This is a genomic window from Mycobacteroides abscessus ATCC 19977, assembly GCF_000069185.1.
In the GTDB taxonomy this organism is placed as follows: Bacteria; Actinomycetota; Actinomycetes; order Mycobacteriales; family Mycobacteriaceae; genus Mycobacterium; species Mycobacterium abscessus.
On sequence record NC_010397.1, the window covers coordinates 3,597,950 to 3,713,292 of the forward strand.

General features: G+C 64.5%; 106 protein-coding genes (1 of these 106 cut by a window edge). 36 read left to right on the top strand and 70 right to left on the bottom strand.

What is annotated here, in order from left to right:
- The 7 genes from MAB_RS18025 to MAB_RS18055 form a co-directional block, all read left to right on the top strand.
- On the top strand, positions 1 to 168 hold the 3' portion of the coding sequence (locus tag MAB_RS18025; RefSeq protein WP_005111879.1) for an Rv3235 family protein. The gene continues 303 nt to the left of window position 1, outside the view; only the last 168 of its 471 coding nucleotides appear in the window; the start codon falls outside the window, past its left edge; its stop codon occupies positions 166 to 168.
- A gap of 176 nt (positions 169 to 344) precedes the next feature.
- Positions 345 to 1,604, top strand: a complete 1,260-nt coding sequence (locus tag MAB_RS18030) for a beta/alpha barrel domain-containing protein (RefSeq protein ID WP_005080942.1) — start codon at positions 345 to 347, stop codon at positions 1,602 to 1,604.
- A 2-nt stretch (positions 1,605 to 1,606) separates the two neighbouring features.
- Complete coding sequence (locus tag MAB_RS18035; protein ID WP_005123014.1) at positions 1,607 to 2,551, top strand: ketopantoate reductase family protein; 945 nt, start codon at positions 1,607 to 1,609, stop codon at positions 2,549 to 2,551.
- Positions 2,548 to 3,951, top strand: a complete 1,404-nt coding sequence (locus MAB_RS18040) for an MFS transporter (protein ID WP_005111885.1) — start codon at positions 2,548 to 2,550, stop codon at positions 3,949 to 3,951. Before MAB_RS18035 ends, MAB_RS18040 begins: the two co-directional genes overlap by 4 nt.
- A gap of 9 nt (positions 3,952 to 3,960) precedes the next feature.
- Complete coding sequence (locus MAB_RS18045) at positions 3,961 to 4,866, top strand: alpha/beta fold hydrolase (RefSeq protein ID WP_005080937.1); 906 nt, start codon at positions 3,961 to 3,963, stop codon at positions 4,864 to 4,866.
- Entirely contained in the window at positions 4,863 to 5,387 is a 525-nt protein-coding gene (locus MAB_RS18050; RefSeq protein WP_005080935.1) for a hypothetical protein, read from the top strand. Before MAB_RS18045 ends, MAB_RS18050 begins: the two co-directional genes overlap by 4 nt.
- Positions 5,374 to 6,492, top strand: a complete 1,119-nt coding sequence (locus MAB_RS18055; protein WP_005111889.1) for a hypothetical protein — start codon at positions 5,374 to 5,376, stop codon at positions 6,490 to 6,492. The genes MAB_RS18050 and MAB_RS18055 overlap by 14 nt, the downstream gene beginning before the upstream one ends.
- Here the strand turns inward: MAB_RS18055 and MAB_RS18060 are convergent.
- From MAB_RS18060 to MAB_RS18080, 5 genes are all read right to left on the bottom strand, one after another.
- Complete coding sequence (locus tag MAB_RS18060) at positions 6,463 to 6,897, bottom strand: transcriptional regulator (protein ID WP_005080930.1); 435 nt, start codon at positions 6,895 to 6,897, stop codon at positions 6,463 to 6,465. The genes MAB_RS18055 and MAB_RS18060 overlap by 30 nt on opposite strands.
- A gap of 154 nt (positions 6,898 to 7,051) precedes the next feature.
- Positions 7,052 to 7,498, bottom strand: a complete 447-nt coding sequence (locus tag MAB_RS18065) for a hypothetical protein (RefSeq protein ID WP_005088483.1) — start codon at positions 7,496 to 7,498, stop codon at positions 7,052 to 7,054.
- Entirely contained in the window at positions 7,495 to 10,350 is a 2,856-nt protein-coding gene (locus MAB_RS18070) for an MMPL/RND family transporter (RefSeq protein ID WP_005116004.1), read from the bottom strand. Before MAB_RS18070 ends, MAB_RS18065 begins: the two co-directional genes overlap by 4 nt.
- The gene (locus tag MAB_RS18075; protein WP_005088478.1) at positions 10,347 to 10,787 is read right to left on the bottom strand and encodes an MmpS family transport accessory protein; all 441 of its coding nucleotides are present in this window, start codon (positions 10,785 to 10,787) and stop codon (positions 10,347 to 10,349) included. The genes MAB_RS18070 and MAB_RS18075 overlap by 4 nt, the downstream gene beginning before the upstream one ends.
- Before the next feature lie 78 nt (positions 10,788 to 10,865).
- Positions 10,866 to 12,059, bottom strand: coding sequence for an alpha/beta hydrolase family protein (locus MAB_RS18080; RefSeq protein ID WP_005088477.1), 1,194 nt, complete (start codon positions 12,057 to 12,059; stop codon positions 10,866 to 10,868).
- 87 nt (positions 12,060 to 12,146) lie between these two features.
- On the opposite strand from MAB_RS18080, the gene MAB_RS18085 reads away from it, so the two are divergent.
- Positions 12,147 to 12,755, top strand: a complete 609-nt coding sequence (locus MAB_RS18085; protein ID WP_005080919.1) for a TetR/AcrR family transcriptional regulator — start codon at positions 12,147 to 12,149, stop codon at positions 12,753 to 12,755.
- Between the two features lie 14 nt (positions 12,756 to 12,769).
- Here MAB_RS18085 and MAB_RS18090 read toward each other — a convergent pair whose 3' ends face one another.
- The 16 genes from MAB_RS18090 to MAB_RS18165 form a co-directional block, all read right to left on the bottom strand.
- The gene (locus tag MAB_RS18090; RefSeq protein WP_005080917.1) at positions 12,770 to 13,750 is read right to left on the bottom strand and encodes a cyclase family protein; all 981 of its coding nucleotides are present in this window, start codon (positions 13,748 to 13,750) and stop codon (positions 12,770 to 12,772) included.
- Complete coding sequence (locus tag MAB_RS18095; RefSeq protein ID WP_005088475.1) at positions 13,750 to 14,295, bottom strand: carboxymuconolactone decarboxylase family protein; 546 nt, start codon at positions 14,293 to 14,295, stop codon at positions 13,750 to 13,752. The genes MAB_RS18090 and MAB_RS18095 overlap by 1 nt, the downstream gene beginning before the upstream one ends.
- 138 nt (positions 14,296 to 14,433) lie before the next feature.
- The gene (locus tag MAB_RS18100) at positions 14,434 to 15,156 is read right to left on the bottom strand and encodes a thioesterase II family protein (RefSeq protein ID WP_005080912.1); all 723 of its coding nucleotides are present in this window, start codon (positions 15,154 to 15,156) and stop codon (positions 14,434 to 14,436) included.
- Positions 15,153 to 16,223, bottom strand: a complete 1,071-nt coding sequence (locus tag MAB_RS18105) for an alpha/beta fold hydrolase (RefSeq protein ID WP_005088470.1) — start codon at positions 16,221 to 16,223, stop codon at positions 15,153 to 15,155. The genes MAB_RS18100 and MAB_RS18105 overlap by 4 nt, the downstream gene beginning before the upstream one ends.
- On the bottom strand, positions 16,223 to 16,924 hold the full coding sequence (locus tag MAB_RS18110; RefSeq protein WP_005111898.1) for a 4'-phosphopantetheinyl transferase family protein: 702 nt from the start codon (positions 16,922 to 16,924) through the stop codon (positions 16,223 to 16,225). The genes MAB_RS18105 and MAB_RS18110 overlap by 1 nt, the downstream gene beginning before the upstream one ends.
- On the bottom strand, positions 16,921 to 17,691 hold the full coding sequence (locus MAB_RS18115; protein WP_005115388.1) for a 2-oxo acid dehydrogenase subunit E2: 771 nt from the start codon (positions 17,689 to 17,691) through the stop codon (positions 16,921 to 16,923). Before MAB_RS18115 ends, MAB_RS18110 begins: the two co-directional genes overlap by 4 nt.
- A complete protein-coding gene (locus MAB_RS18120; RefSeq protein ID WP_005080904.1) occupies positions 17,688 to 17,909 on the bottom strand; it encodes an acyl carrier protein in 222 nt (73 codons plus the stop codon). Before MAB_RS18120 ends, MAB_RS18115 begins: the two co-directional genes overlap by 4 nt.
- Positions 17,906 to 19,774, bottom strand: a complete 1,869-nt coding sequence (locus MAB_RS18125) for an HAD-IIIC family phosphatase (protein ID WP_005088464.1) — start codon at positions 19,772 to 19,774, stop codon at positions 17,906 to 17,908. The genes MAB_RS18120 and MAB_RS18125 overlap by 4 nt, the downstream gene beginning before the upstream one ends.
- Positions 19,771 to 20,796, bottom strand: a complete 1,026-nt coding sequence (locus tag MAB_RS18130; protein WP_005080899.1) for a 3-oxoacyl-ACP synthase III family protein — start codon at positions 20,794 to 20,796, stop codon at positions 19,771 to 19,773. The genes MAB_RS18125 and MAB_RS18130 overlap by 4 nt, the downstream gene beginning before the upstream one ends.
- Before the next feature lie 34 nt (positions 20,797 to 20,830).
- On the bottom strand, positions 20,831 to 23,809 hold the full coding sequence (locus MAB_RS18135) for a type I polyketide synthase (RefSeq protein WP_005111900.1): 2,979 nt from the start codon (positions 23,807 to 23,809) through the stop codon (positions 20,831 to 20,833).
- Between the two features lie 4 nt (positions 23,810 to 23,813).
- Positions 23,814 to 24,062 (bottom strand): acyl carrier protein, encoded by a 249-nt coding sequence (locus tag MAB_RS18140; protein WP_005080896.1) that lies wholly within the window; start codon positions 24,060 to 24,062, stop codon positions 23,814 to 23,816.
- 53 nt (positions 24,063 to 24,115) lie between these two features.
- The gene (locus MAB_RS18145) at positions 24,116 to 25,771 is read right to left on the bottom strand and encodes an acyl-CoA dehydrogenase family protein (RefSeq protein ID WP_005111902.1); all 1,656 of its coding nucleotides are present in this window, start codon (positions 25,769 to 25,771) and stop codon (positions 24,116 to 24,118) included.
- Positions 25,768 to 27,501, bottom strand: coding sequence for an acyl-CoA dehydrogenase family protein (locus MAB_RS18150; protein ID WP_005111903.1), 1,734 nt, complete (start codon positions 27,499 to 27,501; stop codon positions 25,768 to 25,770). Before MAB_RS18150 ends, MAB_RS18145 begins: the two co-directional genes overlap by 4 nt.
- The gene (locus MAB_RS18155; protein ID WP_005088458.1) at positions 27,498 to 29,243 is read right to left on the bottom strand and encodes a fatty acyl-AMP ligase; all 1,746 of its coding nucleotides are present in this window, start codon (positions 29,241 to 29,243) and stop codon (positions 27,498 to 27,500) included. Before MAB_RS18155 ends, MAB_RS18150 begins: the two co-directional genes overlap by 4 nt.
- A 669-nt stretch (positions 29,244 to 29,912) precedes the next feature.
- Positions 29,913 to 32,702 carry a preprotein translocase subunit SecA gene (gene secA, locus MAB_RS18160; protein ID WP_005080888.1) on the bottom strand — a complete coding sequence of 930 codons (2,790 nt, stop codon included), beginning with the start codon at positions 32,700 to 32,702 and terminating at the stop codon, positions 29,913 to 29,915.
- A gap of 142 nt (positions 32,703 to 32,844) precedes the next feature.
- Entirely contained in the window at positions 32,845 to 33,243 is a 399-nt protein-coding gene (locus tag MAB_RS18165; RefSeq protein ID WP_005111906.1) for a PaaI family thioesterase, read from the bottom strand.
- 90 nt (positions 33,244 to 33,333) lie between these two features.
- Here MAB_RS18165 and MAB_RS18170 point away from each other — a divergent pair, with 90 nt between their 5' ends.
- A complete protein-coding gene (locus MAB_RS18170) occupies positions 33,334 to 34,656 on the top strand; it encodes an aminotransferase-like domain-containing protein (protein WP_005080886.1) in 1,323 nt (440 codons plus the stop codon).
- 74 nt (positions 34,657 to 34,730) lie between these two features.
- Here the strand turns inward: MAB_RS18170 and hpf are convergent, their stop codons facing one another.
- The 4 genes from hpf to MAB_RS18190 form a co-directional block, all read right to left on the bottom strand.
- Positions 34,731 to 35,402 carry a ribosome hibernation-promoting factor, HPF/YfiA family gene (gene hpf / locus MAB_RS18175; RefSeq protein ID WP_005080884.1) on the bottom strand — a complete coding sequence of 224 codons (672 nt, stop codon included), beginning with the start codon at positions 35,400 to 35,402 and terminating at the stop codon, positions 34,731 to 34,733.
- Positions 35,403 to 35,744: 342 nt separating this feature from the next.
- A complete protein-coding gene (locus tag MAB_RS18180; RefSeq protein WP_005094308.1) occupies positions 35,745 to 36,368 on the bottom strand; it encodes a ComF family protein in 624 nt (207 codons plus the stop codon).
- A 117-nt stretch (positions 36,369 to 36,485) separates the two neighbouring features.
- Positions 36,486 to 37,178, bottom strand: a complete 693-nt coding sequence (locus MAB_RS18185; protein WP_005111908.1) for a TetR/AcrR family transcriptional regulator — start codon at positions 37,176 to 37,178, stop codon at positions 36,486 to 36,488.
- Positions 37,179 to 37,181: 3 nt separating this feature from the next.
- Positions 37,182 to 37,604 (bottom strand): hypothetical protein, encoded by a 423-nt coding sequence (locus MAB_RS18190; RefSeq protein ID WP_005080878.1) that lies wholly within the window; start codon positions 37,602 to 37,604, stop codon positions 37,182 to 37,184.
- Between the two features lie 122 nt (positions 37,605 to 37,726).
- Here MAB_RS18190 and MAB_RS18195 point away from each other — a divergent pair, with 122 nt between their 5' ends.
- The gene (locus MAB_RS18195) at positions 37,727 to 39,676 is read left to right on the top strand and encodes an acyl-CoA dehydrogenase family protein (protein WP_005088450.1); all 1,950 of its coding nucleotides are present in this window, start codon (positions 37,727 to 37,729) and stop codon (positions 39,674 to 39,676) included.
- Here MAB_RS18195 and lpqB read toward each other — a convergent pair.
- The 4 genes from lpqB to MAB_RS18215 are packed head-to-tail and all read right to left on the bottom strand — an operon-like array spanning position 39,673 to position 45,418.
- Positions 39,673 to 41,427, bottom strand: a complete 1,755-nt coding sequence (gene lpqB / locus MAB_RS18200; protein WP_005088448.1) for an MtrAB system accessory lipoprotein LpqB — start codon at positions 41,425 to 41,427, stop codon at positions 39,673 to 39,675. The two genes, MAB_RS18195 and lpqB, sit on opposite strands and share 4 nt — an antisense overlap.
- Positions 41,424 to 43,154: an MtrAB system histidine kinase MtrB gene (gene mtrB / locus MAB_RS18205; protein ID WP_005080870.1), complete on the bottom strand. Its 1,731-nt coding sequence runs from the start codon at positions 43,152 to 43,154 to the stop codon at positions 41,424 to 41,426. Before mtrB ends, lpqB begins: the two co-directional genes overlap by 4 nt.
- Positions 43,151 to 43,837, bottom strand: a complete 687-nt coding sequence (mtrA, locus tag MAB_RS18210; RefSeq protein WP_014850711.1) for a two-component system response regulator MtrA — start codon at positions 43,835 to 43,837, stop codon at positions 43,151 to 43,153. The genes mtrB and mtrA overlap by 4 nt, the downstream gene beginning before the upstream one ends.
- A gap of 51 nt (positions 43,838 to 43,888) precedes the next feature.
- Positions 43,889 to 45,418, bottom strand: a complete 1,530-nt coding sequence (locus MAB_RS18215) for an AMP-binding protein (RefSeq protein ID WP_005080866.1) — start codon at positions 45,416 to 45,418, stop codon at positions 43,889 to 43,891.
- A gap of 284 nt (positions 45,419 to 45,702) precedes the next feature.
- Between MAB_RS18215 and MAB_RS18220 the strand changes: the two genes are divergently transcribed.
- Positions 45,703 to 46,425: an MgtC/SapB family protein gene (locus MAB_RS18220; RefSeq protein ID WP_005070197.1), complete on the top strand. Its 723-nt coding sequence runs from the start codon at positions 45,703 to 45,705 to the stop codon at positions 46,423 to 46,425.
- A 66-nt stretch (positions 46,426 to 46,491) separates the two neighbouring features.
- Here MAB_RS18220 and MAB_RS18225 read toward each other — a convergent pair whose 3' ends face one another.
- From MAB_RS18225 to MAB_RS18280, 12 genes are all read right to left on the bottom strand, one after another.
- Complete coding sequence (locus MAB_RS18225) at positions 46,492 to 47,130, bottom strand: dTMP kinase (RefSeq protein ID WP_005111910.1); 639 nt, start codon at positions 47,128 to 47,130, stop codon at positions 46,492 to 46,494.
- A gap of 68 nt (positions 47,131 to 47,198) precedes the next feature.
- The gene (ahcY, locus tag MAB_RS18230) at positions 47,199 to 48,659 is read right to left on the bottom strand and encodes an adenosylhomocysteinase (protein WP_005080862.1); all 1,461 of its coding nucleotides are present in this window, start codon (positions 48,657 to 48,659) and stop codon (positions 47,199 to 47,201) included.
- Positions 48,660 to 48,781: 122 nt separating this feature from the next.
- The gene (locus MAB_RS18235) at positions 48,782 to 49,378 is read right to left on the bottom strand and encodes a TetR/AcrR family transcriptional regulator (RefSeq protein WP_005094318.1); all 597 of its coding nucleotides are present in this window, start codon (positions 49,376 to 49,378) and stop codon (positions 48,782 to 48,784) included.
- A gap of 107 nt (positions 49,379 to 49,485) precedes the next feature.
- A complete protein-coding gene (locus MAB_RS18240; protein ID WP_005056265.1) occupies positions 49,486 to 49,689 on the bottom strand; it encodes a rubredoxin in 204 nt (67 codons plus the stop codon).
- A complete protein-coding gene (locus tag MAB_RS18245; RefSeq protein WP_005080859.1) occupies positions 49,686 to 49,874 on the bottom strand; it encodes a rubredoxin in 189 nt (62 codons plus the stop codon). Before MAB_RS18245 ends, MAB_RS18240 begins: the two co-directional genes overlap by 4 nt.
- Before the next feature lies 1 nt (position 49,875).
- On the bottom strand, positions 49,876 to 51,105 hold the full coding sequence (locus MAB_RS18250) for an alkane 1-monooxygenase (RefSeq protein ID WP_005111911.1): 1,230 nt from the start codon (positions 51,103 to 51,105) through the stop codon (positions 49,876 to 49,878).
- Positions 51,106 to 51,258: 153 nt separating this feature from the next.
- Positions 51,259 to 52,734, bottom strand: a complete 1,476-nt coding sequence (locus tag MAB_RS18255; RefSeq protein WP_005080853.1) for an amino acid permease — start codon at positions 52,732 to 52,734, stop codon at positions 51,259 to 51,261.
- Positions 52,735 to 52,787: 53 nt separating this feature from the next.
- On the bottom strand, positions 52,788 to 53,711 hold the full coding sequence (locus MAB_RS18260; protein ID WP_005080850.1) for a cation diffusion facilitator family transporter: 924 nt from the start codon (positions 53,709 to 53,711) through the stop codon (positions 52,788 to 52,790).
- 32 nt (positions 53,712 to 53,743) lie between these two features.
- The gene (manA, locus tag MAB_RS18265; protein WP_005111913.1) at positions 53,744 to 54,961 is read right to left on the bottom strand and encodes a mannose-6-phosphate isomerase, class I; all 1,218 of its coding nucleotides are present in this window, start codon (positions 54,959 to 54,961) and stop codon (positions 53,744 to 53,746) included.
- Positions 54,958 to 56,025, bottom strand: a complete 1,068-nt coding sequence (locus MAB_RS18270) for a hypothetical protein (RefSeq protein ID WP_005111915.1) — start codon at positions 56,023 to 56,025, stop codon at positions 54,958 to 54,960. The genes manA and MAB_RS18270 overlap by 4 nt, the downstream gene beginning before the upstream one ends.
- Complete coding sequence (locus MAB_RS18275; protein ID WP_005080843.1) at positions 56,025 to 57,434, bottom strand: phosphomannomutase/phosphoglucomutase; 1,410 nt, start codon at positions 57,432 to 57,434, stop codon at positions 56,025 to 56,027. The genes MAB_RS18270 and MAB_RS18275 overlap by 1 nt, the downstream gene beginning before the upstream one ends.
- A 191-nt stretch (positions 57,435 to 57,625) precedes the next feature.
- Positions 57,626 to 58,039 carry a DUF3499 domain-containing protein gene (locus tag MAB_RS18280; protein WP_071997854.1) on the bottom strand — a complete coding sequence of 138 codons (414 nt, stop codon included), beginning with the start codon at positions 58,037 to 58,039 and terminating at the stop codon, positions 57,626 to 57,628.
- A gap of 130 nt (positions 58,040 to 58,169) precedes the next feature.
- Here MAB_RS18280 and MAB_RS18285 point away from each other — a divergent pair, with 130 nt between their 5' ends.
- Complete coding sequence (locus MAB_RS18285) at positions 58,170 to 58,670, top strand: metallopeptidase family protein (RefSeq protein WP_005080840.1); 501 nt, start codon at positions 58,170 to 58,172, stop codon at positions 58,668 to 58,670.
- 28 nt (positions 58,671 to 58,698) lie between these two features.
- Here MAB_RS18285 and MAB_RS18290 read toward each other — a convergent pair whose 3' ends face one another.
- Positions 58,699 to 58,953, bottom strand: coding sequence for a WhiB family transcriptional regulator (locus MAB_RS18290; RefSeq protein ID WP_005094330.1), 255 nt, complete (start codon positions 58,951 to 58,953; stop codon positions 58,699 to 58,701).
- Between the two features lie 400 nt (positions 58,954 to 59,353).
- On the opposite strand from MAB_RS18290, the gene cofD reads away from it, so the two are divergent.
- From cofD to MAB_RS18305, 3 genes are read left to right on the top strand one after another with little or no spacing between them, the layout of a single operon-like run.
- Entirely contained in the window at positions 59,354 to 60,322 is a 969-nt protein-coding gene (gene cofD, locus MAB_RS18295) for a 2-phospho-L-lactate transferase (RefSeq protein WP_005111920.1), read from the top strand.
- Complete coding sequence (locus MAB_RS18300) at positions 60,319 to 61,695, top strand: coenzyme F420-0:L-glutamate ligase (protein ID WP_005111922.1); 1,377 nt, start codon at positions 60,319 to 60,321, stop codon at positions 61,693 to 61,695. Before cofD ends, MAB_RS18300 begins: the two co-directional genes overlap by 4 nt.
- Before the next feature lie 29 nt (positions 61,696 to 61,724).
- A complete protein-coding gene (locus MAB_RS18305) occupies positions 61,725 to 62,270 on the top strand; it encodes an NUDIX hydrolase (protein ID WP_005111923.1) in 546 nt (181 codons plus the stop codon).
- Here the strand turns inward: MAB_RS18305 and MAB_RS18310 are convergent.
- From MAB_RS18310 to rfbD, 4 genes are read right to left on the bottom strand one after another with little or no spacing between them, the layout of a single operon-like run.
- Positions 62,267 to 62,689: a hypothetical protein gene (locus MAB_RS18310; RefSeq protein WP_005111924.1), complete on the bottom strand. Its 423-nt coding sequence runs from the start codon at positions 62,687 to 62,689 to the stop codon at positions 62,267 to 62,269. The two genes, MAB_RS18305 and MAB_RS18310, sit on opposite strands and share 4 nt — an antisense overlap.
- Before the next feature lie 36 nt (positions 62,690 to 62,725).
- Complete coding sequence (gene manB / locus MAB_RS18315) at positions 62,726 to 63,805, bottom strand: mannose-1-phosphate guanylyltransferase (RefSeq protein WP_005080830.1); 1,080 nt, start codon at positions 63,803 to 63,805, stop codon at positions 62,726 to 62,728.
- 1 nt (position 63,806) lies between these two features.
- Positions 63,807 to 64,721: a glycosyltransferase family 2 protein gene (locus MAB_RS18320; RefSeq protein WP_005080828.1), complete on the bottom strand. Its 915-nt coding sequence runs from the start codon at positions 64,719 to 64,721 to the stop codon at positions 63,807 to 63,809.
- 21 nt (positions 64,722 to 64,742) lie between these two features.
- Positions 64,743 to 65,591, bottom strand: a complete 849-nt coding sequence (rfbD, locus tag MAB_RS18325) for a dTDP-4-dehydrorhamnose reductase (protein WP_005111926.1) — start codon at positions 65,589 to 65,591, stop codon at positions 64,743 to 64,745.
- Between the two features lie 120 nt (positions 65,592 to 65,711).
- Between rfbD and MAB_RS18330 the strand changes: the two genes are divergently transcribed.
- From MAB_RS18330 to MAB_RS18340, 3 genes are all read left to right on the top strand, one after another.
- The gene (locus MAB_RS18330) at positions 65,712 to 67,217 is read left to right on the top strand and encodes an LCP family protein (RefSeq protein ID WP_005080824.1); all 1,506 of its coding nucleotides are present in this window, start codon (positions 65,712 to 65,714) and stop codon (positions 67,215 to 67,217) included.
- Positions 67,217 to 67,900 (top strand): TIGR03089 family protein, encoded by a 684-nt coding sequence (locus MAB_RS18335; RefSeq protein ID WP_005111929.1) that lies wholly within the window; start codon positions 67,217 to 67,219, stop codon positions 67,898 to 67,900. Before MAB_RS18330 ends, MAB_RS18335 begins: the two co-directional genes overlap by 1 nt.
- A 157-nt stretch (positions 67,901 to 68,057) precedes the next feature.
- Entirely contained in the window at positions 68,058 to 68,939 is an 882-nt protein-coding gene (locus MAB_RS18340; protein ID WP_005088417.1) for a DUF559 domain-containing protein, read from the top strand.
- Between the two features lie 57 nt (positions 68,940 to 68,996).
- Here the strand turns inward: MAB_RS18340 and MAB_RS18345 are convergent, their stop codons facing one another.
- The 5 genes from MAB_RS18345 to MAB_RS18365 all read right to left on the bottom strand — a co-directional run bounded on the left by MAB_RS18345 (position 68,997) and on the right by MAB_RS18365 (position 73,867).
- A complete protein-coding gene (locus MAB_RS18345) occupies positions 68,997 to 70,160 on the bottom strand; it encodes an acyl-CoA dehydrogenase (RefSeq protein WP_005080817.1) in 1,164 nt (387 codons plus the stop codon).
- Between the two features lie 57 nt (positions 70,161 to 70,217).
- A complete protein-coding gene (purE, locus tag MAB_RS18350; protein WP_005056214.1) occupies positions 70,218 to 70,718 on the bottom strand; it encodes a 5-(carboxyamino)imidazole ribonucleotide mutase in 501 nt (166 codons plus the stop codon).
- 3 nt (positions 70,719 to 70,721) lie between these two features.
- Positions 70,722 to 71,927 carry a 5-(carboxyamino)imidazole ribonucleotide synthase gene (locus tag MAB_RS18355; RefSeq protein WP_005056211.1) on the bottom strand — a complete coding sequence of 402 codons (1,206 nt, stop codon included), beginning with the start codon at positions 71,925 to 71,927 and terminating at the stop codon, positions 70,722 to 70,724.
- 64 nt (positions 71,928 to 71,991) lie between these two features.
- Positions 71,992 to 72,870 (bottom strand): TauD/TfdA dioxygenase family protein, encoded by an 879-nt coding sequence (locus MAB_RS18360; RefSeq protein WP_005088414.1) that lies wholly within the window; start codon positions 72,868 to 72,870, stop codon positions 71,992 to 71,994.
- 22 nt (positions 72,871 to 72,892) lie between these two features.
- A complete protein-coding gene (locus tag MAB_RS18365) occupies positions 72,893 to 73,867 on the bottom strand; it encodes a quinone oxidoreductase family protein (protein WP_005111932.1) in 975 nt (324 codons plus the stop codon).
- A gap of 100 nt (positions 73,868 to 73,967) precedes the next feature.
- Here MAB_RS18365 and MAB_RS18370 point away from each other — a divergent pair, with 100 nt between their 5' ends.
- Positions 73,968 to 74,987: an AraC family transcriptional regulator gene (locus tag MAB_RS18370; protein WP_005080807.1), complete on the top strand. Its 1,020-nt coding sequence runs from the start codon at positions 73,968 to 73,970 to the stop codon at positions 74,985 to 74,987.
- A 74-nt stretch (positions 74,988 to 75,061) separates the two neighbouring features.
- Positions 75,062 to 75,790, top strand: coding sequence for a GtrA family protein (locus MAB_RS18375; protein ID WP_005056204.1), 729 nt, complete (start codon positions 75,062 to 75,064; stop codon positions 75,788 to 75,790).
- Here MAB_RS18375 and MAB_RS18380 read toward each other — a convergent pair.
- The 6 genes from MAB_RS18380 to MAB_RS18405 all read right to left on the bottom strand — a co-directional run bounded on the left by MAB_RS18380 (position 75,706) and on the right by MAB_RS18405 (position 81,618).
- Complete coding sequence (locus tag MAB_RS18380; RefSeq protein WP_005056202.1) at positions 75,706 to 76,263, bottom strand: PH domain-containing protein; 558 nt, start codon at positions 76,261 to 76,263, stop codon at positions 75,706 to 75,708. The genes MAB_RS18375 and MAB_RS18380 overlap by 85 nt on opposite strands.
- 11 nt (positions 76,264 to 76,274) lie before the next feature.
- On the bottom strand, positions 76,275 to 77,069 hold the full coding sequence (locus tag MAB_RS18385) for a biotin--[acetyl-CoA-carboxylase] ligase (RefSeq protein ID WP_005080805.1): 795 nt from the start codon (positions 77,067 to 77,069) through the stop codon (positions 76,275 to 76,277).
- Between the two features lie 20 nt (positions 77,070 to 77,089).
- Complete coding sequence (locus MAB_RS18390) at positions 77,090 to 78,229, bottom strand: 3-ketosteroid-9-alpha-monooxygenase, oxygenase component (RefSeq protein WP_005111935.1); 1,140 nt, start codon at positions 78,227 to 78,229, stop codon at positions 77,090 to 77,092.
- Positions 78,230 to 78,267: 38 nt separating this feature from the next.
- On the bottom strand, positions 78,268 to 79,950 hold the full coding sequence (gene casI, locus MAB_RS18395) for a steroid-22-oyl-CoA synthetase (RefSeq protein ID WP_005088410.1): 1,683 nt from the start codon (positions 79,948 to 79,950) through the stop codon (positions 78,268 to 78,270).
- Positions 79,947 to 80,504, bottom strand: coding sequence for a nuclear transport factor 2 family protein (locus MAB_RS18400; RefSeq protein ID WP_005080798.1), 558 nt, complete (start codon positions 80,502 to 80,504; stop codon positions 79,947 to 79,949). Before MAB_RS18400 ends, casI begins: the two co-directional genes overlap by 4 nt.
- An 82-nt stretch (positions 80,505 to 80,586) precedes the next feature.
- On the bottom strand, positions 80,587 to 81,618 hold the full coding sequence (locus MAB_RS18405; RefSeq protein ID WP_005111939.1) for a PucR family transcriptional regulator: 1,032 nt from the start codon (positions 81,616 to 81,618) through the stop codon (positions 80,587 to 80,589).
- A gap of 107 nt (positions 81,619 to 81,725) precedes the next feature.
- On the opposite strand from MAB_RS18405, the gene MAB_RS18410 reads away from it, so the two are divergent.
- From MAB_RS18410 to MAB_RS18420, 3 genes are read left to right on the top strand one after another with little or no spacing between them, the layout of a single operon-like run.
- Positions 81,726 to 83,375 carry an acyl-CoA carboxylase subunit beta gene (locus MAB_RS18410; protein WP_005056191.1) on the top strand — a complete coding sequence of 550 codons (1,650 nt, stop codon included), beginning with the start codon at positions 81,726 to 81,728 and terminating at the stop codon, positions 83,373 to 83,375.
- A gap of 20 nt (positions 83,376 to 83,395) precedes the next feature.
- A complete protein-coding gene (locus MAB_RS18415; protein ID WP_005094354.1) occupies positions 83,396 to 83,674 on the top strand; it encodes an acyl-CoA carboxylase epsilon subunit in 279 nt (92 codons plus the stop codon).
- A 19-nt stretch (positions 83,675 to 83,693) separates the two neighbouring features.
- Complete coding sequence (locus MAB_RS18420; protein WP_012296680.1) at positions 83,694 to 85,424, top strand: Maf family protein; 1,731 nt, start codon at positions 83,694 to 83,696, stop codon at positions 85,422 to 85,424.
- Positions 85,425 to 85,477: 53 nt separating this feature from the next.
- On the opposite strand, the gene MAB_RS18425 is transcribed toward MAB_RS18420, so the two are convergent.
- Genes MAB_RS18425 through MAB_RS18445 form a run of 5 tightly spaced genes read right to left on the bottom strand, consistent with a single transcriptional unit; the run spans position 85,478 to position 89,892 of the window.
- Positions 85,478 to 86,866, bottom strand: a complete 1,389-nt coding sequence (locus MAB_RS18425; RefSeq protein WP_012296681.1) for a GntP family permease — start codon at positions 86,864 to 86,866, stop codon at positions 85,478 to 85,480.
- Positions 86,863 to 87,375 (bottom strand): gluconokinase, encoded by a 513-nt coding sequence (locus MAB_RS18430; RefSeq protein ID WP_005125205.1) that lies wholly within the window; start codon positions 87,373 to 87,375, stop codon positions 86,863 to 86,865. Before MAB_RS18430 ends, MAB_RS18425 begins: the two co-directional genes overlap by 4 nt.
- Positions 87,375 to 88,637: an acyl-CoA dehydrogenase family protein gene (locus MAB_RS18435; protein ID WP_005080787.1), complete on the bottom strand. Its 1,263-nt coding sequence runs from the start codon at positions 88,635 to 88,637 to the stop codon at positions 87,375 to 87,377. The genes MAB_RS18430 and MAB_RS18435 overlap by 1 nt, the downstream gene beginning before the upstream one ends.
- A complete protein-coding gene (locus tag MAB_RS18440) occupies positions 88,634 to 89,644 on the bottom strand; it encodes a phosphotransferase family protein (RefSeq protein ID WP_005111946.1) in 1,011 nt (336 codons plus the stop codon). The genes MAB_RS18435 and MAB_RS18440 overlap by 4 nt, the downstream gene beginning before the upstream one ends.
- A complete protein-coding gene (locus MAB_RS18445) occupies positions 89,641 to 89,892 on the bottom strand; it encodes a hypothetical protein (RefSeq protein WP_005094367.1) in 252 nt (83 codons plus the stop codon). Before MAB_RS18445 ends, MAB_RS18440 begins: the two co-directional genes overlap by 4 nt.
- A gap of 71 nt (positions 89,893 to 89,963) precedes the next feature.
- On the opposite strand from MAB_RS18445, the gene MAB_RS18450 reads away from it, so the two are divergent.
- A complete protein-coding gene (locus MAB_RS18450) occupies positions 89,964 to 90,962 on the top strand; it encodes an LLM class flavin-dependent oxidoreductase (protein WP_005094369.1) in 999 nt (332 codons plus the stop codon).
- Between the two features lie 56 nt (positions 90,963 to 91,018).
- On the opposite strand, the gene MAB_RS18455 is transcribed toward MAB_RS18450, so the two are convergent.
- The gene (locus tag MAB_RS18455; RefSeq protein ID WP_005111949.1) at positions 91,019 to 92,536 is read right to left on the bottom strand and encodes a hypothetical protein; all 1,518 of its coding nucleotides are present in this window, start codon (positions 92,534 to 92,536) and stop codon (positions 91,019 to 91,021) included.
- 99 nt (positions 92,537 to 92,635) lie between these two features.
- Between MAB_RS18455 and MAB_RS18460 the strand changes: the two genes are divergently transcribed.
- The 5 genes from MAB_RS18460 (at position 92,636) to MAB_RS18480 (ending at position 96,932) form a co-directional block, all read left to right on the top strand.
- Positions 92,636 to 93,532: a sulfurtransferase gene (locus MAB_RS18460; protein WP_005077428.1), complete on the top strand. Its 897-nt coding sequence runs from the start codon at positions 92,636 to 92,638 to the stop codon at positions 93,530 to 93,532.
- 5 nt (positions 93,533 to 93,537) lie between these two features.
- A complete protein-coding gene (locus MAB_RS18465; RefSeq protein WP_005080777.1) occupies positions 93,538 to 93,948 on the top strand; it encodes a SufE family protein in 411 nt (136 codons plus the stop codon).
- Positions 93,949 to 94,083: 135 nt separating this feature from the next.
- Complete coding sequence (locus tag MAB_RS18470; protein WP_005080774.1) at positions 94,084 to 95,880, top strand: acetyl/propionyl/methylcrotonyl-CoA carboxylase subunit alpha; 1,797 nt, start codon at positions 94,084 to 94,086, stop codon at positions 95,878 to 95,880.
- A gap of 83 nt (positions 95,881 to 95,963) precedes the next feature.
- Complete coding sequence (locus MAB_RS18475; protein ID WP_005080773.1) at positions 95,964 to 96,290, top strand: hypothetical protein; 327 nt, start codon at positions 95,964 to 95,966, stop codon at positions 96,288 to 96,290.
- 51 nt (positions 96,291 to 96,341) lie between these two features.
- Positions 96,342 to 96,932 carry an NADPH-dependent FMN reductase gene (locus tag MAB_RS18480; protein ID WP_005080770.1) on the top strand — a complete coding sequence of 197 codons (591 nt, stop codon included), beginning with the start codon at positions 96,342 to 96,344 and terminating at the stop codon, positions 96,930 to 96,932.
- Between the two features lie 28 nt (positions 96,933 to 96,960).
- Here MAB_RS18480 and lat read toward each other — a convergent pair whose 3' ends face one another.
- Together lat and MAB_RS18490 are read right to left on the bottom strand one after the other, a co-directional pair.
- Positions 96,961 to 98,256: an L-lysine 6-transaminase gene (gene lat, locus MAB_RS18485; RefSeq protein WP_005094374.1), complete on the bottom strand. Its 1,296-nt coding sequence runs from the start codon at positions 98,254 to 98,256 to the stop codon at positions 96,961 to 96,963.
- 124 nt (positions 98,257 to 98,380) lie between these two features.
- Positions 98,381 to 98,857, bottom strand: a complete 477-nt coding sequence (locus tag MAB_RS18490; protein ID WP_005080764.1) for an Lrp/AsnC family transcriptional regulator — start codon at positions 98,855 to 98,857, stop codon at positions 98,381 to 98,383.
- A 78-nt stretch (positions 98,858 to 98,935) separates the two neighbouring features.
- On the opposite strand from MAB_RS18490, the gene hglS reads away from it, so the two are divergent.
- From hglS to MAB_RS18520, 6 genes are all read left to right on the top strand, one after another.
- Entirely contained in the window at positions 98,936 to 100,243 is a 1,308-nt protein-coding gene (gene hglS, locus MAB_RS18495) for a 2-oxoadipate dioxygenase/decarboxylase (protein WP_005094377.1), read from the top strand.
- A complete protein-coding gene (gene amaB, locus MAB_RS18500) occupies positions 100,240 to 101,802 on the top strand; it encodes an L-piperidine-6-carboxylate dehydrogenase (protein WP_005111953.1) in 1,563 nt (520 codons plus the stop codon). The genes hglS and amaB overlap by 4 nt, the downstream gene beginning before the upstream one ends.
- Positions 101,803 to 101,871: 69 nt before the next feature.
- The gene (locus tag MAB_RS18505; RefSeq protein ID WP_005111954.1) at positions 101,872 to 102,552 is read left to right on the top strand and encodes a TetR/AcrR family transcriptional regulator; all 681 of its coding nucleotides are present in this window, start codon (positions 101,872 to 101,874) and stop codon (positions 102,550 to 102,552) included.
- A 29-nt stretch (positions 102,553 to 102,581) separates the two neighbouring features.
- Positions 102,582 to 107,135: an ATP-dependent helicase gene (locus MAB_RS18510; RefSeq protein ID WP_005111955.1), complete on the top strand. Its 4,554-nt coding sequence runs from the start codon at positions 102,582 to 102,584 to the stop codon at positions 107,133 to 107,135.
- Positions 107,132 to 107,554 carry a VOC family protein gene (locus tag MAB_RS18515; RefSeq protein WP_005080756.1) on the top strand — a complete coding sequence of 141 codons (423 nt, stop codon included), beginning with the start codon at positions 107,132 to 107,134 and terminating at the stop codon, positions 107,552 to 107,554. Before MAB_RS18510 ends, MAB_RS18515 begins: the two co-directional genes overlap by 4 nt.
- A complete protein-coding gene (locus MAB_RS18520; protein WP_005080755.1) occupies positions 107,551 to 108,186 on the top strand; it encodes a pyridoxamine 5'-phosphate oxidase family protein in 636 nt (211 codons plus the stop codon). Before MAB_RS18515 ends, MAB_RS18520 begins: the two co-directional genes overlap by 4 nt.
- Here the strand turns inward: MAB_RS18520 and MAB_RS18525 are convergent.
- The 3 genes from MAB_RS18525 to MAB_RS18535 form a co-directional block, all read right to left on the bottom strand.
- Positions 108,152 to 109,006 (bottom strand): pseudouridine synthase, encoded by an 855-nt coding sequence (locus MAB_RS18525; RefSeq protein ID WP_005130360.1) that lies wholly within the window; start codon positions 109,004 to 109,006, stop codon positions 108,152 to 108,154. The two genes, MAB_RS18520 and MAB_RS18525, sit on opposite strands and share 35 nt — an antisense overlap.
- A 44-nt stretch (positions 109,007 to 109,050) precedes the next feature.
- Complete coding sequence (locus tag MAB_RS18530; protein WP_005080751.1) at positions 109,051 to 110,832, bottom strand: glycerol-3-phosphate dehydrogenase/oxidase; 1,782 nt, start codon at positions 110,830 to 110,832, stop codon at positions 109,051 to 109,053.
- 118 nt (positions 110,833 to 110,950) lie between these two features.
- On the bottom strand, positions 110,951 to 112,366 hold the full coding sequence (locus tag MAB_RS18535; protein ID WP_005080749.1) for an NAD(P)H-quinone dehydrogenase: 1,416 nt from the start codon (positions 112,364 to 112,366) through the stop codon (positions 110,951 to 110,953).
- A gap of 106 nt (positions 112,367 to 112,472) precedes the next feature.
- Here MAB_RS18535 and MAB_RS18540 point away from each other — a divergent pair, with 106 nt between their 5' ends.
- A complete protein-coding gene (locus tag MAB_RS18540) occupies positions 112,473 to 112,949 on the top strand; it encodes a gamma-glutamylcyclotransferase family protein (RefSeq protein ID WP_005056145.1) in 477 nt (158 codons plus the stop codon).
- Here MAB_RS18540 and MAB_RS18545 read toward each other — a convergent pair.
- Complete coding sequence (locus MAB_RS18545; RefSeq protein ID WP_005080747.1) at positions 112,946 to 114,130, bottom strand: M20 family metallopeptidase; 1,185 nt, start codon at positions 114,128 to 114,130, stop codon at positions 112,946 to 112,948. The two genes, MAB_RS18540 and MAB_RS18545, sit on opposite strands and share 4 nt — an antisense overlap.
- Entirely contained in the window at positions 114,127 to 115,332 is a 1,206-nt protein-coding gene (locus MAB_RS18550) for a M20 family metallopeptidase (RefSeq protein WP_005088379.1), read from the bottom strand. Before MAB_RS18550 ends, MAB_RS18545 begins: the two co-directional genes overlap by 4 nt.
- Between the last annotated feature and the right edge of the window lie 11 nt (positions 115,333 to 115,343).

Genomic DNA, 115,343 nt, shown 5'->3' on the forward strand with positions numbered 1-115,343 from the left:
CCGGCCACCACCGCGGCTCGGCTCAGCAAGATCCGGGTGCGCCGGTGCGCGGACGACTCCGCGGAAATCTTCGGAACCTTCGAGCGCGGCGGCCGCGTCAGGGCATTCGCCGGAAGAATCCGGGCCGTTCGGGGCAACTGGCTGGTGGTTGCGTTACAGCTCGGCTGACGCCCGCACTCCACCAAGGCGCCTACGCCGCTCCCCGTCAGGAGTTGACGGATGCCACGTCGCTGCGCTTGACATCTATAACCACCCCACTTAGCGTTCGCCGTAGCGAACGGTCGTATTCATTGCCGTCAAAGTTGACGGGCAGTATCCCCAACACGTCAGTGCCGAGGAATGCCATGCTCACTTTTCCCCAAGGACATACCCCCCGTTATCGCGACTTCACCATCGACGCAATCTCTGACGAGACGATGCGCGAGGGTGGTGAACGCGCCCCCTTCGGCGCTACGGACGATCAGAAGATCCAGCTGATTCGGGCCATTACCGACGCGGGTATCACCGACATCGACGTGGGCTCAGGGATCACCGAGGCATCATTTGTCCGCGCCTTGTTGGACGCCCAGCAGCTCGAAAGCACCATCGCCCCCGACGCGACGTTCTCCTTCAATCTCACCCTCAAGACCTGGGAACCCCTGTGCGAACAGCTCGAACGAGAGCTGCCCAGCAGTTACCTGTCCGATATCTATGTGAGCATCGGAATGATCGAAATCGATTCAGAAAACCGGCTTTTTGAGCGCGTGGCCGAGAGACTGCGGTCAATTGGGGTCGGAAAGCTGCGGTCGAGTCTCCTCAATGCGTTCAGCATCACGGTCGACGAGCAGAAGTACGAGCACCTCAACACACAAATCGAGCGATGCCGCCAACAGGGCATCTCGCTTATCCGCATCAACGACTCGGTCGGCACCCTGGTGCCCGATTCCACAGCAGTGCTGGCCGCCAATCTTGTCCGGGATAACCCGGATATCACCTTCTATCTGCACGGACACAACGACCGGGGACTAGGCACCGCGAATTCTTTGACGTCGGTGTTCCACGGTTTCCAGATGATTGAGGGCGGCGTCGCCGGGGTCGGCAATCGTTCCGGACTGGCCGAAATCGAGTGTATTGCAGCAATATTCGCAGAAAACAACATTCGCGTCGCGGCAGGCACGCCGGATCTTGACGGGCTGTGCCGCGCGGCACGGTTGTCCGAGGATGTTTTCCTCACCGCCCCCGATCCCTTCAGAGCGGTGAGCGGCTTTCTAACGGAGAACGAGAATGCCGGGATCGTGAATGTTCCTGATTACCTTGGCGTTTCCCGTTCGGTCAAATACTTCCTGAACAGGATCGGCCTCTTTCCGACGTATGTCCGCCAGATACTGTCAGAAAGCGAATTTGATTCCAGCACCGTCGATGACGACTCGTTCATCGACCAGGTATATGAACGACTGGCCGCACATATGGATGCGTTGCACCTGCGTAAACGAACCGAATTCGCCCACCTGTCACGGGCCATCCAAGATTTCTACACCGAGATGGTCCGTCTCGATGACGTCCGAGACTGCGCATTGGAGGTGTTGCGAGATCGTGGGAGCGCGCACGCGAAGGTCGCGTCGTGAGAGTGCTGGTATTCGGCGCGGGGGGCGTCGGTCTGTATTTCTCGGCCGTTCTCGCGCAAGCCGGTCACCACGTGACCATTGTTGGCCGGCCGGCCACCGTGACTGCCGCCGGCCAGTCCGACTTACAGCTGACCACCAGTAGCGGGGTCTTGGCGGTGAGCGGCATTCACGTAGTCGCGGATATCGCTGAGGCTCGCATAGATCCGACCGCCGACTTGATAATCGTCGCGGTCAAGGCGTGGCAGGTCAGTGCGGCAGCGACCGCCATCGCACCATTGGTGGGAGCACACACAATCGTATTGCCGCTACAGAACGGCATCGAGGCAGCCGACGATCTCGCCAATGTTATAGGGCCGCAACATGTATTGGGCTGTTCCTGTGTGGTCATCGCGAAACGGACCAAACCGTGGGCGGTGACTTGCCTCGGTGCGCACGCGCACCTGGAAATCGGCCCGATATCGGACTCCTTTGCGGGAGAACTCACTTCCCTCGTTGCTGCACTGCACCAGGCGCACATATCTGTCACACTGTCCAGTGACATCCGCGCCACTCTCTGGCGCAAGTTCATGCTTATCTCGTCCTACGGCGGCGTCGGCGTGCTGTGCCGGCAGCCTGTCGGAGTAACCTCCACAACCCCTGAGACTGCGGCCTTGATTCGTGACGCCATGTTCGAAGTCCTCGCGGTCGGGCAGGCGCACGGCGTGGCCCTGTCACATCAAGATGTCGATTCAATGATGGCTGTTTTCCATGCATTTGATCCACTCACCACGTCGTCAATGCACCGAGACCTGTTGGAGGGCCGTCCGTCGGAACTGGAGCATCAAAGTGGTGCTGTCCTGAGATATGGTCGTGCCGTCGGAGTGACGACGCCCATCCATTGGTGTATCTACGCCTCCCAGTTGCCGGCAGAAATCGCTGCGCGCAAACCCACGGAACACGCACCGTGACAGAACAGCTTCGCGCGCAACCCTTGTCGATGATGGGCGTGGTGGGAGCCAGCATCGGAAATTTCCTCGTCGCCTTCGACGCATCTGCGATCAATGTCGCGCTGCCGACCGCGACCGAGGAACTTCACGCGACAGTCGACGTTGGCCAATGGTTTCTCGACGGCTACACCATTCCGCTCTGCGTGTTTCTGCTCGTTTCCGGCGCGATCGGGGATCGCTATGGCGCCGTCAAGGTGTATCGCTGGTCAATGCTCGCATTCCTGGCCGCTTCGGTGGCTTGCGCGGCCGCCGACACCGCAGGGACCCTGATCGTCGCGCGCATCGCGCAGGGGGTAGGCGCAAGCTTCGTGGTACCGATGACGCTTGCGATCCTGACCAAGGGGATACCCGATCCCCGCCGGCGCTCGACAATGATCGGAGCGTGGGGCGTCGTCGGGGGTATCGGAATCGCCTCCGCACCCTTGCTGAGCGGACTGATTACCGAATACGCCGGCTGGCGTTGGCTCTTCCTGATCAACGTTCCCATTTGTGCGTTCGCGCTGCGGGCGACGCGGACCATCGCCAACATTCCCGCAGACCAACCCCGCCGATTCAATCCGATTTCCCAACTCTTGTTGTGCGTATTTCTTACCTGTATTGCGAGTGTGCTCATCGAGGGCAGACGCCTTGGCTGGTCGAGTGTGTCAACTCTCGCCATGGCCGGCATCGCGGTGCTGTCCATGGCTGCCCTCTGGCAGGTCGAACGGCGGTCCGCCGAGCCGACGATCCCGCCGGCGCTGGCCCGCAATCGCTCATATCTGCTGATCGTCTGCGCAGGCAGCTTCTACCAGTTCGCCTCCTATGGCTCACTGCTGGTGCTCGCGCTCTTTCTGCAGGTACGCCATGGTCTCCGCGCCGATCACGCCGGATATATCATGTCCATCTGCTGCGTCGCTTGGCTCCTCGGCAATGTGCTTGCCGTGAAGGTGACGCCGGACAACCGTCGACAGGCGATCTTGGCGATGGCCGCGGTGGGTTGCGTCGGCGCCGTCGGCACGGCAGCACTGTCCCTCACCGAGAAGATCGTTCCCGCCATGGTGCCGACATCGTTGATCGGCGTGGCATCCGGCGTGCTCGCCTCATCGCTGAGCGCTGCCGCGATGCATGTCAGTCCGCATACCGTCTCCGGGGTGGGGTCCGCGGTACTCAACACCAGCCGGCAGAGCGGGATGGTTATCGCGATCGCGCTGCTGGGCGGTTTGTCGTTCGATCATCAACTGCTGGTGCCCATGCTCCTCGTTGCATCGGCGTTCGCCATGGTGCTCGTGACGACCGCCCTCGCCTTTCGCCCAAACCTGTTCAAACAGAGTTCGGCCCAACGCCTTCAATCTTCAGCCTGCCAATTCCCGTCGCGTGGATAGCATTTGGATATGGGTAACACTCTGACCGTTCAGACGGCGCTCCTGGACGTAGAAGTACGGCGACACGGCAACCCGGAGAACACGGACAAGCTGCCGGTTGTGCTTCTGCATGGCTGGCCGGACTCCGTCGCGACGTGGACGCACGTGATCCCGGCGCTGGCGTCAGCCGGACACCAGGTGTATGCGCCATCTGTGCGGGGCACCGGCCAAACGAAGTTCCGTTACGCCGACACACCCCGAACCGGCAGGCTCGGCGATCTGCTGCGCGACCTGTTCGCGGTGTGCGACCAGTTGAAGTTGGAACGGTTCCATCTGGTCGGCCACGACTGGGGCGCACGTACGGCCTTCGCTTGTGGAATCGTCGCACCTCACCGAATCGCGAGCCTGTCTGCGATCTCGGCGGGCTGGCACCCCGCCGGCCATGGCCCCGCCCTCTCCTCCCTCCAGGCACAGAGGTTCTGGTATCAGTGGCTGCTCAACACCCCGGCCGGAGCGGATCTGTTGCGGCGGGAGCGGCGGGAACTCGTTGAGCTGATCTGGCGCGACTGGTCGCCGAATTGGAAATTCTCCGACCAAGAGTTCGATGACACGTTCACCTCGCTACAAAGTAGCGACTGGCTTGAAGTGACACTAAGCTACTACCGGGCACGCTGGGGGTGGGGTCCGGTCATCGACGACCCGTTCGAAAAGCAGATCGCACAGGCGACAGCGATTTCGGTCCCATCCCTCGTCCTGCACGGCGATTCAGATAACTGTGTATTACCGATTGCTAGCGAAGGGATGAACCAGCACTTCCCACACGGGTTCAGCAGACTAACCACCCCGGGTGTCGGCCATTTCCCACAGCGTGAAGATCCACTATGGGTAAGCGGGGCCTTACTTCAGTGGTTTAAAGAATGGGGAAACGCTAGGTGAAATCAATTCAACATCGGGATGTCACAGAGATATGCGACGATCTCTGCCTCGCCACTATTTCCTCGGGTTCCTCGGGCGAATCCATTACGTTGGCCGACATCTTTACCACCGTGGGAGCCCGTCGTGGTCGTCCCATCGAATCGCGTGCGACCGACTTCGCGGGGACAGAGGTCTTCGGCCTGTGGCTGGCTCTGCCCCACGCCGATCTCGTGCTCTACGAACAGTCGACCTCGGTAGCGCACCAAGCCCACATCGTCCTGCATGAACTCGGACATATCGTGCTCGAGCACCGGCTGTCGCCGCCTACCTCTGGCGCGCGCTCCTTCGAGGGCGAACAGTGCCGGCTCATGCTCAGACAAGAACTACTCGAACCGCTTGAGATCCAGGCCGAGACGTTCGCACATGTTCTGGCACAACGCATGAGGATGCAATCGCCTCGCCCATCGGCAGGGCGGTCGCACCCCGCCGCCCGAAGAATCTCCGACACCCTAACCGGGGGGCGCCTCTTTGACCGCCTCTGACGATTGGCATTTCATCGGATATCAGACGGCGGCGTTGATGTTCCTGGCCGGCGGAATCTGGGTGCTCGCCCTCGTCTTGCGCCAGCGACGCAAACCCGGAACCTCTATCATCCTGAGTAGTTCGCTGATACTCGGATTTCTCTTCTATCAGGCCACTGCCCTTATCTTCATCTCGCGGGCTGCCGAGTTGGTGGCGATCGACCATGTATTCGCACTCATAACGCACCTACTTGGCGTCTTGTGGAGCTTTTCCACGATTCTTCTCGCACTCAGTTGGCTGAATCCCGAGTATGTCAGAAAAAATCTGTGGTGGCTGCTCGCAAGCTCGATGACAGCCTGCGCCATCTTGATCTCGACTTTTGTTCTGTTGTACCCGGGCCCACCGGGATACAACTATATCGTGAATATCGCGGACCAGCCTTTGGGAAAAATCTATTCGTCGACCTACGCTATATCCATCCTGGCGGCCAAAATTTTGGTCATAGTGATCACCGTTCCACAGATTCGGCGAGTCCAAAATCCGATGGTGCGTATCGGATTGGTATTAGTCGCAGGCGGCTCGTTCCTCATCGCATTATTCGCATCGATGCGCCTCACATTCGGCGTATTGCAGTCCTATCTCTCGCCGGCCAATCTCGAATTGTTACCGCTGACGGCACATGTAACGGGCGCGATCATGTACGTGATGGGTATCGCGTTGGTGCAACTGATGGTCACTGCCTGGATGCTGCTCACCGGCATAGGTAACTATTGGCGGCTTCGCCCGCTCTGCCGCGCCGGTGTCGCCGAATTCCCCGCCCTAGGCATGGTCCCGACCCTGCAGCTTCGCGACTATTGGTCAGTCGAACGGACGAACACGCAGCTCCTCGCCGTGGTTGTGCTACTCCTCGACGTCAGCGTGTTGCTGGCCCGTGCCAGCAATCAACCATCGCCCCACCCACAGGCTGAGGCCACCCTGCCCACAGGCGACCTACGTGCCGCCTATCGGGACGATCTGAAGCGAATGCTGGGAGTGGCCAGTCGCTATCGGACCTTGCGCCGCGCCCAATGTCCTTCGGACGCACTCCGCAGATCACTAGTCGATGGGCGGCAAGCCTTCCAATGACCGAACGCTGTTGATTATCTGGGCAATATGGCGCATTGACGACGCGCTGAGACCGGCCGCACGAAACCCCAACTCCGTAGCACCTGCGGCCTGTAGCGCATCGATCAGTTCCCCCCGCGCGGCAATCTCCTCGGCGCGAGCCGGTGAGTCCACAGTGAAATAGCTCGGATCCACATTGAAATACCGGGAGAACGCGCGCACCAGGTCCAGCCGGGGATCAGGCGCAACCCCATTGCGCAGTTCAGAAAGATACCCCTTGCTCAGGGTAACGCCGGTCTGGTCACGAAAGTCCGAAATGAACTGCGAAAGCGATAATTCCACCCCGGTCTTGCTGGTTCGTTCGGCGAAGAGCCGATTGAGTCGATCTGCGAACGAATCCTGATCGGCGTCATCGCCGTGTGGCATGGCCCACTCCTCAACCCATCGAAGCCCGGGGAATTAGGTACTGCGTTCATAGTAGTGCACATGCGTCTGGGATTGTGAACGACCGATCTGACCGCATTCCTAGTGCTCCCGCACCGGCGACGACAGTGCGCGGACGGTTACGGCCGCACGTGCCTCACGTCCGGGATTGGGCCGGGATCGCGGACTCGGATTGTTTGAGACGCCTCTTCAACTGCATGTTCTTGAGCAGCCGCAGGGTCAGGCTGGTGGACGTGATCATGGGAATTACCCCGAGAAACGTTCGTTCGGAAGGTGTGGCGCCGTGTAATTGTTCGAGGCTGCCCGCGACGTAGAAGCACCCGAGGGTGAAGATCGCCGCGGGGATCGAGTACACCAACAGCGAACCCCGGTCCGCGATCACCTGGCGTGCATGATCGAACTCCTCTTGCGACATCGGCCGCCGCTTGCGAAGCTTCGTCAGCACAGCCGCGCTGCTGCCGATGCGCTCACTGATCGGTGTGGTGTGCCGCCGCTGCAAACGCCTCACGTATACGAACACGCACACAACCAGCACTACCTCGACTACGGCTGCCAGCACCGTCAGGGTTGCGTATGAGATCACCGGTGCGCTCCTACATTCTGTCGCCGTAAGGGGCGAGCGAAAACCCTTGTCGGCCACCAGAACCAAGTTCCGAAAAGCCGCACCAACGACGGGACGATAAACGATCGCACGATCAAGGTGTCGAGCAGCAAGCCAATGCATATCGTCGAACCGACCTGGCCGATCGTGCGCAAGTCACTGGCGAGCATGGCCAACATGGTGAACGCGAAGACCAGACCGGCCGATGTCACCACTGCCCCGGTGCTGCCGAGCGCCCGGATCAGGCCGGTGTTGAGTCCGGCCCCGGTCTCTTCTTTCAATCGCGCGACCAAAAGCAGGTTGTAGTCCGACCCCACCGCGACCAGGATGATGAATGTCAGCGGTAACACCAGCCAATGCAGCGGCAAGCCGATGAGGTGCTGCCAGATAAGCACCGACAGACCGAACGCGCCACTGTAGGAAAAGGCGACCGTGCCGATGATCACAAAGGGCGCCATCAAGCTTCGGGTCAGGAACATCATGATCAAGAAGATCAAGACGAATGCGGCGATCGCCACAATAAGCAGATCGGATGCGCCGTACTCTTTGATGTCCTTGTCGTTCGAGCCTGCGCCACCGACATAGACCCTCGCACCCGCCAGTGAGGTCTCCTTCAACGCCAGGCCCACCGCCTCCGGGAACTGCTCGACGTGTTCGACACCCTCGGGACCCATCGCGTTGCCCTCATGCGTGATCATGAACCGCGCGGCCATACCGTCGGGCGACATCAGCAGCTGCATCCCGGTCTTGACGTCTTCGTTCTCGAAGCCCTGTCGGGGGATGTAGAAGAAGTCGTCACTGCGGGATTTGTCGAAGTCGAGACCCACATTGATCATGTCGTCGAATGTCTGCGTGGTCAGCGTTGACTGCAGGTCGGAAGTTCCGTACGTGTTGATGATGAGCGCCCTGATGCCCTCCATATCGTTGGCCATCACCTTCAGCTGCGAAACCATTTGCGGCAGCAGCTTGTCCACAATTTCAAGCTGGGCGACAGCGTCCTTGATGTCGGCCGCTAGTTTGTCGACGCTGTCAAGCATGTCGAACAGCGACCGGAAGGCCCAGCACGCGGGGATGTCAAAGCAGTGCGGTTCCCAATAGAAGTAGTTACGCAGCGGCCGCATGAAGTCGTCGAGATTCGAAACGTACTGATCCATCGCCTCGGTGACCTGCTGCATGTCCTCCATCGTGACGACCGTCGCGTGCATCGCATCGGTGAGTTTCTGGGTGAGGTCAATCATGTCCCGCAGCACCACAATGGTGTTCCCCATGATCTCGGCTTGCTGCGCGGTATTGCCGTTCTGCCGCTTGGTGAACGGGAGCTGCTGACCATTGCCACTGCCCTGCGTGGTGAAAAGATAAGGGAGCGTGGCATGTTCCAGTGGCCTGCCCAGCGGACGGGTGATGCTCTGTACCATCGACACGCCGGGAAGGCGCACGAGGCTCTTAGCCACCCGATCCAAGGAGATGAAGTCGGCAGAATTTCGCATATCGTGGTCGGACTCGACCATCAGCATCTCGGTGAAGAGCTTGCTCTTGGAAAAATGCCGGTCCGCCGCCGCGAAGCCCTGATTGGCCGGCGCGCCGGCTGGTTGATAGGCACGGTCGTCGTAACTGACCTGGTACGTGGGCACGAAGACCGCACCCACCATGACGATAATGCTGCTTGCCACAAAGATCGGCACCGGCCAGCGCACCACACTGGCTCCGATGCGACGATACAACTGCGCCTTCGCTTTTGCCTTCGGGTCGAATAGCCCGAACAAACTCCCGACGGTGAGCACGGCCGGCACCAGGGTAAGGGCCGCCGCGATGGTGAGCACCATGGCGATGGCCACCGCGGGCCCCATGGTGTGGAAATAATTCAGCCGGGCAAAGCTCAGGCAATAGCAGGCTCCCGCGATGGTCAAACCGGATCCGATAACGACCGGCGCCACACCGCGGTACGCCGTGTAATAGGCCTCCTCACGACTCTGGCCCGTGGACCGTGCCTCGTGGTATCGCCCCAAAAGGAAAATGCCGTAGTCGGTGCCCGCGCCCAGCGTCAGCGAGACCACTATGTTGACCGCGAACGACGATAGTTCGATGTACCCCAGGTGCCCGAGCGTCGCGATGACGCCCTTGGTGACAAGCATTTCGATCAGCACACCGGCCAGCGGCAACAACAGCGTCGAGAAGGAGCGATACACCAGCAACAGCATCACGATGATGAGGATGATGGTGATGATGGTGATGTTGTTCAGGCTCGAATTCGCGATGTCCAGGGTGTCACCGGCCAATGGCGCAGGTCCGCTCACGTACACCCGGAGACCCGCTGGTGGCGTCTGCTTGTCGACGATGGCGCGCACCGCCCGGACGGACTCGTTGGCCTGCATCTGGCCTATGTCACCGGCCAGGCGCAACAGCACATAGGTGGACTTGCCGTCGATGCTTTGCGCGCCAGCCGATGTGATCGATTTCCCCCACAGGTCCATCACATACTGAACGTGCTCGCTATCGTCCTTGAACCTCTGCATCAGCTCGTCGTAGTAGCGATGATCCTCGTCTCCGAGCACACGATCCTGCGATTCCAGCACAACCATCGTCAGGCTCGTCGACGTTGATTCCTGGAACTTTTCGCCGATATGCAACATGGCACGCTGCGACGGCGCGTAGTGGGGAATCATCGGCCCAGCGAGTTCCTCGGCAACCTTTTCAACCTGCGGCACAAAGGTATTGGTCGTCACAGCCAGGAACGCCCAGAAGACGATGATCGGCACCGCAAGGACGCGGACCATGCGCGGAACCAACGGACGCCTGACCGGTATCGGGCCCGTGGGCATCTCGTGGTTACTCATACCGACTTGACCCTGCACGTGACGTCAGCGTCGTGATGATCGTCGAACTTCTCATCTCGGACAACGTCATTGACCAAGATTCGGCAACCGACCTCACCGCCACGAACTTGCACCGAGATGCTCCCCGAGACGACGGTGAGCGTCGTCGTCTCTGTGTGCGACCAAGGCAGATCGGCGCCGTCAGCCTGGTGCGGGTGCCCGTAGACGTCCACGTAGGAAAGCATTGCCCCACTGCCGGTGCCGAAAACCTGGTAGGTGAGTCGCTTTTGCGTGAAGCTGTCTGGCGCCTGGGGTCCGTTGACGGTGAACACCGGCGGCGGGGAGGATGAGTCGTGCACCTTCCACATCGCGACCGCACCGACGCTGACCGCGACGATAGACACCAGCGGCATCCAGGCCCGCGCCAGGATAGGCCGTACGACAGAGCGGCGGCTCATCCGACCCTCGCCAAGGGATTCAGGAACGAAAATACCTTCATGGCAATATCTTTCGGCGAGATTCCAGATCACGCATGGTCAGGCACCGACGGCGTCGTCGAGCCAGTCGAACATGCGTTGATGAAACAGCAGCAAGGCCCCCTCATGGCAGTGTTCGCCGGCGCCCTCGGCCTCGGTGAACTTCAGATAGGTCTTGGGGCATTGCAGGGCGTCGTAGAGCATCGAAGGCTGACCATGAAAGAACTGATCGTTCTCCGCCTCACACACCAGCGTGGGGCACGAAATCTGATGTGCGACATCGGACAGGTCATACTTCTCAACCTCGTCGAGCAGCGACTGCGCGGAGTCGACCCCAAACACCCACAACGCATTTGAGAGCACCCATCGCTGCGAGCTCGGAGCCTCTGCCCGATGGGCAATCAAATTGCCCACCGCGGCGACTCGCTGAGCTGAATCCAGCTTGTGCTCGTCATCATGCGTCTTGGGCATGCCCGCCGACAGTTTGAACACGCTGTCATATGCAACACATGCCGCGAGCCTGGGCTCGAAAGCAGCGGCGCGGGGAGCCAGATATCCGCCCATACTCATCCCCAACAACGCGACTCGGTCGGGGTCGACTCCCGGCAGGCCGAGGGCGAAATCCAGCACCGGGGTGACCACGGCCTCCCAGTCATAACGGAACGTGACCTTGTCGGCACGCAGCGCGGCGCCCTGCCCAGGCCCTTCAAAAATCAGGCAGTTCCAGCCGTACCGACGCGCCGCCTCCCCCACCGCGAAGTACATCTCCTCGACGGTCGAATCGAATCCGCCGTGCGCGAGCAAGGTCGGCCCGCGATCGTCCCCGCTTGCGTTGAGGTAATAGCCCTCCAATTGGATTCCTTCATAGGGAATCTGGACCCGCTCCCACCGCGCCTGTATCTCCGGCGCACTGCGGAACGTCTCGACGGCGCGCGCCGAAGTGTCCAGCACACGGGGATCATTGCCCGGATCGTCGCGAAGAAAGAACTCGGCCGTTCGGTAGTAGTTGGACGCACGCAGATAGGCCGTGCTGGCGCTCACCGCGTGCCCGGCCGCCGCACATTTCGCCGCTATCGCCGCGATCCGGTCGGCCAACGCGCGCCACTCGATGTACCACGACTCCCAATCGCCCGGCGTGATCCGCTTCGCAGTAGTGACAACCTCGCCGATATCGGCCCCGCCGTAGGCCGTGTAGCCGACCGTCCGCAATGTCTCGAACGAGAACGACTCGTCGGTCTCGAAGATGAATCGCATGCCACCCTCCCTGTTATCGCAACGGGTAGTTGCCATAAGCTGAGAGTTGCACACCGGGATCACTAACGCAACTCATGGAGGCGATTAATGGCAAATCGGCAGACTGTGCAGGGAGTACGGACCGGTGGCCGCAGCGCACGAGTCCGGGAGGCGATCCTCGACGCCGCCTTCGGCGAGCTGATCGACCGCGGATACGCCGAACTGACGATGGAAGCCGTCGCCTCCCGCGCGGGCGTCAACAAGACCACCATCTACCGGCGCTGGCCTACGCTCGAGGATCTGCTCGTGGAGGCCCTCACCACGTGGTCGCTCGAAGCCATCCCCATTCCCGAAACCGGGAGCATCGAATCGGATCTGCTCTCGACCGGCCGTGAGCTCGCCGCCGTTCTCAACGACGGTGTCGGACGCCAGGTTGCCGCGCTCGTCCTCACGGCCGGTCTCAGGTCCGCACCGCTTCGTGAGGCAACCCGGCGGTACTTCGATCACCAGGTCTTACGCGCCGCTCCCGTCGTCAGACAGGCAATCGATCGCGGTGAACTCCCCGCCGACTGCGATGTCGACATGCTCCTCACCACGTTTCGCGCCCCGCTGTTCTACCGCACGATCACCACAGGCGATCCCATCGATGACGCGCTGATCATCCACGCCACACAGATCACGTTAACGGCGGCACGGGCGGGTCTACTGTCGGCCTGACCGGATCGCTTGCCTCACTTGATGGCCAACGCAGACACCGGACTACCCGACGCTCCGGTCAGCGGCAGCGGCGACGCCACGAACATGAACTCGTACACGCCATCGGTTTTGGTGTCCTCCGACAGCCCATCGAGATCGAACATCTCACCGAAGGCCAAGCCCGTGTGCACCAGGCTGACCACGTGCAGCGGCTGCCATACATCAATCTCGTTCGGCAGCACCTCAATTCCCCAGGTGTCAGTAGCGACAGCCGCGATATCGTGGTCGCGCAGCCACGGAGCAGTATGTAGCGACAATCCGGGCGCGGCACCACCGGCGTAATCACGCCAGTTACCGCGCCGGGCGGCCATGAAGCCAGTGCGGATAATCAGCGCGTCACCGGACCGGATCTCCAGCTTCTTCGCCGCCAGATAATCGTCCAGATCCGCTGTGGTGATGGGATAACCAGGATCGAGCGTCTCGACGCCCCAGTATTCAGCCAGGTCGACGAAAACCCCACGGGTGATGATCCTCCCTGTGTAGTTCTGCACACCATTGCTGCGACTGCCACCGGTACCTGCGTCTGCGACGCGATGTCCGTTGTACATCTTTCCGCGCCAGAAGAAGTGACACAGAGCATCCCATTGCGTGCCGGACTGAGTGGGCATGACGAGTACGTCGTCGTAGTAGCCGGCAGTGGGTTCGCCGGAGGTTTTCCGCAATTCGGTCAACGTCTGCGTCTCCACCTGTTGCTGCTCGCCAACGAGGTATCCCGGCCCCGAGGTGAGTTGGTAGAGCTGAGGGTTTGCTCTTCCCAGATAACCGTTTTGAGGTCCGTCGGCGTCGTAGGCCATGGTCAACGAGATGGTCTTTCCCACCTTCACCAGTGTCGCGGCTTCGCGGATCTTCTCCTGGGTGATCAGGTTGACCGTACCCAGCTGGTCCTGCGAACCCCATCTGCCCCAGTTGGAGCACCGCTGGATGTAGCTCTCCAGCACCGCTAGGTCATCTCCCATCACAGCCGTCCCGCCGTGATGTGCGCGTCGACGGTGGACCAGTCGACGGGCCCGTCATCCGGTTGCACTCCGAGCGATTTGAGGAATGAGGCGCACAGCACGTAGGTACTTGCCAACAGGGTGATTTCGGCAACTTCGTTGTCGGGAAAATGCTTCCGTAGCTCATCCCGGGCGCTTTCCTCGGCGCCGACATGGGCGACAAGCGAGTCGACGTACCCGACCAGCGCGGTGAGCGACTCGTCGCCGAACTCTCGATGCTCCGGGTCGGTCAGTCCCGCCAGCAGCTCTGGCGTGGTTCCGGTACGCAACGCCTCCGATTTATGTTGCACCAGTTGGTATTCACATCCAGCGACGGCACCGACGCGAACGATGACACGCTCACGCAGCTGTGCGGTGATCTTCGCGTGGCGGAAACTCAGCGCGTAGTGGAGATATGGGACCGTCTGTCCCTGCGTGTGCAGCATCATCCGTGTCAGGTTGATCGGAAACAGCTCGTACTCTGACTCCTTCTCCTCATCGAGCTGCGGATACGGAAAAGCCGTCACGACAACCTCTTTCCACGAGTGCCCGTCTAGTCACCGAATCGTCACCCCTCGATGCTTATTGCAACGATTCGTCGCTATGAGACACAGATTGGCACACCAGCCTCCGTTAACGCAACATTTAGGGGCGATTAATGCCTGTCAGGACACCGCCCGGACATTTTGTTCGCCCGCCGCGACCGCCGCCAACGCGAAGACCCGGAGCCGCAGCGCCAGTGGATCGGCCTCGAAAAAGTGCCCGCCCGCGTGGTATTCGATGCTCACCCGCTCGCCTAGGTCCACCCAGCCCGCGGTCTGTTCGGGCGTAACGAGGCGATCGCCCTCGGCACCGATCACATGCACCGGGATGTTCAGCACGTCATCGACGTGGTCGTGCTCGTAGACACCGCACATCCGCAGATCGTCGCGAATGACCGGCAGCATCGGCGCGAGCCATTCGGGACGTTTGACCAGATCCGCAGGCACCCCACCGATCGCATTGAGCAGCTGCACCAACTCCCGGTCTTCCAAGCTGTCCACATCGATCGACGGCCGCATCCGGGGTGACCAGCTGGCAGCAACAATCAGTGCTGCCGGAGCCGGGTGAGCTGAATTCCGCACCAATCGCCGGGCCATCAGATAGGCAAGTAATCCGCCCATGCTGTGGCCGTAGAGCACGTACGGCTCACGAAGGTGCTCCGCGTACTCGGCGAGTAAATGATCGATCAACTCGCTCGTGGACCGGTGAATGCGGCGGCCCGTGACGGGACGGGTCGTCGGCAGCGCCACCGGAACCACATCCAGTGCCGGGCCTGCGGCGTTCTGCCAGGACCGAAAGGCGGTTGCGGCGCCACCGGCGTGATGGAAGCAGAGCAGACGAGTCATGCCAGAGTCCTTTCAGATCTGCGCAATTGCGTGGCCAACCGTGCGGCACCGGCCAACAAGGGACGACGCGAAGAGCTGAACTCTGCCAACGCCGCGAGCGTAAGCAGCCGCGTATCGAGGAGATGATGCGGGGATCCATGCACGTCGTCGTACGCAACGACACGCGCCGAGGGCACCGCCGTACGCAGGAGCAATGGGTCCGCGGTCGGCAGGATCTCGTCGCGCAGGCTCGCCACCGCCGTGACCGGCACATTGATGGCGGCGAGCTCGCTGTCTTCGAGTGCGAACGGAGCCAAGGCCTGCGGGAGTGCCTGCTCATCGACCCGGGTGGTGGCGACGAGCGCATCCTTGGTGGTCTGCGGCACCCGCGGCCACCATGTCGAGTCCCGGAAGAAGTGGCGGATGGGTGGTCCCACCGACAGCAGGCCTCCGATGCGGGTGTCGCGCGCTGCGGCCTTCAGTGCCACCGTGCCGCCGAAGCTCAGGGCCATGGCGAACGCCGACTGGAACGGCTGCCGAGCGGCCGCCGAATCCAACAGGGCACCAAACCTTTCCGGGGCATCCAAGCCATAGGCAGCATCGTGTTCACCCACGCCGGGTAGTTCGGTGAGAAGCACCGCCAACCCCAGTCGCCGGCCCAGACCGAATAACGAGAACCACTGCTCTTTGATGCTTACGATGCCTCCGCACACCACCAGTAGCCGTGGTGTGTCGGCTGAATCTGGAGCGGGACGGTACCAGGCAGCCGAGTCGCCGAGGTCAAGCCGCGTAATCCCCTGACCGGCGGCGATATCCGCGGCAATGGCAACGCAACGTGCATGTGCACGACGCCCCTCGGCCGTGCTCGGGAAGGGAAACCGGGCGAGGTTCAGCCGTGCCATGGCGCCGGCGTGGTCACCCCGCGCAAGCCGCACGTCTGCCGCCCGCGCCCATACGGTGGCCCATCCACGCGGGCCGTCGTCGAGGGAGTCGATACTCAGCAGAATTCGGTCGATCTCACTCGACGGGATGGCCTGCGCGCGGCCGTGCAGCCGTACCAGCTCGGCCCGTTCGCTCAGTTCATGCATCAATCCTCCTGCCTTCTCGCAATCGCCACTCGATACCCGCCCCCGCTCAGCGCATGGATCCGCCACGTCTGGTCGCGGTCATCGGTGACGGTGCCGCGTCGGATATCGGTGCGCAGCAAGGGGAATGCCGTGCCCAACCCGGTTCCCAAGGCCTTGGTGGTCGCCTCTTTCCACGTCCACAGTTCGAGCAGCAACCACTGCCGCTCGGAGGGTTGTGCCCGCTCGTACTCGCCCAATTCCTCGTCGTGACAGATCGCCCTTGCGAAGTCCCCGTCGTCGAGGTTGCGGTTCTGAGCCTCGACATCCACGCCTACCGGACCGCGTGTGCTCACCGCCATGACCGCCGAATCGCGGGTGTGCGAGAGATTCGCATCCACCACTCGGCTGCAACCCGAACCCCGGACCACGAAACTGGGCCGGCCCGATGTGCAGCGACGCAGTTCGATATCTTCCACCGGCAGGTCGGCCACCCGGGCTACCACGGACTTCGCGAAATGCCGCGTCGCGGCGAACCGGGCCCTGAAATCCTCCGATCGGGCGTCCCTCCACCGGGGATAGTCGCAATCGAGAAGACGGGTCAGGCAGCGGTGCGAGACAGGCTCCACCATCCAGTCCGCCACCTCGGCGCGGGCCACGAATACCCCTTCGGCCACTTGAGGTATCGACGATTCCGAGGTCGGTACGGTGAGCTGGCCGATCATGCGGTGACCCCGGCTCGGAGAATGTCGGACAGTGTGGTGAGCAGATCGGCTGCCGCCGCACCGTCCAGAGCGCGGTGATCGAACGTCAGACTCAGCGGTAGCACGGAACGCGCCTGCACCGCGTGATTCCCTTCTCTGTCGGGAACACAGACGGGCCGCGGCGCGATCGCCCCCATCCCGATGGTCACCGCGGTGCCGCCATCGGAGTGGAAGGCGTGCACATCGGCATGCCCCAGACTGCTGAGCGCCACGGTCCCCAATACCTCCGAACGCCTGGACAGCCGCGTCGCGAAGCCGAAGGCCCACGTGCCCAACAGCGGTGGCAATCGATCGAGTAGACGGGACCCGGCCAGCTCGTCGAGTTCGGCGGCCGGCGTGTCGCGGAGCCTGTCGACATGCGCCTGAATTCCCTCCACGTCCAGTGACGCCACATCGCGTATGACTGCCGAGGCCACATGCCGGACGCCGCCATCGGTCTTGTCGAGCGCAAGCTTTACGTCGACCGAGCCGTACTGGGCGATACGCGGCGCCAACCACGATCCGCCCACCGCGACGTTGGCCTCGGGGTGTTTGGTGAGCGCCTGACCGAGGGCGGCGACCATGTACGTGACGTAGGAGTATCGGCGCGGCGCGGCGGTACGCCGCTGCACCAATATGGAGACATCGACATCGGTCGACAAGTACACCGGGGCGGTCGGCCTGATCGCGCGCAGAAACGCCAGGGTGTGCCGTCGCCGCGGCGGCACCGGCACAACAGTCGTATTCACGCGGGAACCGCCAGGCGGATGGCATCGAGGCTGGTAGCCTCCAGCATCGCCGATATCGGCATGGCGCGCCCCGTCTGCTGCTCCAGGGCGGTGATGAGCTTGAGCAGGTACACGGAGTCCCAGCCGGATACCTCGTCCAAAGGCGTACTCAGATCGGCCACTTGGATGTCGAGGCCGGTCTGGTCGATTACCACGGCGTGGAATTCGTTCTCGTTCATGGCTTTTCCTCTTCGGGTCGAAGGACGGTCACGGTCAGATGCGGAAGGGGACCGGGCAGAGTAGCCAAGTCCCTGAGGTACGTGGTGTGCCCACCGACCTCCTGGGTCTCGTCGGCACCGGTCACCGCGAAGTCCGAACTCCGGAAGAAGTCGGCGGCCCGACCGTTCTTGGCGGTCCGGATGAACGTGCCCGAGGCCACGCGCGCACCCCGGCGGACACCCTCGGCCAGCACGGTGTGCAACGCCGCCGACTCGACGCCCCGGCCCAGCACTCGGCACGACATCGCGAAGTTCACGATGTCCAGCCGGCCGTCGTGAATCTCGGCGAACAGCGCACCCACCAAGCCGTGGTCACCGAACCGGTCGGCGCACCGGATGGTCTTGACGATCGCCTCCGGCCGCCCCAAGAAAGCCTGCACGGCAGCCGGATCCAGCCGCAGGGTGGTCAGGTTGTACTGATTCGTACGCAGCGTGAGCTGCGAGAGCCTGTCGACATCGGTTCCGTCCGCCGCAGCAATGGTGACCTCGGTCTGTAAACCGGCCAGATAGTCCTCGACGGCGTCCACGGTCTGCCGAAAACTGACGCGCTCTGCCTCGGCGCGATAGCGCTGCGGCCGCGCCCGATCATCCTCGGTCAACCGAAGGGTGGTGAAGAAGCCATCGCGTAGTAGGGCCGGAACGGTCCGTGCCGGGTCGTCGGGATCGGCCGCGACGGTGCGGACCTGCGGATGCGCGGCACGCACCGACCCCCGCTCCGAGGCGTTGTCGTCCACGAATACCAGCGAGTCCACGCCGATGTTGAGGGCCTGCGCAATGCCGGCGACGTTGCCCGGCTTGGGATCCCAGTTGGCGACGATTACCGCGAAATCATCGATACCGAGCCGCACCCCGGAATGCTCGGTCAACGCCTGCCTGACGAGCTCGTCGTCATTCTTAGAGGCGATGGCCAACAGCACCCCTTGGGAGGACAGTTGCCGTGCTGTGTCTTGGAAGTCGGCGAAAGCCTCTCCGGCGCGGCCATCTCCACTGATCACCCCCAGGGGGCCGGCGTCGGCGAGCACACCGCCCCATGTGGTGCCATCCAGGTCCAAGACCAGGCATTTGGACGTGCGTCCCAGTTGCGCAGCCACCAGAGCGGCGATCTCACGAGAATACGACAGCAATAGTGGATCGGTGAACCGTGAGCGCGCGTAGGCAGCCATCCGGGGGTCAGTGGCAGCGGCTGGAGCGAATGCCGCCAATTGATACATATCGACAGCGACAACGCCGGAAATCTCGGCACCGGCTTCCAACAGCCGCTGATTCGCGCGCGCCCACGCGGCCGCCAATCGGGTCCGGGCCGGCAAATCGAGCAACATCGACGAACGCTCGGGCGGTAGCAACAGCGTCGGAAGCACAATCGGGGTTGACGAATGCGACCGGAAGACCTGGATCGCCGCGAGGAGCTCATCGACAAACCCGTTCACGGCCTCTTCGGCGGACTCCGCCGTGAACGGAATCGCCACACGTTCAAACACCGAGGAGCCGTCCGGCAGCAGCACCACGATGGTGGCGTCGGCATTGCCCAATGGACTCTGTGGGTCCAGTAGTTCGGGGACAATCCGCCCGTAGTCGCCGAGCTCGACTGTCGCCGCCACCCCGCGAGCCGCCAAAGCCCCCTGTAGCGGTGCCCTGATGGGGCCTAGCGTCGATGTTCCGGCCACGACAACCCGTGCCGTTGGGGTTCCCGCCGGGACATCGTCAAGATCCAACCTGCGCAATGCCGCGCCCGCCCGTGCGACGGCGTCGTCGCCCGCCTCGACGAGCGACTCGGCCACATCGGCAAAGGCCACAGCACGCGAAACAGTGACGGCGTCGACGCTCATGCGACACCCTCAAGAACCATGCCACCTTCGATCCATTTGCTGGATTCGATGGCGACTACAGCCGCCCGCTCACCGGGCTGCACCTCTCGGCTGAGCGCATCGATCTGCAAGAAGGGCAACGCATTTCCGTTGTTACCGGTATCGGCCACCACCGAGATCTCACGGCTATTCGATGCTATCTCCATCTGCTTGACCACTCGCTGGGTCATCTTTCCGCTGAGCTGTGGCGGCAGTAGGTAGTCGAGGTCCTCTCGCTGCAATCCCGCCGTGGCGAGCAGATCGGTGAGCACGTCTTTGGAAAGCAGGGGGACCCAATGCTCGATCGCCTTGTAGTCCTCGTTCAATCCCGGTTGTTCGAGGTGCCGATCGGCCAATCCAAACCACTCGATCTGCTGCCCAGGGTCGCGGCCCAGGCCGCTGAACCGATTCACCAGAGCGGTAATCCCCAGCTGGGCATCGGTGTCGTCCAGCGCGAGCACCGCGGCGCCCGCGCCATCACCGAACAACACGAAGTTGACCAGTTCGGACGGCGGCATCGCCGAGCTGGATTCACGATCGAGCGGTAGATGCTTGTAGCAGGCGTCCGCGCCGATCACCAGGCCCAGCGGACGTTCCTCGGTGAGCAGGTGACTTCCCACGTCAAACGCTGCCACCGCACCCGAGCACCCGGACTGCAGCTGGAATGTGGGAATCCCCTCCAGGCCAAGGGCATCGGCAACGAGATTGGCCGAGGTCGGCATCAGGTGGTCGGGAGTCGCAGTGCCGAGCACCAAGAATCCGATCTCGGAAGGATCGATATCCGCACGGCTCAGCGCTTGACGAGCAGCGCTGGTGGCCATGTCTGCTAACGAATGCGTCTGCTCACCTGTTGCGAGATTGATTCCGAAATGCCTTGTGCGGGTGCCGACAAATGTGTCAATCCACTCCGGCTGCGCACCGATGCGCTCGCACAGCGACCGGTTGTCTATCGCGGGACCGGGAAGCGCGGTGCCTGTGCTGAGAACGTAGGTCGTGCGGCTCATGTCTCCTCTTATCTATGCGATGGCGATGCGGCGATCAGATTCCAGCGCCGGTGTGTTCGGGCTGCGCTACCCCTGCCGTACCGGCGACGAGCTTTGTGAGATCGGCGATGGTGGTCAGGTTGTCCTGGATCGCCACCGGGTCCAGCCGGGGCATGTCCAGTTCGTTGACGATGCGGTCGGCGAACTGCATCGCCTGCACCGAGTCGAAGCCCAGATCGTCGCGCAGGTCCGCGGCGGCATGCAGCGCATCCTCACGGTGTCCGCCGACATCGGCAAGCACCCGGATCACGGCTCGGTGCACCACGCCCACGTCCGGCTGCGACTCGTCGTCCGCCGGTGGCACGCTGGCGACTTCACGTACGGGAGCCGTTGCGGTGCGCACGCTTTGCGTGTGTACAAGCGGGCCAACGGTGGCAGCCGAGGCGAAGAACCGCTCCTCGTCGGCAAACACGTACCCGGGAAGGCGGCCGACCACTCGGTCATGCTCGGCGTACAGCGGACGCCAATCGATGTCCAACCCCCACTGCCAGAGCGCCGCGAGTGCGTCGGCGAAGTCCAGACCTGTTGCGGCGGCGCCGGGTACGGGCGCGATGCGCTGAGAGTCGGGTATCAGGTCGGCGGCCGCCAGTAGGCTCAGCAGAGTCGATCTGGGGCCGATCTCGATGATGTGCGATGGCTCCATATCAGCCAACGTCCTTGCCGCACCCAGAAAGTCGACAGTCCCAAGCAACTGCGCGCGCCAGTAGTCCCCGGTGAAATCGGCAGCCTCCGCCGCGGTACCGGTGACCGACGAGATGACGATCGGAGCGCCCGCCGACTCGGCGGGCAGCGGCGCCGCCGCGGCGAGTTCCCCGCCGACCGGCTCCATCGCCGGTGAATGAAAGGCATGCGAGACGACCAGCTCTCGGGTATGCACCCCGCGTCCGTTGAGCTGGTCGGCGACCTCCGCGATGCGCTCCACCGGTCCCGAGAAGGTGACACTGTCGGGGCCGTTTACTGCCGCCAGGGCGACCGGACCCGACACGAACTCGTCGGCCAGTTCCGCCGGCAGCCGCGCCGCAAGCATGGTGCCACCGGCTGGCAGAGCACCCATCAGAGCACCGCGCGTGACGACCAATGCCGCGGCAGCCGCGGGATCCAGCACACCGGCGGCCGCGCAGGCAGCGATCTCCCCCACGCTGTGCCCCAGCACCACATCGGGTCGCACACCGTGAGCGGCAAATGTCGTCGTCAGGGCGTACTGCAAGGCGAACAGCGCGGGCTGGGCCACGACGGTGTCGTCGAGCGACCTGCCGAGGTGATCCTCACCGGTCTCGATCGCCCGCACCACCGAACCACCGAAGTGCGGCTCGAGTAGGGCATCGGCTTCAGCCAGCGCCTCGGCAAATCCTGAATGCTGTTCGCGCAGAGCCAGACCCATCTCGCGATACTGCGAACCCTGCCCGGTGTAGACGAATGCGATGCGTGGACGCCGGCGCCGTGCGCGCTCGTTTCGCCGCGCCAGTCGATGCAGCGCCACCTCTGCTTCTCCGGCAAGGTCGGCTCCGTCTCGGGTCACCAACGCGATGCGCTGCGTTCCACCGGCTTTGACCTGATTTGTGGAATAGCAATAGCGCGGCCAATGTTCGGTAGGGTCGAAGCCCGCAACCAGTCGATCCAGATTTCGGCGCAGCGCGGCGGCATCGTTGCCCGACACCGTCAGTACCCCTATCCCCCCGCGCCGAATCGGCCGTCGCACCCGCGGCGCCGACCCGATGACCACATGAACGTTGGTCCCGCCGAGGCCAAAACTGCTGACACCCGCCAGCAGGTCTCCGCGCGGCAGTTTCTCGGCCGATACCGCGAGCTTGAGATTGCGCTCAGCCAGATCCAGCGCCGGATTCTCGTCATCGGCGAACAGGCTCGGCGGCACCGTGCGGTGGTGCATCGACAGGCATGCCTTGATGAATCCGGCGATCCCCGCGGCACCCTCGGTGTGCCCGATGTTGCCCTTCACCGATCCCACCACCAACGGCGCCCGGCCCACGCGATCTCCACACGTCGCCCCGAGAGCCTGCGTCTCTATCAGATCGCCCAGGGTGGTGCCGGTGCCGTGTGCCTCGACGAAATGCAGATCGGCACCGGTGTGACCGGCGCTGCGGAGGGCGGCAGCGATGACGCGCTCCTGCCCGCGGCGGGTAGGAGCGGTGATGCCGTTACTGCGACCATCCTGCCCGACAAAACTGCCGCGCACCGTCGCGTACGGCGCCGGGGCGTCATCGGGACGATCCTCGGACCGGCGCAGCACGACGGCGCCCACGCCCTCGCCCCGGCCGATACCGCCACCGGACTTCGCGAACGGCCGGCAACGTCCGTCGGGTGCCGACAAACCCGCCTGGGTGTAGAAGATCGACAGGATCGGCGTGAGCATCAGGTTCACTCCGGCCACAATCGCCAGATCGCATTCGCCTGCCCGCAGCGCACCGGCCGCGAGATGCACCGCCGTGAGGGACGACGAGCACGCCGTGTCCACCGACATGCTCGGGCCCGTCAGGTCCAGCGCGTACGAAACCCGGTTGGCCAGCATGCAGTAGCCATTACCGACACCGCGCTGCGGTGTCATCCCGGCATAGTCGGTCAGATGCAGCGCGCCCCAATCGCTGGACATCACACCGACAAACACACCGGTGGTCGAGCCGCGCAGCGACTGGGGGTCTATTCCGGCGTCCTCGAGTGCGTGGTAGCCGGCCTGTAACACCAGCCGCTGCTGTATGTCGGTGGCCGCCGCTTCACTGGGAGCTATGCCGAAAAATCCATGATCAAAGCGCTCAGGATCATCGATGAACGCCCCGTGGCGCGTATTCACCTTCCCCGTGCCGTAGGGCGGCGCGGGTGAAACGAAATCGTCTGCCCACCAACGGTCTTCAGGAACCACACGCGTTCCGTTGCGGCCGCGCAGCAGCATGTCCCAGAAGGCCTCCACCCCGTCGGCGCCGGGAAATCGGCATGCGATGCCTGTGACGTCGATTTCCATGGCCCTAAGCCTTTGCGCGCAGCAGGGAGTCCAAATGCCCGGACATGGCGTCAACGGTCGGATAGTCCCAGGCGAGAGTCGGCTCGACCGTCAGGCCGAACTCGTCCTCGATCTCACCGCAGAGCGTCAGGGCATATACCGAATCCAGTCCGTAGTCGGCAAGGCTGCGGTCGCGATCCACCTGGTCGGCGGTGATCGACAAGTAGCCTGCGATCTTTCCGGCCAGCCAGTCGTCGAGAGCGGGTGCGGTCATCGTTTCCTCTTTCGGTTCGGTTTGGGTGTGGTTTCGGTTCAGGCGAATTCAGCTCAAAGGGCAGGAATCGAGCGGGGCAACTCATGCCCGTCGAGCAACAACGAGCGCGAGCCGGCAACGTGTCTGTCGATCCGCTGCACCACCACGTCGACGTCTGCGGGATCGACCACCGCGCGACCACGCCGGTGCGCCGCGACGGCCGCGATGGCGATCCGCACCCAGGCGTCGGCGAACTCTGTCCGGTCGGATTCCCGTACCGCCAGTGCCGCGGCCACGACAAACCGCTTCGTGAACTGCTCGGCCAGGTCGAATGCCGCCGGCGGCGCGGTCACACCGAGCGCGGACGCGGGTATCCTCTCTGCCGCACCGCGCAGCCGTTCCAGGGTCCGTGCCTGTTCCTCGATCAGGTCACCCGCACCGGGGGCGGTTAGTGGTGTGGCCGCAGGAGTCCATGACACGATGGGATCCGGTGCGCCACTGCGCAAAACGAGCTCGGAGAAGTCCAACCGGGGCAGCTGTGCGCCGGGGGCTGGAAGAGCGGCGGCGGTGCCCGGCTGCAGCAGATGGCGGACCTGCGGGAGCAGCGCGAGCAAGCAGGAGGTGCTGCCGGCGTGACCGATGCCCACCGGCGCCAAGTCTCGGTAGTGCTTTCCGAAAAGTGCAAACGGCCCCGTCCGCAGATAGAACCGGGCGCCCAGTACCACCGCGAGGTGTTCCATCGCGTACTCAAGCAGCAGTGGCGCGGCGTATTTGACGGAAGCCGCCTGCGCGCCGGCGTGTTGCGGCGAGGTGTGCAGACCCACCGCCGCCGTCGTTACGGCAGCCTCGACCGCCAGCAGTAGTGACTGTGCGATCGCGAGATTGGTTCGAGCATGCGGAATCTGGTCGACACGACGGCCGTACACGACACGTTGCCGCGCGAACGAGGCTGCCAGATGCAGCGCCACGTCTACCGGGCCCAGACCCGCGCCTGCCATTACCACCCGGCTGATCTGGAACGATTTCAGCGCGATCTCGATGCCGTGCCCCTCGGCGCCGATGCGGTCTTCGACACCCACCTGATGGTCGTGGAAGTCCAGGCCGCCCAATTGCGCCGTTCGCAGGGCCGTGGTGCGAAACCGATCGAGCCGCCTGACGTTATCGAGGTCCGCCAGGAACAGCGAATGACTCCTGCCCGGGCGGTCCGAGGTACGGGCGAATACCACGGCCGCACTAGCACGACTCGCGTTGTTGATGACCTCCTTGCGCCCGGATAACCGATAGCCACCGGCCGTCGCGACCGCACGAACTTCGTTGGCTGCCATGTCGTTTCCATGGTCGAGTTCGTGATAAGCCACGGAGAGAGGTGCACCGGTCAATACCTGATCCGCGACCCGGCGCCGCTGCCGGTCGTCTCCGCTGTGCCACACGTTGAGCGCAGCCATCAGGGTGGTGACACCGAATCCGAGGCCCAGCCCCATGTCGCGCCCGAACACCGGGGCCAGCACGCGCACCAGCGACGGGATGTCGACAAGGTCACCGCCCAGCTCGATGGGAACGAACATGCGCTGTAATCCCAGATCCGCGAGCAGCTGATAGGTCGCTAAGGCACGCTCGGCACGCTCATCCGCCGCCAGAATCGCAGTGGCACCGTGCGGGTTGGCCGGGCAGAAGGGATCACCCAGGGCCACGTCCAGATCGGTTGCCGTAGTGGATATCGCCGTGGTCATACTCGATCTCCCGTCTCGTCATCGAGCACGTTCGCCAGCACGCTGAAACCCGCATCCGAGCGATTCAGCGATTCGAGTGCCGCAATGGCGGCATCGTGGTCGCCGTCGGGTCCGGACGGCGGAGCCGCGGGATCCGCACCGGCAAGTGCCCGCGGCAGCGCCAGACGCAACCACAGACCGTCCCGCCACAGCGGTGAATCGATGGTCCCCGCGTAGGCGAGATAGACATGCACCGCCGCGGCACCGGCGATCGCGGCGGCAAGACGCTCGGCAAGCGCGAAGCTCGCGTTCGGCGTCTCCGCGGGGTTACGAGGCGCATCGGCCGCCGCGCGCACGATATCCCGGGCGACGGCGGCGAGCGCCGACGCCGTGCGCCGGCAGCCGTCGGGCAAGTCGTGCCCATCGAGCTGGATGACCGCGTCCCCGAGCGTACGCAGCAGCGTCGATCCGGACCGGCTCATGAGTGACAGCCGGCTCAGGTCTGCGTCGGGCGCCGCGGCGACCAGTGCCGCGGAGTCGGCCGGCAGGTCGCCGCGGCCGATCACCGGGAACTGGGTGATGAGCGTGGTGAGGTTGACCACGGTGTTCCCGTCGAACAGGGAGACAATGCGATGGTCGCGTTCTATCCGGCTCAGCGCCGGGGCGGTCGGGTCGTCGGAATCGAGTACCGCCCGAGCCCCGACAAACGAGCGCAACGCGGCCAGCAGCGCCTCGGTGCGAGTCGGCACCCAGTACTTCGCCGCGGCGGCATGCAGCGATAACTCGGCGGGCAGCGTGTGGATCGAGCGGATCGCGGCGCACGTGGTCACCTCGTTGAGCAGGTGATCAGCGAGGGCGTCCGTGAGCACCCGCCGCGCCTGAGGTAGCTCGATTAATTTGCGCCCGTATAGTTCTCGGCTTTCCGCAAAAGAAACCGCCGTGTGCAGTCCACGCTCGGCGGCACCCACAGACAGGCTGCAGCACAGGGTGCGAGTCAGCTGCAGCGCCTTCATCACATTCTCCAGACCGCGCCCGGGCTCACTCAGGACATCGGTGTCGTCGACCGGTACCCCGTCAAATTCGATACCGGATATGTCCGCACCGCGGATGCCGTGAGTGAGCTCCTTGGGGAGGTGCCGATAGGTAGGTGCCGCTCCCCGTGCGGACAATGCCGCCTTGTCGACCAGTACGAGATCGAATCCGCGGGGTCCGCCGGCCACGGAAGTTCGGGCGATGGCCACTACCGCGCCGCCACGGGTGGCGTTGTTGATAAGCCACTTCGCCCCCGAGAGCGCCCCATTCTCTACGGCGACGTCTCCGGCGAGCAGGTCCGAGCCGTGCTCGCGCTCGGTGAGACCCCAGCTGACCGGCACTCCCGACCGAACCAGCTCGGAGAGGCGGGCGCGCTGCTCGCCTCTCGCGCCAATCCAGGCCGTCGCAGCGCCGAGAAAAGTCTTGGCGTGGGCGACCGCCAGCGTCACACTGCGGCGAGCCAGAACGCGAATGAGCTGAGATACCTCAAGATAATCGGCCAGACGGCCGCCGTCGGCCACCGGCACGTAGTGCTCGGCGACGCGAAGACGGTCAAGGATCGCGATGGCGTCGGCGGGAAACGTGTCGTCCCGGTCCTGTGCCGCCAGCACTGCGAAACCAGCCGGGTTGTCCGGGTCGCGGGCATCGCCCAGCGCGGCCTCGACCGTGTCGACAATGTCGAAGCGTCGCGGTGCCACGAGCGTGATCGATGTCGTCACCGGACGACGTCCCCGCCGGCGGAGGCCAGCCGCGGATCCGCGAACGCCGTGATCCGGCCCCCCTCATAGGAGGCTCGCATATGGGTTCTACGGATCTTGCCACTGGTGGTACGGGCTACCTCCCCCTTGGCCACCAGCACCAAATCGCTCAGCGGGGTGGCGAATTCGGCGAATATCGCGGTGCGTACCGCCGCGAGCACGTCGTCAAGGGAGGCATCACCAAGATTCTCCGGGCGGATCTCGTGAACCAGCACGAGCCGCTCAGGGGTGCCGACCGCGAATGCCGCGCCCACCCCGCGTGCCAGGGCCGGGGCGGCCGCACGCGCGGCCGCCTCGATGTCATGGGCGTAGAGATTGCGGCCGTTGACAATGATGACGTCCTTGGTGCGACCGGTGATGAAGAGGTTGCCATCGACCAGGGTGCCCAGGTCCCCGGTACGCAACCAGCCGCCCGTGCCGCCGATCGGTGTCGCGCCGAATATCTCGGCGGACAACTCCGGAAGGTTCCAATACCCAGCGGCCACACTCGTTCCGCGCAGCCAGATCTCGCCGATTTCGCCGTCGGGCAGAGGTGCACCGTCGGCTCCGACGACCGAAACTTCGATACCACCGATGCGGCCGCTGGCAACCAGCACTCGGGACCGTGGCGCGCCTTCGTTGGCGACCACCAACCGATTTTCGGCAAGCGCCTCACCGTCGACAACGGCGGTGGTGACCGGCGTGCCGTGCGGATCGCCGGTCACGAACAACGTGGCTTCGGCAAGCCCATACACCGGGGTAACCGCATGCTCCGCGAGTCCGAACGGAGCCAGCAGCGTGGTGAACCGCTCGATAGAAGCCCACTGCACGGGCTCCGATCCGTTGAGTAGCGACCGTACGCACGACAGATCGACACCCTCGAGCGCCTCGTGCGTGCAGCGCCGTGCCACCAGGTCGAAGGCGAAGTTCGGTGCCACTCCTACGGTCGCCCGGTACTTCGACATGGCCCGGATCCACTGGATGGGATGCTTGATAAACGTCACAGGTGACAGGAAACGCGAAGTGCCGCCGTAGAATAACGGCCAGAGCAGCATGCCGATCAGGCCCATGTCATGAAACTGCGGCAGCCAGCTGAGCATCGAGAACGACGGGTCATTCTCGATGCGGGCTCCGAGTTCCTGCTCGTTGTGGACGAGGTTCCCGTGGGTGACGATCACACCCTTCGGGGCATTGGTCGAACCCGACGTGTACTGCAGGAAGGCGGTATCGGAAGGCGCCGACCGCACCGGAACGAATTCGCGCCCCAGCTCGACGGGAATCGCATCGGTGGCGATGAGCGCGATCGGCGTGGGCAGCGCGTCGGCCCAGCCCGCGATAAGTGGCGCAACCGACGACTCCGTCAGCACAACGCGTGTGCCCGCGTCCGCGATGATGCCGGCAAGACGGTGCTGCGCCTTGTCACGACCATCGGGCAGTGGAGCGGGAACCGCAACCACTCCGGCAGCCAAGCAGCCAAGAAACGCCGCGACAAAGGGTAGCCCGGGCGGATACAGCAGCAGGGTACGGTCCCCGGGCTCCAGGTCTTCACGAAGACGTGCGGCCACGGCGGTGGCATGACTTACGAGTTCGGCGTAGGTCCACGCGCGCTCCGTCAGTTCGCCCGCACCTTCTTCCAGGTAGCCCAGGGCAATCTGATCCGGTTGTCGGGCAACCCATTCGGTGACGGTGCTGAAGTAGTCGGTGAAATCGTACGTCGTCTGCATGTTGCTTTCTGCCCTTCCGTTTCCTCTGACTTGGCCCGGCTCGCAATAATCGGCACCCGCTGCACAGCCGGACGCCCTTCAGCGACGCCTAAGTAGCGAATTTCCTTGGTAATAGCCTGATCTCAGCGGCCGGCCGTTGCGATGCGGCTAGTACCCGCACTCCGGCGATGCGACGCGGATGAGAGGCGGATACGCGCGGGTTGCTATCACGTACCGCCACTGCGGCTTGGTGTGCCATTCCAGAGCATCCTTTGACCGAGGCCAAACCCCACCGCGCCGTGGAAGTACTTACCCGATCGCCCAGAAGTTCGACCCAGTCGGCAGGTCTCCGAGAACCTTTGCCAGGTTCATCCCGCCTACTACCAGATGTTCACATCTTGCAGCGATCGTTTTCTGTAGCGAACAGTAACGCACGCACTCGATCACGGCAACCCATAGCGCGAACATCCATCAAAAGCGCATCTGAGCTGCGGTTTAGCTCTGATCAGCGGGGTTTATCGGCGCCAGCGAGCGTCAATTGGAGAACCCGCACCGCGGTAGGCGATCGCCGGAACAAACGCAGCGAGATCGGCCATCCGACTGTCGCAGCGTTGCGGAGTATCGAGAGACCCCCGTGACGAGCGCCTACCGGGCATCCCGCACCTCGGGATGTCCGGTAGGTGTCGACGGCTAGCGCTTGCGGCGCGACTTCGCCGGCTTGGAGGTGCGTCCCGCGTTGCGTGCCGCTTCCCGGCGCTCACGGCGCGTGCCACCACCCGACGCCGAGGCTGCGCCGTTTTCGTGTCGGGACTGCGCCGAACCGTCCTCGGCAGGACCCGAATACGTCAGCTCCGGAGTGGACTCTTCAAGCCCCTTGGCCCGCAGCTCCCCGTGCGCGGCTTGAGCTGCGGCAGAAGCGAATTCAGCCAGACCCTCGGGTGCTTCCTGAGGGGCGACGGCGGCGCCGTCCGGCTGCTGGACCTCGACGTTGATATTGAACAGGAAGCCCACCGACTCTTCCTTGAGGCCGTCAAGCATCGCGGTGAACATGTCGTAGCCCTCGCGCTGGTACTCGACCAGCGGGTCGCGCTGCGCCATGGCACGCAGGCCGATGCCCTCCTTGAGGTAGTCCATCTCGTAGAGGTGCTCACGCCATTTGCGGTCGATCACACTGAGCAGAATGTTGCGCTCCAGTTGGCGCATAGAGCCCTCACCCGCCAGCCCGTCGATCTCGGCTTCCCTTGCCTTATAAGCCTTCTTCGCGTCCTCGAGCAGGGCAGCCTTGAGATCCTCGGGGCTCAGTTCGTCGGCCTCACCGTACTCGCCGGAGGCGATCAGCTCTTCGGGCTTGAGGCTTACCGGGTACAGCGTCTTGAGCGCGGTCCAGAGCGCGTCGAAGTCCCAGTCCTCGTGGTAGCCATCGGCGGTGGCGCCATCGACGTAGGCGGCGATGGTGTCGGTGATCATCTCCTGGATCTGCGGCTGCAGATCCTCCCCGTCGAGGATCCGGCGACGCTCGGCATAGATGACCTTGCGCTGTTGGTTCATCACCTCGTCGTACTTGAGGACGTTCTTTCGGACCTCGAAGTTCTGCTGCTCAACCTGAGTTTGCGCACTCTTGATGGCATTGGTCACCATCTTGGCCTCGATCGGCACGTCGTCCGGGACGTTCATGCGCGTCAGGATCGTTTCCAGCGCAGCACCATTGAAGCGGCGCATCAGTTCATCCTGCAGCGACAGATAGAAGCGGGACTCGCCCGGGTCGCCCTGACGCCCGGAGCGCCCACGCAGCTGGTTGTCGATACGCCGTGATTCGTGCCGTTCGGTGCCCAGCACGTATAGTCCACCGGCCTCCTGCACCTCCTTGGCCTCGGTTTCGGCAGCGTCCTTGAACTTCTGCAGCGTCTCGTCCCAGGCGGCCTGGTATTCGTCCGGAGTCTCCACCGGGTCCAGGCCTTGCTCGCGAAGGTGCTTGTCCGCCAGAAAGTCCGGGTTACCGCCCAGCACGATGTCGGTACCACGGCCGGCCATGTTGGTGGCCACCGTGATGGCGCCGCGGCGCCCGGCCTCCGCGATGATGGCGGCTTCTTGTTCGTGGTACTTGGCGTTGAGCACATTGTGCGGAACGCGACGCTTGGTGAACTGTCGCGAAAGGTATTCGGAGCGTTCAACACTCGTGGTACCGATGAGGACGGGCTGTCCCTTCTCGTACCGCTCCACCACATCGTCGACAACGGCGATGTACTTGGCTTCCTCGGTCTTGTAGATGAGGTCGGACTGGTCCTTGCGCACCATCGGCCTGTTGGTGGGGATGGACACCACACCGAGCTTGTAGATCTCGTTGAGCTCGGCCGCCTCGGTCTGGGCAGTACCGGTCATGCCGGCGAGCTTGTCGTAGAGACGGAAGTAGTTCTGCAGGGTGATGGTGGCCAGCGTCTGGTTCTCGGCCTTGATCTCCACCCGCTCCTTGGCCTCGATGGCCTGGTGCATGCCCTCGTTGTAACGACGCCCCATCAGCACACGGCCGGTGAACTCGTCGACGATCAGCACCTCACCCTCGCGCACGATGTAGTCCTTGTCGCGGGTGAACAGTTCCTTGGCCTTGATGGCGTTGTTCAGGTAGCTCACCAGCGGCGAGTTGGCCGCCTCGTACAGATTGTCGATGCCCAGCTGGTCTTCGACGAACTCCACGCCCAGCTCGTGCACCCCGATAGTGCGCTTGCGGATGTCCACCTCGTAGTGGGTGTCCTTCTCCATCAGGGGGACGATCCGTGCGAACTCGGTGTACCAATTGGACGCGCCATCGGCCGGGCCCGAGATGATCAGCGGGGTTCGGGCCTCGTCGATGAGGATCGAGTCGACCTCGTCGACGATGGCGAAGGCATGTCCACGTTGCACCAGCTCGTCGAGCGAATGGGTCATGTTGTCGCGCAGATAGTCGAAGCCGAACTCATTGTTGGTGCCGTAGGTGATGTCGGCGTTGTACGCGTCGCGACGCTCCAACGGGGTCATCTGCGACAGGATCACGCCCACATCCAGCCCTAGGAAGCGGTGTACGCGGCCCATCCACTCCGAGTCACGCTTGGCCAGGTAGTCGTTGACGGTGACGACGTGGGTGCCCTTACCGGCCAGCGCGTTCAGATATGCGGGCAGCACACAGGTCAGGGTCTTGCCTTCACCGGTCTTCATCTCGGCGATGTTTCCTGCGTGCAGCGCGGCGCCACCCATCACCTGCACATCGAAGTGCCGCTGGCTCAGCACGCGCCAGGATGCCTCCCGCGCGACCGCGAATGCCTCGGGCATCAGGTCATCAAGGGTCTCGCCCTTCTCCAGGCGCCCCTTGAACTCGCCGGTCTTGGCCTGCAGCTCGGCATCGGAGAGCTTCTCGATGTCGTCGGACAGGGTGTTGACGTAATCGGCCACGCCCTTGAGACGCTTGACCATGCGACCTTCACCGAGGCGCAGCAACTTCGACAGCACGTCAATATCCCCTGTACTCGTTAGGACTTGTCAGATTCAGCGAGTCCCATCGTAGGCGTCGCCCCCGGCGGCGCCGTCCAATGTCTGCCCTGCGCGGAATAAGTAGCCTCTGGCAGGCGCTGCCGGGCCGGGCCGCAAGCTCCTATCGCCCCGCCGCCCGGTCGCCGCGCAGCGTCATGACGGTGCTGGTCACCGAGGCCACTGCCTTACCGTCACCCCGCGCTACCTCGCAGGTGTAGTGGGTGATGGTGCGGCCCACATGCGCTGGTCGCGCGGTCGCGACAAGGGTGTCGGCCCACACCGGACGCAGGAAGGCGGCACGGATATCGATGCTGGTGAAGGTCTCCCCCGGCCGCATCAGAGTGGAATGCGCGGTCCCGATCGCGGCGTCGGCCAGTTCTACCAGGAATCCACCGTGCACGGTGCCCTGCTGATTGCCGTGCTTGGCCGGATCCGTCTCCACCCGAACCGACGCGGTGCCGGTTTCCGCGGCGACAATTTCGAAGTCAAGCAGCTGCGAGATGGCGGTCGGGTAGCGCATATGGCACGGGAATTCGATCGTCACGCATCGACGGTAAACGCGTAAATTAGTGCAATCAATAAATTGTCCTAATTACAATCGGGAGAACACGTGCGCATTCGACGTCATGCCGCGGTCGCCGACGGGATCGCCGAGCAGATCAGGACCGGTGCGCTCCCCGCCGGAACCCGGCTGCCCACCCATCGTGCGCTGGCGGCGCGCCACGGCATCGCGGTCGCCACAGCGAGCCGCGTCTATCGCGATCTGACCGCGTCCGGGCTCGTCGTCGGCGAGCCCGGACGCGGCACATTCGTGCGCGACCTCAGCGGCTTCGCCGGGCTGGAGCCCGCCCGGCTTTCCGCCGGCCAGCGCACCGCCGATCTTTCCTTCAACCAGCCCCTATCGACCGGGCAGGACGACGAGCTGCGCCAGGCATTGCGTGGTTTGGCAGCCGAGGGCGACCTGACCAGCCTGCTGTATCAGCAGCCTCCGGGCGGGCGCAGCCGCGACCGCGCGGCGATCGCCAGCTACCTGCTGGGGCGCGGTATCGACGTCGCGCCGCACAGCGTCCTGATAACCGGCGGGGCCCAACAGGGTTTGGATGCTCTCCTGGTGGCACTCGCCGAGCCGCGTGCTGTCGTCGCCGTCGACGCACTCACCTATCCGGGCATCAGAATGCTGGCCACCGCACGGCACCTCGACCTGGCCGCGGTCCGCGCCGACACCACCGGTATGGACATCGACCATCTGGAATGGCTGTGCGGTCAGCGACCGATCTCGATGCTGTATCTCATTCCCACACTGCATAATCCGCTGGGTTACATCCTCGGCGCGAGCGCGCGTCAACGCATCGCCGCGCTGGCCGCACGCCATGACTTCCACATCATCGAGGACGCGACGTACGCGTTTCTGGAGCCCGCGGCGCCCCCACCCGTGCAAACAGTTGCACCGGAACGCACGTTCTATATCGGGAGCATGTCCAAGAATCTGGCCTCCGGGCTACGCATCGGATACGTCGTCGCTCCCCTTGCCCGACGTCCGGCGCTGATCCGCTCGTTGCGCGCAACGAGCTGGGGCGCGTCCAGCATCGCCAGCGCCCTGACAACGCGCTGGCTGACCGACGGCACCGCGGCGAAGCTGGAGAAGCAACGCCGCGAGGATGCCCGCCAACGCCAAGTCATCGCCCGGGCCGAGCTGGCCGGTCTCGATTACCACGCCCATCCCGCGTCGTATTCCGGCTGGCTCACCCTCCCCGAGCATGCACGCAGCGACGTCATCGCGCACGAGCTCGCAGAACACGGGATCATGGTGACCACGGCCGACGCGTTCGCGACAACGGCACACGCACCAAACGCACTGCGCCTAGCGCTGGCCACGCCCGAGCTATCCGAGCTCACCGCCGCGCTGCGTCATATACGCACGGCGACAACATGACTACCGCCCTACGAAAAATCCCCGCACCGGTTGCGGTCCCAGTGCGGGGATTCTCTGCGCGGTGACCGCGCGCCCTATTCCCCGAGGCGTATCAGGCCGTAGTCATACGCGTGCCTGCGGTACACCACCGATGGGCGACCGGACGACTGGTCGTGGAAGAGGAAAAAGTCGTGACCGACCAGTTCCATCTCGTACAGCGCGTCATCGACCGTCATCGGCTTGGCCGGGTGTTCCTTGGTGCGCACGATCTGACCGGGGCCGTGGCCATCATCAACCTCGGCACCGTTATGACTGTGCGCGCCGTTCACGGCGACGGGCGGCGTGAAAGCATCGGCCGGCAGGACGGCGGTGGCCTCGGCGAGCGAAACCGGCGTCTTGTCCCCGTAGTGAACCTTGCGGCGGTCACGGCCCCGACGCAGCCGACTTTCCAGCTTGGCGACGGCAGCTTCGAGCGCGCTGTGGAACGTGTCGGCGCATGCCTCGCCGCGGACAACCGGCCCCCGGCCCCGCGCGGTGATCTCCACGCGCTGGCAGCTCTTCTTCTGGCGACGATTGCGTTCGTGTTCGAGTTCTACATCAAAGAGGTAAAGGGTCTTGTCGTAACGTTCCAGACGGGTCAGTTTGTCGTTCACAAAGATTCGGAAGTGATCGGGGATTTCTACGTTTCGGCCCTTGACCACGATATCGGCCTGGGCCGCCCGCTCCCCGTCCTCAAGTGCAACGGATGCCTTTGATGTGCTTGACAACTCATACCTCCGGTACTGAGAGTGCGCTTGCGTCCAACCTGCCCGCTAGGGACTAAAGATATTGGCGGCGCGCATGTTTGATATTTGAAGTACGCCGGAGTCGCCTGAAACGCTGAGACGGCAGCCCGCCGGCGCTGGGGTTGGCAACCACCTCCTCCGCCATACGGGAAGCAGGCGCTCCGTGTCTGGGGAGTGGCTTGACCGCCCAAACGCGGAACGTTCATAGCTTGTTGGCCCCGACGGTAGTCCGTGTTCACGCGCCTTGCCACCGATTCGTGAGAGTCGTTTCGAGATCGTCATACTCGCGATGAGCCGATCAGGCGAACAATCTCCAACATGCGTCTAGGAATGGGTCAGGGTGAGCGCGGCCGCGACTCGAAATCCTGCGGATTTCAACACCCGCACCGATTCGGCAACCGTGGCTCCGGTGGTCACCACGTCGTCGACAAGCATCAATTCCGTGGCCGGCCGGGCCGTCCGGCGCAGCGCGATGCGGCCGGCAACATTGTGCTGGCGGGCCGCGGCCGACAGGCCGACCGAATCTCGCGCGCCCATCTTCATGCGCAGCAAGGATGCGATGTGCACTCCCGGCATCCGGGCGGCAACGGCAGCGACGGCGGTGACCGGGTCGCCGCCGCGCCCGCGCGCGGCGGTCCATCGCGTCGGAGCCGGAACCAGCGTCACCGGGCGCTCGATCAGATTCCAGCGCAGAAGTTGGTCCACTCCCCGCGCGAGCACAACGCCCAACGGAGCGGCCAGATCGCGGCGGCCGCGCTCCTTCATCGTGACGATCGCCTGCCGCCGCACGCCCGCATATCGCCCCAGCGACAGGACCGGCACGCCCGGATCGACCCGGGTGCTGACCACCGCGGGCTGCGTCGAGAACGCGCACGCGCAGTCATCACACCAGCGGACGGACGGGGACCCACAACCGCCGCACATCAGCGGCAACACCAAATCGAGCATGCACTCACTGTGCGCGTGGGGTCCGACATTGCCCGTTACCGCGCCGAGCTGACATTGGCGGACACATCGCGGGCGAACTAGCGAACCTGAATGTCGTCTCGCCCGGCCAGGGCCGGCCTAGAGCATGGCAACCAGCGCCTCGATTTGGTCGCGGTCCAGCACCTCGACCGTGCCGTCGGGCAGTCCGAGTATCCGGTCGGTGGCAATACCGTAAAGACGCTGACGCAGCACGGCAGCGTCGATCGCCTGCGCCCGCGCCGGCGCATCCGGGGCGGCGATGATGCGCTGCACGGCGGTGCCCATGGTGGCCGCCAGGCCCTGGATCATGTCGCCGACCCCCTCGGGATCGAATGTGTCGAACACCCCTTCGGCGACTCCCTGCGCGATGACCTCGGTGAGTACCGGCCGGAACCTGTCCTCCCAGATCGCCGAGATCCTGCGCAGCAGCGACTGGTTCTCCGGGCGCATCATCGAGGCCATCGCCCCGATACTCTCGGGCGCTCCGAGCGCCATTTTGACCTCGTAGCCGGCACGCAGACCGGAATTCAGACGCTCCAGCGCGCCCCTGCCCTGCGCCTCGAAGACCGGCCGCAAGGCCTCGAATGCCTGGTCTGCGCTGCGTGCGGCCAGCGCGGACACCAGGGCCTCTTTTGATGAAAAGTAATGGTAAAAAGCACCTTTCGACATCCCCGAGGTCGCGATCAAATCGTTGAGACTGACCCTTTCGTATCCGCGCTCCAGGAATAGGGTCATCGCCAGATCCAGCAATTCGGTCCGGCGCAGTTCCGGATGTTTCACCACACGAGGCACGGGTCAGCGTTTCCTGATCCAGCCGACGTAGGTCAGATACACACCGACCACGGCCATGAACAGGAAGAAGCCACGCACCGGCCCCACCGCGGGCACCGAGGCGTCCACGCCCGCCCGCATCAACCCGGGAAACGCCAGCAGCACCAATCCCCGCAACGCCAGAAACCAGCCGAACAGCGAGATGATCACCGCCGCCGCCCCGCGCCAGAACTGATGAAAGGCGATGATCATCAGCCCGCAGAAGAACAGCAGGGCGCCGAACAGCCACGACCACATCGGGTCCCTGAAAAAGCTATCGCCCAGAAAGCCGAGGTCACCGGCACGCACGGCGATGATCGTGGTCACGGTGGCAACGAACGGCCCGATGACCCGTGCGAAGGCACGTGTACGCAGGGCCGGGTCGACCGTGCTCGACGCAATACCCATGTCATGAACTCCTCTCCGAACCTATAGACCGCTGGTCGGTATGTTAGACCAGTGGTCGGTAAATGCAAGTGGTGTGCCGTAGAACCCCGGCCGGCCCGGATCATCTGGCTAGGCTCGTATCCATGGAGACCCGGACAGCACCCGCCGATCCCGAAGTTCTCACCTCGAATCTGCGCGTCGCGCTCGACGGACGGTTCGGTCCGATCCGCGACGCCGCACGCGAATACCTGAACCGCGCCGACCTGCTCCCCGACCCATCGCTGACCCTCGAGCAGGCCCGCGCGCGGTCGCTTCGGATCATGCGCGAGCTGGTTCCACATGGCTTGCCACACGCCGGATTCCGCACGGAGCATGGTGGCACCGGCGACGTCGGAGCTGCGATCGTCGGCATTGAGATGCTCGGCTACGCGGACCTGTCGCTGATGGTCAAGGCGGGCGTGCAATGGGGCCTGTTTGGTGGCGCGATCGAAAACCTGGGTACCGCAACCCATCACGAACAGTATGTGGTCCCGTTGATCAACCTGGATGTGCTCGGCTGTTTCGGCATGACCGAGACCGGCCACGGCTCCAACGTCCAGGCCCTGCAGACCGTCGCCACCTATGACCGCACGACCGGGGACTTCGTCCTCAACTCCGAGGGCTCGTTGGCGCGTAAGGACTACATCGGCGGCGCCGCCGAGCACGCCACCGTATCAGCGGTTTTCGCCCAGCTCGTCACCGGCGGGCCCGGCGAAGAGGCAACCGGACGCGGAGTGCATTGTTTCGTGGTGCCGATCCGGGACGCCGACGGCAACGATCTGCCCGGCATCACCACCAGCGATTGCGGGTACAAGGGCGGGCTAGCCGGAGTGGACAACGGGCGCATCGTATTCGACAACGTGCGTGTCCCGCGCGCCAACCTGCTCAACCGGTATGCCGATGTCGCCGAGGACGGCACCTACAGCTCGCCGATCGAGAACGAGAACAAACGGTTCTTCACCATGCTGGGCACTCTCATCCGGGGTCGCGTCAGCGTCGCCGCCACCTCGGGTGCGGCCGCCCGCAAGGCGCTGACCATAGCCTCGCGGTATGCCCTGGTGCGCAAGCAGTTTGACACACCGGATAGCGATGACGAGGTGATTATCGCCGACTATCTGGTGCACCAGCGCAAGCTGCTACCTCTGATAGCCCGCTCGTACGCGCTGGCCTTCGCGCAGAACGAGCTCACCGAAGAACTCCACCAGGTGCAGACCGCCGACGAGGTGGACGCGGACCGGCAACGCCAACTGGAAAGCGCCGCAGCGGGTTTGAAGGCGATGACCAGCTGGCACGCCCAGCACGCGATCACCGTGTGCCGCGAGGCGTGCGGTGGCGCCGGGTACCTCGACGCCAACCAGCTCACCATCCTGCGACGCGATATCGATGTGTTCACCACCTTCGAGGGCGACAACACGGTGCTCACCCAGCTGGTGGCCAAGGAGCTGCTATCGGCGTACGCAGAAGATGTACGCGGCCTCAATGCCGTTGGTTGGACTCGATTTATCGCGGGAATGGCCCGTGACGTGATCCTGGAACGGTCCGCGGCACGGCAGGTCATCCAGACCATCCTGGACTCCTCCGACGAGGACGTCGAGGAATCTGACTTGAGTAACCGCGGCACCCAGCTACGCCTGCTGCGCAATCGCGAAGATCACCTGCTGCGCACCGCGGCAACCCGGATGCAGCGCGCCCAATCCGACGACGAGGATCCCTTCGAGGTCTTCAACTCCGCCCAGGACCATATTTTGAAGGTGGGTTCGGCGCACACCGAGCGGGTGGTGCTGGAAGCATTCATCGAGGCCATCGACAGCTGCGACAGCAAGTCCGCGCAGGAACTACTGGAGAAGCTGTGCGATCTGTTTGTCTACAGCGCGCTCGAAGCCGACCTGTCGTGGTTCCTCATGCACCGGCACGTCTCGACCGAACGTGCCAAGGCGATCCGGCGCGGCGTCAACCAGCTGTGCGAAGAACTGCGCCCACACCTCGGAACCCTGGTGGACGCCTTCGGAATTCCCGAGGCACTGCTCGCCACGGAGATGATCCCCGACAACTAACCCGTCAGTACCGGAATCGCCTGGGGCACCATGAGCGGACGCACTTCCACCCATCGCTCCTCCGGTGTCCCCAATCCCGTCAGCTGCAGCACGCCGCGCGCGTCGGCGATGTAGATCGCCGCCGGCGAGGCGGCGACGGTCGATACCGGCGTCAGGAGATTCTGGTCGTTCAGATCTGAGTTCACGCCGTCGAGATTCACATTCGCCACCGGATGTGACCCGTCGTTGCGGGCCACCGCGATATCGTCACCGGTGCGCCACGCCAGTGACACCGCCGAATTGCCGAGGCCGTAGCCCAACCGACGCGGATGCGTCAAGGCATAGTCGCCGCTCTCGGTCTGCACGACCGTCGCCAGGATCACCTGGCCCTCGATGATCATCGCGGCGCGAGTGCCGTCCCGGGACAACGCCAATTCGGTGATCGGACCCTTGTACTTCTCCGCCACCGCCGACGGTTCGACGGGCAACACCGCCACCATGGATGTGGTGGCCTCCTGGATTATCCGAACCACTCGGCCGCCGTCGATAACCGTCCACACCGCATCGTCGAGCGCCCAGCTAGGACGGGTCAGCGTCTTGCCGCCAACCGCCTCACTGCCGTTCGCGCCGTTGGCACCGACCCAAAGCGACATCTGTGGATCGTCTCCGGCCTGCACCCGCACGACCGATGCCACCTGTCGCCCACTACGCGAGAGTGCCGCCGAAACCTGGTTGCCCACCTGGCCAAAAGATCCACGCACGGGCACCGCGGCATCGCGATCCACCGTCACCATGGACCCGTTCAACAATCCGTAGAGGCCCACCCCCGCGCCCTCCGACGCGCCGGGATCCGTCGACGCGACGTTCTGAGTGCTCCAGCCCTGCGCGAACTGCTCGTCCAGCGGAGCACCATTGACCTGCAGGACATACGGCCCGGCGATACCCGCCCGCGAGAGCGTCCAAATCACCTGCGCCGCGAGGAACTGCCGGGTGCGCTGATCGGGCGTCAGGTCACCTTCCAGCTCCACACGCACGCCGCCGTATCCGCGGCCCACGTCGACCCTGCTGCCGTCGACGCGGGTCACCGGGCCTCGCAACCGCAGGCCGTTCAGGTGGTTGCGCACTGCCCCCGCAAGCTCGGGACGTGGGCCGGACAAGAGTTTGTACACGAGTTCGGTGGCCAGCAGATCGGGATCGTTAACGGCCACATACCGCGGATCGGGCACCACGGTGCGGCCGGCCGGGTCGGCGAAATAAACGGTGTACCGGCGATAGGTGGACTGAAACTGCCCCCAGTCGAGCAGTACCCCGTTGGGCAGCGAATCGATCCGCCATTCACCGTTGGCCTTCACCAGGGTGAACTGCGGATCTTGAACATCACCCTGAGCGGTCTCGAAGACCCCGATGTCGGACAGGGTGCCCAACTTGTTGGCGCGCACGTTGATCGTCCAACGATCGACACCACGCTGGTCGGCGAATACCGGCGACTCGATCAACACCGCAGCGCCCGCGTCATCCCAAGTCCGCGAACCGGATTCGGTAAGGAACTGGCGCGCCGCCCGGTGCCTGTTGGACGGGTCAGCGGTCGCCTTCAAGAATTCGCGCAGCACCGTTTCGGGCTCCATACCCGGTGTAGGTGCGGGCATCCCCGGCGGTGCCGGGCGCTGCACTGTGCCGATCGCCTGCGGCGAGGACGATGAGGGCACGCCGGCGCAACTGGGGACGATGAGCGCTACCGCCGCCAGAACCGCGGCCACCTTGCGGCATGTCACGACGCATCCTCCGCCCGGCCGCCGGCCGACTCCCGCGGGCGCTCGATTTTGGCACCCGAGGCGCGCATGGGCGTCGTCTCTTGCTCGCCGGGGTGAGCACCCCGCGAAGCCGCCCGTCGCACAGCCGAACTCGGGCGGCTGGTCGGGTTCAACGGCAGCGGACTCGTGGTCACCTTATGCCCACGCACCAGCGGCACCGTCAGACGGAACAACGCTCCATTACCCGGTTCGCCCCACGCCTCCAGGCGCCCCTGGTGCAACCGGGCGTCCTCGACGCTGATGGCAAGTCCCAGGCCGGTGCCGCCGGAATGCCGCTTGCGCGACGGATCCGCGCGCCAGAACCTGTTGAACACCAGCTTTTCCTCGCCGGGACGCAGCCCGACACCGCGATCGCGCACAGTGACGGCCACACTGTCGATATCGGCGGCCATCCGGATGGTGACGGGCTTGTGCTCGCTGTGGTCGATGGCATTGGCCACCAGATTGCGCAGGATGCGTTCCACGCGGCGGGGATCCACCTCGGCGATGATCTCTTTGTCGGGCATGTCAAGCTCGACGCTGGTATCCAGCTCGTCGGCCAGGTGCTGAACAGAGGCCACCACCGCCTTGACGGTGTCACGCAGATCCACCTGCTCTACTGCCAATTCAGCCACACCCGCGTCGTGCCGCGAGATTTCCAACAGGTCGGCGAGCAGCGTTTCGAATCGATCGAGCTCGTTGACCATCAGCTCGGCGGACCGCTGCAGGGCCGGATCAAGCTCTTCGCGGTTGTCGTAGATCAGGTCGGCCGCCATCCGCACCGTGGTCAGCGGCGTACGCAGTTCGTGGCTCACATCAGAGGTGAAGCGGCGCTGCAGATTTCCGAACTCTTCCAGTTGGGTGATCTCACGCGACAGGCTTTCGGCCATATCGTTGAACGACACCGCCAGCCGCGCCATATCGTCGACGCCGCGCACCGGCATCCGTTCGGACAGATGTCCTTCGGCGAAACGCTCGGCGATGCGCGATGCCGACCGCACCGGCAACACCACCTGACGAGCGACCAGCAGCGCCGCCGCGGCCAGCAGCACCAACAGCACCACGCCACCGGTGACGATGGTGCCGCGCACCAGGGAAATAGTGCTTTCCTCGTTGGACAGTGGGAAGACCAGGTACAGCTCGAGGGCGGTGACCTTCGAGGTCGTCGGCGAGCCGATGACCAGTGCCTTGCCCGAGAAACTCTCGGTATGGACCGTCGAGTATTGGTAGCTGACCTGGCCTGCCTTGACGAATTCACGCAAGGGGCCCGGAATCTGAGTGGCCGGTCCCGCCGAAGTTGCCTCGCGGGGGCCGTCGCCGGGAACCAGCAGAACAGCATCGAACGCGCCCGCGCCGCCGCCTTCAGAACCCTTGCTGCCGTTCAGCAGCTGGTTACGGGCCAGCTCCAGACTGCTTTGTAATGACCGGGTTTCCTCACCGCCGACATCGTCGCTGACGATGACGCGTGCGCGTTCCATCTCCTCGGTCGCCACCCGGATCTTCGACTCCAGGATGCGGTCGGTGACCTGGCTGGTGAGCACAAATCCCAGGATCAGGATGACCAGGGAGGACAGCGCCAGGTTGGACACCACCACCCGCACCTGCAGGGAACGGCGCCAGGTGAACCCGACCGCTCGACTCAGCGCCTTCAGTCCGCGTACCAGTGGTGCCGATCGCCGCTGAATGCGCCGCTTCGAGCTGAAGATCACGGGGGTCCGGCCTTATATCCCACTCCTCGAACGGTCAACACCACGGTCGGATTCTCGGGGTCCTTCTCGACCTTCGCCCGCAGACGCTGCACGTGGACGTTCACCAGCCTGGTATCGGCCGGGTGACGGTAACCCCACACCTGTTCGAGCAGCACATCTCGAGTAAACACCTGGCGCGGTTTGCGTGCCAGCGCCACCAGCAGGTCGAACTCCAGCGGGGTCAGCGAGATCTGCTCGCCCTCGCGCGTCACCTTGTGCGCGGGCACGTCGATGTCGATACCCGCGATGTTCAGCAGTTCGGCGGGCTCGTCGTCGTTTCGCCGCAGCCGGGCACGGATGCGGGCCACGAGTTCCTTGGGCTTGAACGGCTTCATGATGTAGTCGTCAGCACCAGACTCCAGGCCCAACACCACATCCACGGTGTCGGTCTTGGCGGTAAGCATGACGATCGGCACTCCGGAGTCGGAGCGCAGCACGCGGCATACATCGATGCCGTTCATCCCCGGCAGCATGAGGTCCAACAAGACCAGGTCGGGGCGCAGCTCCCGGACGGCGGTGAGCGCCTGGGTGCCATCGCTCACGACCGCGGTCTCGAAGCCCTCCCCGCGCAACACGATGGTGAGCATCTCCGCCAATGACGCGTCATCGTCGACAACAAGGATCCTTTGCCTCATAGATCCCATCGTGTCACTAGATCGTGACAAAACCGGGGTACCCAAGGGGCGAGTTGCGAACTAGTCTCGCGCGAGCTGCTCTCGAAGCCTGAACTTCTGGACTTTCCCGGTGGCCGTTCTGGGCAGGGAGTCGACGAACTCGACGCGTTTCGGGCATTTGTATCCCGCGAGTCTCTCCCGGCAGTGCGCTATCAGATCGGCGCCCGATGGCGGATCGTCCAGCGTGACGACCACCACTACCGCGGTCACCAACTCGCCCCATTTCTCGTCGGGAACACCGACCACGGCGGCCTCGCGCACGCCGGGATGCGATATCAGTGCGTCCTCCACCTCGATGGAGGTGACATTCTCCCCACCGGTAATGATGATGTCCTTTTTGCGGTCCGAGATGGTCAGGTATCCGTCGTCCACCGATCCGCGATCACCGGTATGAAACCAATTGCCCGCCAATGCCTCCGCAGTGGCCTGCGGCTGATCCCAATATCCGTCCAGGTTCGTGTTCGACTGGGTCAGCACCTCACCGTCCTCGGCGACGGATACGCGCACACCGATCGCTGGGGCACCCGCGCGGCCCAGCATGCGGGCCTGCTCCTGCACATCGAGACCCGCCCACTCGGAACGGAAACGATTCATCGTGATCAGCGGCGCCGTCTCGGTAAGCCCATAGATCTGGATGAACTCCCACCCCAGCTCGGTGCGCACCCGTGCGATGGTCCGCGTCGGAGGGGGCGCTCCGGCGACGATGATGCGAACGCGATCACGCCCGGGAATGGGCCCCCGCCAACGTGCGGCGGCATCCAGTATCGAGTCGACCACCGTTGGGGCCGCACACATCACGGTGACCCCGTGTTGTTCGACACGGCGCAGAATCTCGTCACCGTCGACCTTGCGCAGCACAATGTGCCGCGCTCCCATACCCGTCGCGGCGTAGGGCCAGCCCCACCCGTTGCAGTGAAACATCGGCAATGTATGCAGCAGCACATCGTCATCGCGCAGGGTCGCATGCAGCCCGAACACAACGGCGTTGATCCAGATATTGCGATGAGTGAGCTGAACACCCTTGGGGCGGCTCGTTGTGCCCGAGGTGTAATTGAGAGTCGCAGTGCCTGTTTCGGACCCGGACCATGGATCGGGGGTCACAGCGTGAGGCGAATCCAGCTCCCCGAATACTGCCGCATCGTCCTCGCCCAGCACAAAGTTGTGGGTGGCCCGTACGGTGTCCAGCAGGCCCCGCACCTCGGGGTCGACCACCAGCACCGAAGCACCCGAATGTCCGACGATGTACTCGATCTCGGCGGGCGCCAACCGAAAGTTTATGGGCACCAAGATGCGTCCCCACCCGGATACGCCGAAGAACGAGGTGAGCAGCCGCGCGCTGTTCTGCGAAACGATCGCCACCCGCTCCCCCGGCCCGACCCCGAGGGCGTCGAGAGCGGCCGCCTGTCCACGTGCTCGCGCGGCGAGTTGCCGGTAGGTCAACTGCCCCCAGGACGGGGCCGGTTGCACCGGCTCATCGACGACACCCACCCGTTCGGGGTACACAAGTTCGGCTCGGTCCAGGAAATCTCGCACGCTCAGATCGAAGAACACGCACCAATCCTGCCGCCTGACACGCGGTGCAGGGGGGATATCCACGAAGCAACGGTTCATCTTGCCGGTCACTGGCACCGGGGTGTTTAATGATGGCGCTTTGTTCAGCAGTGGTTCATGTGCGCTTTGCGCCAGCGCTTAGGAGGTGACGCGACTATGTCCGATAGTCAACCTCCGAGTATCCACAGCGCCTTCTGACCGCAGACCCAGGTTGCGCCCGAAGGCGCTTTTGTTGCACTGATTTTTGTGCATCTCGAAAACACTGCGAGAGAACAGGACCCGCAATGAGCCATTGGGATGTCGTCATCCGCATAGCACTCGGATTCGGCCTGGGTTGCGCCATCGGCATTGAACGGCAGTGGCGCGCCAAGAACGCCGGCCTGCGCACCAACGCGCTGGTGTGCCTGGGCGCAACACTGTTCGTCATCATGGGCGGCTACAGCTTCCACGGCCCCGGCGCAGATCCCACTCGTGTTGCAGCGCAAATCGTTTCGGGTATCGGTTTCCTTGGCGCCGGTGTGATCATGAAGCAGGGCGCCACTATCACCGGGCTGAACACCGCCGCCACCATGTGGGCCACGGCCGCCGTCGGCGCCCTGGCCGGTGGGGGGATGTACGAGGTGGCGGTGTTGGGGGCGGCGGCAATTGTGCTGGCCAACCTGCTGTTACGTCCGCTCGGTCATCTGCTTGACCGGCAGCCTGCGATCGGCCGCGAGGCAGCGCCCGCCGCGTATCTCTTCGAGGTCACTACCACCGATGAGACCGAGGCGCACATCCGCGCACTGACCGTGCAGGCCGTCAGCCGACCGGAATTCGCGCTGCAATCGGTGCGGTCGTATGACGTGGAGGACGGCAAGCACGTGCGGGTGGTCGCGAAGTTGAGCGCCGAGGAGCGCAACGATTCGCTACTGGAGTCCGCGGTGAGCCGGCTGTCCATGGAGCCTGCGGTCTCGTCGGTGCGCTGGCATATCGATCGCGAGGAAGAGGTCGAAGCCAGCGAATGGTAAGCGCCGCACCGCTGCTCGTCGAATGTGAAGCCATTGCGGAATTTCCGCCGCTTGACCGCAGTAGCTTCACGCTCGGCGAAGTAGTTGGGCCGCCAATGCCTCCGGCTCGACACCGTCCGTGATCATCCAGGGGCCGCCCCAGTCACGCTGCGCCAGATCGGCATACGCTGCCGATACCCGCTGCTGTAGATCCGAGTCACGCTCGTAGGTGTCGCGAGCGCGGTCGCTCTCCTGTTGTTCGCGCTGACGGGCGCGCTGCTGGGCCAGCTCCGGAGAAACGTCAAGGAAAACCTGCCAGTCCGGATGCGGCAGCCCGAAGCGCTCATACTCGAGTTGGTGCACCCAGCGCGCCATGTCGCCGCCACCGTCCTGATGCAGCCGGGCCGCACCGTACGCGGCGTTGGAAGCCACCCACCGATCTAAGATCACCAGGTCATGAGAGCGGGTCAGCCCCGCCAGCTCGTCCCTTGCATCACGCCGATCCAGCGCGAACAGCAGACCCATCGCGTACGCGGACGACACCACATCGCCGTGTCCACCTTTGAGCGACTCGGCAGCGAGGTCGGCATGCACCGAACGCCCGTAACGCGGGAAGTCCAGCGTCGCAACGGATAACCCCTGGGAGTTGCCGCGCGCTATCAACTTCTCTGTCAGCGTGCGCTTACCGGCGCCGTCCACGCCCTCGATCGCAATCAGCTGGCCCACGGCTGGTCAGCCTACGCAAAGGCCCCCGGCACCGAAGTGCAAGGGGCCTCTACGTGGATTGGCGGCGATCAGTAGCGGTAGTGCTCCGGCTTGTAGGGACCCTCCACGTCGACACCGATGTACTCGGCCTGGTCCTTGGTGAGCTTGGTCAGCGTGCCGCCGAGAGCCTCGACGTGGATGCGCGCAACCTTCTCGTCGAGGTGCTTGGCCAGCCGGTAGACCTCGTTGTCGTACTCGTCGTTCTTGGTCCACAGCTCGATCTGGGCGATCACCTGGTTGGAGAAGCTGTTGCTCATCACGAACGACGGGTGGCCGGTGGCGTTACCGAGGTTGAGCAGACGCCCCTCGGACAGCACGATGATCGACTTGCCGCTGTCGCCGAAGGTCCACAGATCGACCTGAGGCTTGATGTTGAGGCGAACGGCGCCCGACTTCTCGAGGGCAGCCATGTCGATTTCGTTGTCGAAGTGGCCGATGTTGCCCAGGATCGCCTGGTCCTTCATGGCCTTCATGTGCTCCAGCAGGATGATGTCGAAGTTACCGGTTGCGGTCACCACGATGTCGGCATCGCCGATGGCCTGCTCGACGGTCACCACGTCGAATCCGTCCATGAGTGCCTGCAGCGCGTTGATCGGGTCGATCTCGGTGACCTGGACGCGGGCGCCCTGACCGGCGAGGGACTCGGCGCAACCCTTGCCTACGTCGCCGTAGCCACAGATCAGTACCTTCTTGCCGCCGATGAGCACGTCGGTGCCCCGGTTGATGCCGTCGACCAGCGAGTGCCGGGTGCCGTACTTGTTGTCGAACTTGCTCTTGGTCACCGAGTCGTTGACGTTGATGGCCGGGAACGCCAGTTCGCCGGCGGCGGCGAACTGGTACAGGCGCAGCACGCCCGTGGTGGTCTCCTCGGTGACGCCCTGAACCGATTCGGCGATCTTGGTCCACTTGTCCTTGTCGGTCTCGAACCGCTCGCGCAACAGGTTCAGGAACACCTTGTACTCGGCCGAGTCGTTATCGTCCGCGGGCGGCACCACGCCGGCCTGCTCGAACTGCGCACCGCGCAGCACCAGCATGGTGGCGTCGCCACCATCGTCCAGGATCATGTTGGCTGGCTCGTTCGGCCAGGTGAGCATCTGCTCGGCCGCCCACCAGTACTCCTCGAGCGTCTCGCCCTTCCAGGCGAAGACCGGGGTGCCCTGAGGCTCCTCCGGGGTGCCGTTGGGGCCGACGACCACCGCGGCGGCGGCGTGGTCCTGGGTGGAGAAAATATTGCACGACGCCCACCGAACCTCAGCTCCGAGCGCCACCAGGGTCTCGATCAGCACGGCGGTCTGAATCGTCATATGCAGCGAGCCGGAAATGCGAGCGCCCTTGAGCGGCAACACCTCCGCATATTCCCGGCGCAGCGCCATCAGGCCCGGCATCTCGTGCTCGGCGAGACGGATCTCCTTACGGCCGAACTCGGCCTCGGAAAGATCGGCCACCTTGTATTCAATGCCGTTGCGTACGTCGGCTACCAGCTCGGTCATCGCCACCTCAATCAAGTCTCTGAAGCATGTCAATTCAGCTGACACACACGGGTCCGTCACCAGGTTAGCGCGTGAGAGCGACGGATAGTTAGATCAGGTACCGAGATTTACGCAGGAGCAGGTCACGCCTTGTCGGCAAGCGCGTTGGTCTCGACGAACGGGGACAACAACCGTGCCATATCGAGAGCCACATCATGATCGGATTCCGGCGGCATCGACACATAGCTAATCGCCAGTCGCACAATCGACCTCGCAAGGATCGAAGCGTCCTCCTGACTCGCTGCCACCCAGCTGTTCATGAATGACTCGGTCAGCCGTGCCGAGGCAGGCACCACGATCAGCGCACTGTCCACGGTGACGATCCGCATCAGTTCGGGCTTGGCCTCGCCGGTGAGCAGAGAGATGACCATGGGATCGGCGGCACTCTCGGCGAAGAAGTCGGCAAATCCCGAATGCAGGGCCCCGTGAATGTCGCCGACGTGGGCATAGATCGCGTCGCCGACGGCGTCCACCAGACGATGTGCCAATCTCAGTGCGTACCCCTGGGCCAGGCCCTGCCGAGAGCCGAACTCGTTGTACAACGTTTGACGACTGACCCCTGCGCGGCGCGAGACGTCGGACATCGTGACCGCCGACCAGTCCCGCTGGCGCAGCAGATCGCCCAGGGCGTCGAGGACCGATTCCCGAAGCAGCGCCCGCGCAGCCTCGGCATACGGCACTCGGTGCGATGAGCCGCCTGCGCGAAGAGCATCTGGCCGAGTCACACCGGGCAGCCTGGCAGGGACGCTGGCCGACGTCAATGCGTCCCTGCCGGGCAAAACATCGGTCATGGCCGTGCGATCTCCACCATCACGAAGTCGGCCTTGGCCGCTCCGCAGTCCGGGCAGCTCCAGTCCTCGGGGATGTCATCCCAGCGGGTGCCCGGCTCGATGCCGTCTTCCGGCCAACCGAGAGCTTCGTCGTACTGGAAACCGCATTGCATGCATTCGTATAACTTGTATTCCGAATCGACACAGGTCTCGTCGCTCATGAGTCCGCTCCTACTACTTCGTCGAAATCGATCTTCTCGCGCACTCCACAGTCGGGGCAGCACCAGTCGTCGGGAATCTCCGACCAGGCCGTCCCGGCCGGGAACCCCTCACGAGGGGCTCCCCGGCTCTCGTCGTACACGTACTGACATATAGGGCAACGGTACTGGGATATCTTGGCGGACATTTTATGCCGCCCCTTCCGTCACGCCGTACCTGGCCAGAATCTTTGCGCGCTTACTCGGCTGGATGTTCACCCGGGTGATATCGCCGTCATAGTGATCGAGCACTCGATGGTCCATGACCTTGCGCCACAGTGGCGGGAAGTACGCCAGGGTCAACATGGTGGCGTATCCGCTGGGCAGGTTCGGCGCGCCATCCATGCTGCGCAGCGTCTGATAGCGCCGCGTGGGGTTGGCGTGATGATCGCTGTGCCGCTGCAAGTGGTACAGGAAGATATTGGTCACCAGGTGATCGGAGTTCCAGCTGTGCTTCGGCGTGCAGCGTTCGTACCGCTCACCGTTCTTCTGCCGCAGCAACCCGTAGTGCTCCAGATAGTTCACCGTCTCTAGGAAGGTGAAGCCGTAGATGGCCTGGATGATGAGGTAGGGAATGACCGCGGTGCCGAAGATGGCGATGGTCACCCCGAACAGCACCACCGACATCAGCCAGGCGTTCACCACATCGTTGCTCGGGTGCAACACAAAGCGGTTGAGCCGCTTCATGCGCGTGGCCTCCAGGTTCCAGGAGGACCTCAGGGCGCCCCACACGCTGCGCGGCCAAAAGCCCCAGAAGGTCTCACCGAATCGCGAGCTGGCGGGGTCTTCCGGAGTGGCGACGCGCACGTGATGGCCGCGGTTGTGCTCGATGTAAAAGTGACCATAGAACGTCTGTGCCAGCGTGATTTTCGAGAGCCAGCGCTCCAGCTCTTCCTTCTTGTGGCCCATCTCGTGCGCGGTGTTGATACCCACCCCGCCCAGCACGCCGATCGACGCCGCGATCCCCAGCTTGGAAATCCAGCTGATGCCGTGGTCGAAGCCGATCCAGCTCAGGTCGGTGGCGGTGAAGTAATAGGCACCCAGGAAGAAGCTCGCGTACTGGAACGGAATGAAGATGTAGGTGCAATAGCGGTAGTACTTGTCGTTCTCCAGCGCCTCCATCACCTCATCGGGTGCGTTCTCACCGTCAGCCCCGAAATTCAGGTCCAGCAGCGGCAGGATCACGTAGACCAACAGCGGGCCGATCCAGAAGAGGACCGGCGAGAACTGCTGCCAGCCGAGCTGGTTCATCGCGTAGACCAAAGCCGTCGCGATGAAGATCGCCGTGGGCGGGATCATGCCGTACAGCCACATGTAGCGCTTGCGGTCGCGCCACTGCGCGGCGGGCTGCGCCGGACCGGTTTCCAGGTTTGACGTCATCGTCACTTCTCCTCGTCGATATCTGCGTGAGGTACGTCACCGAACAGATTTGACGATAAGGCATGTTTCGTCGCGTGTCTAGACAAATCAGTATGATTTGTAAAGTGCCTGGTGGCGCGCGTCACCCCCGCAGGTCCTGCGGGGAAAACCGGGTTACTGCTCGACGTCGACGCGCAGCCCAAGCACCGAGTGCTTGCGGCTGTAGGCGAAGTACACGATCACGCCGATGACCATCCAGCTCAAGGCGAACAACCAGGTCCGCACCGCGAGATTGAGCATCAACCACCCGCACGCCACGATCGCCACAATCGGTAGCCACGGCACGCCGGGCGTACGGAAGCTGCGGGGCAGGTCGGGCCGGGAGCGCCGCAGCACGATGACGCCGGCCGACACCAGCACAAACGCGAACAACGTGCCGACGTTGACAATCTCCTCCAGCCCCTCGATCGGGGTGAGAGAAGCGGCTACCGCAACAAGAAAGCCAACGATCAGCGTGATCCGTATCGGTGTGCCGTGCGAGCCGGTTCGCGCCAGCTCACGCGGCAGCAGCCCGTCGCGGCACATCGCGAAAATAACGCGGATCTGCCCGAGCATCAGCACCATGACCACGGTGGTCAGCCCCGCCAATGCACCGACCGCGATCACCTTGGCGGCCCAGTCGACACCGTTGAGGTGGAATGCCGTGGACAGATTCGGATGGGAGTCAGCGACCCGCAGATCGCTGTACTTGACCATGCCCGAGAGCACCACAGTCACCGCGACGTACAGGACGGTCACGATGACCAACGAAGCGATGATGCCGCGCGGCACATCCTTCTGCGGGTTCCGCGTCTCCTCCGCGGTCGTGGCGACGACATCGAAACCGATGAACGCGAAGAAAACGATCGACGCACCCGCGAGCACACCGAACCAGCCGTACTGACTTCCCGAGCCGCCCGCGACGAAAGAGAACAGGGACTGGTCTAGTCCCTGCCTACTGGAACTGCCCGCCTCCGCCGGAGGGATGAACGGTGTGTAGTTGGCCGTCTTGATGAAGAACGCACCGACAATGATGACCAGCAGCACCACCAGCACCTTGATGGTGGTGATGACAAGGGATACCCGCGAGGACAGCTTGGTACCGACCGCGAGCAGCACGGTCAGCACCGACACAATGAGCAATGCACCCCAGTCGATCTTGACCGCTCCGAGATGTACTGCGCCACTGGATAACCCAAATACCGTACTCAGATAACTGGACCAGCCCTTGGCGACGGTGGCCGCACCGACCGAGAACTCCAGAATCAGATCCCAGCCCAGGATCCAGGCGGCGAACTCGCCGAACGTCGCATAGGAAAAGGTGTAGGCACTCCCGGCAACCGGGATGGTGGAGGCGAATTCCGCGTAGCACATCGCCGCCAGCCCGCATCCGATCGCAGCCATGATGAAGGAGAGTGAGATCGCCGGCCCGGTGACGTTGGCCGCCGTCGACGCCGTGACGGTGAAGATACCCGCCCCGATAACCACCGAGACCCCGAAAACGGTGAGATCCCACCACGTTAGGTCCCTACGAAGCTTGGTCTCCGGCTCGTCGGTATCCGCAATCGACTGTTCGACAGACTTGGTTCGCCACAATCCGCTACCTGGCATTACGGCAGTCTCGCACAACCCCCATGCTCACGACGGTTGATCACACCGGCTAGCTAAGAATTTGCCGCCGAACGATCCAGATCGGGTTCCAGATAGATCACCTGTGCTATCGGCACGGCCGCGCGCACTCGCCGTTCGGCGGCATCGATCGTGGCGGCAACCCGCGGCAGCTCGGCGGAGGGCGTGATGGCGATCTTGGCCGCGACCAACAGCTCTTCCGGACCCAGATACTGGGTACGGCAATGGATTACCCGCTCGACGTCGTCCGTACCAGCCAGCGCGTCCAGGATTGCCTGCTCCTGTATCGCGGTCGCCCCCTCCCCGATCAACAGGCTCTTCATCTCGACCATAAGCACGATGGCGATGATGCCCAGCAGCACACCGATGGCCACGGTGCCGATCCCGTCCCATACCGGATCACCGGTGACGATGGTCATGCCGACACCGAACAACGCGAAGGCCAGCCCCAACAACGCACCGGTGTCTTCCAGCAGCACGACGGGCAACTCCGGATTGCGCGAGTTCCGGATGAACTGCCACCAGCTGGCGCCACCCTTCAGCGGCTTGGATTCCACGAACGCGGTGCGGAAGCTGTAACCCTCAAGCGCTATCGCCACCCCCAAAATGGCGATCGCGACGATGGGTGACTGGAGATGTTCGGGTGCATGGATCTTGTGATAGCCCTCGTAGAGGGCGAAGACCGAGCCCAGAGTGAACAACACCAGCGCGACCACAAAGGAGTAGAAGAATCGGCTACGCCCATACCCGAACGGGTGCAGGCGATCTGCTTCCTTACTCGCGGCCCGCTGTCCGTACAACAGCAGACCCTGGTTGGACGTGTCCGCGATCGAATGCACGGACTCGGCCAGCATCGATGAACTTCCGGTGATCGCGAAGCCGATGAACTTGGCCACGGCGATACCGGCATTGGCCGCCAGCGCCGCGATAATCGCCCTCTTACTGCCACCTGCCGACATCGACTCTCCTTCTGTTCCCGCCCCTGCGGCCGTTACGCGTCCGCGTCGACTGTTGCCATGAACACCCGGGCATCGGACCGCCCGGTCAGTGTGACACTGCCCCCGTCGGCCGGCACCCACACCGACTGACCCGCACGCACCTTCAGGCCGGCCCCCGAACCGTCCAGAGTCACATCGCCCTGGGTGCACAGCAGTATCCGCGGGCCCTTGATACCCACCTGGGTGGGCTCGCCGGCCGCCAAGTCGAAACGCGAAAGCGCGAACTCCCTGGCAGGAGTGCGGTAGCGGGTCTGGGCACCATCGGTAACCGTCTCGACATGTAGGTGCGCCTCGGAAGCGGGCGAAAAGTCCAGCACCCGAAGCAGTTCCGGAACATCTACGTGCTTGGGCGTCAGGCCGCCGCGCAGGACGTTATCGGAGTTGGCCATGATCTCCACCGCCAAGCCGCGCAGATACGCGTGCAGGTTCCCGGCAGGCAGGTAGATCCCCTCCCCCGGTTCCAGCGTCAGCCGATTCAACAGCAGCGAGGCCAGCACGCCCGCGTCTGCGGGATAGCGCTCACCCAACTCCAGGAGCGTGCGGGCCTCGCCGACGAAGCGCACGTCATCGGAGGACAGATAACGCACCGCCCCGTCGAGCACCGCGGGCACCAACACATCCAGACTCGGCTGGGGAAGGGTGATCCAGGTGGTGAACAGGGCCCGTAGACCATCGGCATCGGATTGACCGGCCAGCAGGTTCACATACGGTGTCAGCGCTTCGACGTCGAGCGCACGGAACAGGTCCACCGTATCGCCCGGATCACGGAAACCCGCCAGCGCCTCGAAACGGTCTAAGGCCACCACAAGTTCCGGTTTGTGGTTGCGATCGCGGTAGTTACGTACCGGAGAGTTGAGCGGCACACCCGCCGCCTCTTCGCGCGCGAACCCGTCCGCGGCCTGCTGGGCGCTTGGGTGCGCCTGCAAGGAAAGTGGCTCGTCGGCGGCTAGCACCTTGAGCAGGAAGGGTAACTGGTCACCAAACTCCGCCACGGACGCCGCACCCAGCTGGCCGGTCGGATCGGCGGCCACCACCTCAAGCAACGACTCTGCGCCGCCACCGGTTTCCAGATATGCGGGGTCCGCGGGATGCGCCCCCAGCCACAGCTCGGCCTCCGGATGCGGTGTGGGCGTGGGGCGTCCGGTGAACTCGGCGATGGCCGTCCGCGAACCCCAGGCGTACGTCCTTATCGCCCCCCTGAGCAGATTCACAGCCCGGATCTCCCCCCACCAAGCCGGGCGTACACCGAGGCCATTTCGAGCCGTGTCGAAAGCATCATCAACTGTGCCAGCTCCGAAGGCCTGGCCGCTACCGGGCCGAGGTCTGTGGTGCTCACCAGCTCTGCGTCATCGAGGCCCTCGATCCGCGCCGCGACCGATTGATAGTCGCTGTCGGTGGCCAACGCCAGGATACGTGGCGGAGCCTCGGCACGAGGGCCGTCGATGAACTCGTCGTGGAACAGCGAACTCTCGCCAGAGCTCTTGCTCGCCAACGCATCCCGCATCGCTGCCAGCGCCTGCGCAAGCCCGCACGCGGTCGCGGTGCGTTGGGTCAGTCGTAACAGCGTAGCCGCCGCGTGGCCGGCAAGCGTCAGCGTGGCCGACCGATCACCGCACAGCACCGTGGGACCACTGGTCAAGCGCGCCGCAATTGCCTTGGCGGCATTGGTGAAAACCTCGCGCCCCACCGTGTTCCGGGACACCTCGCCGTCCACCTCGTCGGCGATCGTCATCACATCGGGTGCCACGGACTTGTCCAGGACGCCAAGCACGGCGGCGCCGACGGCAAGGTGGTGAGCGAGGCTGAAGGTGTCCGGTACACGTAGCCGAGGCGCCAGCGAAATGGCTCGCCCGGCACCAGAATCGGCCAGGGGGCCCTCGTCGGGTGCGGCAATCACCACCCGCGCTCCGCGCCGGGTGCCTAGCGTTACCGCAGCACTGAGCGCCGGATCACCGGCGTCGTCACCGGCGATCACCATGACGTCAAGCGGGCCAACCCACACCGGCGCCCGGGTGGCAGTCACGAAAGGGAGGCTCACCGTATCGGACAGCGCCCCGGCCAGAATCGCTCCCGCCGTGGCAGCGGTGCCCCGCCCCGAGACCCACACGACGGCACGCGAACGATCCTCGGAACGCAACGGCTCCAGGGCACCCTCGGCGATTGCGGTTCCGACCGCGCGTACCTGTGATCCAGCCATGGACGCCGCCTGCAACGATCCATCGAGGTCCGCCGCCAAGAGCGCCTCGGCGTCGTCCAGATCGATGGTGGCGTTCATCAGGTGGCAGCCTCTGTCCGATCAACCAAATCCGAGATGCGCGCGACCACGGCGGCCACATCTTCATCGGTGCGAGCCTCGACATTGAGTCGCAGTAAGGGCTCGGTGTTGGATGTGCGCAGGTTAAACCAGGTTCCCGCACCGATATCGACGGTCACTCCATCGAGGTGATCGATCGAAACTATTTGTGTGCCAAACGACTTGAGCACCTCATCAATGCAGGCCCCGGCGTTCGACACGCGGAAGTTGATCTCACCGGACGCCGCGTAGCGCTCGTAATCGGACATGAGATCCGATAGCGGCCGCTCTTGTTCACTGAGCGCCGCCAGCACATGCAGAGCCGCCAGCATGCCGGAATCGGCACCCCAGAAGTCACGGAAGTAATAGTGCGCGGAGTGCTCGCCGCCGAAGATCGCGCCCGTCTCGGCCATCAATGCCTTGATGAACGAGTGACCGACGCGAGACCGTACCGGCGTCCCGCCGTGTTCGACCACGAGCTCGGGGACGGCACGCGAGGTGATCAGATTATGGATGATGGTGCCGCCGATTTCCCGCTCCAGCTCCCGGCGAGCTACCAAAGCGGTTACCGCCGAAGGCGATACCGCCCGACCACGCTCGTCGACCACAAAGCACCGGTCCGCGTCGCCGTCAAAGGCCAGACCGATATCGGCGCTCTCCGCGGCGACGAACGCCTGCAGATCACGTAGATTTTCGGCATCGAGCGGGTTGGCCTCGTGGTTGGGAAAATTACCGTCCAACTCGAAGTACAAGGGAGCCAGCGTGATCGAGGGAATCGCACCCAACACCGCAGGAGTCGTGTGCCCGGCCATACCATTTCCGGCATCCACCGCCACCCGTAGCGGGCGCGCTCCGCTCAACTGCACCAGCGACCGCAGGAAGTCGCCATACTCTGCCAGCACGTCACGCTCGGTGACCGTGCCCACGGGACCGTCGTAGCCAGGTACGCCGTCAATCAACTCGCCACTGATAACGGACAGACCGGTGTCCTTGCCCACAGGTTTGGCACCGGCGCGGCACAGCTTGATTCCGTTGTATGCGGCCGGATTGTGGCTTGCGGTGAACATCGCGCCCGGGCAGTCCAACAATCCAGAAGCGAAGTACAGCTGATCGGTGGATGCCAATCCGATCTGCACCACGTCGACGCCCTGGGCGGTCACACCGTCGGTGAACGCCTGCGCCAAGGACGGCGAGGAATCCCGCATATCGCGCCCCACCACAACCCGCGGCGCCCTCGATGAATCGGCGGAGTCGTCCCGTTCGGCCTTGATCAACCGCGCGAACGACGATCCCACGTCGAAGACAAAAGATTCATCGATCTGCTCGCCCAGGAGGCCACGGACGTCGTACGCCTTGATGACAGCGTGGACAGCGTCGGCGGACCGGGCCATGACGAGAGCACTCCTATTGATCTGTTGAAAATCTGACGTTAGGTCTCGCTGGCCAGCCTAGTGGTCGGCGAGGGTCCAACGTGAACGTCCGGCGAGAGGGTACAGAATGTAATCAGACTGCGCCGAAAGTACCTAATCAGAGCCGTTGGACATCCGCGCCGATTCGAGCGAGCCGCACTCGGGAAAGATTCTCACTCGGACGGATCGGGCAGAACTCTCAGATGCCCACGGCGGCGGCCCACCGGAGCCGGGTGCACAGGACGCGGGGCCACGTTGGGTGCGGGGGCGCTGACATCGAGCGCCGGCTCGCTGAATCCCGCAGCAGCCACCCGGACACCGCCGGTGGTTTCGCGTACCGCGTCCGCCAGCGCAACCAGGTCGTCATCCTCCGGATTCGACGGCAACGGACCGTTGTAGCGGACCAGTTCCCATCCGCGGGGCGCGGTGATCCGGCTCGCGTGCTGCGCGCACAGATCCCACGAATGCGGCTCGCTGGATGTGGCCAGCGGCCCGACCACGGCCGTCGAATCCGCGTAGACGAAGGTCAACGTCGCCACGGCGGAATTCGGGCACCCGGGTCGACAGCAGCGACGGGGGGCTCTCACAAACGTTGAGGCTAGCGTGCGCAAACACGTTCCGACCCGCAGACACGCGCTGTGCGCCCACCGAGACCGTCCGGTGACCGGCTCGTTGTGATTCGTCAATCACAAGAGTCACACCGTTACCATCTCTGCTATGTCACGTGACGGACGGCGCGGCGGCTCGGCCGGAGGGCCCGGCTCGCAGGGCTCTCGGCGAGGGCGCGATTTCCGCGGCCCCCTACTGCCGCCCACCGTGCCCGGCTGGCGTTCACGCGCCGAGCGCTTCGATATGGCGGTGCTGGAGGCGTACGAACCGATCGAGCGGGCCTGGCAGTCACGCCTCGAAGGACTCGATGTCGCGGTCGATGAAATACCGCGCATTCAGCCCAAGGATCCGGATTCGGTCCAGTGGCCGCCGGAGGTGATCGCGGACGGACCGATACCGTTGGCCAGGCTAATCCCTGCCGGCGTAGACACCCGGGGCAACACCACCCGGGCGCGGATTGTGTTATTCCGCAAGCCGATCGAATTGCGCGCGAAGAAATCTGGGGATTTGTCGGATCTACTGCACGATCTTTTGGTCGCGCAGGTTGCCACCCACCTGGGGGTGGAGCCGTCGGTGATCGACCCGACCATCACCGACGAGGGCGACTAGCTCCGCCCTGCCGAACACGGGAATCAGATCAGATGATGCCCCGCTTCAGGCGGCGGCGCTCACGCTCGGACAGCCCGCCCCAAATGCCGAACCGTTCGTCGTTGGCCAGCGCATACTCAAGGCACTCGTCCTTGACTTCGCAACCCTGGCAGATTCGCTTGGCTTCACGAGTCGATCCGCCCTTTTCGGGGAAGAACGCCTCGGGATCGGTCTGTGCGCACAGCGCCTTTTCTTGCCACTGATCGTCAGCGACGGCAGCAAGCGCGTCAAAATCGTTCTGCACCAACGTCAGATGCGGACGTGCGGGCGACAAGCCCGCCGCACCCGTGCCAACGCCGGAACTCAGCTCGTCGTGTACGCCGAATTCATTGCGCCCGAACAGCATCGTCCCGCCTCCTCACTGTTCCTCTTGCATCCCAATACAGCTCGTATTGCCCGGTTTCGTGCCCACATCATTCGTTTCCGGCCATTCCATTCGAATCCATTCGAACACCTGATCGAATCCCGGTCTGCGCCTGCGACTTACAAAACCCAGGCCGAGGAATGACACTGGTGTGATTACACACGTGTTCGCTGCCGGGGTCAAGCGAAGGACGAAAATTCATACCATCTACGACCGACAAAACCGGCGTGGCGCCCTCGTGGCGTGTCGCGTCATTGCCGGCGCACTAGTCTCGGTCAACGTGAAAGTCACCGTTCTCGTCGGTGGCGTCGGCGGAGCGCGCTTCCTCCTCGGCGTCCAGCGCTTGCTCGGATCGGATCCCAGCAAGCATCAGATAAACGCCGTTGTGAACATTGGCGACGACGCCTGGATGCACGGTGTCAGGATCTGCCCTGACCTGGACACCTGCATGTACACCCTGGGCGGCGCGGTCGATCCGGAGCGCGGTTGGGGGCACCGCGGCGAGACCTGGAATGCCATGGAGGAGCTGGCCGCCTACGGCGCCCAACCCGACTGGTTTTCGCTCGGCGACAGGGACCTGGCCACTCACCTGATACGCAGCCAAATGCTGCGAGCCGGTTACCCGCTATCGGCGGTCACCGAAGCGTTATGCAACCGATGGCAGCCCGGAGTCCGGCTGTTACCCGCCAGTGACGACCGCTGCGAGACCCACGTGGTGATCACCGACCCCACCGACGGGGAGCAGCGCGCCATCCACTTCCAGCAGTGGTGGGTGCAGCACCGCGCACAGGTTCCCACGCACAGCTTCGCGTTCATCGGCGCCGACGAAGCAAAGTCCGGCCCCGGAGTTGCCGAGGCCATCGGCGAGGCCGATGTGGTCTTGCTGGCGCCGTCCAACCCGGTCGTGAGCATCGGGGCCATCCTGGCGGTCGGCGGAGTTCGCGGGGCACTCCGCACGACCTCCGCTCCGGTCATCGGGTACTCACCGATCGTGTCCGGCAAGCCACTGCGCGGAATGGCCGACGAATGTTTGCGCGTGATCGGTGTCGAGGTCAGCTCACAGGGTGTGGGAGAACACTTCGGCGCCCGGTCGCAGACCGGCATCCTCGACGGCTGGCTGGTCGACGAGGGTGACGCCGCTCACATTGCGGGAGTTCAGGTACGGTCGGTTCCGCTACTCATGACCGACCCCGACGCGACGGCGGCAATGGTACGTGCGGGACTTGACCTGGCCGGAGTTACCTTATGACCCCACCTGCGGATTCTCCTGCACCGGAACATGGTTCGGCAGCTCCGGTTCAAATCCTACCCGTAACCGGCCTGCCCGAATTCCGCCCGGGCGACGACGTGGCCGCGGCCATCGCAGGCGCGGCGCCATGGCTGCGTGACGGTGATGTGATCGTCATCACCAGCAAGATAATCTCCAAGGCCGAGGGACGGATCGTCGCCGCGCCCACTGATCCCGAAGCCCGGGACACACTGCGGCGCAAGTTAATCGACTCCGAATCGATCCGCGTGTTGGCCCGCAAGGGTAAGACACTGATCACCGAGAACACCATCGGCATCGTGCAGGCCGCCGCGGGAATCGACGCGTCAAACGTCGACACCGCCGAACTGGTTCTGCTTCCCACCGACCCGGACGCCAGCGCGGCGGCAGTGCGGCTGGCGCTGTCACAACGCTTGGGCGTCAAGGTTGCGGTGGTGATCACCGACACCATGGGACGAGCCTGGCGCAACGGCCAAACTGATGCCGCCATCGGCTCCGCCGGCATACCAGTCCTCTACGGTTATGCGGGCGCAAAAGACAAACACGGTAACGAACTTCAGGTCACCGAGGTCGCCATCGCCGACGAAATCTCGGCTGCCGCCGACTTGGTCAAGGGCAAGCTGACCGATGTACCGGTCGCGGTGGTGCGCGGCCTGACCCTGCTCGATGACGGCAGTGCGGCGAGCGACCTGTTGCGTTCCGGACCGGACGACTTGTTCTGGCTCGGCACCAACGAGGCACTGGAGCAAGGACGGCGCGAAGCAATACTCGTGCGCCGCTCCATCCGCCAATTCGCAGATATCCCAGTCGATCCCGATCTGCTGCGGGAAGCCATCGGTGAAGCGCTGACCGCACCCGCACCGCATCACACACATCCGGTCCGATTCGTGTGGGTGCGCGACCTCACGACGCGGCGTGCGCTCCTGGACGCCCTGAAACAGGCCTGGGCCGCCGATCTCACCGCCGACGGCCGTAGCCCGGAATCAGTGCAGAAGAGGGTGGCGCGGGGACAAATCCTTTATGACGCACCCGAAATCGTGATCCCGTTCCTAGTACCTGATGGCGCGCACGACTATCCGGACGACCGCCGAACCGCCGCGGAGCGCACTATGTTCACCGTCGCGGTTGGCGCGGCGGTGCAGGCTCTTCTGGTCGCCCTCGCCGCCCGGCAGGTCGGCAGCTGCTGGATCGGATCCACCATCTTCGCGGGCGACGTTGTACGCAAGCAGCTGGTAGTGGATTCTTCGTGGGAACCGATGGGCGCCATAGCCATCGGCTATCCGCATGGCTATCCCGAGGAAGGCCTGGACCCACGCACTCCCCTGCCGCCGGGACAGATGCTGGTGGAATTGTGACGGCCCGGCACCCCGGTGAGGGCCATCAGATGCCCTCGGATCTGCGTGAGTCCGCTATCGAGCTGCTCTCCTCATGGCAGGCGCCCGATGCAGAACAAGACAGCCTGCGCCACTCCGTACTGGCGTTTCTCGACGCCAATCCCGATGCCTGCCGTCGTCGTAGCGCCGCGGGCCATGTCACCGCCTCGGCACTGGTGGTCAACCACGACGGATCGCAGGCGCTGCTCACGCTGCATCCCCGCGTCGGTAAGTGGCTGCAGCTCGGCGGCCATTGCGAAGAGGAAGACCCCACCATCCACGCGGCCGCCCTGCGCGAAGCCACCGAAGAGTCCGGCATCGACGACCTGCTCCTCGAGCCGAATCTGCTTGGCATCCACGTTCATCCAATTACCTGCTCGCTGGGAGTCCCAACCCGGCACCTCGATCTGCAGTTCTTGGCGCATGCACCGGAGGGCGCGCAGATCGCCGTCAGCGATGAATCGCTCGACCTGCGCTGGTGGCCCCTTGACCAGATCCCCGAGGAAGATCACTCCGTCGTCGTGTTGGCCCAACGCGCGCGGAACCGGCTACGTTAATGCCCTTCGACGCGCAGAAATATCTGGGATTTTCCGGAGGGCAGATCGCCGGTGAACACGCTGATCCCGTACATGCTGTCCGCGACACCGTAGCGGGCATTTGCCATGTCACAGGTGAACCCGGCCCTTAGCCAATCTGGATCAGTGCGCTGCGGTATGCGCTCACAGGGTGTCGGTTCGGTTCGGATTGGATTACCTCGCACCAATATTGGCGCCGGCGGTGAAGTCTGGGACTCAAAGGCTCCTGAACGCCATCCCTGACCCACGAACGGATCGGGAAAGTATGTCATGGCAACCAGGCTGTACGAGTCGGGAATGGTCAGCTCGACCTTCTTGAAGTTGTCGCGGGCACGTTGCAGATCCTGCTCCTGCTGCTTCTGATCGCCCCTGTCCGAGCAGCCGATCAGCGCAAGAAGCACTGTCCCGCAAGCCAACAACCCGCCACAGCGCATTGCTTATACGTCCGACGAGTACCTGATACCGCCATCGGGGATCGTGATGCCGGGCCACACCCGCGCGCCGCGCAGCAGCTCGCACCGTGCGCCGATATCGGCGCCGTCCCCGATCACGCCGTCACGCACCAGAGCGCGTGGTCCGATCCGGGCGCCGAACCCGATGATAGAACGTTCCACGACGGCCCCGGCCTCTATGCGCGCACCGTCGAAAACAACCGCGCCGTCCAGCCGCGCACCCGGGCCGATTTCGGCACCGCGGCCCACCACGGTACCGCCGATGACCAGCGCGCCCGGGGCCACCGACGCGCCGTCGTGCACCAGCGCCTCGCCCGGATGCTCGGGGATGGCCGGCGAGGGCGCAATGCCGCGCACCAGGTCGGCCGACCCACGCACAAAGTCTTCCGGGGTTCCCATGTCTCGCCAGTAACTGGTGTCGACATACCCACATACCTTGGCTCCGCTGCTCAACAGACCCGGGAATACCTCCCGCTCAACCGAAACGGGCCGACCCGACGGGATCTGCTCAATCAGCTCACGCCGGAAGACGTAACAACCGGCGTTGATCTGATCAGTGGGCGGGTCCTCGGTCTTCTCCAGGAATGCGGTGACCTTGCCATCGGAATCGGTGGGCACACAACCGAATGCGCGCGGATCGCCGACGCGTACCAAATGCAAGGTGAGGTCGGCCTGGGTCTGTTCATGCTGTGCGAGAAGATCTTTCAGATCCAAGCCGGAGAGCACATCGCCGTTGAAGATCAGCGCGGTGTCGTACCTCAGATGCTCCAACACATTTCGGATGGCACCGCCGGTACCCAGCGGCTCCTCTTCGTACACGTACGTGATCTGTAGGCCGAGCTTGGATCCATCGCCGAACTCCGACTCGAAGACATCGGCCTTGTAGGACGTGCCGAGCACGACGTGATCAATGCCTGCGGCGGCAACGCGGGACAACACGTGGGTAAGAAACGGAAAACCCGCGATCGGCAACATCGGTTTGGGCGCCGACAAGGTCAGCGGACGCAACCGGGTACCCTGCCCACCCACCAAGATGACGGCATCGGCTTTCACAGTGCCAGACATATCACCCTCCTTGCTTATCCCGGCGCCGATTGGCGCGGATGGCCGCACGCACCACAATCGCAGATCGGGCCGCCAGCGCGCCCCGAATGCTCCAGCGCAAGGGCGCCTGCCACCAATGTGGATGCCGGTCGGATTGGAAAATATAGACGCTGTCGTGGTGCGCGCCCAGGCTGCGCGCCGGATCGCGCCCGGCCGCATGGCCTTTCGCGTGTACGACCTCAGAGCTGGGCGCGTATACGTTCTGCCAGCCGGCGCGTGCCAGCCGGTCACCGAGGTCGACGTCCTCCATGTACATGAAGTAGCGCGGGTCGAATCCGCCGATGGCGTCGAATGCCGTACGCCGCAGCAGTAGACACGATCCGGACAACCAGCCCACGACGCGTTCGGAAGGCTCCATCCGGTCCTGGCGGTATGCGGCGGTCCAGGGATTGGTGGACCACACCGAACCCAGTAGCGCATGCAGCGCACCGCCGGTGAGAGTCGGGACCACTCGCGCCGACGGATACACGGTGCCATCGGGCTCACGAATCAGCGGACCCACCGCCCCCGCGGCAGGCCAACGCTGCGCGACTTCCAACATCGCATCGATGCTTCCCGGTCCCCATTGCACATCGGGGTTGGCAATGACCACCCACTCGGCCGCGGGGTCGACCTGGGCGACCCCCAGATTGGCGGCCTTCCCATAACCGACGTTGCCTCCGGTACGGAGCAGCTCGACATCGGGCTCCTCCGCGGCCGCCTCTGGCGCGCCGTCGGTCGAGCCGTTATCGGCCAGGATCACTCGCAGTGGCAGATCCGTGGCATGGCGCAGCGTCCGCAGAAAGCGGTGGAGGTGCTCGCCGGGCGAGTACGTCACCGTCACCACGGCGACCTGACCGATCGCCGGGGAGTCGCTTACGCGATGAGGATCCAGCACGGTGCTAGAGGGTACCCATCCTTAGTTTGTGGCCAACGCCTCAGCCAACGCGTCCCGCCACGGACGCAACCGCGGCAACCCGGCATCGGCCCAGTGATCACCGTCCAGCGCGGTGTACGCCGGCCGCGGCGCCGGCCGCGGGAAGTCGACGGACAGGCAGGGCTGCAACCGGGAGGCGTCCGCTCCCACCAGCTCGAATACGGCCTTGGCCCATTCGAACCGGTTCACGTGGCCGCTGCCGGCGGCATGCAGGAAGGGTTCCCGGACATCCGAGGCCGCCAGGTCCAACAGTGCCTCGGCGAGGTCGACCGCGTACGTCGGAGAGCCGGTCTGGTCGGTCACCACCCGTACCGGCCCCTCGCCGGCCGCCAACCGCCGCATGACACCGACGAAGTCGCCGTTCACGCCGGTGTAGACCCAGGCGGTGCGGACCACCTGCGCTGACGGCAATACCCCGTGAACCGCGAGCTCCCCTGCCACCTTGGTACGTGCGTAGACACCCTGGGGAGCAGTGGCGTCACCCGGACGATAGGGCCGCGGGCCGGCGTCGCCGAACTCACCGTCGAATACATAGTCGGTGGAGATATGGATCAGCCTGGCACCCACGTCCCGGCAGGCCCGCGCCACACGCTCCGCGCCCTCGGCATTCACCGCATACGCCCTGGACTCGTCCTCCTCCGCCGCGTCGACGGCGGTATAGGCAGCACAGTTGATCACGATGTCACCCTCAGCAACTACTCCGTCCGGGGTACCGTCGCGTGTAATATCCCAGTCAGAGGACGTCAGGGCGCGAACGGGGAGGTCGCGTAGCTTTGCACGGGCAATGAGATGGGTGCCCAGTTGGCCACCCGCTCCGGTGATAACAAGCACACCTAGAGTCTGGCACGCCGAGTTCGCTTCCGAAGGATGGGCGGCACCCCGACGTAGCCTGAGTCAGGCCTAGGACTGTTGCCGGGCGAAGGCCCGGCCGGAGAGGAATGGACCGACATCGTGACTGATCCGCACGCTCGACGCGCGAGCGGCTCGTCGCAGGCGGAGCCGCCGCGCCCGCTGTGGCGGGGTATCGCGACGCTGGCAGCGGTCGCCGTCATGGTGATCACCGGTGCGGCCTGGGGAAAGATCGGCAACATCGATCCGAACATCGCCCGGTTCGATCTTCCCGGCTTGTTCGGCAACGCCGGCAAGCCCGATGACGGCGCGATCGACATTCTGATGGTCGGCGTCGACAGCCGTAGCGATGCACACGGCAACCCGCTCTCCCAGGAAGAGCTGTCCATGCTGCGTGCCGGCGACGAAACGGCCACCAACACCGACACCATCATCCTCATCCGCATCCCGAACAACGGAAAATCGGCGACGGCGATCTCCATCCCCCGTGACTCGTACGTCACCATCCCCGACGGCAGCAAGGGGAAGATCAACGGCGTCTACGGCGAGGCCAAGGAGAACGACAGACAGAAGCGCGTCGAGTCCGGCGAAACGCTAGAGGCCGCCGAGCGCGAGTCCGTGGACGCCGGCCGTTCGGCGCTGATCCAGACCGTCGGCAGGCTGACCGGCGTCACTGTCGATCGCTACGCCGAGGTCAGCATGCTCGGGTTCGTGCTGATGACGGATGCCCTGGGCGGAGTCAACGTGTGCCTCAACGAAGCGGTCTACGAACCGATGTCGGGTGCGGATTTCCCTGCGGGCCCGCAAACCCTCGACGGCCCCAACGCACTGAGTTTCGTGCGTCAACGCCACGACCTGCCACGCGGCGACCTCGACCGCGTGGTCCGGCAACAGGTGGTGATGTCGTCGTTGGCGCACTCGGCGCTCTCTGGCGGCACCCTGACCAACACCACTACGCTCGGCAAGCTGCGCGACGCGATCACCCGCACCGTGGTGCTGAGCCAGGGATGGGACGTCATGGACTTCATCCAGCAGCTACAGAAGCTGTCAGGGGGCAACGTCGCATTCGCGACGATCCCGATCCTGCGTGAGGACGGCTGGACCGAGGACGGCACCCAAAGCGTCGTGAAGGTGGACCCCGACCAGGTACGCAGCTGGGTGTCCGGCCTATTGGACCAGCAGGCGCAGGGCAAGACCGAGGAAGCCACCTACTCCAAGGACCAGACGACCGCCGATGTCGTGAACGAGACCCAGATCAACGGGCTCGCTGCCGCGGTATCGGAACTGTTGGTGGGCAAGGGATTCACCGCAGGCAAGGTCGGCAACAACGAGAGCGATCACGTGGGCAGCAGCCAGGTGCAGGCCGCGCAACAGGACGACGTGGGCGCCAAGGCGGTAGCCGAGGCGCTGGGCCTCCCGGTGGTGGAGAAGCAGGGCATCGCCGAACACACCGTCCGGGTGGTGCTGTCCAAGGATTACCAAGGGCCTGGGTCTGGCCGCGAAACCACTCCTGCCGCTTCGGAAACCGGCTCTACGGAAGAAGACGCGCCGCCCCCTCCCCCGTCGCCGATTTTCACCGCGGCCAATGGCCCGCGTTGCGTCAACTGATGACGACGCTGACCGCGCTCCTGCTGGGCGACGTGAACAATCCCAGCCCACGGATCACCTACTACGACGACGCCACCGGCGAACGCATCGAACTCTCGACGGTGACGCTGGCCAACTGGGCCGCCAAGACCGCCAACATGCTGCGCGACGAGTTCGGTGCGGGCCCCGGGTCCACGGTGGCGGTGCGTCTGCCAGCACACTGGCAGACCGCGGGCGTACTGCTTGGAATTTGGTGGGCCGGTGCAGAACTGGTGTTCGGCGACGCCAGCACCGATGTGGCGTTCTGCACGCTCGGTGACGAACCGGATGCCAATGAGGTGTGCGTGCTGTCCCTGGATGCGTTCGGACGGCCGGTACCCGATCTACCGCTCGGACTGACCGACTATGCGACGGCGGTACGGGTGCACGGTGACCGGTTCACCCCCGCGGGCGCCGGACCGGCGGTGGATGGCCGCCCGGTGGACGAGGTCGCCGCTGCCGCTCGAGAAAGCGCTGTGGCACAGGGCATCACCGGCGGTGACCGGGTATTGAGCTCCGGCGCGTGGGACTCTCTCGAGGCGCTGATCAGCACTCTGCTGGCGGTGCTCATCACCGGGGCGTCGCTGGTTCAGGTGGCCAATCCCGACACTGCCGCGCAAGAACGGCGTGTGGCCTCCGAGAAGGTCACCAAGACCCTCCCCTAGCGCCCTAGCCCTAGCTCTAGCCCTCCCTGAGCGCGAGCATGCCCAAATGTCCCGAATTCCGCGCATTTGTGGAGTATTTGAGCATGCTCGCCGCCTTATCCACAGACGCGCGGAGACCGGTGCTGGAAGCCAACGGCCGTGCCAAGCTGCTCTCACTATGCATCCGTCCATTCGCGCGCTGTTCCACGGTCGCGGAGCGATACGCGCGGGAGAGCTACAGGAAATACTCTCCGCAAAGCGAATCTCGTCGCTGATACGCGACGGCCACCTGCACCGGCCGTGGCATGGCGTCTACACACTGCCGAATCCGACAGTGGAGATCCAGCTGCGAGCACTCGATCTAGTAGCGGACGCTCACGTGCCTGTCTGCATGGGAACGGCTGCGGCCAGCTACGGCTTCGACACCGAACGAGACGGCGCGCTCCACGTGATCAATCCGGTGCCCGGCCAGCTGAGACCGCGCCCCAATCTCGTAGTCCACCAGCGTCTGGGAGCCCCCTTGCGGTATGTCGACGGGCGGTTGACCACCGCACCCGACTGGACCGCCATCGAGATCGCGCGAACACTCAGACCGTCGCGCGCCATCGGAACACTCGATGCCGCCTTGCGGTCCGGGCATTGCTCACCCGGCGGATTGCGACATGCCGCACGAATGCAGGCAGGACGTCGTGGAATTGTCCATGTTCGCGGCCTGCTGACCCACGCGGATGGCAGGTCCGAATCGCCTATGGAGAGCGAGACGCGTTTGCTATTCATCGATTCCGGAGTTCCGGCGCCCGAACTTCAGGCAACGATCTGCGACCGCTACGGAACAGTGTGGCGTGTGGACTTCCTGTGGCGTTCAGCCCGCCTCATCGGCGAATACGACAGCGACGAATGGCACAGCGGTCCGGCAGCCATGCGCAAGGACAAACTCAAAACGGCGCGCTTACAAGAATGCGGCTGGACGGTCATTCCTATTACCGTCGACGACATTCGGCGTCATCGGGACGAGCTTGTTGCACGAATCAACACCCATCTGCGTCATCACGCCGCGTGAACATGCCCAAATGTGCCGAATATCCGCATATTTAGGCACATTTGGGCATGCTCGGCGTTAGGACGTGAGCAGCGCGCGGCTCATGACGACGCGCTGGATCTGGTTGGTGCCCTCGTAGATCTGAGTGATCTTGGCATCACGCATCATGCGCTCCACCGGAAAATCGGTGGTGTATCCGGCGCCGCCGAACAGCTGTACGGCGTCGGTGGTGACCTCCATGGCCACATCGCTGGCAAAACATTTGGACGCCGAGGAGATGAAGCCCAGGTTCTTCTCGCCGCGCTCGGCGCGGGCGGCGGCGGTGTACACCATGAGGCGCGCGGCCTCGACCTTCATCGCCATGTCAGCCAGCATGAACTGCACGCCCTGGAAGTCGCTGATGGACTTGCCGAACTGCTTGCGGTCCTTGGTGTAGGCGATGGCCTGGTCCAACGCTCCCTGCGCGATGCCGAGCGCCTGGGCCCCGATGGTGGGGCGGGTGTGGTCGAGCGTCTGAAGCGCCGTCTTGAATCCGGTGCCCGGTTCGCCGATGATGCGGTCGCCCGGGATACGACAGTTCTCGAAGTACAGCTCCGCGGTCGGCGAGCCCTTGATGCCCAGCTTGTGCTCCAGCGGACCGACAGTGAATCCTTCATCGTCCTTGTGCACCATGAAGGCCGAGATGCCGTTGGCCTTCTTCTCCGGATCGGTCACCGCCATGACGGTGTACCAGGACGACTTTCCGCCGTTGGTGATCCAGCACTTGGACCCGTTGATGATCCAGTCATCGCCGTCGGCCTTCGCGCGGGTGCGCATGCTCGCGGCATCACTTCCGGCCTCCCGCTCGGACAGCGCGTAGGAGGCCATCGCCTCGCCGCTGGCGATCGCGGGCAGCACCTGCTTCTTCAGCTCATCGGAGCCGTTGAGGATCAGCCCCATGGTGCCGAGCTTGTTGACGGCAGGGATCAGCGAGGACGAGGCACACACCCGGGCCACCTCTTCGATGACAATGCAGGCGGCCACGCTGTCGGCACCCTGACCGTCGTACTCCTCCGGCACGTGCACGGCATTGAAACCGGACGCGACCAGCGCGTCGAGGGCCTCCTGCGGGAAGCGTGCCTTCTCGTCGACGTCCTTGGCGTGCGGTGCGATCTCTTTCTCGGCCAGTCCCCGGATCGCCGCACGCAGCTCGTCGTGCTCCTCGCCCAACTTGAACAGGTCAAACGACGGGTTCCCAGCCATCACAGCCTCCAGAGTCGATCAAAGTTAGTCGGCATTAACTGTACGTCACGGTCAAATCTAGTCCTCCAACAGTCTGCGCCGCAGAGCCTCGTCTTTCTCCAGAACGGTGGCTTCCATGCTCGCCTGGAAGGCAACGACCTTGTCCCGCAGCGCGGTATCGGCCACGCCGAGGATTCGCGCGGCAAGCAACCCGGCGTTGCGGGCGCCGCCGATAGACACCGTCGCGACCGGCACGCCCGCGGGCATCTGCACGATCGAAAGCAACGAATCGAGGCCGTCCAGCCGCGCCAGCGGCACCGGGACACCGATCACCGGCAACGGTGTGGCGGAGGCCACCATTCCGGGCAGATGTGCCGCACCACCGGCACCGGCGATGATGACCTCGATGCCCCGGCCGGCGGCCGACTGTGCGTACTGCAACATGCGCCCCGGCGTGCGGTGCGCAGAGACAACACCGACCTCGAATGGAATCTCGAACTCCGCCAAGGCGTTCGCGGCATCCGACATCACCGACCAGTCGCTGTCGCTACCCATGATCAGGCCGACCCGTGCGCTCACGTTCTAGTGTCCTTCCCATCCATCGGTCCATACCGCGTGCGACAACCAGTGCGCGGCACGCTCCGCGCGCTCACGCACCTCTGCCACATATCCCGGATCTGCCAGCGAACCATCCTCGCGGCCTTGGATATTCACATGTCCGAGCTTGCGGCCCGGGCGCTCGCCCTTGCCGTACAGGTGCACCTTTGCCTCCGGGATGCGGCCCATCAGGTGATGCATCCGTTCGTCGAGCGACATCGCGGGCGTCTGCGGAGCGCCCAATACATTCGCCATGACGGTAACGGGAGCCAGTGGTTCGGTGGATCCGAGCGGGTAATCGAGCACCGCACGCAGGTGCTGCTCGAACTGTCCGGTGCGCGCCCCGTCCATGCTCCAATGCCCCGAGTTGTGCGGTCGCATCGCCAATTCGTTGACCAAGAGCCGGCCGTCGTTGGTCTCGAACAGCTCCACCGCCAGACACCCCGTCACGCCAAGCTCGTTGGCGATCCGCAGCGCGAGCTGCTCGGCCTGCAGCGCCAGCTCCTCGGGCAGCTGCGGAGCCGGCGCGATCACCACGGCGCAAATGCCTTCGCGCTGAACGGTTTCCACCACCGGCCAGGCGGCACCCTGCCCAAAGGGCGAACGGGCCACCATCGCCGAAAGCTCGCGGCGCATGTCGACGCGCTCCTCGGCCAATAGCTCGACACCCGCGGCCAGCTGTTCGGCGGCCACTGTGCGCGCCTCATCGAGAGTGTCGGTGATCCATACGCCACGGCCGTCGTAACCGCCGCGCACCGCCTTCAGCACGACGTGGCTGCCCGTCTCCGCGGCGAATCGTTCGACATCGGAGACAGCCCGAATGTCGGCGAATCCCGGCACCGGCGCACCAATGTCCCGCAGCTTGCGCCGCATGAGCGTCTTGTCCTGCGCGTAGATGAGGGCCGACGGCGGCGGCTGCACGTTGACGCCCTCGCCCTGCAGGGTCTCCAGGAACGCGGTCGGAACATGCTCGTGGTCAAAGGTGACGACGGTGGCATCCTTGGCCGCCCGGCGCAGATCGTCCAGCTCGGTATGCGAACCAAGCACGATATCGGGGGTTACCTGCGCCGCCGGCTCGTCGGCGGCGTGGGCGAGTACCCGCAGGGTCTGACCCAGGGCGATCGACGCCTGGTGGGTCATCCGGGCCAGCTGACCGCCACCGATCATGGTGACCACGGGAGTCGCGGACACGGATGAGCCGCTTGCGCGAAGACCATCAGACACAGACATATGTTGTCATGCGGACCGCGGCGCCCTATGAGAACGGTATGTCTCCGCAAATACCGGCTCGTTCCATCTTGCGCACGGCGGGCCAATAGTCCTGAACCGCATAGTGTTGCGTTGACCGGTTGTCCCAGATCGCGACGCTGTTGGGCGTCCAGCGCCACCGCACCTGGAATTCGGGCACCGTGGCCTGACGCATCAGATACTGCAGCAGCTCCGAGGCACCGGGCGCGTAGTCGATACCGAATCGCACATTCTCCGGACGGTGGTAGTTCACCAGGTGGGTGGTGAAGGAGTTCACAAACAGGATCTCCTCGCCTGTTTCCGGGTGAGTACGTACCACCGGGTGCTCAGCGTCGGGGTATCGCTCGTGCAGTTCATGACGCTGTCGCATCGACATGGCGGCGCCGAAGCTGGCCTCGATCGAATGCCGAGCCCGCAGGTCACGTATTCGGTCGCGCACGGCGGCAGGCAGCCGCCGATACGCCTCCACCATGTTCACCCAGATGGTGTCTCCACCCACCGGCGGTGTTTCGACGCAGCGCAGCACAGCTCCCATCGGCGGGCTCTCCCGCCAGGTCGCATCGCAGTGGTAGGAGTTCTCGTAATGTTCTGGAGCACTGTCGATCTCCTTGTAGATCCGCACCAAACCCGGATGATCGGGATCGCTGCCCGCGACGGGATGGTCTTCCAGCGGCCCGAATCGCCGAGCCAACGCAACATGTTCGCCGCGAGTGATGTTCTGATCACGCAGAAACAGCACCTTGTGTTCCAACAGCAGCGTGCGGATTTCGCCGAAAAGCTCATCACTGCGCGAAGCTTCGGCCAGATCGACGTCGAACAGCTCGGCGCCTATGGTGCACGTCAACGGCTGTACCCGGATCTTACTCAGCGGGGCAACACCATTCATGACATTTCCTTTCCCTCGAAGGTCACAACGCGAAGATGGACTGACCGATGATCGCGCCGGATTCCATATCCCGATGAGCCGTCACGGCTTCCTCAAGTGAGTAGCGGCGCCCGATGTCGACGCGAATCCGGCCGGCGCCAACATGTCCGAACAGCTCGCCCGCTAGCTCGGCGCGCTCGGCCGGGTCGGCGATGTAGTCGGCCAGCGCCGGCCTGGTCACAAATAGGGACCCCTTGGCCGCCAACTGCATCGCGTCGATGGACGGTATCGGTCCCGACGCCGTGCCGAAGCACACCAACAGGCCCCGGGGCGATAACGAGTCGAGCGACGATTGGTACGTGGCCTTGCCTATGCCGTCGTAGACGACGGGGACGCCGACCCCACCGGTGATTTCCCGAACACGCCGCGGGACGTCCTCGCGCGGGTAGATCAGTACATGGGCACAGCCGTTAGCCCGAGCGATCTCGGCCTTTTCCTCGTTCGAAACGGTACCAATAACGTTGACGCCCAGCAGATTCGCCCATTGCAGGAACAGCAGTCCGACGCCGCCCGCGGCCGCATGCAGCAGCACAGTGTCACCGGCACGCAGCGGATGGATTCGCCGCAGCAGGTATGCAGTGGTCAGCCCACGCATCGTGATAGCCGCCGCCGTATCACAGGAGATGCCGTCGGGCAGACCGATCAGATGTGCGGCGGGCATCACGCGCTCGGTGCTGTAAGCACCCAGCGGGCTGCCCGTGTAGGTGACGCGGTCCCCCGGACCGAATTGCGATACGCCCGGCCCGACGGCTTCGATGATCCCTGAGCCCGCCACCCCCATCCCCGCGGGCAGTGCCACCGGGTACACCCCCGTGCGGAAATAGACGTCCGCGAAATTCAACCCCACGGCGTGATGCCGGATCCTCACCTCGCCGGGACCTGGTGCGCCAACCTGGACGTTCTCCCCGCGAAGAACCTCGGGTCCCCCGGTTTCGTGAATCCGCACTGCGTAGGCCATGGCCCGCCTTTCATCCGTCTCGTGTGTATCTCCGACGTTAGGGAGGCGAGAGGGGGGATACTTATCTTTACGAGACAGGTTTCTATTCATTTAGGGACATATGAACATCCGACTGGTTCGGTTCGCGGCGTTGAGCGGGTACGTCGACGTAGCCAGGGCATCCGGTCTGGATCCGGCGCGAATGATGCGGGAGCACGGTCTGGACCCGGCGGGCCTCGCCCAACCCGATCGCCGGGTGGCCGCCGACGCCGTCATCGCGCTCCTGGAGGCCTCCGCCGACGCCAGCGGAGTGGATGACTTCGGTCTCAGACTCGCCGAACGGAGGCGACTATCCAGCCTCGGCCCGCTCAGCCTGGCGCTACGGGAACAGCCCACCGTGCGCGACGTCGTCGCGATGCTGTGTCGGTACGAATCGATGTACAACGAGTCCTTGCGGATCCGGGTTGTCGAGCGCGACGGAATCGCCGCCGTCCGGCTGGCCCTTGACGCCGGGGGTGCCGCCGCCACCCAATCCACCGATTTGGCACTCGCCGCTCTTGCCGGAGTGCTACGCACCTTCTTGAGCAACACGTGGCATCCGCTGCGGGTCAATCTGCGCCGGCCGAAGCCCTCGGCCCCCGCCATGCATCACCGCATCTTCGGGCCACGCATCGAGTTCGCGCAGCAGCTCGACGAGATCGTCGTCTACACCTCCGATCTCGACCGCCGGAACGACAGTTTCGACCCGCTACTGCGCCAGTACAGCCAGGCGGTCCTTGAGCCGCCGGAAAGGCCTGGCGACACGACAACCACCGATCGTGTCCGAGATCTCATCGAGGTGCTGCTGCCCCTCGGCCGTTGCTCGGTCGAACAGGTCGCCCAGGGCCTGGGAGTCGACCGGCGGACGGTTCACCGGCAGCTGGCCAGCGAGGGCACGAGCTTCAGCGCTCTGTTGGACACCATCCGGCTCGATTTGGCCGATCACCTCGTCACGAGCGATCGCCACAGCCTGACCGAGATCTCCGAAATGCTGGCGTTTTCATCACCAAGCAACTTCAGTCGGTGGTTTCGCGGGCATCGCGCGATGAGCCCCCGCACCTGGCGAAACCTGCGTGCCGACGCGATCGCCGCGCACAGCTGAACCGGCGGCCAATACTCAACGAGGTCCGCCGACCGCTTCGCACTGCCCTGCCATCTTCCGTACACTCGCCATTTGTGTCTTTCGCCGATGCCACCATCGCCCGGCTACCCCGGTTCATCCGGCCTGTCGCCGAGCGACACCATGAGCTGATCAAGTTCGGCATCGTCGGCGCCACCACCTTCATCATCGACTCGGGCATCTTCTATCTGCTCAAGCTGACGGTCCTGGAGTCCAAGCCCCTCACCGCGAAAATCATCTCCGGCATCATCGCCGTCATCGCCTCCTACATCCTCAATAGGGAGTGGAGTTTCCGTGACCGAGGCGGCCGGGAGCGGCACCATGAGGCGCTGCTCTTCTTCGCCTTCAGCGGTATGGGCGTGATCATCGCGATGATTCCGCTGTGGGTCTCGAGTTACATCTTCGAGTTGCGCGTACCGAACGTGAGCCTCACGGTCGAGAACATCGCCGACTTCATCAGCGCATATATCATCGGAAATCTGCTACAGATGGCGTTCCGATTCTGGGCCTTCCGCCGCTGGGTCTTCCCTGACGAGTTCGGTCGTCATCCGGACCAGCCGGTGTCCCTGGTGACCAGCGAGTCCTCTGAGGCGGACGAGCCCGAGAATGTCACACCGCTGCATCCTCATTCGGGCCTGCCGAACAGCGCCACCGTCCATCACGGCACCGAAGTGGGCCGCGGCCTCTACGGCTCAGCGCATCATGTGGCGGGCGGCCGTTCCCGGCCGCGCCCGGTGGAGCGGCTATCGCCCTCTTCGGAACCGAGGGTGTCGAAAACCTCGTGATACAGCAGCGAGTGGACGTATTCCACTCGCGGTATCTCGTGGAATTCCAGCGGGTCCTGTGAGGCCGACTCGATGATCAGCGTGCCGGTGCGCAGAATTCTGTCCACCAGGCCATGACGGAACTCGACACTGTTGATCCGCGCCAGCGGAATATCTATCCCGGAGCGGCTCAACAACCCGTGACGGAACATCACTCGCCGGTCGGTGATGACGAAATGGGTGGTCAACCAGTTCAGGAACGGCCAGAGGCTGAGCCAGCCGACCAGCACCAGCCAGACCACCCCGATCGCGATCATCACCACATTCTTCGCGGTGGACTGCCAGTCCGTGTTGTCGACCATCGCTGCCACGAAGGCCGCGATACCCGTGGACAGAATCAGCACCAGCGCCGGGCCGATCAACCGCTTCCAGTGTGGATGGCGGTGCAGCACCACCTGCTCGTCATCGGCGAGCACATTTTCCGGATACCCCACGTGCAGCGACCTTACTGGTCGCCGAGCGGGCGCAGATGCGTAATATCGCCCGCCGTGACCGCGGTGACCGTGCCGTCAGCAGCCTCGATGCGCAGCTGCCCGTCGTTGCCCAGTCCGACCGCGACCCCGACCAGTTCGCGCTCACCCGGCAGTTCGGCACGCACCCGCGACCCCAGGGTGACACTGCGCTCGCGGTAGTCCTCCAGCAGCCGCTCGTCCAGCCCGCGCGCGGCACGCCAGTGCTCGATGCGGCCGCCGAGCTCACGCAGTACCGCACGCGCCAACTCGTCGCGGTCCGGGTCGGCCCAGCCGAGAATCGTCAGGGATGTTGCATTGGGATCGGGCAGCTCGTGCTGGGCAAAAGTGGCATTGAGCCCGAGCCCGAGCACGATGGCCTGGTGTGGCGTGGCGACCTCAGCGAGAATTCCGCACAACTTGCGCCCATCGACCAGCACATCATTGGGCCACTTGAGCCCGGCCTGGATTCCACTGACCTCGGCGACGGCATCGACAATCGCCACTCCGGCCAAGAGCGGCACCAGCCCCCACCGGTCCGGCGGCACCTCGCCCACTCCGATACCCACCGACATGGACAGCTGCGTGTGGGCGGGGGCGCCCCAGGAACGGCCGTGGCGTCCACGCCCTGCGGTCTGATGCTCGGCGAGCAGCACGACGCCGTCGATGTCCTCCCCCGCCGCGGCGCGCGTCACCAGATCGGCATTGGTAGATCCGGTTTCCTCAACGACGTCGATGCGTCGCCAGTGGCCGCCGGGGCTGTCGGTGAGAGTCAATCTGTCCGAAGTCACGGGCCCCAGCCTAAGGCTGGTCAGTGCGACGCGGTGGCAGCATGCTCCACCAGGTTCTCCTCGACCTCGTGCACCCACACACCATGGGCGTGTGTGGTATCCACCTCAAGCTCGAATCGCTCAGTCATATCAGAAGTGACATCGGCCAGATCCACGTAGAACTGCTCATACCAACGACGATGCTGGTACACGGCGCCGTCCTCGTGGGTCAGCAAGGGATTGTCGATACGCGTTTTGTTCTTCCAGATCTCGACATCTTCGAGGAACCCATCCCCGAACGACTTGGCCATCGCGGCAGCGAGCTTGCGCGCGTTATCGGGCGGCAGGTCGGGCATCTCCTGGATGGCGACACCCCACTGCAAGACAAAGGAGTCGTGTGTCACCGGATAGTGGCAATTGATGAGTGCCACCTCGACAGTGAATCCGGGGCCGAGGTCGTTGTGAATCCAGTCGATCATGTACGCGGGCCCAAAATATGTGGCCTCCGAGCGCACACCGGTTCCTTCCCAGAGTTTCTCGGGATTCGGAACATAGTCCGGACGCGGCTTCGATTCCATGAACTGGCTGGCGGTCTGCCCCTCGATCACATTCTTGAAATACGTCGGATACGCGTGATGGATGTAGAAGAAGTGCGCCATATCCACGTTGTTGTCGACGATCTCCCGGCAGTGTGATCCCTCGATGAGAATCGAATTCCATTGCCAGGGAGACCATTTACCCTCCCCGTAACCCTCGATGGTCGGCGGGGTGAGCTCGGCCGGTGGCGCGGAACCTTCGGGGTCGTGCCACACCAGGAGTTGACCGTTTACCTCGAGCGTGGGCCAGCTGCGGGTACGGGCGAGCTTCGGGGTGCGCTTGGCGTACGGCACCAATGTGCACCTACCGTCGCCGCCCCACCGCCAATCATGAAAAGGACAGGCCACGGTGTCGTCCTTGACGGTGCCCTGCGACAGGTCGCCTCCCATATGCCGGCAATAACCGTCCAGCACCTTGATATCGCCATGCGAATCGGCGAACACCACCAACTTGGTGCCAAACGCCTCGATACCGTGCGGTTGCCCGTCAAGGAAGGTCTCGGCCAGACCCAGGCAGTGCCACCCCCGGGCAAACCTAGTCATCGGTGCGCCGCTGTCGATTTCACGAATCGCGCCGTCAGTCATGGGGGCCGTCCTTTCGCTGACTGGTTCCATACTGCGCTCTAGAGCAGCCGTTGTCGTCCATACACCGCGAACTGAGCATCGAGTGCGGTTTTGTCATCTGAACTCATCCGCAGGAAAACCGGGCCGCCCCTTCCCACCCAGCGGAAGACGGGTTCGTCGGTATGCCAGCGCTGCTCCTGCAGTTCGCGCTTGAGCACCTTGTTCGAGCCGGTGACCGGCAAGTTGGCCGATATCCGCAGGAACCGCGGAATGCCCTTGCTGCCCAGTTCTTCTTGCGCCGAGAGGTACTGGGTGAACCCATCCACATCGAACGAATCCGGCTCGGCCACCTCGATGGAGGCCATCACCTGGTCACCTGAACGCGGGTCAGGAACCGCGTACACCCCCGCCGCGATCACCAACGGGTGGCGTCGCAGTACCCGCTCAACGGTGAGTGCCGACATGTTCTCTCCGTCGACGCGAATCCAATCGCCACGGCGTCCCGCGAAGTAGATGAACCCCGCGGCATCGAGATAGCCGAGATCACCCGTCCAGTACCACCCGTTGCGGATGCGGTCGGCATCGGCGTCATCATTGTTGTAATAGCCCTCGAATCCGCGTCTACCCTGTTTGTCGACAATCTCACCGACAGCCGCGTCGGCGTTGAGCACGCGTCCGTGTTGATCGAAAACCGCTGCGGCACAGTCCTGCAACGTCTCAGGATCGACCACCACCACACCCTCGTGAGCGGGGCGCCCCAGCGCACCCGGAGGTGCGGCGGGATCTAGCACCACCGCTCCCCCACCCTCGCTGGAACCGTAACCCTCGAACAGCTCCGCACCGAACCGTCGCCGGAATTGGGCCTGGTCTTCGGGCGAGGCCTCGGTGCCGAAGCCGCGCGCCAGCTGGTTATCGGCGTCATCGGCCCGCTCCGGCGTGGCCAACAGGTATCCCAGCGCCTTGCCGACGTACGTGAAAAACGTAGCGCCGAAGTACCGGACATCGGGTAAGAAACGTGACGCCGAGAACGTGGGCGTCAAACACACCGTGGCGCCGTTGGCCAGCGCCGGGGCCCACAACGCCATCAACGCGTTCCCGTGGAACAACGGCATGCAGCAATAGTCGACATCCGAGCGCACATGCCCGAACTTCTCGGTGGCCAGGTGAGCGATCTGAGCGAGCCGCCCCTGACTGCACTTCACCGCTTTGGAGGCCCCGGTGGTGCCTGAGGTAAACAGCAACAGGAGTAATGAATCCGCGCCGACGCCTTCGGAAGCCTGTGCTGTGCAGCGACTCTCGGCAATGCGCTGCAGATATTCGGGGCTATCGATCACCAGCAGACGATCCGCGCTCAGACCTAGCTCAAGGCTCTGTAGCCGCCCCAGATGCGCGGTGTCCGTGACGATCAGCTGACAGTCGGTGTGCCGGATCTCGGCGGCCATTTCCGCGGGACCACGGGTTGGGTTGATCCCCACGATCGTGGCCCCCGCGAGGGCGGCACCGCCCAGCCAAAAGACGAAGTCGGGCACGTTGTCCAACAGCACGCCGATATGGAAGGGCCCGTCCGCCCGCAGCTTCCGGGCCAGCGCGCCCCGCGCGGCGGATTCATCGACAACCTGATCCCATGTCCAGTCGCGATCGCGGGTGCGTAGCCCCAGATGACTGTCGCCAACACGATCCAGAAGCATGGCCGCGATGTCGACTCGGGGCACGCCGGCGCGGGGAACGGACACAGCGGTCATAGCGCCGATGATGCACCCTTCAGATCCCGATACTCCTGGGGCAGCTCCTCCGGAACCAACTTGGTGATACTCACCGGTCCCGAGTGATATGAGTCCTCGCCCTCGATGAAACCGTCGGCGTCGACGGGCCACAGGACCAATTGACGGAACACCAACAGGTAGTCGGCGCTGAGATCCTCGATCGCGAACCCCATGCTTTTGGCGACCGCCCCCGGATAGATCTGTTTGAGGAATCCCTCGGTGACAACGCAATCATCGTCGACCAGGAGGCGATCCATCGCGAACTCCATGACACTCATCCGTTCCCGCACCAGACCCGCGTAGTAGGTGCGGACACCGTCGCGCCCCTTCGGGCCGAAGTCCTGACCGTCCATCCAGAAGTGGTAGTTCGGGTTCGCGCTGAGGGTGTCGATCAGCCCGTCGAGATCGGCGTCGCGCTCCAGTTTCATGTGGCGCAACACTGCGCCCAGCACCACCCTGTGACGCTCGTTTATCGTTGCGGCAAGCCGCTTTTCAACCATTTCCCAGGTACGTTCGGTGTCGATGACTGCCATGGATCAATCGTGTCGGCCGGCACCCTCGATGTCATCCGACAGCTGTCGAGAAATACCCGGGCGACATCCGACACGCGGCGGTCTAGCCACCCGCCAACTCGGTGGCGGACAGCGATACGCGTCGTAGCATCAACGCGAAGGTGGCCAGAAATCGGTCGATAGGGTCGTCCAGGTCCCAGCCCATTGACCGCTCGACATGCTGGATGCGTGCGGCGACCGTGCTGTGGTGCAGATGTAGTTCCGTCGCGGTGCGACGCAACGTGCCGTATTGGCAGAGCGCCTCCAACGTGTCCACCTCGGCGGCACCGGCCGCCGTCGACGCGATCTGGTTGATACGCACCACATCATCAATCTCGCGCACGCGCTCCACCGGAATATCGGCGAGGACCTCCAGCAGACTGAGCCGCTCGTAGGCAATGGCGCGGCGACCGAAACCCGTGGACGAGGCGAAGCGCAGTGCCCGCTGGGCCTGGTTCCATGATGTGGATGCCTCGAGGACGGCGACACTCGCCCCTATGCCAAGCCATGGGCCCCGCTCCGAGTGCGCCGAGGCCGGAAACTCGTCGACGATCACCTCGTTCAGGTGATCCGACAGTGATGTGGTGTCCCGGGCCGACTGGCACAACACAGCGCCGACTCGGCCGATGGTGGCCGTCCGGATCGATTGGCCGGGCAGGGCCTTGGCGAGAAGCCTCGTGGCGCTCCCGGGCGACGAGGTCGCCAGCACGCGCAGCTCACGTGTGGCGTCGAGCCCCAGAAGACGCGCCGCGCGCGCCCGCTCTTCGGGCTTCGCTTCTCCCGATAACAGCAGTTCGATCAGGGCAGGGTCGTCGATACGTAGCGAGGTAGCCCCCTGGGCGGGCACCGCTCGGTTCAGTCGGTTCAGCAGATGACGCAGCCGGTGCAGCAGCAGCTCGTCGGTGGCCCGGGCCGGACCCTCCCGCTCCAGCCATACCGTGGGCTCTGTCGCATCGGACCACCGCACACCCACCGGGCATCCGGCCAGCTCTGCCGCCGCACGCAGCGCGGCCTCGGCATCCGCGACGTCAAGACGGTCGAAATGGGACACGATCGTGAACACCTCGTCGGCATCCAATGCAGGCTGTTTGTCCATCTCCTTCTATCTACCGCGATCGGCGGACATCTCTTCGTGAAAATTTCTGAGAACTCTCTAAGGCCCATGCGTGTTCTGCCGGGTGGCGCGCGATAGCATCGGGACCCATGACGACCACCGAGTCCGACAGCCACACCGCCGCCGACGCCGCGGCTCCCCAGCCCGACATACATACCACCGCGGGCAAGCTCGCCGATCTGCGTCGGCGCAATGAGGAAGCACTGCACCCGGTAGGTGAGGCCGCCGTCGACAAGATCCACGCCAAGGGCAAGCTGACCGCCCGCGAGCGCATCTTCGCGCTGTTGGACGAGGGCTCGTTCGTCGAGCTGGATGCGCTGGCCCGCCACCGCAGCACCAACTTCGGCCTGGAGTCCAAGCGCCCGCTCGGTGACGGTGTCGTGACCGGTTTCGGCACCATCGACGGCCGCGACGTCTGCATCTTCAGCCAGGACGTATCGGTCTTCGGCGGCAGCCTCGGTGAGGTCTACGGCGAAAAGATCGTCAAGGTCATGGACCTGGCCATCAAGACCGGTCGTCCCCTGATCGGCATCAACGAAGGTGCCGGCGCCCGTATTCAAGAGGGCGTCGTCTCCCTCGGCCTGTACGGCCAGATCTTCCATCGCAACGTCATCGCCTCCGGTGTCATCCCGCAGATCTCGCTGATCATGGGTCCCGCGGCCGGTGGCCACGTGTACTCCCCCGCACTGACCGACTTCGTGGTGATGGTCGACCAGACCAGCCAAATGTTCATCACCGGCCCCGACGTCATCAAGACCGTCACCGGCGAGGACGTCACCATGGAGGAGCTGGGCGGCGCCCACACCCACATGGCCAAGTCCGGCACCGCGCACTACGTGGCCTCCGGCGAGCAGGACGCCTTCGATTACGTCCGCGACATCCTGAGCTACCTGCCCTCCAACAATGCCTCCGAGCCCCCGCGCTACCCCGGACCGGAGCCCACCGACGGTGCCATCGAGGACCACCTCACCGAGGAAGACCTCGAACTGGACACGCTGATCCCGGACTCCCCGAACCAGCCGTACGACATGCACGAGGTCATCACCCGCATCCTCGACGACGACGAATTCCTCGAGGTGCAGGCGGGCTACGCGCAGAACATCATCGTCGGCTTCGGCCGCATCGACGGCCGCAGCGTGGGCATCGTCGCCAACCAGCCGACCCAGTTCGCCGGCTGCCTGGATATCAACGCGTCCGAGAAGGCCGCACGATTCATCCGCACCTGCGACTGCTTCGGCATCCCGATCATCACCCTGGAGGATGTGCCCGGCTTCCTGCCCGGCACCGAGCAGGAATACAACGGCATCATCCGGCGCGGCGCCAAGCTGCTGTACGCCTACGGTGAGGCCACCGTTCCGAAGATCACCGTCATCACCCGCAAGGCCTACGGCGGCGCGTACGACGTGATGGGATCCAAGCACATGGGTGCCGACGTCAACGTCGCATGGCCCACCGCGCAGATCGCCGTCATGGGCGCATCGGGTGCCGTCGGGTTCGTGTACCGCTCGCAGCTGGCCGAGGCCGCCAAGAACGGTGACGACGTGGATGCCCTGCGCCTTCAGCTGCAGGCGGAGTACGAAGACACCCTGGTGAACCCCTACATCGCCGCCGAGCGCGGATACGTCGACGCGGTCATCCCGCCGTCGCACACCCGCGGCTACATCGCTACGTCGCTGCGCTTGCTCGATCGCAAGATCGTGCGGCTCCCACCGAAGAAGCACGGAAACATTCCGCTGTGACCAATGAAGAAGGTACGTCCGTGACCGACGAGACCGTAGCCGCTGAAGCGAACCCCGGCGGGGAGGGCCGAGTCAAGGCCGCCGACATCCAAGTGCTCAGCGGCAACCCGACCGACGAGGAGATCGCGGCCCTGGTCGCAGCGCTCAGTGCGCTCGCGTCCAAGGCCGAAGCCGCCGAACTCAAGCCCCGCAATCTCTGGGCCGAGCCGATTGACATGCTGCGCTACAGCCCGCACAGCTGGCAGCGAGTCACCCTGTTCGAGCGGGCGAAGCTCGCTCGCCCCCGCGGCACGTACTAGATAGCAGCCCTCGGGTCCCGTGACCGCTACCCCTGGTCTTCGCGCGAGCGGCTCAACAACATTCGTCCTCGCGTCCGCGTCCCCCGCACGTGAGCGGATCTTGGAGCAGGCCGGCCTGAATCCGGTCGTTATCGTGTCGCACGTCGACGAGCATCTGGTCATGGCGACACAGCCCTCCGGCACCCCACCTTCACGTGCTGTGGAAGTGCTGGCGTCCGCCAAGGCATTTGATGTCGCCACAGCCTTGGCGGGTGAGGTGGCCGCCGACGCGGTGGTGCTGGGCTGCGATTCCCTGCTGCTGCTCGACGGCTCGTTGCAAGGCAAACCGGGCACCGTCAAGGAAGCACGCCGCCGCTGGGAACTGATGGCCGGGCGCAGCGCCGAGCTGCTCACCGGGCACTGCCTGGTGCGGGTGCTCGACGGTAAACCTGTTGCCCGTGTGAGCGAAACACGATCGACCACAGTGCGTTTCGGTACCCCGTCGGCCGATGACCTCGAGGCTTACTTGGCCACCGGCGAACCGCTACAGGTGGCCGGAGCCTTCACGCTCGACGGCCTGGGAGGCTGGTTCATCGACGGCATCGACGGCGACCCCTCGAACGTGATCGGGGTCAGCGTTCCGCTGGTGGGCCGGCTGCTGAACAAGCTGGGCGTCTCGGCTTCGTCGCTGTGGATCCGCCATGAAAAGCATGTGCCGCCCAAACCTTTTCACCCCGACACACCGACCGTCCCGGCACTGCCGCCGCGCATGGTGCCGCTGTCCGACTCGCTGGTGATGATCGGGCCGACCCAGCAGCAGGAATTCAAGGATGCTCAGGGCATTCCGATCCCACATATGCCGTCGGTCAACACCAGCTTCCAAATCGCCTGCGACAATGACTCCTTCGACCTCGGTGTACACACCAACCGTGGGGCATGCCTATGGACGGGCGACTACCTGAACACCGGCGACGGTATCCAGTTGATTCCTGTGGACCCCGCGCGTCCGTCGGTTGCACTAGGCGGCCGAACCAAACCCCTTGCGCTGCCCGAGAATGCGCAGAATGGTGCTCGGCTGCTGCCGACCGGGTCTGCCCAGCTGGCACACCGTTCCTTCTTGTTCGCCTCATGCATTCCGGCCCCCGGTTGCAGCACCTTCGTCTCGGCCGATACCACCGTGTACGACGTGAGCGAGCCGGGCCAGACCACGTACCACCCGGTGGGTGTCATGGCCGGAATCTCTCAGCCGAGCGGGGTCTCGGCGCCCGGCCGCCGGATGCTGGTGGCCGGGAACATCGGCACCGGGCCCTGGGCGCCGCGTTTGGCCTGGCTCACCCCACCGATCGACGATCCGGCATTCCTTGACTCGTCGGCGTGGGAGAAGCTCGGCCAGATCAAGGGCGGAGGGGACCGCGAGAACCAGTTGTTCGCGCTACCCGCAGGAGGTTTCGGGTTGCTCGACGCGAACGGTTCGGGCGATGCCCACATCGGGCTCAAGCTGTTCCGCACTCCGCAGGAATTGGTCAGCGAGCCCATGACGGTGCTCATCCGCAACGATCCGTCCGATCCCCGAGCCGATGATCCGTTCATTTCGCGCGATCCGCACAAACTGCTGCAGCCATATGGGCCGCAGGTCGTCAACATCACCATGAACCCCGACGGCACGCAAACGCTGTATTTCCTGGTGAGCCAATGGGTTACCGACCCTACCCGCGCCTACCGGACCATCCTCTACTCGATCGTGCTGGCGCCGCAGTACCTAAGTATCTAGCTCTGAACAGGAAGTTCGCGGCCTGTCGCAGTTCATCGGCGCGGACAAAAGCGTCAGACCACGACACTCAGCAGCAGCACCATCGCGAATCCGACAACCGAGATCAGCGTTTCCATCACCGACCACGACTTGAGCGTCTGGCCCACACTCATACCGAAATACTCCTTGACCAACCAGAATCCGGCGTCGTTCACGTGCGAGAAGAACAGTGATCCGGCACCCACCGCCAGTACCAGTAGCGCGACATGGGCGGTGGACATGTCGGCGGCCAACGGCGAGACGATACCGGCGGCCGTAATGGTGGCTACCGTGGCTGATCCGGTGGCCAATCGAATGAGCACCGCGATGAGCCAGCCGAGCACCAGCGCGGGAATCTGCCATTTCTCCGACCAACTGCTCACCGCGTCTCCCACCCCGACATCGATGAGCGTCTGCTTGAATCCGCCACCGGCACCAACGATGAAGACAATTCCCGCGATGGGTCCCAGCGACTTCTCGATGATCCCCGCGACACCAATCCGATCCAGACCCGATGCCTTGCCCAGTGTCACCATGGCCACCAACGTCGCTGCCAACAGCGCAACCAGTGGGGTCCCGATCGTATCGAAGATCCGCTGCACCAACGATTTCGGATTGTCGATGACGACATCGGACAACGCCTTCGCCAACATCAGCGTCACCGGTAGCAAGATGGTCGCCAGCACTGCCACCACGCTGGGTGCGGGCCCCGTGCGCTCGGCTTCAGGCGCCGTCGCGGTGGGAATGTCCAACGGCCCCACCCAGCGCTCCGCGATCCGCGCGTAGAGCGGTCCCGCCACGATCAAGGTGGGCACCGCCGCCACAAGTCCGAATGCCAGAGTGACACCCAGGTCGGCCTTCAGCGCATCCACTGCCACCAACGGGCCCGGATGCGGCGGCACCAGCCCATGCAGTACTGACAGGCCCGCCAGCGCTGGGATGCCCACCCGTAGCAGTGGCACATTTCCCCGACGTGCCACCAAGAGCACAATCGGAATCAACAGCACCACACCCACTTCGAAGAACAAGGGCAGGCCCAGCACGGCGGCGATCGACGCCACTGCCCACGGCAGCAGACGTGGACTGGACCGGGTGAGCACGGCGTCGGCCACGATGTTCGCCCCGCCGGAATCGGCCAGCAGCCGGCCGAGCATCGCACCCAGGCCGATGAGCAGCCCAACACCGGCGATGGTCGAGCCGAACCCCGTCACAAACGAGCCCAGCAACTTGTCGAACGGGACGCTCGCGGCGGCAGCCAGTGTCCCCGACCCCAACAGCAGCGCCAGGAACGGATGCAGCCGAAGGCGGGTGATGAGCAGAATGATCGCCCCGATACTCAGCAGCACAGCGGCGAGCAGCCGGACCTCACTCGTGGTGTGCGCGACGTTCGCCTGTTCGGCCAGGAGCACCAGCCCGGCGTTCATACGCCGAACTGCCTCAACGCCTCTGCCACCAATTGCTCCGGCTCGGTGCCCACATCCAGTGCGACGCCCTTCTCGTCGGATTGCAGCGGTTCGAGAATGTCGAACTGCGAGTCCAGCAGCGACGTAGGCATGAAATGCCCGGCACGATGCGACATCCGATCACCGACGAGCGACCGATTGCCGGATAGATGCAGAAAGAACACGTCAGACCACCCGGTACGCAGAATGTCGCGGTAATGACGTTTGAGCGCGGAGCAGGTGACTACGCCGCCTGTCCCCGCGCGTCCATGCTCGCAAATCCATTCGGCGATGCGCCGCAGCCACGGCTCGCGATCGGTGTCGTCCAGTGGGATGCCTGCGGCCATCTTGGCGATATTTGCTTCGGGGTGGAAATCGTCCCCCTCGGCATAAGGAGCATCCAACCGCTGCGCCAACAGCCGGGCGACCGTCGTCTTGCCCGCTCCTGCCACGCCCATGACGACCACGACGGGCGGCGACGCCTGTGCCACTAAACCCCCTTGGGTGCCTTTTGACTCATGAAACCGAACATGTACCCGGCTACCCTACGCATCTGAATCTCCTCGGCGCCCTCCGTGATCCGGTAACGCCGATGGTGTCGGTAGATGTGCTCGAACGGCATATGCCGCGAATAGCCCATTCCGCCGTGCACCTGCATGGCCCGGTCGGCGGCCTCACAGCACAACCGGTTGGCCACGTAATTGCACATCGAGACCTGCTCGGAGACGGAGAAGGGGCCATAGGTGTCCATGGACCAGGCGGTCTTGTGGATCAGGGCCCGCAGCATCTCGCACTGCGTCTGCAGCTCGACGAGCGGAAACTGGATGGCCTGGTTGGACGCCAGCGCCTTCCCAAAGGGCCTGCGTTCCTTGGCGTACGCAACGGACCTGTCGATACAGAACTGCGCCGCACCAAGGCTGGAGGCGGCCTGCCGGATGCGGTTCTCGTTGAAGAAGTGCTGTACCACCCCCAGGCCGCGCCCCTCCCCGCCGAAGATCGCGGCGTCCGGTACTCGCACGTCGGTCAGCGATACGTGGGCGTGGTCGGTCGGCATGTTGAAAGTCCAGAGGTATTCCTCGACCTTGAAGCCTGGGGCGTCCGCAGGTACCAGGAAGGCTGTGATACCACGGCCGTCACCAGGCTCACCCGAGGTACGTGCGAATATCAGGTCGGCGTCGGCGACGTGCACCCCGGTGTTCCAGGTCTTCTCACCGTTGATCACCCAGTCCGGCCCATCCTTGACCGCACGGGTTTCCATGTACGTGGCATCGGAGCCGTGTTCGGGTTCGGTGATGCCGAACGCGAACACCTTGGTGCCGCCGGCGAGCCCCTCCACCCACGCGGCCTTCTGCTCGTCCGAGCCGTACTCCAACATGAGCAGCAGGCCCACGTTGTTGCCGACGATGGCGTGTTCGTTCTGCAGGTCACAGTGCAATCCCAGGCCACGCCGTGCCAGGTGTTCGCGAATGACCGCCATACCGAGGTTGGATCCGTCCCGTCCGCCGAATTCCGCGGGAAAGGGATACCGAAAGTGCCCCGCCACGTCCGCGCGCCTGCGTGCCTCGCCGAGCAACGCCTCCCATTCTCTGTTGGGCAGACCGCCACGCTCCCAATCGGTTCGAGAATCTTCTCGCCGGTGGTCGAAGAATCGGATGTTGTCATCGGCCTGCTCGAGCGGCACGATCTCACGGTCGATGAATCCGTCGAGCTCTGCCAGATAATCGACGAGTTCGGGCGGCAGTTCGAAGTTCATCTCGTTCCTTCCCGCTCCGACGGCTTGGTCAACATCAGCAAGTCCCATTCGATCTCGGGTATCCGCCGGCCGCTGGCGGCCATCACGATGTCCCGTACGCTCCCGTCCAGATAGGACTTTGCTTGCGCGGCAAGGCCCACGCCCCACCACAGGGTGCCCAGGACCTTCCACCACTGAAACCGTTCCGGGTCGAATGTCCCACCGGATTCTTCATACGACCGCACAAATACGTCGCGACCGGCGAAGCCGCCGAATTCGCGGTCGTCGAGTCCAAATCTCCACATGCGCAACGCCGTCCAACCGACATCCCGCATGGGATCACCGAACCGGGTGGTGCCTTCCCAGTCCAGGACGGCCCGCAGCCCGTCCTCGCCCACGATGACGTTGCCATTGCGAATGTCGGTATGCACCAGGGACCGTCGAACAGGAGGCCCAGGCATGCGCTCGGTCAGCCAGGACAGTGCGCGCTGGAACACCGGCCGGTCCGGAAGCAAGGCCGCGACTCCCTCACGCATCTGCTCCAACATGACGACCGCGGGTTCGGACTCCAGATCACCGGGCAGATCGGGCGGTGCCATCGCGGGGTCGATCCCGTGCAGCCGACCCATGGCCGAGCCGAGCTGGCCGGCGACCAGATCACCGATGCCGCGTGCCTCCACCAGCCGAAGCACCTTGCGCGGCACCGTCTCTCCCGCTATCCGTTCGGAGATCATGAAGGGTGCACCCACATATGCGGCGTCCGGGCAGATACCGCGCACCCGTGGTACCGGAACACCGTTGCTCCGCGCCAGCTCACGCACCCCCGCCTCGCCGCTCACCGGTATCTGCTGCACCGCTGCGGGCACGATCGTCGCCACCAGTTCGAGGGTCTCGCTCCCGAACGTGGCATCCAGGAGTACATTTCGTCGTCTGGCACCAGCCGAAACGCCGACCACACCCGAAACCGTGAAATCCTTGCCGAACTCGTCACGCAGATAGCGGGTCAGACCTTCCGTCAGGTCACTCATTCGCCCTCCCAGGCGTCGTAGCCGGGCTTGACGATCGCCAGCTCGGCGCGCACCGACTGGACCAGCTCGTCCCAGGAAGAATCCTGGGTGGGCGGCGCCGGCACTGTCAGTTCGCGCTGCAGAATCCTGGCGATGTTGGCGCCGACGCGCGCACGATGCACCGAGGTGGAGGGCAGCTCCGGTTGGAGGTCGTCGAGCAGATCGGCGAGAGCACCCGCCAGTTCCGCTGCTGTCGGAATGAAGGGCACCCTCCGTTTGTACCTTCTATGGTGCGTCCCACGGGGGAATAGCGGAGAAACACCAGGAGTTGCGGTAAATCATGGCGAGACCGGTATCGATTCTGGATCTGGCGCGGGTCGCGCCGCACGAGACCGTGGCCGAGAGTTTCGCTGCGAGCGTCGAGATAGCCCGGCATGCGGAGACCCTGGGATTTCATCGCGTCTGGTACGCCGAACACCACAACATGCGCTCCATTGCCTCCTCGGCGACGAGTGTCCTCATCGCGCACGTGGCCACGCAGACCTCCACCATCCGGCTCGGCGCGGGCGGCATCATGCTGCCCAACCACTCCCCGCTGCAGATCGCCGAGCAGTTCGGAACGCTGGAAACGCTGCACCCGGGGCGCATCGACCTGGGCCTTGGCCGCGCACCGGGAACGGACCAGGTGACCCTGCGCGCGTTGCGGCACGGCCCCGGCGACGCCGAACATTTTCCGCAGGACGTCCTGGAACTGCAGGCCTTCCTGGGCGATCAGAGCCGTGTTCCCGGCGTCACCGCGACACCCGGCCACGGGACCCAGGTACCGCTGTACATCCTCGGGTCCTCATTGTTCGGCGCGAAGCTGGCGGCGGTGTTGGGGCTGCCCTACGGTTTCGCCTCGCACTTCGCACCCCCCGCGTTGCAGGACGCTGTCGCCTTGTACCGGCGGGAGTTCCAGCCGTCCCAGCAGCTCGATGCGCCCTATGTGCTGGCCGGTGTCAACGTGATCGCCGCGGACGATGAGGCCACCGCACGCGATCAGCATCAAGCAGCGCTGATCGAGCGCGCCAAGCTTTTTCTGCACCGCAGCGGCGGCCCCCGCCTCACCGACGAGGAGGCGCTCGCCGCGCTGGAGTCACCGGCCGGACGACAGATTCAGTCGATGACCAAGTACTTCGCCGTCGGCACCGCGGATCAAGTAGGCGCCTACCTGGAAGATTTTGCGCAGCTGGCCGATGCCGACGAGCTCATCGTGGTGCCCAACGCACCAGACCGGAAGTTGCAGCTGCGATCACTGGAGATCGTGGCGGAGGTCAGCGGTCTGACGCTACGCGGCTGAATTCGGTTCTGTCACAGTGGTTCAGGTAGCGGTTACTTGTCAGCGTGCGTCAGCAGCTACCGGCTGATCCGCGGCGACTGAGCCAAGGGTGTGGTGAGGTATGCCCTCGACAAGGCGAGGGCAACCACCGTCACAACCACCAACACATACACGGGTAGCAAGTGCTCGAAATGGGTGTACCCAATGGAGAAGTGGACAGCCAAGACCGGCACCGTGCCGAACGCACATCCGAGTAATAGTGACCACCACACCCAGCGCTCGCCGCGGCGCCAGCCCCACATGCTGATCAGCAGCACCGCCAGCCCGGCCCCCATCAGCGCTCCACCGAAACCTGCGCGGTCATGAGCGATGAACGGCAACAGATGTTGATTGGCGGAACGCAGCTGCGATGACCCGGTGCCCAGGAAATCCAGGTCGGTAGGAACAAACACCGTTGTCAACCCGACCGTCGAAATCACCGCTCCGGCAACGAACAGGCCTCCACCTACCGCAATCATCAGCAGCTGTCCCCACAACGCGCGTCGGCGTTGCGATTCCGGGCCCTCTACGACGGGCGGCCAATGCGCTTGCGTAGGGGCACGCCACACCGCCAGTACCAGCATGGGGAACAGCGCGACAACCACGAGCGTGTGCAGCGGCTCGAGGAACCCCGTCACCAAGAAGTAGAAGTACGTCAGAAAGGACACCGTCCCGGAGATCAGCAAAGCGTTGCGAGCCCACCGGTGTCCCTCCCTTATTCCACCCCAGGCCAACCCCAAGTACAGAATCCCAATACCAATCATGTTGCCCGCCATGGTGAGGCGGTCATGCTGCAGAAATCCGATCAGGTGCTGGTTCACCTCGTGTAAATCGTGCACCGACTGGCCCAGATAATCGCGGTCGTACCACAACAACACCGGCCCCAACGCTATGGCGGCCGCACCGATACCGGCGACGACGAGCCCAAGACCCGTCAGCGCACCCCATATCCACGCGGGCCACGCGCGCGGATCGAAACCGATATCGCGCAACGCCTTCGGCGGTGTGGTCGGCGTAGCGGCTTCGATCACCCGGTTGAACCAGCCCGGCCCGGCCTCGATCAACACCGTCGGTGTCGCGAGCACGGCCGTAGCCGGGTCCGCCAGCTCGCGGACAGCCGACGCTATCGCGGGGTCGCTGAGCCGCACCACCCCGGCCTCGCCCGGAAAGGACACCGCGTCGACGTAGGGCGCCACCGCATCGGCCGCCGCTGGCGTGGCGGCAAGCGCAGTCACCCGGCACCTTCGACCGACGGCCGCCGCACACACCTGCGGCACATCGGCGATGCCCACCGGAGCGATCTCGACAACCCCGGCACCCTGCACCGGCAACACCGCGATGGCCTCACGCGCGATGGACGGCGGGACCGTCGCCCCAAATCTGTCCTGCCACTGCGGCGGAACCGGGGCGTGATCGAACACCCGGGGAATCCAGCAGCTTCCGCCCACCCGCGTCACGAGCAGCGCCAGGGCCTTCATGGCCCACACCCGCGTCCTGTGCTCACCGAGCACCGACGCGACGATCGGGCTCAGCGGGTGATATGTCCAGTCCGGCATTGGCGAATTCTCGCACCGCGACCAGCAACGCACCGCGTATCCGACGTCGGTATCCGGCTCGATGAGCCGACTGCCCGCGAACGCGACTAGTCTCAAAGGGTGACCCTCCCGGCCGACCCCAGCCCCGAATTCGCCGCCTACGCGCACCCCGAACGCCTCGTCTCCGCCGACTGGCTTTCGGGACACCTAGGCACCCCCGGACTGTCCATCGTGGAGTCCGATGAGGACGTTCTTCTCTACGACATCGGGCACGTACCCGGCGCGGTGAAAATCGACTGGCACGTCGACCTGAACGACAGTACGGTCCGGGATTATATCGACGGCGCACAGTTCGCAGAGTTGATGAATCGCAAGGGAATCCGCCGCGAGGACACCGTCGTCATCTACGGGGACAAGTCCAACTGGTGGGCCGCGTACGCACTGTGGGTATTCACCCTGTTCGGGCATCCCGACGTCAGGCTGCTCGACGGCGGGCGAGACCTGTGGATTTCCGAGGGCCGCGATACCACCCTCGACGTCCCTTCCAAGCACACCGAGGGCTACCCCGTGGTGGAGCGCAACGACGCCCCGATCCGCGCCTACGCCGATGATGTGCTGGCACATCTGGGCCACGGTCCGCTGATCGATGTGCGCTCACCTGCGGAATACACCGGCGAACGCACCCACATGCCCGACTACCCAGAAGAGGGAGCGCTGCGCGGCGGACACATCCCCACCGCCGTCTCCATCCCGTGGGCCAAGGCCGCCGCCGAAGACAGCCGATTCCGGCGCCGCGGCGAGCTCGACGAGATCTACGGCGACGTCATCGCCGCCGACGGCGACATCGTCGCGTACTGCCGAATCGGCGAGCGTTCCAGCCACACCTGGTTCGTCCTCACCCACCTGCTAGGCGTCGAAGGCGTCCGCAACTACGACGGGTCCTGGACCGAATGGGGCAACCGGGTACGGACACCGATCGTCAAGGGCGACAAGCCCGGCGCCGTACCCACCCAATAAACGCCGTGACACTCCCCGCAGAGCTCGCCGAGATCGTCGCCGACTTCAAAGCCGTCGACGGCCAGGACAAGCTGCAGCTGTTGCTGGAGTTTTCGAGCGAACTGCCCGAGCTGCCATCGCATTTAGAGCAGGCCGCGATGGAACCCGTGCCGGAGTGCCAATCACCGTTGTTCCTGGATGTCGACGCCAGCGACCGCACTGAGGTCCACCTGTACTTCAGCGCACCCGCCGAGGCCCCGACCACGCGCGGGTTCGCCTCGATCCTGCAGCAGGGTCTCGACGGCCAGTCGGCCGACGCGATCCTGGCGGTGCCCGACGACTTCTATGCCGACCTCGGATTGGCCGCGTTGATCAGCCCGCTGCGGCTGCGCGGGATGTCGGCGATGTTGACTCGTATCAAGCGAAGACTGTCCTAAAGCTACTCACCAGTAGGTAAAAACAGGGGCGGCACACCCCATCCCCGATGTGTGTTTGACGCCACGGATGCATAAACTCACTGCCGAGACTTTAAGAAATCGATAAAGAACAGCACTAACGATCCAGGAGGCCCGGTGCCCAATCACGCCAGCTCGAAGATCAGCAAGGTACTCGTCGCCAACCGCGGCGAGATTGCGGTTCGGGTGATCCGCGCGGCGAAGGACGCTGGACTGGGCAGCGTCGCGATCTACGCCGAACCCGATGCTGATGCCCCCCACGTCCACCTCGCCGACGAGGCCTTCGGCATCGGCGGTAACACCGCCGCCGAGTCCTACCTGGACTTCGGCAAGATCCTGGAGGCCGCCGAGAAGTCCGGTGCCAACGCTATCCACCCCGGCTACGGCTTCCTGTCAGAGAACGCAGACTTTGCCCAGGCCGTCATCGATGCCGGGCTGATCTGGATCGGGCCCAGCCCGCAGTCCATCCGCGACCTCGGCGACAAGGTCACCGCCCGCCACATCGCGGCACGTGCGCAGGCCCCGCTGGTCCCCGGCACCCCCGATCCCGTGAAGGACGCTGACGAGGTCGTCGCCTTCGCCAAGGAGCATGGTCTCCCCATCGCCATCAAGGCCGCCTTCGGCGGTGGTGGCCGCGGCATGAAGGTGGCCCGCACCCTCGAAGAGGTACCCGAGCTGTTTGAGTCGGCCACCCGCGAGGCCGTCGCCGCGTTCGGTCGCGGCGAGTGCTTCGTGGAGCGCTACTTGGACAAGCCGCGCCACGTCGAGGCCCAGGTCATCGCCGACCAGCACGGCAATGTCGTGGTCGCCGGCACCCGCGACTGCTCGCTGCAGCGCCGCTTCCAGAAGCTGGTCGAAGAGGCGCCGGCGCCGTTCCTGACCGACGCCCAGCGCAAGGAGATCCACGAGTCCGCCAAGCGCATCTGCAAGGAGGCCGGGTACTACGGTGCCGGCACCGTGGAATACCTGGTGGGCCAGGACGGCCTGATCTCCTTCCTCGAGGTCAACACCCGTCTGCAGGTGGAACACCCCGTCACCGAGGAGACCGCGGGCGTCGATCTGGTGCTCGAGCAGTTCAAGATCGCCAACGGCGAGGCGCTGCAGTTCACCGAAGACCCCGAGCCGCGTGGCCACTCGATCGAGTTCCGCATCAACGGCGAGGACGCCGGCCGCAACTTCCTGCCGGCCCCCGGCCCGGTCAAGGTGTATGACACCCCGACCGGTCCCGGCGTGCGCCTGGATTCGGGCGTTCAGGCCGGATCCGTGATCGGCGGCCAGTTCGACTCCATGCTGGCCAAGCTGATCGTGACCGGCCGCGACCGCAACGAGGCCCTCGCCCGCTCGCGGCGCGCACTGGCCGAGTTCAACGTCGAGGGCCTGGCCACCGTCATCCCGTTCCACCGCGCCGTGGTGTCCGACCCTGCCTTCATCGGCGACGAGGACGGCTTCACCGTCCACACCCGCTGGATCGAGACCGAGTGGAACAACACCATCGAGCCGTTCACCGCTGGCGGTGAGGCAGCCGACGAGGACGAGGCCCTGCCCCGCCAGAAGCTGGTCGTCGAGGTCGGCGGCCGCCGTCTCGAGGTGTCGCTGCCCGGTGACATCTCGCTCGGCGGAGGAGGCGGCGCCGCGAACGGTGTGGTGCGCAAGAAGCCCAAGGCCCGCAAGCGTGGCGGCCACGGCGGTGGCGCTGCCACCGGCGACTCGGTCACCGCGCCGATGCAGGGCACCGTGGTCAAGGTCGCGGTTGAGGAGGGCCAGGAGGTCGAGGCCGGCGAGCTGATCGTGGTGCTGGAGGCCATGAAGATGGAGAACCCCGTCACCGCGCACAAGGCCGGTACCGTCACCGGGCTGAGTGTCGAGGCCGGGGCCGCCATCACCCAGGGCACGGTCATCGCCGAAATCAAGTAGGACCTTGTCGTCGAGCGTGAAGCTACGGCGGGATTCTCATCGAATTGCCGCCGCAGCTTCACGCTCGACGCATTTCTAGCCTTATGGAACCCATCGAGATCAACGCAGGCGCCTGGTACCTGCGCGCCCTGCGCGCCGACGAGCGTATGGATGACCGTCCGGCATTGACGTCGCTGGGCGTCGACGACGCGGACTACGTGACCGTGCGCGCCGCGGATTGGGACAGCGATCGCCTCTACAGCTGGGCCGTCTGCGAACCGACCACCGCCGAGATGGTGGCCGAGGTGCGTCTCGACCCCGTCACCGCAGAAATCGAGTCGCGCGCCCGCGCCGACTACCCCGGCGCGGGTGACGCCGAACAGGAGGCCGTCGCGGCGGTGCGGCGCTTCGCCGACGCCATGCTCGCGTGACGGAAAGAAGCCACTTGACCTCGAGTGCACTTTAGGTACGACGATTGGCGCGTGAACACGTCAACCACCCCGTTGCGCCTCGCCGTGATCTGCGCCAGCACCCGCGACGGCCGGTTCGGCCCGACCGTGGCGAACTGGATCGCACAGAGCGCACGCACCCACCCTGCCTTTGACGTTGGATACATCGACCTTGCGGATTACCCTCTGCCCCTCCATCTTTCCAAGCGGCCGGGGACGCAGGACACCGCTCAGCTGGCGAGGGTGACTGCTCGATTACGCATTGCCGACGCGTTTCTGGTGGTCACGCCGGAGTACAACCACAGTTTCCCCGCCCCGCTGAAGAACCTGATCGACTGGCATCACAGCGAATGGCAGGCCAAGCCGGTCGGATTCACCTCATACGGCGGCATGTCGGGCGGATTGCGCGCCATTGAGCAACTGCGATTGGTATTCGCCGAGCTCCATGCGGTGACCACCCGGGACGTGGTGAGCTTCCACGGCGTCTGGAGCCAGTTCGACGAAGACGGCAGACTCACCGACAGCCGCGACGCCGAAACGGCCGCCAAGACGATGCTCGACGAATTGGCATGGTGGGGCGCCGCGCTGCGCACGGCGCGTGAGCACTCGCCTTACGCCTGGTGACTGACCTTGTGCTCTTCGCGCAATGCGCTCATCGCAGCGCCAACACGCGTGATACCGCGGCCACCGCGGCGTCGATCTCCTCGGCGCTGACAATCAGCGGCGGCCGGAACCGAACGCTGTTCTCGCCGCTGGGCAGCAAAATGACGCGCTCATCGGCCCAGAGGCGCTGCACCAGATGATCGCGCTCTTCGGCAGTCGGAAGACTGAACGCACACATCAGGCCCCGGCCGCGGACGTCGCCGACCGCGTCATGGCGCACCGCCAGCGTCTGCAGACGTTCGAGTAGATACTCACCCATCCGCATCGCGTTCGCGAAAAGGCGCTGCGCCTCAACCACTTCCAAGATGCGACGGGACCGCACCATGTCGACCAGGTTGCCGCCCCACGTGGAGTTGATACGAGAGCTGACGGCAAAGACGTTGTCGTCAACCTCGTCGACGCGTCCACCCGCCATCACGCCACATACCTGGGTCTTCTTCCCGAAGGCCACGACGTCGGGGATCACACCCAGTTGCTGGAATGCCCAGGCCGTCCCGGTGAGCCCGCACCCGGTCTGCACCTCGTCGAAGATGAACAGGGCATCATTCTCGTGACACAGCGCACGCATGGCGTGGAAGAACTCCGGACGGAAGTGGTGATCGCCGCCCTCGCCCTGAATCGGTTCGGCGATGAAACAAGCTATGTCGTGCGGGTTTTCGGCGAAGGCGCGCCGCGCTTGCGCTAATGCCGAGGCTTCCAGGGCCTCGATATCGGCGCCCGGTCGCAGATAGGGCGCATCGATCCGCGGCCAGTCGAACTTAGGGAATCGTGCAACCTTGTTGGGGTCGGTGTTGGTCAGCGACATGGTGTATCCGCTGCGGCCATGAAATGCCTCGCGTAGGTGTAATACCTTGGTGCCCAACGACGCATCAATTCCGTGCGCCTCGTTCCAACGACTCTTCCAGTCGAATGCCACCTTCAGCGCGTTCTCGACGGCCAGCGCGCCGCCGTCGACGAAGAACAGATGCGGAAGGGCAGGATCACCCAGAACCCGCGCGAATGTGTCGACAAAACGAGCCATCTCGACGGTGTAGATGTCGGAATTGCTCGGCTTGTTGATGGCAGCCGTGGCCAGTTCGGCACGGAACTCATCGTCCTCGGCCAGCATCGGATGGTTCATGCCCAGCGCTGATGAGGCGAAGAAGGTGAACATGTCGAGATAGTCGGTTCCGTCGCGAGCATCCACCAGGTGCGCCCCATGGGAACGCTCCAGATCGAGCACGAGGTCCATCCCGTCGGCCAGAATGCTGCGGCGCAGCACGTCGTGCACTCGGTCCGGTGTCACCGGATCGGGGCGCGTTGCCTGGTCACCGTGCGTCGGGCCGGCCTGGAACCCAGGAAAGATCAGTGCGGTCATAGAGCCACACTAACGCAGTATTTACGACTTCTCTACATATCAACAAGAATTTTTACGGCACAAGCTGGCGGCCATCGTAAAAAGTTTGTAAGATGATGGTGCTTCGCGTGCGAACATTGGCGGTGGTGCGGATCAGCTGCAGCAGCTCCTCGAGCGCACGCGGTGACGGCACCCGCACCAGGAGGACGTAACTCTCCTCGCCTGCCACCGAATAGCACGACTCGATGGCGTCGATGTGCTCAAGCCGCGCAGGAGCATCATCGGGTTGAGAAGGATCGAGAGGGGTGATTGCCACGAACGCCGACAACAGCTGGCCGACCGACTCCGGATTGACCCGCGCCGCGTACCCGGCGAGCACCCCCCGAGCTTCCAGTCTCCGTACGCGGGTTTGCACCGCCGAGATCGACAGTCCCGCCTTGGCGGCCAAATGCGCGAGAGTAGCCCGGCCATCGCGAGCCAACTCGCGCACCAGAATTCGATCGACATCGTCGAGCGGTCGCTCGGGCGTCCTCTCGGAATCCACAGTCACGGGGGCAGAGTACCGCGACCAGGCAGAACAAGGAACGGACTTGCACAGGCCAATCGCCTCAACTCAGGGACGAATTCGATGACCGCCCTGGTGCAGCGCTGGGAGCTCCGCGCCCGCTTCGCCGGGGCGCTCTCGCAGATGTACGGGACAGAGGTTCCCGCGTACAACACCTTGGTGGAGGTGAGCACCGCGGTAAACCAGACTTACGCCACAACGCATCCGGATGCCGAGCGTCTCGGGTCCATCCAGCGTGTGACCGCGGAACGCCATGGGGCGATTCGGGTGGGCAGCCCCCGCGAACTGGCTGCCGTTGCCGATCTATTCGAGGCGTTCGGGATGTATCCCGTCGACTTCTATGACTTGCGTGATGCCGCGTCGCCCGTGCCGGTGGTCTCCACCGCATTCCGGCCGATCGATGAAAATGAGCTGGCGCTCAACCCCTTCCGGGTATTCACGTCGATGCTGGCCACCGCCGATCGCCGTTTCTTCGACCCGGACTTGCGTGGGCGGGTGGAGAATTTCGTGAGACAACGAGAGCTGTTCGACCCGGCGCTGCTCGCCCACGCACGGCTGATCAGCGCAGCGGGCGGCTCCACGCCGGCACAGGCCGATGACTTCATCGCAGAGGCTGTCAACGCCTTCGCATTGTCGTCGGCGCCCATCGACCGCGCTTGGTACGACGAACTTTCCGCGGTTTCCCCGGTCGCCGCTGATATCGCTGGGGTGGCCCGCACACATATCAACCACCTCACCCCGCGGGTGCTCGATATCGATGATCTCTACCGCCGAATGACCGCACGCGGCGTCACCATGATCGAGGCGATCCAGGGCCCACCCCGCTGGCACGGGCCCGAGGTCCTGCTGCGGCAGACATCGTTCCGGGCATTGGCTGAGCCGCGATGTTTCCGCATGAGTGACGGTTCGGTGGGAAGCGACACGCTGCGGGTGCGATTCGGCGAGGTCGAGGCCCGGGGCATTGCGCTCACTCCCGCGGGCCGCGGTCGCTACGACGACGCCGTGGCCGCCATCGACACCGCTCAGGCAGATCCCGAACAGGCCGCGTCCATGTGGGCCAGCTATTTTCCTGACACCGAGGCCGGACTCGATGAGCAGGGACTCGCATACTTCCGCACCGAAATGGCCCCCGGAGGACAAATCGTGCGCAGCCCCATCGTGTACGAGGACTTCCTGCCACGCTCAGCCGCCGGCATCTTCCGGTCAAACCTCGATGGCGACGGCGCATATGGAGACGGTGCCGATGAATCGGTCACCGCCTACTCGAAGGAATGGATGTCCGGCGCCATCGGCCGGGAGATCCACGATCCATATGCGCTGTACGCCGCTATCGCCGCACAATCCGATCTCACGACAGGAGCGACCCGATGACCACGACACTGCCTGCCCCCTCCCCTGGCGTACTGCCATCGGCCGACGAATTGCGCACCAGGGCGCAGAACGCACTCCGCTGGATCGGTGCGGACGTGGAACTCAACACCGAACCGCCTGTCGGGGACCAAGGCGTCACCGTCCGCACTCCCATCACCGGTGACACGCTCTTCATCCTCACCGCGAGTTCGAAAGACGATGTCGACACGGCAATAGCCGAAGCTGCCCAGGCATTTTCGCAATGGCGCACCACCCCCGGGCCCATACGCGGCGCGTTGGTGGCCCGTCTAGGTGAGCTGCTGGTCGAGCACAAAAAGGATCTGGCCGAGTTGGTCACCATCGAGGCCGGGAAGATCGTCTCCGAGGCCCTCGGCGAGGTACAGGAGATGATCGACATCTGCCAGTTCGCAGTCGGGCTCTCCCGGCAGCTGTACGGCAAGACCATGGCCTCCGAGCGCGCGGGACATCGCCTCATGGAGTCCTGGCATCCGCTCGGCGTTGTCGGCGTCATCTCCGCATTCAACTTCCCCGTCGCCGTCTGGTCGTGGAACACCGCGATCGCCCTGGTTTGCGGTGACACGGTGGTGTGGAAGCCCTCCGAGCTGACGCCGTTGACTGCTGTTGCCTGCCAGGCACTTTTGGACCGTGCGGCCGCCGACGTGGGGGCACCACCGCAGGTCAGCCGATTGATCCAGGGCGGCCGCGAGGTGGGTGAGCAACTCGTCGACGATCCGCGCATCGCGCTGGTGAGCGCTACCGGCTCGGTGCGGATGGGCCAGCAGGTCGGCCCGCGGGTGGCCGCCCGCTTCGGCCGGTCGCTGCTCGAATTGGGCGGCAATAACGCCGCGATCGTCACTCCGTCGGCCGACTTGGACCTCGCGGTGCGGGGCATTGTGTTCTCCGCTGCGGGAACCGCGGGCCAACGGTGTACCACACTGCGACGATTGATCGTTCACCGTTCCATTGCCGACGGATTGGTCGAACGCATCGTCCATGCCTATGGTCAGCTACCGGTGGGCAGCCCCTTCGACGAGCAGACCCTGATAGGCCCACTGATCAACGACAAGGCGTTCCGCGATATGCAGGACGCGCTGGAAACCGCTCGTGCACAAGGCGGAACCGTGGTCGGTGGCGAACGCCGCGAGCTGGGTGACGGTTCGTTTTATGTCACCCCTGCCGTGGTCCGGATGCCCGAGCAGAGTGACGTCGTGCACCGGGAAACCTTCGCCCCCATCTTGTATGTCCTCGACTACGACACGCTCGACGAGGCGATTGCACTGAACAACGCAGTGCCCCAGGGACTTTCCTCAGCGATCTTCACCCTTGACATGCGTGAGGCCGAACGCTTCCTGGCCGCTGACGGATCCGACTGTGGAATCGCGAACGTCAACATCGGTACCTCGGGAGCCGAGATCGGCGGAGCGTTCGGTGGAGAGAAGGAAACCGGCGGTGGCCGCGAGTCGGGATCCGATTCCTGGAAGGCCTACATGCGACGCGTCACCAACACCGTCAACTACTCGACGGAACTGCCGTTGGCCCAAGGAGTTCACTTCGGCTGATCGGCAAGCAGATCGGCGGGCTAACCGATCTCGCCAAGTCCGGCGCGGTCGACTAGTAAAATCGTGGGGATGACCGACGACTCCGATGCAGTTCGCCCGAGCGGCGCATCGCCTCGTCGTCGGCTCACTCCAGAAGATCGCCGCGCCGAGCTCCTCGACTTCGGCACCCAGCTATTTGGTGAGCGTCACTATGACGACGTCCGCATGGACGAGGTAGCTGAACAGGCCGGTGTCTCGCGGGCGCTGCTGTACCGCTACTTCCCCGACAAGCGCGCGTTCTACACGGCAGTCATGCAGGCCGAGTACGACAGGCTCTATGACGCCACGATCTCACTCGACATGGACCAAACGCTTTCCGGTTTCGAGCGGCTGCGGCGCACTCTGCTGGTCTACCTGCATTACCAGGAAGAACATCCCTTCGCGCCCGTGACGGTCTTCCGGATGATCGATTCGGCCGACCCCACGGTGATGGCCATCGAGCAGCAGGAATACGACAAGCAGACCGATCGCATCATGGCCGTCGTCGATCATGTGGCCGGTGACGAGATGACGCCGGCGCTGGTGACCGACCTGAAGGTGGTCATTCGGGCCTGGCTGGCCTTCAACCAGGAATTGGCCCGGCAGCGCGCCCTCAACCCCGAACTGGATGTCGATTGGCTCGCCGATACCTCCGCGCACGCCATGATCGATGCGGTGCGCCGGATGCCGAACATCCCGCAGGCGGTGGTCGACCTCATGGGCGCTGATTAATTGTCGGTCCCTCTTGGCACGATGACCTGATGAGCAGCGAGCCCGGTCCACTCGCCCGGTTCTCGGCGCCCACCCGGGAATGGTTCACCGAATCATTCCCGACGCCCACGCGGGCACAGTCCGGCGCGTGGCAGTCCATCGCCAACGGCGATAACACCCTCGTCATCGCGCCCACCGGGTCCGGCAAGACCCTCGCGGCATTCCTGTGGGCCATCGACACCCTGGTGCAGGAGAAGGAGGCCGAGGCTGCGGCTGAATCTCGCCGACTTCGCGGGTCCAGGGTCCTGTACGTGTCGCCGCTCAAGGCACTTGCCGTTGACGTCGAGCGGAACCTGCGCGCCCCGCTGGCCGGCATTGCCCGCACCGCGGCACGGATGGGCCTCCCCGAACCAGCCATCACTATCGGCGTGCGATCCGGCGATACGCCCGCGCAGCGCCGCCGCACGTTGATCTCCTCACCCCCGGACATTCTCATCACCACACCCGAGTCGCTCTACTTGATGCTGACCTCCGCCGCACGCGAGACCCTGGACACGGTGCGGACCGTCATTGTCGACGAGGTGCACGCGGTGGCCGGCACCAAGCGGGGGGCGCATCTGGCGCTCTCACTGGAGCGCCTGGACGAACGGCTTTCTCAGCCGGCACAACGAATTGGCCTTTCGGCGACGGTGAAGCCCGCCGCAGAAGTCGCGCGGTTTCTGTCCGGCCGCGCCCCCGCCACTGTTGTCGCTCCGGCGAGCCCCAAGACCTTCGATCTGTCGGTCGTCGTGCCCGTCTCCGATATGAGTGCTCCGGAAAGTTTTCCGGAGCCGGAAGCCAGCCCTGATTCGACTCGGGGCGGCGCGACCTCCCTGTGGCCTCATGTCGAGCAACGCATCGTCGATCTCATCGAGGCGCACCGGTCGAGCATCGTCTTCGCCAACTCACGCCGCCTCGCTGAGCGGCTTACCGCCCGGTTCAATGAGATTCACGCTGAGCGGCTCGGCCTCGACCTCACTCCCATGCCCAATCCCGACGTACCGGGAGGGCCGCCGGCGCACATCATGGGCAGTGGCCAGACCTACGGCGCGGCTCCCTTGCTGGCGAGGGCACATCACGGCTCGGTAAGCAAGGAACAGCGCGCCGACATCGAAGATGATCTGAAGACCGGGCGGCTCAAATGCGTGGTGGCCACCAGCAGCCTGGAACTCGGGATCGATATGGGCGCCGTGGATCTGGTGGTGCAAGTGGAGGCGCCGCCGTCGGTGGCCAGTGGACTGCAGCGGATCGGCCGCGCCGGGCACCAGGTGGGCGAGGTGTCTCGGGGTGTGCTGTTCCCCAAGCACCGCACCGATTTGTTGGGCTGCGCGGTCACCGTGCGACGCATGCTCGACGGCGATATCGAGACGCTGCAGGTGCCCGCCAACCCGCTCGACATCCTGGCCCAGCACACGGTGGCAGCGTGTGCTCTCGAATCCATGGATGTCGAGAAGTGGTTCGATGTGGTCAGACGAAGCGCCCCCTTCACCTCCTTACCGCGCAGCGCATTTGATGCGGTTCTCGACCTACTCAGCGGCAAGTACCCCTCTACCGATTTCGCCGAGTTACGACCGCGCGTCGTATACGACAGAGACGAAGGAACACTCACCGGACGGCCCGGCGCGCAACGGCTGGCAGTCACCTCCGGAGGTGCGATACCCGATCGCGGTTTGTTCACGGTATATATGTATGCGGGCGCCGAGGGCGAGAAGCCTTCGCGGGTAGGCGAACTCGACGAGGAAATGGTTTACGAATCACGGCCAGGAGACGTGATTTCGCTGGGCGCGACCAGCTGGCGTATTACCGAGATCACGCATGAGCGGGTGGTGGTGGTCCCGGCATTCGGCCAGCCGGGCCGACTGCCCTTCTGGCGCGGCGACTCGGTAGGACGCCCCGCCGAGCTCGGCATCGCGCTGGGCCAACTCACCGGTGAGCTGGCCTCCGCGCGCGATGCCGAGTTTGACAAGCGCTGCGCCGCGATGGGATTCGACGACTTTGCGACGGGTAACCTACGTACGCTATTGACCGATCAGCTGCGGTCGACGGGCGCCGTCCCCACCGATACCACGCTGATCGTCGAGCGGTTCCGCGACGAGCTTGGCGACTGGCGCATCGTGCTGCACTGCCCCTATGGGCTACGGGTCAACGGCCCGCTGGCGCTGGCGATCTCTGACCGGCTCCAGCAGCGCTACGGCGTCAGCGAGTCACCCACCGCCACCGACGACGGCATCGTGGTGCGTCTGCCCGATACCGATGACAGCCCACCCGGGGCAGATCTTTTCGTCTTCGACGCCGCGGAGATCGAGTCGATCGTGACACGGGAGGTCGGCGGGTCGGCATTGTTCGCCGCACGGTTCCGCGAATGCGCGGCGCGCGCCCTGCTGCTGCCCCGCCGCACACCCGGACGCCGATCGCCGCTGTGGCAGCAGCGGCAGCGGGCCGCCCAACTGCTGGACGTCGCGCGTAAACATTCCGATTTCCCGATGGTCCTGGAGGCATTGCGCGAATGCCTGCAAGACGTGTACGACATCAGCACCCTGGTGCGATTGATGTCGGGTATCGAGCAACGGAGAATCCGGATCGTCGAGGTACAGACCGACACGCCCTCACCCTTCGCTGCCGCCCAATTATTCAGCTACATCGGCGGGTTCATGTACGACGAGGATCGTCCGCTGGCCGAGCGCCGTGCGGCGGCCCTCTCGCTGGACACCAATCTGCTGGCCGAGCTCATGGGCCGCGTGGAACTGCGTGAGCTGCTCGACCCGGCGGTCATCGACGCCACCGAACGCCAACTGCAGCACCTCGCCGAAGAGCGCAAGGCCCGCGACGCCGAAGCCCTGGCCGATCTGTTCCGGCTACTCGGCCCCCTGACCGCCGAAGAGATCGCACAGCGCTGCGCCGGGCCCGGAGCCGCCTGGCTGGATGAGCTCGTCTCCGCGCGGAGGGTGGTCGGGACAAGCTACGGACAACGCAGCTGGTGGGCGGCAGTGGAGGACGTGGCGCGTTTACGTGACGCGCTCGGGGTCCCGGTGCCTCCCGGTGTGCCGGCGGCATTCACCGACGCGGCCACCGATCCGTTAGCAGAACTGCTGAGTCGATACGCCCGAACGCATGGCCCGTTCACCACCGGAGAGGCCGCGCAACGTTTCGGCCTGGGGGTGCGCGTGGCCGCGGACACGCTCTCGGCAATGGCGGCGCGCGGCCAGCTGGTGCGCGGTGAATTCACCTCTGATGCGACAGATTCCGAGCAGTGGTGCGATGCGGAGGTGCTTCGTATTCTGCGCAGGCGGTCCCTGGCCGCGCTGCGCGCACAGGTGGAGCCGGTCAGCACCTCGGCGTTCGCGCGGTTCCTGCCCGATTGGCAGTACCTGGATTCGAATCTGCGGGGCATCGACGGAGTGGCCACCGTGATCGAGCAGCTCGCCGGCGTGCCGATTCCCGCGTCGGCGTGGGAGCCGCTGATCCTGGCACGACGCATCCGTGACTACTCACCCCAGATGCTCGACGAGCTGCTGGCCTCGGGCGAAGCGGTGTGGTCGGGACAGGGCTCCATCTCGGCACAGGATGGCTGGATCGCGCTGCACCCGAGTGGCGTTGCGCCCGCCACGCTAGCCGCTGCCGAAACGGTGATACTCGATGACGCCCATCGAGCGATCCTGAACTGCCTCACTGCGGGCGGCGGGTACTTCTTCCGCCAGTTCGGTTCGGATGCTACGAGAGCAGCGCTATGGGACTTGGTGTGGGCCGGGCAAGTGACCGGAGATACCTTCGCACCGGTGCGGGCGCTGCTGGGCACCAGCACCACATCGCGCACCGCGCACCGAAACCGGCGAGCACCGAGGCTGCGCGCCTACACCCCGATCACCACCGCGGCGCCCGTTGATCCCGCAGTCGCCGGACGCTGGTCGATGCTTCCCGAGAGGCTCACCGGCGGTACCGAACGTTCACACATACAGGCCGAGCTGCTGTTGGGCAGATACGGCGTGGTGACCAAGGGTAGCGTCGTCGCCGAGAGTGTCGCGGGCGGCTTCGCCTGGCTGTACAAGGTTCTTTCGACATTCGAGGACAACGGGCGCTGTCGCCGCGGCTATTTCGTCGAATCGCTGGGCGGCGCGCAGTTCGCCTCTCCCGCCACCGTCGACAGGCTTCGTGAGTACCTCGATCCCGTTGATGACGCACGCAAGCCGTATCGGGCAACAGTGCTGGCCGCGACCGATCCGGCCAATCCCTATGGCGCGGCACTGGTGTGGCCGCGGGCGACATCCGAGTCCGGTCACCGTCCGGGCAGGAAAGCAGGGGCTCTTGCGGTGCTTGTCGACGGCGACCTCGCCCTCTACATCGAGCGGGGCGGTAAGTCGCTGCTGAGCTTCGTGATCGACCCCACGGTGCTACACGCCGCGGCATTGGGCACCATGGAGTTGGTGCGCGACGGCGGACTCGATGGTCTGGTGATCGAAAGAATCGACGGCAGATCGGTCTTCGATATCGGCGATTCCGCGGTCGTCGCGGCACTGATGGAGGCCGGATTCGCCCGGACGCCGAGAGGATTAAGGATTCGCCGATGAACGGGCCGCGCGAAGAGCAGACAGCGGCGTTGCAGGTGACCCGCTTCGACCACATCGTGATCAACTGCAGGGATGTCGATATCACCGCGGCCTGGTACGAGCGGGTCCTTGGCATGTCCCGGGAAACCTTCGGCCCCGCGGCACGTACCGCCCTCACGTTCGGCATGCAAAAGATCAACCTGCGGCCCATCGCGGCAACACAGGACGAGTGGTTCACCGGCGTCGCGGCGGCGGCCGGCTCTGACGACCTGTGTTTCATCACCGGTGCCGCACCCGCCCAAGTACGCGCGCATCTCGAGGCGTGCGGAGTCCCGATCGAGCAGGGCCCGGTAACCAAGATCGGCGCGCTGGGCGAGATGACCTCTCATTACTGCCGCGATCCCGACGGAAATCTCATCGAGATTGCGGTGTATCCGTGATCAACAACCATTACCACCACCTTGCTTTCGGCCCCGACGCGATCGAGCGGCAACGGGTCAATGGCAGCTACGTCGCCTACGGTACGCATCTGGAGCGGCCCGACGACGGTCCGGACGAGCTGAGCGCGCGGGAACTACGGATGATCGCCGACGCAACACAGTTCTGTCTAGGCACGGTGACCCCGACAGGCTGGCCGTACCTGCAATATCGCAGTGGGCCGGCCGGCTTCGTGCGCCACCTCGGCGGCAACACCCTGCGGTTCGTGGACCTGCCGGGCAACAACCAATTCGTGACACTGGGGAACCTCTCGACAGACGATCGGCTGGCGATGTTCTTCGTCGACTACCCGCGCAAGCAGCGCCTCAAGGTCTTCGGCCGTGGCAGTGTGCACGAGGGTGAGCGCCGCGAGATCGAAGTGGGGGTGGAGGCATTTGACTGGAACTGCTCCCGCAGCATCATTCCCCGGTACGACCAGCAGTACCTCAGCGAACTCGGCAAGGCCTATCAGGACAAAGCCGCCGCCCGCGAGGCCGAGCTCACCGCCGAAATCGAGCGGCTACGGGCACGAGTGGCCGAACTCGAACAACGCGGACCTGTCACTGCCCTAGCGCCCGGCCGGACTCGTACCTAACGTCCTTGCCATTCAACGGGTCCCGGAACGCCAAGGTGCGCGCCAACAGCTGCAGGGGACGCGTGAAGTCATCGGGCGGCACCTCGACGACATCCGGATAAAGCGGGTCGTTGAGTATCGGGACACCCATGCTGTTCATGTGCACGCGCAATTGATGTGTTTGGCCGGTGCTAGGAGTCAGGCGATATCTGCCCACCGCGTGATGGCGGTCCACCAGCTCGACGCGCGTCTCGGCGTTCGCCGGCCCCGGTTCCTCCACTGCCTGAAGAATGCTGCGCCGCTTGACGATCCTGCTGCGCACCGTCAGCGGCAGGGATAGTCCGGGCTTGACCGGGGCCAACGCCTCATAGATTTTCACGACTTGCCGCTGCGCGAACAACGAGTGATACGCCGCGCGCGCGTCGCGGCGCACGGTGAACAGCAGCACGCCCGCGGTGAGACGGTCCAGCCGATGCGCGGGTGCCAGCTCCGGCAGATCCAGCATCTTGCGCAACCGCACCAGCGCCGTCTCGGTCACGTGGCGCCCACGCGGCATGGTGGCAAGAAAATGCGGCTTGTCGACCACCAGGACATTCTCGTCCCAATGCAATACATCGATGGCAAAAGGTACGGAAATCTCTTCGGCCGGTTCGCGATACGTGTACACCACCGCACCGGCGGGCAGCCGGGTGCCGGCGGTGACGCGCATACCCGCGGAATCGACCACCTCGCCGCGGTCCACCTGATCGACGGCGGCCGGACCGAATCGGGCCACCAGCTCGTCAACCACTCGTCCGCCGTCGTGAAGCCGTATTCGCACCGGCCCCAAACCGTCTCGCACCGGTAGCGGTGGCTCAGGAGCCCTGCGTCTGGGGCTCACGCGACCTACTTGGTGGCGGGCGAGAGCACGGTACCTGTTTCGGTCACCGGCTCGACGATGAACGACCGAGCTTCGGGCGCGGCTACTCGCAGCGCGTCCGCCGAGGCGTCGTCAGGCTGACGCTGTGAGCGCACTTCGGCATCGACCCGCGCCCGATACGTATCCACCTCACGCACGATGTCCTCTGCCGACCACCCCAGCACGGGTGCCACCAGCTCGGCGACTTCCTGGGCACAATCGACGCCGCGATGCGGGTATTCGATGGCGATACGCATGCGCCTGGCCAGAATGTCCTCCAGGTGCAGAGCGCCCTCTGCCGCCACCGCATAGCGCGCCTCAACCTTCAAATACATGGGCGCCTTGGTAATCGGTTGCAGCAGGCTGTGGTCCGTGCCCGCACAGGCAAGCACCTCGCCGATCAACGAACCGTACCGGTCCAGTAGATGCCGCACGCGGTAGGGATGCAGACCGTAGGTCTCCCCCACATGCTCGGTCTGGTTGATCAGCGCGAAGTATCCGTCGGCACCCAGCAGCGGCACCTTCTCCGTGATGGAGGGAGCCACCCGTGCCGGCACGAATTCGCTTGCCATGTCTACGGCATCGGACGCCATCACTCGATACGTGGTGTACTTGCCGCCCGCGATGGCCACCAGGCCAGGAGCCGCCACGGCGACCGCGTGCTCGCGAGACAGCTTGGACGTGTCGTCGTTCTCGCCCGCCAGCAGTGGCCGCAGCCCTGCGTACACCCCGTCGATATCGTTGTGCGTCAACGGTGTTGCCAGCACGGTGTTCACATGGTCCAGGATGTAGTCGATGTCCACCTTGGTGGCAGCGGGATGTGCCAGGTCCAGATTCCACTCGGTGTCGGTGGTTCCGATGATCCAGTGGTTGCCCCACGGAATCACGAACAGCACGGATTTCTCGGTACGCAGGATGATCGCGACCTCGCTGACGATTCTGTCGCGCGGCACCACGATATGCACGCCCTTGGATGCCGTGACCCGGAAACGCCCTCGTGTCTTGGACAGCGCCTGGATCTCATCGGTCCATACTCCGGTCGCATTGATGACGACATGCCCGCGAACCTCGGTTTCGGCGCCGCTCTCCGTATCCCGGACCAGCACACCGGTGACACGGTCACCCTCACGCAGCAGCGAGACCACCTGTGTGGAGGCGCGCACCACCGCGCCATAGTGGGCGGCCGTACGTGCCACGGTCATGGTGTGACGGGCGTCGTCGACCACCGTGTCGTAATACCGGATCCCGCCGATGAGTGAATTCCGCTTGAGCCCCGGTGCCAGCCGCAGCGCGCCCGCACGGGTCAGATGCTTTTGGGCAGGAACAGATTTCGCACCACCCATCTGGTCGTACAGGAAAATACCCGCCGCCACGTACGGCCGCTCCCACCACCTGCTGGTCAACGGGAACAGGAACGGCAGCGGCTTGACCAGGTGCGGTGCCAGCGTCGAGAGGGACAGCTCCCGCTCGCGCAACGCCTCCTGCACCAATCCGAATTCGAGCTGCTCCAGGTAGCGCAGCCCGCCGTGGAACATCTTCGACGAGCGGCTCGAGGTTCCCGACGCAAAGTCGCGAGCCTCTACCAGCGCGACCTTGAGGCCACGGGTCGCCGCGTCCAGCGCCGAACCGGCACCCACGACACCGCCGCCGATGACGATCACATCGAACTGCTCGGATCCCAGGCGCTCCCAATTCAGTGAACGAGCTTCGGGCCCAAGAAACGTATATGTGGGTCCACTCGATCCCGACGGGCTGGTTGCGTCACTCACGACTACTCCCTTCCACGCCCTCTATCGGGGCCCCGGAGTTCCTTCCAGACAGCCACGTTACCGGCCCGGTAGCGCTCCCGTCAGTGATGCACGCCGCTGTGGCGCAAATCGCCGAAGGTCAGTCCAGGTCGTCGTGGGCGATCAGCTGGCGCGCCGCCTCCGTCACCGATCCCGACAAGGACGGATAGACCGACAGGGTCTGCGCGAGGTCATTCACCGAAAGCAGATTCTGCACCGCGATGGCGATGGGCAGGATCAGCTCGGAGGCATTCGCGGCCACCACCACCCCGCCGATCACCACACCGGTGGCCGGGCGGCAGAAGATCTTCACGAAACCGCGCCGCAGGCCCGACATCTTGGCCCGCGGGTTGGTGTGCAGCGGAAGAGTGACCGTGCGGGCGGGCACGTCGCCGTTGTCGATGGCGGCCTGGGAGACTCCCACGGCGGCGATCTCCGGACGGGTAAATACTGCGGCAGCAACGGTTTTCAACCTAATGGGCTGGACCGCGTCGCCGAGCGCGTGATACATGGCGATGCGGCCCTGCATGGCAGCGACCGATGCCAGCGGCAGCAGCCCCGTGCAGTCACCCGCGGCGTAGATTCCGGCCACCGAGGTGCGCGACACCCGATCGACGGTGAGATAACCGCCGGGGCCGAGCGTGATGCCCACCCGCTCCAGGCCCAGGCCCGCGGTGTTCGGAATGGATCCGACCGTCATCAGCACATGGCTGCCGTCGACCACCCGGCCGTCGGCCATGGAGACCCGCACGCCGGTGTCCGTTCTCGCAACCGAGTCGGCCCGGGCGTTCTTGACGAGCGTCACACCGCGCTCGGCCAGCGTGTCTTCCAGGACCAGGGCAGCATCCTCGTCCTCGTGCGGCAACACGCGATCGCGGCTGGCCACGACGGTGACCTGAACCCCAAGCTCGGTGTAGGCGTGCACGAACTCGGCGCCCGTGACACCCGAGCCCACCACGATGAGATGTTCGGGCAGTTCATCCAGGTCGTAGAGCTGGCGCCAGGTGAGAATGCGCTCACCATCGGGGCGGGCGTGGGGCAACACACGTGGACTGGCACCTGTGGCGATGAGCACCACATCGGCCTCCAGGATGGTGCTGGTGCCATCCGGCGCGGTTGCCTTGACCCGGTGAAATGCCATCCCGACCACGTGATCGACCAGTTCCGCGCGCCCGGCGATCAGGTGTACCCCGGCGCTGCGCAGCCGCTCGGCGATATCCGCGGACTGCTCGGAGGCGAGGCGCTTGACGCGACTGTGGATCTGCGGCAGCGAAATCTTGGCGTGCTCCACATCGATGTCAAAGCCCAGGTTGGGCGCGCGCCGCAGGTCGGTGCGCACACCCGTCGAGGCGATGAACGTCTTGGACGGCACGCAGTCGAACAGCACGCACGCGCCACCGATCCCGTCCGAGTCGATCACCGTCACCTCGGTGGTGCTTCGCTCATGAGCCGCGGCCACGAGTGCCGCCTCGTATCCCGCTGGTCCTCCGCCAATGATCACGATGCGCGTAGCCACGCAAATAACCTACAAGCACTCCCAGGCCCCGGCTCGCCATCCCGAGAGCAGGTTCTTAGCCCGAGTGGCTCATCGCCTCGGATCGACGACCACTAGAGTTGCCCCCGTGCCGCTCTACGCCGCCTATGGCTCCAACATGCATCCCGAGCAGATGTTGCAGCGCGCGCCGCACTCCCCGATGGCCGGCACGGGCTGGCTGCACGGCTGGCGGCTGACCTTCGGCGGGGAGGACATCGGCTGGGAGGGTGCATTGGCCACCGTGGTGCAAGACCCCCATTCGAAGGTCTTCGTGGTGCTCTACGACATGACCAGCGCTGACGAGAAGAACCTCGACCGCTGGGAGGGTTCCGAACTCGGTATCCACACCAAGATTCGTTGCCGGATCGACCGGGAATCATCCGACACCACCACCGACCCGGTACTTGCCTGGCTGTACGTCGTCAACGCCTACGAGGGTGGCCTGCCGTCCGCCCGGTATCTGGGCGTAATGGCCGACGCCGCGGAAATCGCAGGCGCCCCAGAGGATTACGTGCACGGATTGCGCACCCGCGCCTCCCGTAATATCGGCCCGGGAACCAGCTAGACCGGGTTCTGGATCGCGCTCTGCTCGACGAGATTGACCAGTGTCCGCACCCCCACCCCCAGGGCGCGTTCGTCGATATCGAAGTTGGGCTGGTGGATATCGAGCTGCGGGCCGGATCCCGACCACACCCCCAGCCGCGCCATCGCGCCCGGCACCTCCTCCAGATACCAGGAAAAGTCCTCGCCTCCACCGGACTGCGTGGTCTCGGCGAGTGCGTCCAGCCCGATGTCCTGAATCGCCCGCACGAAAATATGAGTGGATTCGGCCTCGTTGATGACGGGCGGAACACCACGCCGATAGTTGAGGGTGTAGTCGATGCGCAGCGGCGCCAGCAGCCCGGCGATCACATCGCGGACAGTGTCCTCCAGCGTGATCCACACATCACGGCTACCGGTACGCACCGTGCCCGCCAATGAGCCGATCTGCGGAATCGCATTGGCGGCCTGGCCTGCGTTGACCGCACCCCACACCATGACGGTGCCCGCCCTGGGGTCGATCCGGCGGCTCAACACCCCCGGCAATCCCGTGATGACGGTGCCGAGCCCGTACACCAGGTCGGCTGTCAGATGCGGCCGAGAGGTGTGCCCGCCCGGGGAATGCAGGGTGATCTCGACGGTGTCCGCGGCCGACGTGATGGCTCCTGCCCGGATCGCCACCTTGCCCACCTCTAGGCGTGGATCACAATGCAAGGCAAAGATTCTCGTGACGCCCGCCATCGCGCCGGCGGCCACCACGTCGATGGCGCCGCCGGGCATGACCTCTTCGGCGGGCTGGAAGATCAGGCGCACCCCCGACGGCAGCGACGGCGCCGAATTGAGCGCCATGGCAGCGCCCAGCAGGATCGCGGTGTGCGCGTCGTGCCCACAGGCATGCGCGACATTCGGCACCGTCGACGAATACGCCGCACCGGTTCGCTCCTGCATCGGCAGGGCATCCATGTCAGCCCGCAGGGCCACCCGGGGCCCGTCCTCAGGCCCGAAGTCGCAGGTGACACCGGTACCACCGGGCAAGACCTTCGGATTGAGACCGGCCTCAGCCAACCGCGCGGCCACATATTCGGTGGTGGCATGCTCCTGGCGCGCCAACTCAGGATGTTCGTGGATGTGCCGGCGCCACCGGACCAGCGCGTCGGTGTTCTCGGCGAGCCACTGCTCGGCTACCGCTGACAGGGACTCGCTCATACCTTCACCGTCCTGCGTGCCAGCCGATCCAGCACCCTGGACCGCTCGGATTCATCCTCGGCCAGCCGTATCACGGTGCGCGCCAACATCTTCGCTCCCTCGACCACAGCCCGGTCGGCACCCGGCTCCCTGGCTGCCTTTTCGAAATCGGGCTGATGAATAACCGCCCCACCCGAATCGATGCCGATAACCGGGTGAATGCCGGGCAACACCTGCGTGACGTTGCCCATATCGGTGCTGCCCAGCGGCACCGTGGCCTCGAACTCGGCCGGCACCGGCGTACGGCCGAAGGATTCCATCTCCTCGCGGAACACCGCCACCAGCCACGGATCCGGTGTCAGCTCCAGATACGGGGGCGAGGATTCGACGAGTTCATGACTGCAACCGGTCGCCATGGCGCCCGCCGCGAAGCAGGCATAGACCTTTTCCTCCAGCTCGCGCAGGGAAGCAGTTTCGACGGCACGCATCGTGTACTGCATCGCGGCTCGGCCCGGAATGATGTTGGCCGCCTCGCCGCCCTCGGTGACGATGCCGTGGATCAGCTGTCCGGGTGAGAGGTGCTGACGCAACAGACCGATCGAGACCTGAGCGACGGTGACCGCATCGGCGGCGTTGATGCCGAGTTGAGGCGCCACCGCGGCGTGTGACTCCTTGCCGTGGTAGGTCACCATCACATCGGTCAGCGCAAGCGATCGGGCGCCGGCGATGTCGATGGGCCCGGGATGCAGCATCACCGCAGCCGCGACATCGTCAAAGGCGCCCGCCTTGAGTAGAAGCGCCTTACCGCCGCCGAATTCCTCGGCCGGTGTACCGATGACCACCACGGTGAGTCCGAGGGCATCGGCGACTTCGGCCAGCCCCAGACCGGTGCCCACGGCAGAGGCCGCGATGATGTTGTGCCCGCAGGCGTGGCCGATCCCGGGTAGCGCGTCATACTCGGCGCAAACTCCGATGACCAGTGGACCATGGCCATAAGTGGCCCGGAAGGCGGTATCCATACCGCCTTGACCGGTGACGATCTCAAAACCGCGCTCGGCGAGCAGCCGCTGGGTCTTCAGGGCACTGCGAACCTCCTGAAACGCCAGTTCGGGTTCGGAATGGATGTCATGTGATAGCGCAACCAGATCCGTCGCCGCGGCATCGACGACCGCGCTGGCGGTCTCGGCGTGCGCGGTGGACGACGCTCCGGTGGTCAAGGGCATTAGATGAGTAT

Excerpts from the sequence above, each read along its gene's own strand:
- MAB_RS18505 (WP_005111954.1), top strand. The coding sequence starts at position 101,872 with ATGACCGACGACTCCGATGCAGTTCGCCCGAGCGGCGCATCGCCTCGT.
- MAB_RS18360 (WP_005088414.1), bottom strand. The coding sequence starts at position 72,870 with ATGAATGGTGTTGCCCCGCTGAGTAAGATCCGGGTACAGCCGTTGACG.
- MAB_RS18125 (WP_005088464.1), bottom strand. The coding sequence starts at position 19,774 with ATGAGCGTCGACGCCGTCACTGTTTCGCGTGCTGTGGCCTTTGCCGAT.
- MAB_RS18275 (WP_005080843.1), bottom strand. The coding sequence starts at position 57,434 with ATGGCCCGGTCCGCCGACGCTGTCCACGCTGTCATCAAGGCGTACGAC.
- MAB_RS18340 (WP_005088417.1), top strand. The coding sequence starts at position 68,058 with ATGCATCCGTCCATTCGCGCGCTGTTCCACGGTCGCGGAGCGATACGC.
- MAB_RS18285 (WP_005080840.1), top strand. The coding sequence starts at position 58,170 with ATGTCACGTGACGGACGGCGCGGCGGCTCGGCCGGAGGGCCCGGCTCG.
- MAB_RS18455 (WP_005111949.1), bottom strand. The coding sequence starts at position 92,536 with ATGCCGGACTGGACATATCACCCGCTGAGCCCGATCGTCGCGTCGGTG.
- MAB_RS18425 (WP_012296681.1), bottom strand. The coding sequence starts at position 86,866 with ATGAACGCCGGGCTGGTGCTCCTGGCCGAACAGGCGAACGTCGCGCAC.
- MAB_RS18080 (WP_005088477.1), bottom strand. The coding sequence starts at position 12,059 with ATGCGATTCATCTTCGAGACCGACGAGTCGTTCTCGTTCGAGACATTG.
- MAB_RS18305 (WP_005111923.1), top strand. The coding sequence starts at position 61,725 with ATGCCCTCGGATCTGCGTGAGTCCGCTATCGAGCTGCTCTCCTCATGG.
- MAB_RS18410 (WP_005056191.1), top strand. The coding sequence starts at position 81,726 with ATGACGACCACCGAGTCCGACAGCCACACCGCCGCCGACGCCGCGGCT.
- MAB_RS18245 (WP_005080859.1), bottom strand. The coding sequence starts at position 49,874 with ATGTCCGCCAAGATATCCCAGTACCGTTGCCCTATATGTCAGTACGTG.
- MAB_RS18240 (WP_005056265.1), bottom strand. The coding sequence starts at position 49,689 with ATGAGCGACGAGACCTGTGTCGATTCGGAATACAAGTTATACGAATGC.
- MAB_RS18140 (WP_005080896.1), bottom strand. The coding sequence starts at position 24,062 with ATGACCGCACCCGCTCTCGACGACTGGCTGGCCGGAAAGATCGCAGGC.
- MAB_RS18220 (WP_005070197.1), top strand. The coding sequence starts at position 45,703 with ATGAGCCATTGGGATGTCGTCATCCGCATAGCACTCGGATTCGGCCTG.
- MAB_RS18545 (WP_005080747.1), bottom strand. The coding sequence starts at position 114,130 with ATGAGCGAGTCCCTGTCAGCGGTAGCCGAGCAGTGGCTCGCCGAGAAC.
- MAB_RS18165 (WP_005111906.1), bottom strand. The coding sequence starts at position 33,243 with ATGCGCTACCCGACCGCCATCTCGCAGCTGCTTGACTTCGAAATTGTC.
- MAB_RS18085 (WP_005080919.1), top strand. The coding sequence starts at position 12,147 with ATGGCAAATCGGCAGACTGTGCAGGGAGTACGGACCGGTGGCCGCAGC.
- MAB_RS18100 (WP_005080912.1), bottom strand. The coding sequence starts at position 15,156 with ATGACTCGTCTGCTCTGCTTCCATCACGCCGGTGGCGCCGCAACCGCC.
- MAB_RS18135 (WP_005111900.1), bottom strand. The coding sequence starts at position 23,809 with ATGGAAATCGACGTCACAGGCATCGCATGCCGATTTCCCGGCGCCGAC.
- ahcY (WP_005080862.1), bottom strand. The coding sequence starts at position 48,659 with ATGACCGAGCTGGTAGCCGACGTACGCAACGGCATTGAATACAAGGTG.
- MAB_RS18060 (WP_005080930.1), bottom strand. The coding sequence starts at position 6,897 with ATGCCACACGGCGATGACGCCGATCAGGATTCGTTCGCAGATCGACTC.
- MAB_RS18145 (WP_005111902.1), bottom strand. The coding sequence starts at position 25,771 with ATGACCACGGCGATATCCACTACGGCAACCGATCTGGACGTGGCCCTG.
- MAB_RS18515 (WP_005080756.1), top strand. The coding sequence starts at position 107,132 with ATGAACGGGCCGCGCGAAGAGCAGACAGCGGCGTTGCAGGTGACCCGC.
- MAB_RS18250 (WP_005111911.1), bottom strand. The coding sequence starts at position 51,105 with ATGACGTCAAACCTGGAAACCGGTCCGGCGCAGCCCGCCGCGCAGTGG.
- MAB_RS18450 (WP_005094369.1), top strand. The coding sequence starts at position 89,964 with ATGGCGAGACCGGTATCGATTCTGGATCTGGCGCGGGTCGCGCCGCAC.
- MAB_RS18075 (WP_005088478.1), bottom strand. The coding sequence starts at position 10,787 with ATGAGCCGCCGCTCTGTCGTACGGCCTATCCTGGCGCGGGCCTGGATG.
- MAB_RS18550 (WP_005088379.1), bottom strand. The coding sequence starts at position 115,332 with ATGCCCTTGACCACCGGAGCGTCGTCCACCGCGCACGCCGAGACCGCC.
- MAB_RS18365 (WP_005111932.1), bottom strand. The coding sequence starts at position 73,867 with ATGGCCTACGCAGTGCGGATTCACGAAACCGGGGGACCCGAGGTTCTT.
- MAB_RS18435 (WP_005080787.1), bottom strand. The coding sequence starts at position 88,637 with ATGAACTTCGAACTGCCGCCCGAACTCGTCGATTATCTGGCAGAGCTC.
- MAB_RS18510 (WP_005111955.1), top strand. The coding sequence starts at position 102,582 with ATGAGCAGCGAGCCCGGTCCACTCGCCCGGTTCTCGGCGCCCACCCGG.
- MAB_RS18270 (WP_005111915.1), bottom strand. The coding sequence starts at position 56,025 with ATGAACGCCACCATCGATCTGGACGACGCCGAGGCGCTCTTGGCGGCG.
- MAB_RS18405 (WP_005111939.1), bottom strand. The coding sequence starts at position 81,618 with ATGGACAAACAGCCTGCATTGGATGCCGACGAGGTGTTCACGATCGTG.
- MAB_RS18120 (WP_005080904.1), bottom strand. The coding sequence starts at position 17,909 with ATGAACGAGAACGAATTCCACGCCGTGGTAATCGACCAGACCGGCCTC.
- MAB_RS18155 (WP_005088458.1), bottom strand. The coding sequence starts at position 29,243 with ATGCAGACGACGTACGATTTCACCGACTACTTCAGCACCGTCACCGAA.
- MAB_RS18345 (WP_005080817.1), bottom strand. The coding sequence starts at position 70,160 with ATGGCTGGGAACCCGTCGTTTGACCTGTTCAAGTTGGGCGAGGAGCAC.
- casI (WP_005088410.1), bottom strand. The coding sequence starts at position 79,950 with ATGACCGCTGTGTCCGTTCCCCGCGCCGGCGTGCCCCGAGTCGACATC.
- MAB_RS18335 (WP_005111929.1), top strand. The coding sequence starts at position 67,217 with ATGACGACGCTGACCGCGCTCCTGCTGGGCGACGTGAACAATCCCAGC.
- amaB (WP_005111953.1), top strand. The coding sequence starts at position 100,240 with ATGACCACGACACTGCCTGCCCCCTCCCCTGGCGTACTGCCATCGGCC.
- MAB_RS18180 (WP_005094308.1), bottom strand. The coding sequence starts at position 36,368 with ATGCTCGATTTGGTGTTGCCGCTGATGTGCGGCGGTTGTGGGTCCCCG.
- MAB_RS18090 (WP_005080917.1), bottom strand. The coding sequence starts at position 13,750 with ATGGGAGATGACCTAGCGGTGCTGGAGAGCTACATCCAGCGGTGCTCC.
- MAB_RS18440 (WP_005111946.1), bottom strand. The coding sequence starts at position 89,644 with ATGAGTGACCTGACGGAAGGTCTGACCCGCTATCTGCGTGACGAGTTC.
- MAB_RS18030 (WP_005080942.1), top strand. The coding sequence starts at position 345 with ATGCTCACTTTTCCCCAAGGACATACCCCCCGTTATCGCGACTTCACC.
- MAB_RS18045 (WP_005080937.1), top strand. The coding sequence starts at position 3,961 with ATGGGTAACACTCTGACCGTTCAGACGGCGCTCCTGGACGTAGAAGTA.
- hglS (WP_005094377.1), top strand. The coding sequence starts at position 98,936 with ATGACCGCCCTGGTGCAGCGCTGGGAGCTCCGCGCCCGCTTCGCCGGG.
- MAB_RS18255 (WP_005080853.1), bottom strand. The coding sequence starts at position 52,734 with ATGCCAGGTAGCGGATTGTGGCGAACCAAGTCTGTCGAACAGTCGATT.
- MAB_RS18130 (WP_005080899.1), bottom strand. The coding sequence starts at position 20,796 with ATGAGCCGCACGACCTACGTTCTCAGCACAGGCACCGCGCTTCCCGGT.
- MAB_RS18475 (WP_005080773.1), top strand. The coding sequence starts at position 95,964 with ATGGAACCCATCGAGATCAACGCAGGCGCCTGGTACCTGCGCGCCCTG.
- MAB_RS18370 (WP_005080807.1), top strand. The coding sequence starts at position 73,968 with ATGAACATCCGACTGGTTCGGTTCGCGGCGTTGAGCGGGTACGTCGAC.
- MAB_RS18195 (WP_005088450.1), top strand. The coding sequence starts at position 37,727 with ATGGAGACCCGGACAGCACCCGCCGATCCCGAAGTTCTCACCTCGAAT.
- mtrA (WP_014850711.1), bottom strand. The coding sequence starts at position 43,837 with ATGGGATCTATGAGGCAAAGGATCCTTGTTGTCGACGATGACGCGTCA.
- MAB_RS18190 (WP_005080878.1), bottom strand. The coding sequence starts at position 37,604 with ATGGGTATTGCGTCGAGCACGGTCGACCCGGCCCTGCGTACACGTGCC.
- MAB_RS18260 (WP_005080850.1), bottom strand. The coding sequence starts at position 53,711 with ATGTCGGCAGGTGGCAGTAAGAGGGCGATTATCGCGGCGCTGGCGGCC.
- manB (WP_005080830.1), bottom strand. The coding sequence starts at position 63,805 with ATGTCTGGCACTGTGAAAGCCGATGCCGTCATCTTGGTGGGTGGGCAG.
- MAB_RS18400 (WP_005080798.1), bottom strand. The coding sequence starts at position 80,504 with ATGGCAGTCATCGACACCGAACGTACCTGGGAAATGGTTGAAAAGCGG.
- MAB_RS18300 (WP_005111922.1), top strand. The coding sequence starts at position 60,319 with ATGACCCCACCTGCGGATTCTCCTGCACCGGAACATGGTTCGGCAGCT.
- MAB_RS18110 (WP_005111898.1), bottom strand. The coding sequence starts at position 16,924 with ATGATCGGCCAGCTCACCGTACCGACCTCGGAATCGTCGATACCTCAA.
- MAB_RS18390 (WP_005111935.1), bottom strand. The coding sequence starts at position 78,229 with ATGACTGACGGCGCGATTCGTGAAATCGACAGCGGCGCACCGATGACT.
- MAB_RS18105 (WP_005088470.1), bottom strand. The coding sequence starts at position 16,223 with ATGCATGAACTGAGCGAACGGGCCGAGCTGGTACGGCTGCACGGCCGC.
- MAB_RS18070 (WP_005116004.1), bottom strand. The coding sequence starts at position 10,350 with ATGAGTAACCACGAGATGCCCACGGGCCCGATACCGGTCAGGCGTCCG.